The following is a 115,343-nucleotide window of genomic DNA, read 5'->3' on the forward strand; positions in this document are numbered from 1 at the left end:
GGTACTGCGGTCACACGTGGGAGAGTAGGTAGCTGCCAACCTTATTAAGCACAGGGTCATCTTCACAAGAGATGACCCTCTTTGCTGTTTATACCTAATCTAACTCAAATAAGGAATAGGGCAGAGAAAAAAATAACAATAAAAAAGGGTCTTGCAACAATGCAAGACCCTTTTCTTTTGATTTGATTACCAATTATCTTTCAATTAGTTCAGCAGGCTGACGCTGCGTTCGATAAACTCGGCTAAGGCTTGCCCTTTTAACTCGTTCTGGGATAGCAAAGCCAAATCGTACGCATGACGGATTAGTTTGGTCTTGGTGGCTTCATTACTTTCTGCTAATATCTTGCCAATAAGTGGATGATTCGCATTTACCGTTACGTTTTTGCTGTCTGGCATTGCCCCAAACATATTACCCATGCTGTTGGTCGCATACATTTCTTTCATACGACGCATAAATTCTGGCAAAGTAATCGTAACTGGCAAATCATCTGGAGAAAGAGATTCGACGCTAAGTGCAACTCCTTCGCCTCCGATATTTTTATTAAATATCTCTTTTACGGTTTCTTTTTCTGTATCCGAAAGTACACTGGCGATGCTTACATCTTTGTCGATGAGTTTGTCGGCAAGGTCGGCATCCACACGTTTGAAGGCTGTTTTCTCCAAGTGTCTTTCCAAGAATGCAATATAATGGCTATCAATGATGTGATCAAAAAGCAACACATCAAAGCTGCGTTTGGTGGCAGCCTGAATATACGAACTTTGCTTTTGGGCATCGTTGCTGTAGAGCCAAACTAATTGTTCGGTTTTGTCGGTTTGATTGGCTTTGGTGTGCTCTTTGTATTCGTCGAGTGTAAATAACTTGCTTTCTGTGTTTTTTAATAAAGCAAATGGCTTGGCGCGTTCAAAGAATTTATCATCGCTGATAATGCCGTATTTGACAAAAACATTGATACTGTCCCATTTTTCCTCAAAACCTTTGCGGTCGTTATTGAAAATTTCGGCGAGTTTGTCGGCTACTTTTTTGGTGATATGCGCATTGATTTTCTTTACGTTCGAATCCGCTTGCAAGAAACTACGCGAAACGTTGAGGGGAATATCTGGCGAGTCAATTACGCCGTGTAATAACATCAAAAATTCAGGAACTACGTCTTTCACCTCATCTGTGATGAATACTTGGCGCGAATACAGCTGAATTTTGTCGCGATTTACCTCAAAGTTGTTATCTACTTTAGGGAAGTAAAGCACACCCGTTAGGTTGAACGGATAATCTACGTTGAGATGAATCCAGAAAAGTGGGTCTGCAGCCGTTGGGTACAGTTCTTTGTAGAAAGCAATGTAATCTTCATCTTTAAGTTCCGACGGCGATTTTGTCCATAAAGGTTGCGTATTATTGATTTTTTCGCCTTCTAACTCCACTTGTACGGGCAAGAATTTGCAGTATTTAGTCAAAATACCGCTCAAACGCCATTTGTCCAAAAACTCTTCTGAGTCTTCGGCAATGTGTAGGATAATGTCTGTGCCGCGTTCTTGGCGTTCGGCTTCCGTGATTTCGTATTGCGTGCTACCATCGCAAGTCCAGCGTGCGGCTTGGCTGCCTTCGCGGTACGATTTGGTGATGATTTCGACCGTAGAAGCCACCATAAACGCCGAGTAAAATCCCAAACCAAAATGCCCGATGATTTGCTGTTGTCCGTCCGAAGCCTTGTCTTTGTATTTTTCCAAAAACTCACTTGCGCCCGAAAATGCAATTTGATTGATGTATTTTTTGATTTCGTCGGCAGTCATACCGATGCCGTTGTCGGAAATGGTAATTGTTTTTTGCTCTTTATCGAAAGAAACTTTTACTAATAGTTCGCCCATTTCGCCTGTAAACTCACCGATAGCGGCTAATCTTTTGAGCTTTTGGGAAGCATCTACGGCATTGGAAACCAACTCACGCAAAAAAATGTCGTGGTCAGAGTACAAGAATTTCTTAATAATAGGAAAAATGTTTTCGGTGTGAATCGAAATTGTTCCTTTTTCTTCTGCTACCATTTGATATTTTATATAATTGGGTTAAACAAAAAATCGAAATATTTGGAGGCGTAAAGGGCAAAATCTATTCCAAAATGATATGACTGTCAATGTGGCAGTAGTCTGCCAATACGTATTTTTTGAAGAAAATCTGATTTTTTTAAAAAAGTGAGCTATGTTTTGATTTGTGCAACGCAAACGTTTTCAGATTTAGATTTGATGAAAATTAACTAAAAAAAAGCGACTTTTGTTGTTATTATTTTTAATAAAAAAATAAAATATTTATTAAAATAATAAGAAATAGGCTGCCGAAACTGCAAACGCTTGCGTGACGAACTATTGCAAATTTAAAAGCAATACGTTTATTTTAGACCCAAAATAAAATTTTGGAATATACTATATAGCCCTAGATAATTTTTTTTTACTGATTATTTTTTTGAAATAATTTTGTTTAAAATAATAATTGGTTTTGTTAGCAAAATGATAATAAAAAACTTTTTTGACTAATAAAACTGTAAAAATTAAAGATTGCTTATTGGTTATATTTCAGGCTTTTATGATTTTTTTTAAATATTATTTAACTTACAAAAAACTATGTTAAAACATTAAAAAACCAATTTCCAATAACCTAATAACAAACTATTTCACTCAAATTATAATAACCCATTATGAGAAAACTATATCTGATTACACAGGCAGTGTTTCTGACATTGTTTGTAACTCTTAGTGCAATCGCACAGGAAAAAACAATTACAGGTACAGTAACTGCTTTTGAAGACGGCAACCCAATACCAGGGGTAAACGTCGTGGTAAAAGGCACGACAACAGGTACCGCTACGGATTTAAATGGTAAGTATTCAATAAGTGTTGCCGAAGGTGTTACGCTTGTATTTAGCTCTGTTGGCTATACTAACGAAGAAGTAGTAGTGGCTGGCCAAACATCGATTGACGTAAAAATGGTGTTGAATGTATCAAGCCTTTCGGAAGTTGTTGTAGTAGGTTATGGTACACAAGAACGCCGCGACGTAACAGGCGCGATTTCTTCTGTAAAATCCACTGCCCTTAAAAATAATCCCGTAAACAGTTTTGATGCTGCTCTACAAGGCCGCACGGCTGGTGTACAAGTACAGCAATCTACAGGTATCCCTGGTTCGGCTATTCGCGTGCGCGTACGTGGTACGGCCTCTATTGGTGGTAGTGCCGATCCTTTGTATGTAGTAGATGGTGTGCCGCTTAACACAGACCAGACAAGTGACCCTAATGCGCCAACAAGTGCAGTAAATACAAACCCATTGTCTTCTATCAACCCTAATGATATTGAGTCTATTGAGGTGTTGAAAGATGCGGCAGCGGCGGCTATTTATGGTTCAAGAGGTGCTAATGGTGTAGTATTGATTACGACCAAACGCGGTAAAAGCGGCAAAACTGCTTTCGATTTGAGCTACATGACGGGTGTATCTTCAGCTACACATAAACTAAAAATGTTGAGTGGCTCTGAGTGGATGCAACTTTATAATGAAGCGCGTGTAAATGATGGTCTTGCGCCACTTGGCCCTAACCAAGATTTTACGATTAATGGCGTTACGATGACTCCAAATACTATCGCTAATACTAATTGGATTGACGAGGTGTTACAAACAGGTTCTTACCAAGATGTAAACCTTTCGGCAAAGGGTGGTAGCGAAAAAACAAAATTCTTTGCAAATGGTAGCTATAACCGTAATGAAGGTATGCTGAAAGGCAATACGTTTGAGCGTTTGAGCGGTCGTTTGAATGTGGACAATCAAGCGTCTGAACGTGTAAGCATTGAAGGAGGTGTAGGTATCACTTACACCAGAAGCAAAATGCCCAAAACATCATACAATGGTGGTATTGGTGCTGCTCAATCTGGTGCTTTAAATATTTGGCCAGTTTATAATGCTGATGGCTCGTATTTTGGTACGCAATTGGCTAACCCAGCTACTTGGTTTAACCCAATCGCTCAATTGGAAGATAAATATACTACTCATAACTACAGAACTTTGGGTAATATGAAAGCCAGTTATAAAATTCTTCCTGAATTGGTGTTAAGCTCACAAGGTTCGATAGATTTATTAACGCAAATAGAAGATAACTACTATTCTCCAGTAAACCGTTATTATAATAATAGACCATTGGGTGCATCTTCGGAGCGTCGTCTTACCAATGTAAACCTGTATTGGTCTTCGATGTTGAGCTACAACAAAACATTTAATGAGGTGCATAACATCAGTGCGGTTGTGGCTTACGACGTACAAAACTTTAGCAACCGCGTTGCTGGTTATTATCCTCAGGGTTTTGCAGGCTTTGCCAATAGCGCATTTACCACAGGTAGTGCTAACAATCTGGTGGCCGAATGGGCTGCTACTGCTGATAAAGCCAATTCTCCGACGGTTGGATACAGCTATCTAAATAGATATGGTTTTATCTCCTATGTTAGCCGCGTGAATTATAAATACAATGACAGATATTTGCTTGGCTTAAGTTTCCGTTCGGATGGTTCGTCTAATTTTGGTCCTGACCACCGATTTGGTTACTTCCCTGCCGCTTCTGCGGGTTGGATTATGACTGAAGAAGATTTCATCAAAAATATTCCTGCCATTAGCTTCTTGAAATTACGTGCAAGTTATGGTGCTACTGGTAATGCTAACATTGGTAATTCACAATGGTTTGGTTCGTATAGTGCTGGCGTTGGGTATGGAGGAAGTTCTGGTCTTTACCAAACTCGTTTGGCTAATGATGCACTTACTTGGGAGAAAAACCGTCAGTTTGATGCAGGTATTGACTATGGCTTCCTAAATAATAGAATTTCTGGTACAATTGGTTTTTATAACAAAACAAGTACCGCATTGCTATTGAGCTACCCAGTACAAACATCAAGTGGTTTTAGTTCGTCAGTGGTAAACTCTGATGTAGTGGTGAAAAACACAGGTATTGAGTTTGATATTAAGTCTGAAAACTTAGTAGGTGATTTCAAATGGACTACGGAATTAAACATTTCATCTAACCGCAACCGTGTAACAGACGTAGCAGGTATTGCCCCTGACGGGTTTGGTGCGAGCGAAGGTGATACACGCGTAATCAAAAACCAGCCTATTGGTATTTCATATTTGGCCAAATTTGCAGGCGTTGACCCACAAACTGGTTTGGAGATGATTTATAAAGTAGATGCTAACGGTAACCCAACGGATGAAAAAATCGTTGCTACGGCAGATGCTGTACAAGCTAACCGTACAGCTTTGGGTCGCCCATTCCCTAAATTCACAGGTGGTTTTACCAACCGTTTTGCTTACAAAAACTTTGAATTAGAAGTATTGTTCGCCTTCTCGTATGGCAACCAAATCTATGATGATGGTGCTAAAGTTCAAATCGGTGGTAAACTTTATGAATGGAATCAACGTGCAGAATTGCTTGACCGTTGGCAACAACCAGGTGATATTACGGACGTTCCGAAAGTAACCTTGAACCCATTGGGTGGTAATGGCTATTCTGATAATACAAGCCGTTTCTTGTACGATGCTTCTTATATGCGTTTGCGTAATATCAAATTGAGCTATAACGTTCCTGCGGCTGCTTTGAAAAAAGCTAAAGTTACAAGCTGTCAAATATTTGTGGCTGCTCAAAACTGGCTAACTTTCACGAAATACAGAGGTTGGGATCCAGAAGTAGTGCGTTATAACTCAAGCAGCGCAGGTGCTAATATTGCTTTTGGTGCACCATACTTGCCTACACCACAAGCCAAAACACTTACTGTAGGTTTCAATCTTGGTTTTTAATCTAAACACATTTAAAGACGAAGTACAATGAAAAAAATATATATATCAGCAGCCTTGTTTGCTGCGCTTACATTCGGGGTTAGCTGTAACAAAGTATTAGATTTTACGCCCCCAACAGAAATAGATGCCAATATTGCGATTAAAACAGCAAATGACGTACAATCTGTTTTGATGATGTCGTACCAACAAATTACATCGGCTGGCTTTTTGACGGGTGCTGTAATTCGTACAAGCGAACTTTATGGCGACAATGTTAATCCTGCTCGTATTACTGGTGATGACAAAGCCGTGTATGATGGTTCGGGGAGTATTTTCAATAGTGTGGGTCGTGGACTTTGGGCGAATGGTTATACTGGTATTTCAAGAGCCAACAACGTGATTTATTTATTGGATACCAAATCATTCCCTGAAGCTACACAAGCATTCAAAGACCAACTTAGAGGCGAAGCCTTGTTCTTGAGAGCGGTGGCGCACTTCGAATTGGTTCGTTTGTTTGCTAAGCCTTACACCAATGACCCAACCAACGATCCAGGTGTTCCGTTGAGAGTTGTTCCTATCACGACACCTGAGCAGGCAAAAATCCCTGTACCTCGTGCCAAAGTGGCGGTCGTATATGCGCAAGTAATTCAAGATTTGAAAGATGCTATTGAGCTTTTGCCTACTTCAAATGGCAGCAGAGCAAACAAAATGGCAGCTAAAGCATATTTGGCGCGTGTTCTTTTTAACAAAGAAGATTATTCGGGTGCTTATGATTATGCCAACGATGTGATTACTAATAGCGGCGTGGTAAGTGATATGAATATTACTGCCCCATTCCGTATGATTGATAAAGAGGCTGGCGATAACGACAACTACAAAACGCGTGGTGTGTTATTCCAAGTATATTCATCTTCGAATAGCTATGATGTGAGCACTTTGCTTAGAAATGATTTCTGGAATACTTCAGCCAGTGCGGTGAGAATACCTTTTACTAATTCAGGTAGTAACAGTATTTATACTGCATTGCTTAATAATGGTGGTAGTAGATTATCGCAATTAGTAGAAGCTCCAACTGGCGAGCTTCCATATTCAAGCAAATGGCAAGGCCTAATGTTCATGAATGTACCTATTATTCGCCTTACAGAAATGTATTTGACTCGCGCAGAAGCTGGTTTGCGTGCGGGTAAAGTGGATGCAACTACTGCTGCTGCTGATGTAAATTACGTTCGTAGCTTGGCGGGTGTATCTACCTTTACTACCGTAACACTTGAAGATATTCAGGCAGAACGCCGCGTAGAGTTGGTGATGGAAGGTGACCGTTTCCACGAACTTCGTCGTCTTAAGCAAAATGTAAGAAGCAATCCGTTCAATAGCTCGGATCTTTTGCTTAAAATTCCTGATAGTGAAACCAACGCAAATTCGGCTATCGAACAAAACTAATTTAAGTTGAAACACACAGCGGCATTGTAACTTAATGCCGCTGTTCTCCCAAGTTTTTACGATTATCCTAAATTAAAATTATGAGACATTTCAATATAAAAAATAGCTTGTTTGTGGCACTGTTGGCTTCGGCTGCTTTGGTGGGCTGCAAAAAAGATGATTATGCGCCTGTGGGCGAAAGCTATGCCATTACGTCCGAATCTGTGATGGGCTCTTGGAAATTAAGTGCTGTAACAGAAATTGATGAATCGGCTGTTTATTTGGGTTATCCTGCGGCTGTACAATCAGAAGACATAACGTCGGCTTATGCTTTTGATACTTATGAGATTTCGTTTACGACAAATGAAGATAAAGTATCTGGAGGTTATACGGTCTCTAATTCCAGTAATGCTCCCATCTTTATACCAAGCTCTGGTAGCTGGAAGTTTTATGACCCCAACGGTCCACGTCAGATAAAAATGGTTGCTACTGGCAGCCAAGATACTGTTTTAGTGGATTTCCCTTCGGCGTATCTAAAATCGCAAAACAAATTAGCATTGTCTTTCTCTCGCAAAGGCTCAGATGGCAAGGCTTATTTAACTTACAAATACGCCTTCACAAGAAAATAATAGTATCCATCTTTAAAACACCTCAACTATTATGAAATATTATTTTTCAGTCATATTAACGCTTGTGTCGTTTTGGTCTTTCGGACAAGTTATTACTACGGCTCCTTCGTCGTTCACAGGCCAAGACCAAGTTAAAATTTCCATTGATGTTACTGGTACAGCAGTGGACGGCATAGAGCCGCTTTATCTCTGGACTTGGAGCCCTGCTGAACCTCCAGGCGGCAATGGTACTTGGACTAGCTCAAACGAAACGATGAAGCTAACAAAAGAGGCTACCAATATTTGGAGTATTACTATGGTTCCAAGCCAGTATTATGGTGTACCGCCAGCTAAAATATCTCAAATTGCATTTCTTGTAAAAGCAAAAGATGGTAGTGGCAGCCCAGAAAAGAAAACAAAAGACTTGTCTGTTCCTGTAGATGCTGTAACTTACAAAGATACTGTTACTCGCGTATTTCCTACTAAATTTACAGATAATGATGTAGTTGCATTCTATTACAATCGTACTTTGGACAAAAGTAATACGATGAAGGCTTTAGGTGCAGATGATGTGTATATGTACGCTGAAGCCAGAGTAAAAAATGCAGCAGGCACAGAGTCGCAGAAAGTAATCGTATCAAAATCACAAGTAGGAACGGTTGATGCCTTGAAAGCGACGAGTGTTTCTAACGATTTGTTCAGATTACGTATGATTCCTCGTAAGTTTTTTAACATAGCAGACGGGGAGCACATTACGCAAATAAAAGTTCAATTCCGTAGTAAAGATGGTTCTTCTGGTGCTTTGAAAGATACCAATGCAAGTACTAACAACGATTTTGATTTTGTAGTAAGATAATTCTTCGCACTAAACAATATAAACCAAAAAAAGCCCACAGCATTGAAGTTGTGGGCTTTTTTATTTCTACTAAAAAGAGAAAATTAAACGTGTAATGCGCGGTTGTCGGTTGCGGCCAAACACGCTTCTTTGAGGGCTTCCGTAAACGTTGGGTGCGCGTGCGACATACGCGAAACGTCTTCGGCAGAAGCTCTAAACTCCATGGCTACAACGGCTTCCGCTATCATGTCCGCAGCACGTGGCCCGATGATATGAACACCCAAAATTTCGTCTGTGTTTTTGTCGGCCAACACTTTCACCAAGCCGTCTAAGTCCATGCTCGCGCGTGCACGACCCAAAGCCTTGAACGGGAACGAACCTGTTTTGTACGCACGGCCTTCAGCTTTCAACGCTTCTTCCGTTGCACCCACAGAGGCCACTTCTGGCCACGTATAAACTACACCAGGGATAAGGTTGTAGTTGATGTGTGGTTTTTGGCCTGCAATTGTTTCAGCCACCAAAACGCCTTCTTCTTCCGCTTTGTGCGCAAGCATCGCGCCGCGAACTACGTCGCCGATAGCGTAAATATGTGGCACGTTAGTTTGCAAATGACCGTTTACTTTAATGCGGCCTCTTTCTTCCATTTCCACGCCTGCATTTTCCAAAGCCAAACCTTTCGTGTAAGGGCTGCGGCCAATCGACACCAAGCAGTAATCACCCGAAAGTGTCACAGGTTTGCCGTTTTCGTCGTCGGCTGTTACTTGCACCGTATCGCCCAAGTTTTCTACTTTGGTTACTTTATGTTTGAAATAAAACTCGGTGTTGAGTTTTTTCATTACTTTCAAAAGCTCTTTGCCCATCGTGCCGTCCATGGTTGGGATAAGCGAACCTGCAAATTCCACGAACGAAACTTTTGCACCCAAACGCGCATAAACCGAACCCAATTCTACGCCGATTACACCGCCGCCAATCACGATAAGGTGTTTCGGTACTTCTTTGAGTTCGAGGGCTTCCGTAGAAGTAATCACGCGTGTTTTATCCACAGGAATAAATGGCAATACCGTTGGTTTTGAACCAGTGGCGATAATGACATTTTTCGCGCCGATGTCTTCGGTTGTGCCATCTACTTTCGTGATGCGCACCGTATTTTTATCTACAAACGAACCGATGCCGTTGTATTCAGCTACTTTATTTTTTTTCATCAAAAAGCGAATACCACCCGAAGTTTGTTGTACTACGTCGGCCTTACGCTTAATCATTTGCGCCAAATTTACTTTTGGTGCTTCGATTTCGATACCGTGTTCTTTGAAAGAATGCGCGGCATTGTAGAAATGTTCTGATGAATCTAATAGTGCTTTAGAAGGAATACAACCCACATTCAGGCAAGTGCCGCCCAAAGTGTTGTATTTCTCGATAATAGCAGTCTGCAAACCAAGTTGGGCGCAGCGAATAGCGGCCACATAGCCACCTGGGCCAGAGCCAATTATTACTACATCATACGTTGTCATGGAAACAATATGGTTTTAATTGAAATTTATATTGTTGTTTGTTAAAGAATGTACATTAGTTGTCGTTCTCGTCGTGGGCAAATGTAACAATTGCCAGTTAAGAAAAGAATGTAAAAAGTCAGTTCTGTAAATTTATCAACAGCAAATCTTTCTTTTAGGCTTTGTTTAATTAATTTTGAAAGTACACGACCTCTATTATCAGTTGATAATCTTGTTCAGGTGGCTTATTGGTAATGCCATCTAAAATGTTGAATTATCTATTATCTGGGTCAGTACATACGCACGGTTGTGCTTATGTATAAGTACTTGCAACGAACAATTAGGCTATTGTATCGAACAATCTAACACTTGCAACGAACAATTAGACTATTGTATCGAACAATCTAACACTTGCAACGAACAATCAGACTATTGTATCGAACAATCTAACACTTGCAACGAACAATTAGACTATTGTATCGAACAATCTAACACTTGCAACGAACAATCAGACTATTGTATCAAACAATCTAACACTTGCAACGAACAATTAGACTATTGTATCGAACAATCTGACACTTGCAACGAACAATCAGACTATTGTATCAGTAAATACGCACGGTAGTGCGCATATTCTAAGGCTTGTAGCTGTATGTAAACCATAGCGATGTATATTGTTTACAAATAACTTAACAATAAGGCTTCGTAAACTTGTCTTTCTTTCCCAAATACCTATTATTTTTGCTCCCCCAACAACAAAATGAACTTGCTAACCTAACGCATGCTTACAGAAGGTAGAAAATATATAGTTCAGGGCGTGTTCGTCTTGGTGGGCTTGGTGTTTCTGATAAAATTGTTTTTTCTACAAATCATCGACGACACATACAAGCAAGCCGCAGACGAAAACGCACTGCAAAAAATGGTGGATTATCCGTACAGAGGCCTCATTTATGACCGCGACGGAAAGATTATGGTTTATAACGTTCCCGTGTACGACGTGATGGTGACCCCGCGCGAAGTGCGCAAGGATATGGATACGCTTGGTTTTTGTAACTTGCTCAAAATCACGAAAGAGGAATACATAAAATATATGCGTTCGGCCAAGATACATTCGAGCGTAAAGCCTACGCCGTTTATTAAGCAGCTTTCGCACACGGATTTTGCCAGCATCCAAGACCAACTCGTGGATTACCCTGGCTTTTTCATTATGCCGCGCACGGTGCGTTCGTATCCCAATCACTCGATGGCCAGTGCGTTGGGGTATATTGGCGAAATTAGCCGCCGCCGCCTCGAACGCGACACGACGGGTTACTACAAAATCGGGGATTATATCGGTATCAGTGGTTTGGAAGGCGAATACGAATCGTATTTGCGTGGCCGCAAAGGTGTAAAATATATGCTCGTGGACGTGCACGGTATCCAAAAAGGTTCGTTTAAAGATGGTGCTTTCGACACGACAGCCGTGCGAGGCGAAAATCTTTATTCGTCCATTGATTTGGAGCTACAAAAATATTGCGAAAAGGTAATGCAAAATAAAGCGGGCAGTATCGTGGCCATTGAGCCTTCTACGGGTGAAATTTTGGCCTTTGTTTCTGCGCCAACCTACGACCCCGAACTACTGACGGCACGCGAATTTCCAAAGAATTATTCCCGACTCCAGAAAGACAGCATGAAACCCCTGTTCAACAGGCCGCTCATGGCTCCCTATCCTCCAGGTTCGATTTTCAAAACCATTCAGGCACTTATCGGTTTGCAAGAAGGTGTCATTGACTCCACGACCATTTATCCGTGTGTGCAAAACGTGGTGCATTGCCACCCGCACCCTTCGCCTTGCAATTTGCGTCAATCGCTGCAATGGTCTTGCAACCCGTATTATTTGAATGTTTATCGCCGTATTATTAACCAAAACAGAAGCCGTAACACATTCACAGACACGCGTTTGGGTTATGAAAAATGGCGCGAATATGTCGAAAGTTTCGGCTTAGGCCAACAACTTGGCGTAGATTTGCCCAACGAGAAAAAAGGTATTTTGCGCAAAGCCACGTATTTCGACCGCGTGTATGGCGAAAATCGTTGGAAATATTCAAACCTCTATTCGATGAGTATCGGGCAAGGCGAAATCGGGATGAATCCATTGCAAATGGCGAATTTGGCGGCCATTTTGGCCAACAGAGGTTTTTATTATACGCCGCATTTTATCCGAAAAATGGGGGATAATGGCAAAATCGCACCCGAATTTACCCAACGCCACACCACCAAAGTAGAGCCTAAGTATTTTGATGTAATCGCCAACGGCATGATGGACGCGGTGCGCAACGGTACGATTTGGTCAAAGGCACGCATGCAAAGCGTCGTAATTTGCGGCAAAACGGGTACGGCTCAAAACCCGCAAGGGGACGACCACTCCGTATTCATTGGTTTTGCACCAAAAGACAATCCTAAAATTGCAGTAGCTGTTTTTGTGGAAAATGCGGGTTTCGGGGGCTTTGTGGCTGCTCCAATCGGTTCTTTGGTTATCGAAAAATACCTGAAAGACACGATTATACGCAAGAACTTGGACATTCACATGACAGGCCAAGACTTCATTCACCCCAAAAAGCCTAAAGTGGCAACCGTGCAAGACGCTAATAAAACGAAAAGCGAAAAAACGGCTACAAATTCAAATAACATTCCTCTAATTACAAATCCTATCGGCAACAATGGCGGAACTCAGACGAGAAGAACGGATAGCACAGAATATTGATTGGCTCACGGTGCTACTTTTTGCGCTAATGGTTGCCGCTGGCTGGCTCAATATTTTTGCGGCGGTGTATGATGCGCAATCTCAGCAAAGTATTTTTGATTTGGATATAAATTCGGGGAAACAAATTCTTTGGATTGGTACGACCGTCATCATTATCACGATGTTGATGGCCATCGACTACAAGTTTTTCGATTCGTTCGCTTATGTGATTTATGGCGCAATGATGATAATATTGATAGGCGTTTTGTTCGGCGGAAAAGTCGTGGCGGGTTCTAAATCGTGGATTGGCGTGGGAGGCTTCGGGATTCAACCTTCCGAATTTTCCAAAACGGCCTGCGCCTTGGCTTTGGCTAAGTTTTTGAGCAAACCGGGTCTGCGCCTCGACCGCACCAACGACATGTTTACGGCTGCGGCTATTATCGCGTTGCCTGCGTTGTTGATTTTGTTACAAAATGATACGGGTTCTACACTGGTTTTTAGTTCGTTTATTATCGTGCTGTACCGCGAAGGCTTGCCGCCAGTGTATCCAGTGTTAGGGATTACGGTGGTGGCCTTGTTTATCCTAACGCTTTTAGTCCCACAACTTTATCTTATCATTGGTTTGGTGGTTCTTGCCCTGATTATCATTGCGCTGATTCCCAAAAGCATCAAAAATATTGCAGTGATTGTGGGCGGATTGGCTATCGTGGTGGCGGTGGTGATGGGTGTTGATTTCTTCGTAAATGATGTGTTACAGCCGCACCAACAGAACCGCATCAAAGCCTTGATAGACCCCGACGGCGACCCGCTCGGCTATGGTTGGAACGTAACCCAATCCAAAATTGCGATTGGGTCGGGCGGCTTTTTGGGTAAAGGTTTTCTGGAAGGCACGCAAACCAAATTCGATTTTGTACCCGAACAAAGCACCGATTTTATTTTCTGTACCATCGGCGAAGAACACGGCTGGTTTGGGAGTTTTTTGGTAATTGCGGGTTTTATGACCTTGCTCATGCGCATTGTTTTCTTAGCCGAACGCCAAAAATCGCGTTTTGCGCGGGTGTACGGCTATTCTGTCGCCTCGATTTTATTTTTTCACATGATGGTCAATATCGGCATGACTATTGGCCTGTTCCCAGTAATCGGGATTCCATTGCCGTTTTTTAGTTATGGCGGTTCGTCTTTGTGGTCGTTTACTATTTTGTTATTTATTTTATTAAAATTAGATGCGCATCGCAGCCAAATTTTGAACAGATATTAATTTTTATAGCATTTGAAAACAGCCTTTCTTCCCGAATTTTTATCGCGCAAACGTATAACGATTTGGTGGCGTTGGGCTGTTTTCTTTTTTTGTATCTTTTTTATAATCAAAGATTTACGCGCCAAAGATGCCGCCGAATGGCAACTAATCGCCCAAAGCCTTGCACAGCACAAATGGCTGTTGGTGGGGTTGCTGGCCTTTTTGCCGCTCAACTGGACGCTAGAGGCTTTAAAGTGGAAAGTTTTAGTCCGAAAATTGGAGCGCATCACGCTGCCCGAAGCCCTGAAAGGCGTCCTGACGGGCGTGGTATTTAGTTTTATTTCTCCCCAAACTATCGGCGATTACACAGGTCGTTTTTTGCACTTACAAACAGCCTCGCGCCTCAACAGTGCGGGAGCGTTGCTTGTCGGCAATTTCGCGCAATTGTGGGTTACGCTTTGCTGCGGCACGTGGGGCTATTGGTATTTCCTGAAAACTTATACCCAAAATAGTGCACTCATTATCAATGGTTTGTTTTGGATTTTGCTCTTGGCCAACCTACTGATTTTGTTTTTTTACTTTAATGTTTCGTGGCTGTATAAGCTGGTGGCACGCATTGTTTTACTGCAAAAATTTTTGCCATATCTGGAAATTATGAGCCAATATCGCGCACCAGAACTCACGCGGGTATTGGTGTACGCACTGTTACGATATGGAATTTTTACGGGGCAATTTGTGGCGGCATTGGCTATTCTGGAAGTGAATTTGCCGCTGGGCGTGTTGCTCAATGGCATTGTCATTATTTTTTTGGTCAAATCCGTTATCCCGACGCTGAGCGCGTTCGGCGATTTGGGTTTGCGCGAGTTTTCGGCGTTGGTGTTTTTCAAACATTTTACCATTGCTACCGAAAAAGTCATTGCCGCCAGTTTGCTACTGTGGCTTATCAATATTTTGTTGCCTGCGCTGGTGGGGCTTTATTTTATTTTCAAAATAAAAATCAAACCATCAAAAACCCGATAACTTCTTGGTTTTGGGCGTTGCATAGCGGTGGTTTATCTGTACTTTTGCGGTCAAATTCTCATTAATGCTAATTTTTTCTCGGAGTGGACTTATATAAATATTATTCGTCGTGTGGTGGCGTAGTCAGTACCGACACGCGTTCTATTGCCAAAGGCAGCTTATTTTTTGCCCTCAGAGGTGCAAATTTTGATGGAAACCGTTTTGCTTTAGAGGCCATCGAAAAAGGCGCGAGTTACGCCGTCGTGGACGATGCCCAACTCAAAGACCAACCTCGTTGTTTGTATGTGCCAGACGTGTTGGCCGCGTTGCAAGGACTTGCCCGCCAACATAGCCGTTTGCTCAATATTCCGATTATTGCCGTAGGCGGCTCAAACGGGAAAACAACGACCAAAGAGTTGATAGCAAAGGTTTTATCTAAAAAATATCAAACATTTGCCACACGTGGTAACCTCAACAATCACATTGGTGTTCCGTTGAGTTTGCTTTCTATCGGTGTAGAAATAGAAATTGCCGTGATAGAAATGGGAGCAAATGGCCCTAACGAAATTGCTTTGTTGTGTGAAATTGCCGAGCCTTCGCACGGCGTAATTACTAATATTGGCCGCGACCATTTGGAAGGTTTTGGCAGCATCGAAGGCGTAGCCAAAGCCAACAGCGAGCTGTATTATTATTTGCTCAACAACGATGGCGTGGCTTTTGTCAATACGCAAGAAGAATACCTCTCGCGCATGGCTTCGCGTTTTAGCGAGTACGTGAGCTATCCAGCCGAAAAAGATTATTACACTTGCAAACTGCATAACGCCGATATGTTTTTGCAGGTGCAAGCCGCCAACGGCGACATTATCCAAACGCAAATGATTGGAGCTTATAACTTCAATAACATTGCTACTGCGCTTTGTATTGGTAAATATTTTGGTGTGCCAGATGAGGCCGCGCACGCTGCTGTGGCCGAATATGTGCCTTCCAACAATCGTTCGCAACTTTTGCGCACGGCGCACAATACCGTGATTCTGGACGCGTACAACGCCAATCCAAGTTCGATGAAAGTGTCCGTAGAAAATTTTGCGCAAATGCGCGTGAACGGCCAAAAAGTCTTGGTATTGGGCGATATGTTTGAGCTTGGCAACGACAGCGAATCCGAACACCGCGCCTTAGGCCAACTCATCGGCCAACATTCTTTTGACATGGTGTGTCTGTGCGGCGAGGCCATGAAATCTGCGCAAGCCGTTTTGCCGCAAGCCGTTTATTTCCCAACCCGCCAAAGCCTCGAATCTTTTTTTACGGTGTATCCCGTGCAGAATGCGTATGTGTTGCTGAAAGGTTCGCGCGGTATGAGTTTGGAAAAACTTGTGCCATTGCTATAATTATTTGCAAATGAATATGTTAAAAATAAAAGTAATCAATCAGTCAGCGCACGAGTTGCCAGCCTACCAAACGCCCTTGTCGGCGGGGCTTGACCTTCGCGCCCAACTTTCCGAGCCTGTTACCTTAGCTCCGCTGCAACGTACACTTATCCCAACGGGTTTGTTTATCGAATTGCCCGAAGGCTACGAGGCGCAAATCCGTCCGCGTAGTGGTTTGGCTTTCAAGCATGGCGTAACCGTACTCAACAGCCCAGGCACGATAGATGCCGACTATCGCGGCGAAATAAAAGTGCTATTAGTGAATCTTTCGGACACAGAATTTGTAGTGGAAAACGGCGAACGTATTGCCCAAATGATTGTGGCACGCCACGAAACCATTGAGTGGGAAACTGCCGAGTCTCTTTCGGACACGCAACGCGGTGCGGGTGGCTATGGTAGCACAGGCAAAAAATAATATCAATCAATAAATACTTCAAAATCAATAATATGCGTACTTCAGACATTACGATTCACGTATCGCTCGACGAGCAAAATATTCCTGAAAAAATTACGTGGGAAGCCACAGACGCACCCGCCGACGTACCTAATTCTACTAAAGCCTTCGCGCTTTCTGTGTGGGATTCGGAAGCCAACGGCATTATGAGAGTGGATTTGTGGACAAAAGATATGATGGTGGGCGAAATGAAAAAGTTTTTCATTCAGACGCTTGGCGCAATGGGCGAAACTATTCTTTCGGCTACTGGCGACGAAAAAATGTACCACGAAGTAAACAATACTTGTGAGCGTTTGGCGCAAATGCTTATGGAAGAAGAACGTAACGCAGCCAAATAATGGCAGCTAATCATAAAAAAAGCCTCTGCACAACAATTCGGTGCAGAGGCTTTTTTGTGTCATTTATTTTTTACCTAAAAATTGTTCTAAAGGTTTGATAAACAGTTCAAACGCTTCGATGTGCGGCAAATGCCCGACATTAGGCAGCAACACTAATTCCGAGTTTTTAATTTGCTTTTGCGTGGTTTTGCCAAGTTCGCGGTAGTTGCCCATCGTCTTGCGCACTTCCTCCGAAACCAGCGGTTTGCCCAGTGCTGTATTATCGCGGTCGCCGATGATGAGCAGCGTCGGACAGGCGATTTGACCAAACTCATAACAAACAGGTTGCGTAAATATCATATCATACGTCAAAGCCGCATTCCAAGCGATTAGCGGATAATCTTTGTTAAGCGTCCAGCCTGCCAACAATTTTGCCCAACGGTCGTAGTTTTCATTCCATTTTCCATCATAATAATTGCTGGTCTGGTACTTACGGATATTGTCGTAGCTACTTTTTAGTTCATTTTCGTACCACCACGTTACGGGTTTGTACGGAACTTTCAGCTTCCAATCTTCCAAGCCAATCGGATTCACCAACACAAGTTTTTCGGTTGTCTGCGGGAACATCAAAGCAAAGCGAGTGGCCACCATGCCGCCCATCGAATGCCCCAACACCGTTATTTTTTCAATGCCCAACGTGTCCAAGATGGCTTTTGTGTTAAGGGCTAATTGTTGGAAAGTATATTGAAAATGAGCTGGTTTGCTCGACTTTCCAAACCCGATTTGGTCGGGAATAATCACACGATAACCCGCCCCACTCAAGGCCTTAGCCGTCGTTTCCCAATACGCACCGTTAAAGTTTTTTCCGTGCAACAGCAACACACTTTTCCCGTTGGCTTTACTCGGCTTTACGTCCATGTAAGCCATTTGCAAAGACTGATTTTGTGCCGAAATACGCAGAAACTCCACGGGATAAGGGTATTGATAATTAGACAAATTCACGTCCAAATCAACAAGTTGCGCGGATTGGGCGCGGCTGCTCACACTCCACAGCACTAACAGCCCCCAGAGCAAAGTAATTTTTCTCATACATTAAAAAAATTAGTTGAAAGATGTGCTAATAACGATTTTTTAGCCCAAAACATTTCTCTTTCTCCAAAAACTATTGACTTAGGAAACTTTTGTTTTTGCAATAGTGTTGCAAAAATCACCTACATTTGGTGTTGTTATTTCCTTTCAATCAGAAACATTTTTATTTATTTGGCTAATGCGCAAGATTTTATTTGTTGTTGGATTCATTCTTTTGGTAGTAATAAAATCGCAGGCACAAACGCCCAACTGTGAGCAGGTCTTAAGGCTAAAGATTAAAGAGGCTCAATCCCAAACGCTTTTGCCTAATGCGTTTATCTCGCTCAATAACAAGAATATAGCGGTCTCCGACCTCAACGGGAACGCCCAAATCCAACATTTATGTTTGAGCAAACGCTACACTTTAGAAATTAGCTTTGTCGGTTATCTTTCCCAACAAATTACTTTTTTGCCCGATACACTGCACGAGTTGCAAATTGCTATGCAGCCCGACATTCGCAGCCTCAAAGCCGTAGAAGTCAGCACCTCAACGCTTCATCAGAACGCGCCAACCGACCATATTTCTGTACTTGAAAAAGAAACCTTAGACCAACAACGAGGGCTTTCGTTGGGGCAAATGCTCAAGGCCGTTACGGGAGTCAATGCCTTACAAACGGGGCCTTCTATTTTTAAACCTGTGATTCATGGTTTGTATGGAAACAGGGTGGCCATCGAACAAAACGGCGTGCGCCAAGAAGGGCAACAGTGGGGAACGGAACATGCCCCCGAAATTGATGCTTTTGCGGCTTCTCGCATCAGTGTAGTGAAGGGGGCGGGCAGTGTTCGGTATGGTGCAGACGCGCCAGGCGGCGTTATTCTGGTAGAGCCTGCGCCATTGCCCCAACAACCTATTGCAATCACGGGCGAGGCCAACGCCGTTGGCATTACCAACGGTAGAGTAGGAGCAACCGCCTTGCGTTTGGAAGGACGATTGCCACAATATCAGTCGCTTGCGTGGCGCGTGCAGGGTTCAATCAAGCGCGGCGGCAATGTCCAAACACCCAAGTATTATCTCGACAATACAGGACTATCCGAAGCGGCTTTGTCGGCTACGGCAGCTTGGCAAAAACCAAATACAAACTTCGGAACGGAAGTGTTTTACAGTTACTATCATACCAAATTAGGTATTTTTTCGGGTTCGCATATCGGCAATCTCACGGACTTGGAAAATGCTTTGGCGCGTCCAGATTCTACCTTTGATTATTCTTTTTCTTACAAAATAAATAGGCCATACCAGCAAATCGACCATCATTTATTGAAGGCCAAAGCCTTTTGGATTTTTCCCCGCAAAGGAAAATTAATTTGGCAAATAGCAGCCCAAAGCAACAGCCGTTTGGAATACGACTTGCACAAGCCGCGCGGCGTGCCAGCCTCTTACAACAAACCCGAATTATCCTTTTATCTCAACACCCAAAACACTAACTTAACTTTTGATTTTGAACCCATTGGCCGCTGGACATTGGCCACAGGCCTAACAGCTCAACACCAATCCAATTATACAAAAGGTTTGTTCCTAATTCCTGATTATGACGGAATTAATGCGGGAGGTTTTTTTACAGCACTCTGGGAAAAAGACCGACTACAAGCCGAATTGGGCGTAAGAGCTGATGCCCGAAGCCTGCAAGTAACCAACAACAAATATGCTGCGGATTCTTCCCTGTTTTTTGGTGGTTGGGCGGCGGCCACAGGCCTAAATTATCAGCTAAATGATGTGTTCAGGTTTAGTGTACAATCGGCTTCTACGTGGCGCGCGCCGTCCGTAAATGAGTTATATAGTAGAGGCGTGCATCACGGAACGGCTTCTTACGAAGAAGGAAAAGCCGATATGCAACCCGAAAGAGCTTGGAACAGTAGCATCACCACCCAAATCAATCATGATAAATTATTGGCCGAAATCAGCTTTTACGCCAATTATATTCATCAATACATTTACTTGCAACCACAAGCCCCGCAAACTGTTCTGACGGTACGCGGCGCATTTCCTTTTTTCAAATATCAGCAAGCAAATGTTTGGTTTCGGGGAATGGATTTTTCGGCAGAATATCACCTTACCGAACGTTGGCATTTGTCTTCTAAAATTAGTTTAGTAAGAGCCTATAATATGACTGCTGCGGATTATTTGGTATTCACGCCTGCCGACCGCTACCAACACGAAATTTCTTATCATTTACCTTCGCTCAAACTTTTGCACACACAAGAAACCGTCTTGGGCATCAATGTTACTTACGTGGATAAGCAATGGCGCACTCCCGCAACGGGAGATTACGCCGCCGCGCCTGCGGCTTATACGCTGTACGGTTTGCGTGCCAGTACACAATGGGCGGTTGGCAAACAAACATTGGGCGTAAGTCTGTCGGCAGACAATGTCTTGAACAAATTATATCGGGATTATCTCAATCGTTTCAGATATTACGCCTACGACGTAGGGCGTAGCGTGTCCCTGCGCCTCAAATGGACGTTTTAAATGAAATAAGTAAAAGGCCTCTAACGAAATCGTGATTAGAGGCCTTTCTTGTTATTTGTTTTTCTTTTTGTCTTCGGCGGCTTTGTCATAAACCAGCGTGCCTTTTTCATCAAATTCCGTTAGCAAATACGGTTCAAATTGTGCTTCAAAGCCTGTGGCGGGATATTGTGTTTCTTTCTTTAGCTTCTTTTTGTTATCGAAATACTCGCGCCAAATCCCAACTTTGTGGTCATTCTCAAACTTTCCTTGCACAGATACCGCACCGCTCGGGAAAAAGTAAAAATAATCTCCTTCACGTTTTCCGTTTATCATCGGAATCACTTCCTTAAACTGCTTACGGTCAGCATCATAATAACTAATCTCTGATTCTCGCGGCCAACCCTTATAATATTTCTGTTTGTCTATCAGAATATTTTCGGCTGTACCGTTGTATTTCAACCAACGCGCGTGTTTCGTCCCGACATAAAAAACGCCTTCTTCCACCATCACGCCGCCCACTAATTTCTGATAAGGGCCATGCAGCACACGCGCAAATTGTTTTTCTTTCTCAGGAATAGGGCCAATAATCAATTTGCGTTTTTGGCTATTAAACCAATAAATATCTTTGACATAAGGGTTCGGGGCTTGAAACTCTTTAAGCGTATAGAAAAGCTCCAATGTAACCTTGCTATTGCGTTCTGTGCGAGTGTAACCTTTGCGCGTTTTGAGTCCATAATAAACCCTTTTAGGGATTTTCTTGGGCTTGGGTTGTTCGCGCTTATCGGAGGCCACCGTATCACGATAAATAAGTACGTCTTCCTCATCTACATCATCGCCTTGCGGTGGGGCAAGTGGCTTTTTCTCTTCTTTGTTAGGGCTTGGGGGCGTGGTTTGGGCGGCACTACGACTGGCCAACGCAAACACGCACAGCGCACTAATCCATATCAAAATTTTAAATTTCATATTGTTTGATAAAAACGATTTCTGATTTTTTCAATGCGGCAATTTTACGATAAAAACGCCTTATCCTTATGATTTGTTGTTAGAAAATAATTCCCAGCAACACCGCCGCCACAATGAGCCAAAAGGGTTGTATTTTGGTAAATGTCAGCACTGCAAACGCCGTTACCACAATGCCAATATTGACGGGGTCGCCGCCAATCGGTTTGAAAAGCAAGATAACCGCCGCAAACACAAGGCCTGCACCTGTGGCGTTTACGCCCTGCAACGATGCTTTGACTACTCTGTACTTTTTGAGTTGCTCCCAGAACCGAATGATAAAAAATATCAACAACGTGCCAGGCAAAAATATTCCGATTGTGCCCATTAGGCTGCCGAGCAGTTGCGCCCAGAAGCCATCAGGACGCATTGACAGCGCACCGATATAACTACAAAACGAAAAGACAGGGCCGGGCAACACTTGCGAAAGCGCGTACCCCGACAAAAACTCTTCGGACGTGAGATAGTGTTTAAATTCCACAAACTCATTGTACATGGCAGGCACAAGCACTTGTCCGCCGCCAAAAATGAGGCTTCCATTTCTATAAAAGTTTTCGAATAACCGAATCGGCTTAAAAGTTGTGTAATGCCCCAAAAGAATAGCCACCACCAAGATAACGGCATACAGAATAAAGTTAGCCCATTCGATGTGCAAGGGTTCGCGCGGCTGCGGTTCTAATTCATTTTTGTAACGAATGGCCGAAAATATGCCCGACGAAATAAGTAAAATCGGCGTAACCCACGGCGACGGATACGCGTAGGCAATCACTGCCGAAATAATCATAACGGCGGCCATCGTTCGGCTTTGTACTACTTTGAGCATGACCGCATAACCCGAATGCAAAAGCAACGCTACCGCCACAGGCTGCATGTATCGCACAAACGACACGGACAAATCCAGCCCTTCGGCATAGTTGAGCAGAATCGCGGCCAATGTCATTACGATTACGGCAGGCAATAGCCAAATAATCAAGGCCATAAATGCCAAACGAGGCCCTCCGATGCGAAAAGCAATAGCCGTTAGCGTTTGGGTGGAAGTCGGGCCAGGCAAAATCTGACACAAGGCAAAGAGTTCTAACAATTCCGCTTCGGACAAATAACGTCTTTTGGTTACCAAATGTCTGATAAACAACGCAATGTGTACTTGTGGGCCTCCGAAAGTGGTTAGCGATAGGCGCAAAACATCTGTTAGGAAAATATAAAGGCGTATTTCCCTTCTCTGGCGAGGAGGGTGTGAAAGCCTGAATCGGCGACGTATCTGCCTAATAACCCTAATTTGCAAAATACAACAGTCGTAGTAGAAGAAAGGTAAGTACAAGCCCAATACAAGGCGTGCGAATTTACACTTTTTTCGTATTGGTACAGAAACTTCTATGTCTTGTAACGGAATTATTCAAACTACCTCACTTCTGATATTTTAACCTTATTGATTTTCAAAACTTATTAGGTTGGTTTCTATGTATTTAATTTGCCAGCAACGCGATTACTTCAAACTTATCAAACACGTTGGCGTTGTGTGGTGCGTCGGCCAACTCTTCGGTGAGGTCTTGCCCTGCCCAATGTTCATAATGTTTGCCATTGCGCCAGAGTCGCGAGCGGCTCACATCATAGATTTTTCCCTGAAAAGCACACCAAATTTCTGGGCGGTCTTGTCCGTTTCGGAGGGCTAATTGCGCACGCGTGTAGCGCGGAAGTTCTTGGCTCATAAATGCAAATAATAAGGTTGGAGTAATGCTACAAATTCGGGTGTGTATTGGTTGTTACTGTCTCGAATAGTTAGCGTATTAGTTTGAAAATCAGTATTTTGTTTGCGGGAATAAGTGCTAATGTGCCGAATGATTTTGCCGCCTTCTTTATCAAACAGCAAACAATTTTCTTCTAAAAATAAACCGTGTGCCTGCATTTGTTGGGCTTGTATTTGTGCCTGATACGGCGGCAACAGAATGACGGCGCGGCCATTATCGGCCAAAAGTCGCTGACAATGAAAAGCCAATTCCGCGTTGCTGAGTTGTTCGCTGTGCATGGCCAAGTTTTGGGCGTGCGTGCCGCGTTTGAGATGGTTTTCATAAAACGGCGGATTGCAAACAATCAGGTCGTAACGGTGCGGCGGCGCAAAATTTTGCAAAGCACATTCGAGCACTTGCATACGCGCCGCCCACGCGCTGGCCTCAATGTTTTGGGTGGCTTGTGCGGCGGCTTGAGTATCTATTTCGAGTGCGTCGATGTGCGTGGTGTCGGGTGTGCGTTGGGCAAGCATCAAGGCCAAAAGTCCCGTACCCGTTCCAATATCCAAAATCCGTTTTGCCTGTTCGGGCTGAATGTACGCACCCATCGCGCAAGAATCCGTGCAAACCTTCATGGCGGTTTGTCCTTGTTCTATCCTGAAGGCTTTAAATTGAAAATATGAATTGCCCATGTGTGGGGATTTTCTTCTATAAAATAAAAACATTGCCTAAACTCGCTTGCGGCAGAATTTAGGCAATGCTACAGTTTTTTTGTTGAAAAATAAATGCCTTACGCCGAGTTACGCGCCGCGTTGATGATGCCAAACATACAGCGAATCACCAACTTACGGTATTTTTCTTCCTCGTCGTGGTTGCTTTCGTCGTGGCGCAAATGCGTAAGGGCAAACTGCTGAATCGCCACCAACGGCAACACGATTTTTTCCCGCAAATTCACCGAATCGCGCGTGTTGGGGCTGTTGTCCATCGTGCCGCGCAAACCCGAAACCTCTAAGGTTTTGGCAATAGAAAGTTCATATTCTTCGTACATCTTTTTCCAAATCGCCCCAAAGTCGGGGTCTTCGGCCAGATAACTGGTTGCCGAAAAATTACTTTTGGTCAAAGCCATCATGCTATTGCCCAGCAGTGTGCGGAAAAACAACGAACGTTGGTACAAATCCCTGATTTGCTCGCCTTTGGCTTTTTGGTCGAATGCCTGCAAAGCAGTACCCACACCGTAATAACCTGGAATGTTTTGTTTCATCATTGCCCACGAACCCACAAATGGAATGGCGCGTAAATCCTCAAATTTGAGGCTGCTACCGCTACGTTTCACAGGGCGCGAACCGATGTTTGTATCGCCAAAAAAGGCCAACGGCGTGGCGCGTTCCAAGTATGGCACAAATTGCGGGTCAGATTTTAAAGCCAAATAAGCCTTGTAACCTTCTTCGGCCAACTCGTCCAACAGTTTTTTGTCCGCTTCGGTCAGGTGATTTTCTTCTTTATCAAAAACGGTATTTTCAAGCCCCGCCGAAAGCAATTGTTCCAGATTGTATTTGCAAGAAGCCACTTTTCCGAAATTAGAACTAATGGTCTGGCCTTGAATCGTGATTTGAACTTCTTGGTTTTCGATGGTGTCGCCCAGTGAAGCATAAAAATTGTGCGTGTTGCCGCCGCCTCTGGCAGGAGGGCCGCCGCGCCCGTCGAAAAACAGCGCAATAACATCATGCTCGCGCGAGGTAGCCGTTAGGTTTTCTTTTGCCCTAAAAATAGACCAGTTGGCACGCAAATAACCGCCGTCTTTCGTGCCGTCCGAGAAGCCAAGCATAATGTGCTGTTGGTCGTTGCGGTCTTGCAGATGCGCTCTGTATTGCGGAATCGAATACAGCGTGTGCATGATGGCGGGTGCGTTGGCCAAGTCGTCGATGGTTTCAAACAACGGCACAACGTCCACGGGTACAGAATCTTTGCCGATGAGTAAACGCGCCAATACAAACACTTCTATCACGTGCGTAGCACTTTGGCAGTTGCTAATGATGTAGCGGTGCGCGCCGTCTGCGCCATTGCTCACGATAATTTGCCCGATGGCCTCAATGCTTTTGAGTGTTTCTGTGGCAAAATCATCTTTCAAATCTAAGGCCATCAGGTTGGTTTTGAGTTCTAACAAAACCTTGATGCGCTCCAATTCGGGCAGTTCTTGCCATTGTTCCCACGAAATCAATTCGCCTTTGGCGTGAAGCGTGTCGAAAATGGCTTTCCAAACGGCATCGTGCTTGCGACTGTCTTGGCGTATGTCGAGGCTGGCAAATGAAAATCCAAAAAGTTTTACTTTCAGAATAAACATGTCCAGCACTTCCAAAAACAGACTATCGTGTTCGCTTACAAGCAATTGACGCGCTTCCAAAAGTTCGTCTATCAGCGCGTTGGCATCGCGGAAAGTGCGTTTTTTCCCAAAAACAAAATCATAGATTTTTTGCTCAATGCCCACGATAATATCTTCCACACCCCGAAACGTGAGGCGGCGCGAAAGCTGCCTGATGTCGCGATAGTAGCATTTGAGTATGGTTTCTTGCAGCTTGTGCGCCACTTTGAGCGTGGTTTCGCTGGTTACGAATGGGTTGCCGTCGCGGTCGCCACCTGGCCAAAAACCAATGCGAATGAGGCGCGGATTTTTCCATTCTACCAAATTGATATTCAGGCCACCAGCCAAAGTACCAATGATTTCGGGAATAGCTTTATAAAAAACGTGCTCCAAAAACCAACACAAACTTACGGCCTCATCGTAAGGCGAAGGTTTTTCTTGGTTAATAAAACCCGTTTTGCCCAGTTGTTGTAGCAGCAAATTGATTTGAGGAAAATTATTTTCGCGAATGGCGTTTTCCAAATCGTTGAGAATGCGCAACACGTGGCTTGGATAAAATTGGGTCGGGTGCGCCGTGAGCACAAGCCGCAAACTGAAGTTTTCCAGACGTGCTTTGAGCAACTCGGTTTTGTTTTCCAGCTTGCTACGCAACAAAAGAGCAGAGATAGAGCCTTTGCCGCGCAAGTCATTGATTTGCTCAAAAGCGGCATCTTCTATCGAATCGAACAGCGCGATTTGGCGTTCGACATACTGAATAAACTGGAACAGCATCGCGAAACGCTCTTCGTTGCTGGCTTGCGGGGCAAAGTCCACAAAAAAACGTTCCACAATGTCTTTGGCGGAAAGTCCTTGCTCAAAACCTTTTTCGCATTCTTGTTGGAGCAGCGGCAGCAAAGTGCCTGTGCGTGAGATATTTCTGAACGGCAAATTCAGAAACAAACTGTTGCAGATATGGTAACGAATACCTACTTCTTTGTCGTATTTGGAAGTTATCATATTCAATTTTTAGCGTAAAATAATTGACATACAATGTGTTCTTGGTATTTGGCGTCCAGAACGGAGGTGTGATGTTGGTAGTCGTCGGTAATATGCACAAAAATAAAAAGAAACCTTGCCAAAAATCTGACAAGGTTTCTTTTTTTAATCAATTTTAAAGAAAGGTTATCGCAAAATCTCTAACCAGCTTTTCACCGCGATTTTTAGTTTTGGTGAAAGGAAATGGTAGAAGTAAGTACCCGCAGGTAGATCTTTTGCTGCCCAATCGTTTTGGTAATTGCTGCTCGAATAAACTTCGTTACCCCAACGGTTGTAAACTTTAAGTGTACCGCCATAAATCAACGATTCGCCTTTTTTGTTTTTGAATTTCAGTACGTCGTTTTTGCCGTCTTTTGTATCTGGCGTAATTACGTTTACTGGGAACGGATCTTCTGGTAATACGTTGATTATTTTCACCGTTGAGTCATAACAAACCAACTGATTTTTAGTAACAAATGCTTTTAGTTTTACGGCATAAGTTGCTGGTGTTGTCATAAGGTGCGTAAAGTTAAGCGAACCTGTAATCATTGTGTCAATTGGTGTAAGCAATGGGCTTACCGATTGGATATGCCATTCGTAAGTAGCATTGGCAGGAGCTAAATCACCTACAAAAGTAATTTCTACAGGAGCAACCGTATCGCCAGCCACAGGCACAGAGTATGTAAAGTCTGTACTTAAAGAATCTGCTACATCTACTGTAATTGTTTTCTTTACTTCGCAAGGCCCTTTGTTTACGGTAAGTGTATAGACAGTATTTGTTTTTGGTTGGGCAAAAGTACTGTCAGAGGTTGGGCTGAATACATTTGCATCAACTTTGTTGGCAGTCCATGTATAAGTTTCAAAACCGTCAAGGTTGCCTAATTTTGGTTGAAGAGCTACTGTGTCGCCGAAGCAGATTGAAACACGCGCAGGTACAAATGAAACAGTTGGAGGCTCTACCACATTGATATAGATGGAATCGGTAGTAGCACAACCCAATTCGTTTGTTGCTGTTACTTTAAACCAACTGCTTGCTGTTGGTGTAACTCTAATGATAGAGTCGGTTGTAACGCTGCCGTTATAAAGGCTGTTTTTGGTTGCATCGAAACTCCATTGATAAGTAAGCGTTCCGTTGCTTGTTCGGGCGCGAGGGTTAACACATAATGGTGTGGCTTGACAAATAGAATATGCATTACCATACTGTGGATACTGTTCCAAAGAGTCTGTAGTACCACAAGTCATTGGTAGAAAATCTATTGTAGGGAATGTATAAACTTTTACTAATACAGTATCTGTTGCCCAGCATTGACTCGTACTGTCATTAACAAAAATAACATATCGAGTATTAATCGCTGGATTAGCTAATGGAGCTTTACAAGTATCGCAGCTTAGCGTAGGGGAAACAATTGTGTCGCCTACTGCATTAAGTTCGCGCCAACGATACGTTTGTGCATATAATGTATCTGCACTTGTTTGGTTGATAAAGGTTGGTGTACCGAGGCAAACTTTTGCAGAATCAGGCTTAATGTTATAGATAAATCGCTCACGAATTGGCATTACCAGCGAGTCTCCGCGCAAGTTGTGCGGCGGACAAAACTCTTTCATACGAAGCACTAATGTTTCATTATCGTCTTCAATTCCATCCAAAAATACTTGTACACCTACTACTACCTCATTGGCTGTGGGAGCAATTATAATAGAGTCTGGAAGCTGTTGTAGCGTGCCGCCATCAATGGAAACCAGATAATCGCCACCATTTGCTAAGGCATCATTGATAGCTGTACCAGCTACTTGGTAACGAGCTATAATTTCTTGACCTTCAGAACCTGGAGGACGTGTAAAAGTAATTTTTCCTTCGTTACAACCTTCTATACCCATTTTGAAACGAGGATAGAAAGAAGAGGCTGTGGCTACGGCACCGTAGCTTCTCAAACTACCCGCTTCAATGAATACCCCCGAATCGTAGATATTGTCTCCCACGTCGGCAATGGCAAAAGTAAGGGTATATGTTTGGCAAGGAATAACCTTTACCTTGGCTGTAAGTTTTACAGTAAGTCCATCATAACGAAATCTGTTAGAACGTACGGTATCCACAGGAGCATCAATGGCGGTTAGCTCTTCACTATTATTGTTTATGTAATAAGTTGGGTTCACCGCTTGGATTGTGGTTCCAGACGGTTGTACGTAGCCTGCATGTACATTATAGATAGAAACTGTATTGGTAGCAGTACTGGTTTGAGGGATAGTTGCGATATTACGAGTATTAGCAGGTAAGCCTGTTTGTGTTACGATGCCAGGTCCTTTGATGAAAAGACCAAAAACATCATTAAAACTGCCTACAAAGTTATTATACTCTTCCGAACCAAATACGTAGTTAAATGAAACAGTATCAGCCTGTGGTACAAAATCAAATTGTATCGCTACCACATCATTTAGGCCTGCCGAGCCAGAAGGCAAGATTCCAGTGAGTAAAGTATTAGCATTCATACCATTGGCATTGCCATTACCCGTAAGACCATTTGAAGTACTGGAGTTAAAGAGTGCATTAGAGTTTCCAACTATTCCATTTAGTAGTCCACTAGTGAGAGCTGTGCCTTTTGTGATACTATTTCCTGCGCCAGGCTTTCCTATGACACCTTCAGGGGCTTTGAATGTTCCGAAAAAGGTTGAGTTGAAGTTTGTACCAGTTCCGCCGTTTCCGATATTGGTTTTTACGTTGCTGATAACTACACCTGACCCAACCAGCGATTTGACCAAAGAATCTACTAATGGGTTAGAAGCTGCACCTGTTGGAGTGTTGTTTACAGGTTTGTTTTTTATTTGTGGGAGAACTTGTGCTGTGGCACGCTGTGTTGTCCAGACGCAGAACAGCAGCAGCAGCCAAAGAGGTAATGATTTTTTCATAAGATAGATAATAAAAAGGATAGTTGTAAAATATAATAAGGATTTGTACTGAAATATGTAATAATAATTATGGTGTCAAATAAATAGACTTCATTTTATAAAAAATAGAAATTATATAGCATCTTCTTTAATAGAATTTTTGCTTTATTGGGTATGAAGCTAAGTGCTTGAGCCTAAAACACAAATATAAACAAAAAAATGGTTTTTTTGCACCTTTGCGTATTTTTTAGCTACTTTTGTTTAAATCGCGTACGCTTTAGGGCATTATGCCTTCAAATATGAAGGCTGTTTTGCTCGTTTTATTATACAAATTTGGTTGTATGAATTTTTTATATCCTTCGTTTTTGTGGGCTTTGGCGGCTTTGGCCATACCTGTTATTATTCATTTATTTAATTTTCAACGCCCCAAAAAAGTTCTGTTCACTAACGTTCGCTTTTTGAAGAGCGTAAAAGAGGCCACCAACTCCGCCCGACAGCTTCGCCAATGGCTTATTTTGCTCATGCGTTTGCTTTTTGTGGCTTGCGTGGTGCTGGCTTTTGCCCAACCGTTTTTGGCAAGCAAAAACTCAAATGTAGCCACACAAGGCCGCATGGCCGTTTCTGCGTACATTGATAATTCGTATAGTATGCAATCCGAAACGCAACAAGGCCAAGCCCTCGATGCCGCTGCCGCGCGTTGGGAAACATTGCTTTCGGCTTATCCCCAAAATACCCAATTCCATTTGCTGACCAACGATTTTGATGGTAAAAGCCAGTATTTTGTCAATGCCGACAAAATGCATGAACGCATTGCCGAAATAAAATTGTCTAATCATTACCGCGATTTGGCCTCTATCAACAACCGCCAAAACAGTGCTTATGAGGCTTTGCCTTCAGCGGGAACAAAGGAAATTTTTTGGTTTTCAGACTTTCAGCGCAGCACCGCTGGCGACTTGTCCAAGCTCGAATTTGATTCTACCAAACAATATTATATAGTGCCTGTGCAAGCTCCCCAAACCGCTAATGTTTACATAGATTCGGTTTGGTTGGAAACGCCATTTGTACGCGCCAACGAAAATAACCAACTCAAAGTCAGGGTGTTTAATGCGGGAGATAAAGCCATCAGCAATTTGCCGTTGCGCTTGTTTATCGACGAAGTGCAGGTAAGTACATCGGCCATTAACTTAGAGCTGCAAGCCGCCGCCACTACGCAGTTTTCGTTTACCATTAGCAGCGAAGCCGCCCACAAAGCGCGTATTAGCCTCAACGATTTGCCTGTTACTTTCGATAATGAATATTATTTTGTCCTGAAAGGTGCGCCGCGCATGAAAGTAATGCACATTTTCGGCGAGTCCACACCTTATATAAAAGCGGTTTTTGCCAATAACAAACTGTTCGATACGCAGCATTTTAGCCAAAATAACATTCGTTACGATGCTTTCGCGCAAGCTGATTTAGTGATTCTGGACGGGTTGCCGAGCATAGATGCAGGCTTGGCCGACGCGCTGCAAAAATGCCTTCGTCGTGGTCAAAGTATCGCGTTGTTTCCGTCGGCAAAAGCCAATGCAGAAAGTTATAAAAGTTTGTTTACCAATAAATTAGCTTCGGTACTTTTGCAGCAAGCCACCGATACCGCGCGTCAAGCCTTACAAATGCCCGATGCCCGAAATCCGTTTTTTGAAGGCGTGTTTGAGTCGGCGGCAGCCAGTACAGGAATGCCGCAAGTGAAACCTTCGTTGGCGTGGAGTGGTTCGGGTGTGCCTTTACTCAAATACAAAAATGGCAATGCGTTTTTGAGTGTTTGGAAAAATGGCCAAAGCAAATTTTACTTGTGCGCCGCGCCACTGGACAAAACCAATCAGGATTTTGCCCAACACGCGTTTTTCGTGCCTGTTATGTATCGCATGGCGATTCTGAGCCTGCGCAATACCGAACCGCTAGCCTTTTCGTTTCAGCAACCAAGCATAGAATTGGCGGTGGATACGGTGCTGGCCGACCAAGTTTTTACACTCGAAAAAGACAAAACAAAAGTAATTCCGTCGCAACGTGTGGCCGACAAAAAATTGTTGTTGGAACTGCCAAAATCCGAAATGGAATCGGGTTATTATGACTTGAAAATCAATAATAAAACAGTTAAAACCATCGCTTTGAATTACGGAAAATCCGAGTCGCGAATGGCCTATTATTCTTCCGAACAATTACGCGAAATGTTTTCGGCGCATCGCAACGTAAAAGTGTTTGATACGGTTGATAAACAAAATATTACCGACGAGTTTCGCGCCAAAAACATTGGCCAACCGCTTTGGCAATATGCTGTTATGTTGGCTTTAGTTTTCTTGTTGGGCGAAGTGCTGATTATTCGTTTTTGGAAATAAATTGCGTTACTTTTGGCTTCGTTTTGGGCTGAAATTCTGAACAAAAATTATGAAAAAGAATCATTTTTATATTGTAAATATATTGATAATGAGTGTGTTGGTGTTGGCCAGTTGTGGCGGTGGCGAATACGTGCCCAAGCCCAAAGGCTACAACCGCATAGACTTGCCCGCGCACGAATACCAAGCATTTCCGTTGGCGGATTATCCCTACAGTTTTGAATATTCTAAACACGCAAAAGTAGTCGTGGATTCGGGGCGTTTGGCCGAGCCGTATTGGATAGATGTTAGTTATCCACAGTTTGACGCAAATGTGGAAATTACTTATAAACCATTGAATCACAATACTAAAAAGCTCTATGAGCTGATAGAAGATTCGCGCAAATTGGTTTCTAAACACCAAATTAAGGCCTATTCGATTGAAGAATATGTGGAAAAAACTAAAAGCGGGAGTAAGGCTTATTCATTTGTGTTGAGTGGCCAAGTGCCGAGCCAATACCAATTTTATGTAACAGACAGTGTCAATCATTTTTTAAGAGGCGCATTGTATTTTCGCACCGCTACTCAAAATGATTCTTTAGCTCCTGTCATTGAATTTATTTCTGAAGATATGCAACATTTGTTTTCTACGCTGGAATGGCGCAACAAGAAAAAATAACACGCACGAAGGCTTACCAAAAACGGTAAGCCTTTATTTTTTGCTAAAACACTTGTGTCGTCTTTCGAGTTAAGACTTTTGTAGAAAAAATTTCTTAGAACAATAGACACTCAAAATGCCTACTATTTTTTGGTTTCGTCGGGACTTGCGCCTTACCGACAACGCGGGTTTATATTATGCGTTACGCGAAAAACGGCCAGTCATCTCCGTTTTTATCTTTGATACCACCATTCTGGACGCGCTTACCGACCGCGACGACCGCCGCGTAAGTTTTATTTATCAGGCCATTGAGCAACTCAAACACGATTTGGAGCAACTCGGCTCAAGTTTGGACGTGCGTTATGGTAATCCTGTGGAATTGTTACCAAAATTAGTTACACAATATCAAGCCAAAGCGGTATTTGCCAATCACGACTACGAACCTGCTGCCATCAGCCGAGACGGCCAAGTAGCCGACGCGTTGCAAACCCAAAACGTGGCGTTTAGAACCTACAAAGACCAAGTCATTTTTGAAAAAAGCGAGGTACTGACAGCCGCCCAAACGCCTTATTCGGTTTTTACGCCATACAGCCGCGCTTGGAAACACAAACTTTCTGATTTTTACCTAAAACCATATCCCACCGAACGGTATTTTGGGCATTTGCTGCGCTGCGCACCTTTGCCGCTTTTGCGTTTGGAAGAAATGAATTTCAAGCCCAATTTTACGGATTTGCCGCCCGCGCAAGTGTCTGAAGATTTATTGAAAAATTATGCCGAAAAACGAGATTTTCCAGCGCAAGAAGCTACTTCGCGCCTCAGCGTACATTTGCGTTTCGGAACGGTAAGTATTCGGGAAATGGTAGACAAAGCCCTGCAAACCAGCGAAATATGGCTTAATGAATTGATTTGGCGAGAATTTTACATGATGATTCTGTTCCATTATCCGCACGTGGTGGGCAAGGCTTTTCGGCCTGCTTACGACCGCATCGTTTGGCGCAACAACGAGGCCGAATTTGCGCGTTGGCGTGCGGGACAAACGGGCTATCCGATAGTAGATGCGGGAATGCGCCAACTCAACGAAACGGGTTTTATGCACAATCGTGTTCGGATGATTACGGCCAGTTTTTTGGTCAAACATTTGCTCATAGATTGGCGATGGGGCGAGGCATATTTTGCCCAAAAACTCATAGATTTTGAATTGGCTTCCAACAATGGCGGTTGGCAATGGGCGGCCAGTAGCGGCTGCGATGCCGTGCCGTATTTTCGGATTTTTAATCCTGCCCTACAAACCCAAAAGTTTGACCCACAAGGCGTTTACATTCGACGTTGGGTTTCGGAAATTGATAAAATTGGCCAATATCCGCGCCCGATGGTCGTACACGAACAGGCCAGAGCGCGAGTGTTGGCCGCCTACAAAACAGCTCTGAAAGGGGAGGAGTAGAGACGCAATGCTATACGTATCAATTAAGTTGTATATAAAAGATAAAATTATTTTATTTGCTTAAAATTTATTTATAACAAAACTTTTAACGAATGAAAATTTGGCTTGTAAACACTAATAGTAATGCAGATAATGGAAATCCAAATGGATTTAAATTTATGCTTAGACAAAACAGAGTATCAGCATTTTATGACAGAAAAGATACTATTGATAAAATTATGGTAGGGGATTTAGTTCTGTTATATCATAATCAGAATAGAATTATTGCAGCGGGTTTTGCCCTTGGTAATATGCTTCATGACTTTGAAGAGGTAAAATCAATAGAACATTCAGTGGATGTTAATTGGATTTGGAAAGCTGTATTTGATGAGAATTATAACCCTGTTAATTTTATTGATAGAAATGATTTGTCAATAACCACGGTCATGTCCACAGTGAATAATGTAACCAGTCAGGTTAATGGAACGAAACTTCTGGAGCTAATCGGCCAGAGACAACGTTTTTTATAATAGTAGATAAATCAATTCGATAGATACGCACGGCCGTGCGTATCTATCGAATTGATTTTATTGTTCCACAAACACCAAACACACAGGCGAACAGAGTTCTATTTTTTTGTTGGTTGGCTCAAGTAAGCCAGTTTCTTTGTCGCGCTTAAAAATTATAATGTCGTTGGAATATTGGTGCGCTACCAAAATCAAATTTTCGTCGGGCGAAAACGTAAAATTACGAGGCCAATTGCCGCCCGTTTTTTGCTCATTGATTTTGGTAATTTGGCCGTTGGCGGGGTTTACTTTGAACGTGGCGATGCTGTTGCCTGCACCTCTATTTGTGGCGTACAAATAGCGTCCGTCGGCGGAAAGATGAATGTCGGCGGCACTGATTTCACCCGAAAAATCGGCGGCTAACATATTGGTTTCTTGCACCAAAGAGAGTTGTCCATTTTCAAAATGCAGCACCGAAAGACTGCCGTCCAGTTCTTGAAGCAAATAAATCGTTTTGCCGTCGGGCGACATGGCCAAATGGCGCGGTCCGCTTCCTGCTTTCAGGTCGTAGGCTTGCGCAAAAGTAAGCGTTTGTGTTCCGCCGTCGGGGTTGTAGCGATACACATAAATTTTATCCAGTCCCAAATCATTTACCAACAAATATTGGTGGTCTTGGCTGAAATGCACCATGTGAACGTGTGCGCTTTCTTGGCGTTTGGGATTGTGGCCTTTGCCTTTGTGCCGCACGATTTGTTTGGCGGTTTTGAGCTTGCCCGTTTTGGTTTTTTCAAATACGGCGATGCTTCCGCCCGTATAATTGGCTACGATTACGTTTTTCTCGTCGTTGATGATGTGGCAAGGGTCTGCGCCTTCGGCGGCCACTTTGTTCAGGAACTTGATTTGCGTATTGTCCAAACTGAAAGCACTCACGTAACTTTCCGCGCCGTTTTCGTTGGTGGCATAAATGCGTTTTTTGTCGGCAGAAACGGTTAGGTAACTCGGATTCTGTACTTTTTGGGTATGGCTTTTGAGTTTGGCTTCAAAGTTTTGGGTGTCAAAATCAAAAACATAAATGCCTTCGCTGGCGCAAGCGTTGGTATAAGTGCCTACTACCAAATCGTAATGGTGTGGCTGTTGGGCAAAGCTGCCGAAGCTACTCAGCCCGACAAGGGCGGCTAATAATGTACGTTTCATAGGGTTTTTGATAATAAAAAAAATAGTGCATTGTGTTAAAAAAATATCCTACAACGCCGCGGCGCGTAGAGAATTTGCAAAGCACTCAAAAAGTATCCAAATACGCTAATTTAAGGGCTGATAGGCTTTATATCTTTGTACGGTAATATATTAAACTTATATTAAATGTGGGTGCTCATGGGCAACTTTGGCAACGTATTTGCATAATTGTACATACATTTATTTGGGTTAAATGCGTTTTATATAAAATGCTGTAAAACAAATGCTTAATAAGGTGCGCGAAGCCTCGCACAATGACAGAAGTATTTGAGGCTGCTATTTTGTCAGTGTCGTATTGGCGGGCAAATGAATGTGCTAACCACTTGGAAACATCAGGAAAAGCACTTACTTTGCTTTATCCTTCGACCACATCAAAAAAATGAAAACATAAAATCTTTTGTACCAATGAACACGCCTTCTGTAACTTCCGAACATAACAGTAAACAACAACGCGATACACGTTTCGAAAAAGAAATGTTGATATACGCTGCCGCACTGTACAATTTTGCGTTTCGCCTCACGCTCGACGAAGACGACGCGAACGACTTGGTGCAAGACACTTTTTTGAAGGCGTACCGTTTCTATGACTCGTATCAGCCCGACACCAACGCCAAGGCGTGGTTGTATCGTATCCTCAAAAATACGTTTATAAACGAATACCGCCGCAAGAGCAAAGCTCCCGTAAAGGTGGATTATCAGGAAGTCGAATCGTTTTATAACTCCGACGACATCGACGAGCAAATTACCAATGATTTGCGTACCGAATCCGTGCAAGACCTCATCGGTGACGAAGTGGCCAACGCTCTGAATCGCTTGGACGTGGATTTTCGCACCGCGATTATTCTCTGCGACCTCGAAGGTTTTACTTACGAGGAAATGGCCAAGATTTTGGATATTCCAATCGGTACGGTTCGTTCGCGCCTACACAGAGCCCGCAATTTGCTCAAAGAAAACTTGTACGAATATGCCAAAAGCATGGGTTATGTGCGTAGTGGCGAAGGCCCAGCAAGCGCAAGTGCCTAATTAAAATATAAACTGAATTTTTCAATAAAAAAGCATTGTAGTTTTGGCTGCAATGCTTTTTTATTTTTATTAAAAAATTATCTCAAATTTAATTTGCAATAAACCGAATTTTGGTTGTAGTTTTGCGCAAATTAAAACCAAATAAAGATTTGAAAAAAGTAATAATCATATTCTTTGCTATGCTCATGCTCGTGCAGTCGCTGGGTAAAGTATGGATTATGGTGGCTTATCAAATCAACAAGGCGTACATAGAAGCGAATCTTTGCGAGAACAAAGACAAGCCGCTGATGGGTTGTGCGGGCAAATGTTATCTCAAAAAACAGTTGGCCAAAGAGCAAAATGCCGTCAAGCAATTGCAAGAAACGCTTAAAGAATTTTCTGTTTTTGTACATCATCAAATAAATGATAATCAGTGGTTTAGTACTTCGAATTTGTTCTTGGGTACAAAGCCTTCTCTTAATGTTTTCTATTGGGCATTTTATGCCGAATACAGCCTTGAGGCCGTATTTCGTCCGCCCGCATTTCGCTAATCTGTTTGTTGCTTGCTAATTCTGGCGTGGCCTTGTGGCACGTCTGTGCCTTTGTGCGTCTTGGCCAAAATGGCTTTGCGTGCGGTTTGGGTCATGCTAGAATTGCATTTATTTCTTAAAAAACAATTGATTTTCTTGGCTTTTAATTTCGCTATTTTTTTACAAAAAATGGAATGAAATTACTGTGTGTTTTCTGAAAAAATCGGAAAATAAAGGCCTCTTATTTTTCTAAAAAAATAAAAATAAATTCTTAATTTAAAATGAAAAAAATTACCTCATATATTCGTTTAGTGCTTATTGCTTCTACACTTTCTTTTGCTGTTTCTTGTGATAAAGACGAAACAGAACCTACCATTGCCACAGGCGAAAAAGGTAGCTTAGACATTGAATTTGATGCCGTAGTAGAGGGTGCGCAACTTGACTTTAACACAACATACACCAACGCCAACGGCGAAGCGTTGAAAGTCTCGAAATTTCAATATTATGTAAGTAACTTCAAGCTAACCAAAACCGACGGAACGGTTTATACTTACCCGCAAGACTCAAGTTATTTTGTGATTGATTCGCCTAACAATGAGACGATTACACTCAAAAACGTGCCTGCTGCCGACTATAATAAAGTTACATTTACTATTGGCGTAGATAGTGCGCGTTCGGTGGCCGACATTTCCAAGCGCACGGGTGTGTTAGACCCAAGCAATGCTAAGGCAATGTACTGGAGCTGGAATTCAGGTTACATTTTCGTAAAACTGGAAGGCACTTCTACGGCTACGCCGATGGGCTCGTTTGCGCGTCATATCGGTTTGTACGGCGGTTATTCGGGCGACACAAGTTCTGTTCGCAAAATCAATAACATTAAAATAAAAGAACTTTCGATGGGTACCGCTTCGGCCAAAGTGCGTAAAGACATCACGCCAGAAGTACACGTAATTGTAAATCCATTAAAAGTATTTAAGGCAACGGATACGACGGTTTCTATCAAAAATAAACCGATGATTATGGTGGCTAAAGAATCGAAAAACGTAGCGAATAATTACGCTACAGACATGTTCGTGTTCGGGCATGTCCACAACGACTAATTAGCCAATGCGCTCTTTTGATTAAATTTTGTGATTTATAACAGGCTCTCAATTGGTTAGGTCAGCTTTGACCTAACCAATTTTTGAGAAATAAATAAAAACAATGCCATGAAAAAAATATATGGATTGGCTCTACTGGGATTCTTGGGTTTGGTGGCTTGCGACAAAAGCAATGAAAAACCACCGTTAGTTTTTACTGCGCCAAGTCATTTTCCTACTCCCGTTTATAAATTTGAAAATAACCCTATCAATCAGGCGACGTTTGATTTGGGAAAAGCTTTGTTCTACGACGGCATTCTTTCCCGCGATGGCTCGATTAGTTGCGGAAGTTGCCACCAACAAGCAGTAGCTTTTGTGCATGGTGGCCACAATGTAAGTCATGGTATTGATGATAAGTTAGGCGTGCGTAATGCACCACCTGTTTTTAACTTGGCTTGGCAACCCGAATTTTTTTGGGACGGAGGTGTTAGCGATTTAGATTTGTTTTCCATTGCCCCCATTACCAATGTGGTGGAAATGGACGAGAAAATGCCCAACGTCATACAAAAGCTACAAAATAGCACGCGCTACAAGGCTTTGTATAAAGAGGCATTCGGCACAAGTGAAGTAACCACCGCCCGAACCATGAAGGCTTTGTCGCAATTTATGTTAATGATAGTTTCGGCAAATTCGCGCTACGACCAATACAAACAAGGCAACCCGACGGCTCTCAATGCCCAAGAAATCAGAGGCTTAAATCTTGTCAGAGAAAAATGTAATTCGTGCCACAGCGGAGAACTTTTTACCAATTATTCCTATCAAAACAATGGGCTTCGGTTACGTGCGCAACCTGATTCAGGCCGTTATCGCATTACGCTATTAGACAAAGATTTATACCGCTTCAAAGTCCCGACCTTGCGCAATGTGGCAGTTACTGCGCCGTATATGCACGATGGCCGCTTTTATACGCTCGAAGAGGTACTCGAACATTATGCCACTGGCGTACAACCAACTTTAAATTTAGCTCCCGAACTGGTTAAAGCCGACGGAAGTCATGGCATCGCGCTTTCCGCACAAGAACAACAAGACATTATTGCGTTTCTGAAAGCACTGACCGACCAAACGCTGCTCCGAGACACACGTTTTTCGGAATAGGGTTTAATAATTTATCAATTAAAACGCATCGACTATGAACAAAATATATAGTATTCTAACGGTTGTGGTGTTGCTTTTTTCGGCACAAAAAACACAGGCTTGTAGTATATGTGGCTGTGGTTCTGGAGGTTATTATTTGGGCGTAACGCCTCAAATCCAAAAAAATATTATTGGCCTTCGTTACCGTCATTTGTCGTTCAACTCCTACGAAAACATGGGCGATTTCAGGTCGTCGAGTTCCGAGCAGTTCGCCTCTGCCGAAGTCTGGGGACGTTATTATTTCCGCACGCGCTGGCAGGTTACGGCCTTTTTGCCTTTTCAGATGAATAAACGTGTGGACGACGGCGTAACCAAACACCTCAACGGCTTGGGCGACGCGATGGCGATGGTACAATACAATTTGTTTAACTCGTTTTTGCGCGTGGACACGGTGGGCCGTTTGTTTCAACACAATTGGTTTGTGGGTGGTGGCGTGAAAGCTCCTTTCGGCAAATACAACCACACCGATGCGAACAACGAAAAAATAAACCCCAACTTTCAGTTAGGAACAGGCAGTTGGGATTTTTTGCTGACTACCTCTTACACGTTGCGTTACAAACAAGTCGGCTTCACGACGGATATTTCTTACAAAAGCAATACAGAAAACAGCAACATATATCGTTTCGGGGACAAAACCGCCGTCAATGCGTCGTTTTTCGGGCTTATCAATCAAAAAATGTGGACAGTGATGCCGTCGGTCGGTACGTCGTTCGAACACAGTTTTGCCAATTACAGCAAACATTATAAAGTAGATAACACTGGCGGAACGGTTACGTTTGCCAACCTTGCTACCGATGTTTTTTATAAGGATTGGACGGCTGGCGTGTTGTGGCAACTGCCCGTACACAAACATTTAGGCGAAGGCAACATCACACCCAACAACCGCCTGATGTTGCAACTGGCGTATATATTCTAAGCGTTTCATAAATCTTAAAAAAAGCCGCTGCAAATTATCTTTTGCAGCGGCTTTTTTTGCAGTGAATTAAAAATTGAGTTGGGCTTGTAGCCGAAGCAAACGGCCTTGCTGAAGGTTGTTTTGCTTGCTAAAATCCTCATAACGGCGTTTGGAAATCGCGTACATGGCCACCAATTCAAATTGTTTGTAAGGCTGCCATTCCAGCCCAATATCTATATCATTTACCTGATAACTGCGGGCATCCAATTCGTATTTTTTACCACCATCAAAATAAGAATAGCGGGCAAACGGAAACAGTATGTGTTTTCCAAAATCTAAGCGGTACATAGTTTGTACATAACCGCCAGATTGCTTCTTATTCCGAATAGAAAGGGTGTTTTTATCAAAAGTAGGGCCATTGCCAATACTGTATTCTGCCTGAAAACCAAATGGTTGAGCATACATAATGAAGCTGCCAGCAAGACGTTGGTCTCGATAAGAATTATTATTTGTAGTGCTTACTCCCGTACTTACTTGCGGAATAACGTATTTACCGCTATAGGCTTGTACCGATGTTTCAAAGATTTGTTCTTTTATCTTAAATGGCCACGTCAGCCGCGCAACCGCGTAAAGTTTGTCGTTCAATTCGGGCATGTTTCCATTTTGGCCATTATATACACCAAACGCAAAAACGCCATAATCGCCACTGCCTTTTAGGCGAGCATTGGCCAAAAAGGAAAATAGTTTGCGCTGCTTCGTAGATGCCCAATAAAAAAATACGCCTAAATCTCTTTCATTTAGAGCCGCACTGTTCAGCCCGTCGTTGCGGTCGAGTGGTAGCCGATTTTGAGACGATTGCAAATTCTCGAATCCAAACGGAATTTTTGATTGACCAATTCGCACCCTAAACTGATTCGTTTTTTCCAGACCAATATCCATGTAAGCATCGCGGAGCTGCAAAAAATTGACTTTGTCCGAAAAAACGGAAGAGGCAAAGTCGGGCTGTAGCGAAAAGAAAACAGTAGGCGAGATTTGCCCCGAAAATACAATACGCGCCCGTCGGATAAAAAAACCACCATTTCTGCCCCACGATTTGTCGCATTGTTCGCAACCTAATGCATCATTGGTTTCCAATAGTCGATTGTATCGTGTCTGAATGTACCCGCGTACCCCAATAACTTCGTACCATTTTTTTTCGGTTACTGCTTTTTCCGTGCTTTGTCGCGTGGCAAGTAATTCCTCTACTCGTTTCTGAATATAAACATCAAGGTCTTTTTTACTGATACTGTCGTTTGTGTGGGGTTGATTTTGGGCAAAACCAACAAAAGAAAAACACTGTAAGGCCACTAGTGCTAGTCGCCTTTTTGAGTTGAAAAAAGTTTGCATCGAAAATAACTACAATAATGGGTTATAGGGATTGGTATTTTTCTTTTATAAATTTGCCTGTAAGTGTCATTGTTTCAGGGCTTTGGTAATGGCGATGCAAAAATAAAAATTAGCTTAAGATGCACAATTTTTGAGGAGGAATAACCTAAACATTCCTCCGCCAAACGACTATTTTTGCATGCCTCGCATATACTCAGCCACCAGTTGGGTGTTGGGGTCGGGGCTTCCCGACAGGCTGCGCATGATATTTTCGCGTTCGCTTCGGGTTTTGTTTTGGCTCAATTTCTTTTTGCCTTGCAGCTCCGTAACCCTGATTTTCAACCCAATCATGTCGCGCATTAGGCCGCTTTTATATTTTTCGGGCAACTTTTCCCATTGCTGAAAATACTCGGCTTCAAAACAACAAATGGTTGTTTCCAGTAGCTGCCGCACTTGGTCGGGTTCGCGGATGAGTTGGCCTGTTCCGTAGGCATGAACGGCCACATAATCCCACGTTGGCACATTCAATTCTTTTTCGTAAAGCGAAGGCGAAATGTAGGCATGCGGTTGACTGAAAATGACCAATACTTGCTCATTTTCAAGTTGTTGTACTTGTTCGTTGGCGGTGGCCAAATGCGAAATCAACGTTACTTCGCCGTCATTTTCTTGCACCACAAAGGGCAAATGTGTAGCCACAGGCACACTATTTTGTGTTGTAACGAGTGTGGCAAAATGAAAACGCTGCATAAACGCGACAGTTTCGGCGGTGTCGTTGATGCGGTCAGATTTGGGAATGTACATAAGCTGAATAAGGTTTTATTTTCTTTCAAATCAAGCAAAATAGGGGAGAATATGGATACATAATGAATAGGAAGAAAATGTTTAAGGCTTAGGCCATTGATTTTTTCTTTGGATAAAACCGCAAACAACCAACCTGTTTTTAATTTAAAACGAATAACTTTTAATTTCACACGGGTAATTCTTAAGTTAGAACGAATAACTTTTAAGTTAGCACGGGTAGTTTTTAATTTAAAACGAATAACTTTTAAGTTAGCACGGGTAGTTTTTAATTTAAAATGAATAACTTTTAAGTTAGCACGGGTAATTCTTAAGTTAGAACGAATAACTTTTAAGTTTACACGAGTAATTTTTAAGTTAGAACGAGTAACTTTTAATTTAACACGGGTTAATTGGGTAAACAAAGAGGTTGCTTGATAAATAAAAATTCCCAGCCTTCGACTGTAAAGACTGGGAATAGGATATTGGTTATAGTAACTAATTATTTTTTGGCTTTGAATTGGGCTACGCCTTCATCCAAAAAGGCTTTGAAGCGGTTCACATCCAAATCGTAGGCTTTCGGTTCAATAATTTTCTCACCGTCGGGCGAAAGCAACACATAAAACGGTTGCGCGTTGGCATTGAAGCGCGAAAGCTGAAAATCAAAATTTTTCTTGCCGATAGTCTTTTTTACTTCGCCATCGTATTTGGACGTAATCCACTGATTTTCTGGCAATTCTGTTTTGTCGTCCACGTACAAAGCCAACATCACGTAGTTGTTTTGTAAGCGGCTCAACACTTCGGGGTCAGCCCAAACATTTTCTTCCATTTTGCGGCAATTGGCGCAGCCGTGTCCCGTAAAGTCAATGAAAATCGGTTTGTTTTGTTGTTTGGCGCAAGCAATGGCTTGGTCATAGTCAAAATAACCTTGCAGCCCGTGCGGGAAATGCAGAATGTCGGTGTATTTGGGTGTGTCGCATAACTGGCTGGCTGGTTGCGTGCCCGTACTGGCTACTGCTTTGTGTTTGGCTGGTGGCAAATAGCCCGCCAACAATGGCAACGGATTGCCCAAAAGCCCATAAATCAAATACACAGTAAAGGCAAAAGAAGCAATCGACATGAGCAGGCGTGGCACAGAAACATATTGCATCGGCGAGTCGTGCGAAAGCTGAATTTTACCCAATAGATAAAAACCAATCATCGCGAAAAGTACCACCCAAATCGCTAAAAATGCCTCGCGGCTCAACAAATCCCAGTGGTAGGCTTGATCGGCGGTAGTCAAAAATTTGAGAGCCAAAGCCAATTCCAACAAACCTAACACTACTTTTACGGAATTGAGCCAGCCGCCCGATTTTGGTAAATTATTGAGCCAAGAAGGGAAAATCGCAAACAACGTAAACGGAATGGCGAAGGCCATCGAAAAGGCAAACATGCCCGCAATCGGTTTGAGAATCGCGCCGCCAAACGACTGAATCAGGATAGAACCCACAATCGGCCCCGTACAAGAAAACGACACCAACGCCAGCGTTAAGGCCATGAAAAATACGCCGTAATAGCCGCCTTTGTCGGCTTGTGCGTCGGCTTTGTTTACCAAACTGCTGGGCAACGTAATTTCGAAAGCACCCAAAAACGAAATGCCAAACACAATGAAAATGACGAAAAACAATAGGTTCGGAATCCAGTGTGTACTCAAAAAGTTAGCAAATTCGGGGCCGTTGAGGCGTGCCACCAACGTACCGACTACAGTATAAATAAACACAATCGAAAATCCATAAAACAAAGCCTTTTGAATGCCTTGTGCGCGTGTGCCTGCTCGTTTGGTGAAGAAACTCACCGTCATCGGGATAAGTGGAAACACGCAAGGCGTAAGCAACCCGAACAGCCCAAACAAGAAGGCTTCTAACATGAAACGCCACAACGAATAATCCGCATAAGCGTCTGTTTGTGTGGGTGTTGTAGGTGTTTTTGCGCTGGCTTCTGGCGCGGCAGCTGTGCTCACCGAATCTGTTTTTGGTGAGGCTACTTTTGCCGTAACGCTGTCTTTGGCTACCTTGTCCGTGTCTGCGGCGATGTCGTCGGGGACGGTGGTCGCGCTTGGTGCAGGCGTAATTTTTTCGGTTGCAACCGCTTCTTTTTTAGGGGCAACGGCTGGCGTTTTGGCGGTGCTGACTTTGGATTCGGTGGCTTCTACCTCCAAACTGAAAGGCCCGCTCACAGGTACGCATTGGCCGTCTTTGTCGCTACAAACTTGCCCATCGTAACTGCCCGCAATGGTGGCTTTGGTTTTCAGGATTTTGATGCGTTGGCGAAACTCTGCGGATTTGGTGAAATAACGCACTTCGCCACCCCAAATTTCGTCGTGCTTTTTCTTTGCACCAACGGGTTTCACTTTGCCGATAGGCTGAAACGTGCCGTTGTCGGTGTAGGTAAAAGATGCCACGATTGGCCCCAAATTCGGGTCAAAGTCCGAGGAATACAAATACCAATTTTGGTCAATTTTTACCCTAAAAATAAGGTCAATTTCTTGGCCAACGCTTGGGTGTTTTTCTGAAAGTTCAAACGTCCATTTGCTTGGCGTAACTAACTGTGCGTAAGTTGTTTGTAGTAAAAAGAGTAAGCCCAAAAGGGCGATTGCATATTTTTTCATGAAATTTTGAGTATTAAAAATGAAAAGGCAATTGTACTACCCCAACATCTATTTTATACAATCTGTTCCGTATTATCACCCACAAGGTTTAAAGATTTGCGGCTTCCACGCGTAACAGGCCTTTGAGTGTTTGTATTTTTTGTTGTAAATCTTCTTGCGGATTAGGGCTTTCGGCGGTGGCCGTTACGGTGATATGCCCCATTTTGCGTTGCGGTTTGGTGGTGGCTTTTCCGTACAAATGCACATACACACCTTTCATTCCCAACACTTTATCCAAACCTTTGTACGCCACATTCCCACTGTGGCCAGCTTCGCCCAAAATGTTGAGCATGGCCGCCGCTTGCAGCGTGTCGGTTGCGCCCAACGGCAAACCTAAAATAGCGCGTAAATGCTGTTCAAATTGTGAAGTTACGTTGGCCTCAATGGTGTGATGGCCGCTGTTGTGTGGGCGTGGCGCAACTTCATTGACAAGCACTTTTCCGTCTTTGGTTACAAAAAGTTCTACGGCCAAAATCCCGACCATGTCCAGCCGCGTGATGATTTCGGTAGCGATGCGATTGGCTTCGGCGGCAATGGTTTCGGGCAGCTCGGCGGGCGCAATCAAGTAATCCACCAAGTTATACACAGGGTCTAACACCTGCGCTACGGGCGGAAACAATGCGATTTCGCCGCGTGTATTTCGTGCCACGATAACCGATATTTCTTGCTCAAAATCAATGAGTTGTTCCAGCACTGACGGGCTGTCAAAGCCTTTGTGTAGCTCGTCGGCGTGTTGGAGTTTTTGCACGCCTCTACCGTCGTAGCCTGCTTTGCCGAGTTTATGCACGGCTGGCAACAAATGCGTGTGCGCGTGCAAATCCTGTTGCGTGTCGGTGAGTACGAACGGCGCAGTTGGAATGTTATTTTCCTGATAAAATTGTTTCTGTAATCTCTTGTCCTGAATCAGTGCCAGTACTTGCGGCTGCGGATAAACAGCCACGCCTTCGGCTTGCAACTGCGCGAGAGCTTCCACGTTTACGTTTTCAATCTCGACGGTGATGAGATTTTTGTCTTTGCCAAACTGATAAACCGTGTCAAAATCTGTAATCGAACCTTGCACGAATTGGCTACAAAATGGCCGACAAGGTGCGTTGGCGTCGGGGTCGAGTATGTGTACGTCTATGGCGAGTTTGGAGGCTTCGGGCAGCAGCATACGCCCCAATTGGCCGCCGCCGAGCAATCCCAAACGGAACGGGTAAATGATTGATTCTGACATTTTTACAAAAAAAAATATATGAAGTTTTTGATTAAGGCTTTTTCAAAATAATCTCGACCTTCACTTGGGTTGGGTAAATGGTTACGCCCAAATCGTCGGGGCAATTGATAGGCAAATTTTGGATAAAATCTTCCTCCCGAACCGAGTCGGCCATCGTTACGATAATTTGCGAAGGCAACGAATTAACGGCACTGCGTCCGCCAGTTACTTCTACTTTGGCTGGCGAAAGCTGTATTTTTCGGATATTAAAACAAGAATCAATGCGTAGATGCGCCGTGTCCAACACCACAGGAATTGCGCGTGTAATGATGGGCTCAAAAGCCAAACGCAACGTATCGGTAATCACAAAATCGGTTTTTACGTCTTGCACCTGCTCGGCGATGAGCGGCAAAAGCTGCGTGCCAAGCAAATAATGCGCGTTGGGCGTAGCCACACGCACGGCAATAGGCTGTAAATCAGCCACTCTTAAATTTCTTCGGAGCAAATTCCAACCCACACCCGTTGCGTTTATTTCCACGTAACGAGGCAATGAGCTGAGTGGTTTCATTTTAGTAGAGTCATAAGAAATTTGGATTGGTTGGCGTAGGCGCGTCGTAAATTTGCGGTTCATGGCCTGCAAAAACCAAATAGTGGCAGCCACTATTACACAAATGACTGCCACTTTCCATTCGTCTCTTTTTTTGAGAAAAAAGGCTTTAAAAATTCGTCTTGCTATGATAACAGCGTAATTCACAAGCAATTAGACTTTAGTGCGTTTAGAAGATTCTACCGAAATAGCCGATTTCTCAAATTTGAGTTTCACGCCTTTGTCCACTTCTATCGTCACGGAAGTTTCTTCTACGCTGGCCACTTTGCCGTGCAAACCGCCAATCGTTACAACGTCAGCTCCTTTTTGCAAACTTGCCAAAAAGTCTTTTTGTTCTTTCGATTTTTTCTGTTGCGGGCGGAACATGAAAAAATAAAACACGATACCCATCAGACCGAACAGGATAAGCGTTTGTACCAAACTGCCGCCTTGTTGGGCTTGCGCTAAAATAAATTGCAGATTCATATATTGTTGATAAATAATTTTTTGATGAAAAAAACAGAACGGCGTTTATCATCATCGCGCCTGTAAGTTGTTATAAATCAGTTTTATAAACCAAAAGGATTATTCTTTGATTGGGCCTTTTTCCAAAATCGGAAGTACTTCGCCTTTCAAACGCAACATCGTCGTATTCGGGTTGGTGTTGGCCGTAATGGTTACGTGTTTGTCTTGTTGGCCGATGCGGTTGGCACTGTTAAACTCCACGTAAATAGAAGCCGTATCGTTTGGCGCGATAGGCTCAGAAGGCCATTGCGGAACGGTACAGCCACATGAAGCCTGCGCGTTTTGGATTACCAACGGAGCTTTGCCCGTGTTTTTGAAACGAAAACGATGTATGACCACCTCGCCATCTGTTACTTTGCCAAAGTCGTATTCCAACTCATCGAAAGTGAGTGCTGGCGCGTCCACATCAATTGTTCCAGATTCGTTGTTGGCTGTGTTTGGGTTGGTAATCAACTCTTTAGCCGAAACATCATCTTGTTTTTTTTCGCTTTGGCAAGCCGTAAAGCTGCCCGCCGCGACCAAAAGAGCTATTGCCCAATAGCGATAAATAGTTCTTTTCATTGTGTTATTGAGAATTTATGAGGTGATTGAGAGTAAACAATAAAGTCAATTACCGAAATTATTTTTTCACTTTGATTTGGTCTATCAAAGACTCCACGTCATTCAAAAGTTTTTCGGCTTGAATTTTCGTATCCGAAATAACACGCTGACTCTCAGACTTTGCCGCATTTACTGGCAACTCTTCTTGCGTGCGCAAATTTTTGAGAAGCTCTAATAATTTTTCGCGGTATTTGTCGAGTTGGAAACTCAATTTTTGGCGTGTATTCTTTCCTTCGTCTGGGGCATAAAGAACACCCAATGCCGCGCCAGCCGCAACGCCAGCCAAGAACACTAATAAGGTTTTGCTATTTTTATTCATGAGTTTGATAGTTTTGCTGCAAATTTGGCAGAATTAAGCCCGAAAGTTAAAGTTATTTTTTGAAAACGGCCTGAAAAAAGCCAAAAATATAGAGTCGTTTTGTGTTTAAGTAATAATTTTCTTAATGAAAAATATAGACTCAATGCCATTTCCCCAAAATCATCTATAAATTTGCTTCCAACAGAAAGTTTTTTCTACCTTGCAAATTTAGGAAATATCACTCTTAAAATTCTTAACACAAGACATTATGCTGGCCAAAACATTTGGAAGTGCCGTTTTTGGCGTAAATGCCTACACCATTACCATTGAGGTAAACGTGGGGCAAGGAACTAAATTTTTTATGGTGGGGCTGCCCGACAGTGCCGTCAAAGAAAGCGAACAGCGTGTGGAATCGGCCATCAAACACGCGGGTTTTATGATGCCGCGCCAAAAAACAGTCGTGAATTTAGCTCCCGCCGACATACGCAAAGAAGGTTCGGCCTACGATTTGCCCATCGCGCTGGGCGTGCTGGCCGCTTCCGAACAACTGCTTCCCAAACTGCCTCTTGAACAATACATTATCATGGGCGAATTGGCTCTGGATGGCACGTTGCGCCCCATCAAAGGCGCGTTGCCGATTGCCATCGAAGCCCGCAAACAAGGTTTTAAAGGTATTGTGTTGCCTGCGGCCAATGCCGAAGAAGCTGCCATCGTGAACAATTTGGACGTTATCGGCGTGGAAACCATGACCGAAGCCATCGAATTTTTTGAAGGCCGAAATCTTGTTGAGCCGTTAGTTCGCGACACCAGAGACATATTTTTTAGTACCCTCAACGCCTACGAAGCAGATTTTGCGCACGTACAAGGCCAAGAAAATATTAAACGTGCGCTGGAAATTGCCGCCGCAGGTGGCCACAACGTCATTATGATTGGCCCGCCTGGAGCAGGTAAAACCATGTTGGCCAAGCGTTTGCCGTCTATTTTGCCGCCGCTCACGCTGCAAGAAGCCTTAGAAACCACCAAAATTCATTCGGTGGCGGGCAAGTTGGGCAAAATGGCTTCGCTTATCTCGACGCGTCCGTTTCGTGCGCCGCACCATACCATTAGCGATGTGGCTTTGGTGGGCGGTGGAGCAGTGCCCCAACCTGGTGAAATTTCGTTGGCGCACAATGGCGTTTTGTTTCTGGACGAGTTGCCCGAATTTAAACGCACGGTGCTGGAAGTAATGCGCCAACCGCTCGAAGACCGACACGTAACTATTTCGCGTGCAAGGCTTTCAGTGGATTTCCCGACAAATTTTATGCTTATTGCCAGCATGAATCCGTGCCCGTGTGGATATTACAATCACCCCGAAAAAGAATGCGTTTGTTCGCCGCAAACCGTGCAAAGATATTTGAGTAAAGTAAGTGGCCCGTTGCTCGACCGCATAGATTTGCACGTGGAAGTTACGCCCGTGAATTTTGATGCCATGACGGCCAACAAGCGCACAGAAAGCAGCGAGCAAATTCGCGAACGCGTCATTAAAGCCCGTGAAATTCAGATAGAAAGGTTCAAGGATTTTAAAGAAATTCATTGCAACGCCATGATGCCTTCGCAAATGGTGAAAGACGTTTGTGAAATTTCGACGGCAGGAAAAACTTTGCTCAAAACCGCCATGGAACGTTTGGGGCTTTCGGCGCGCGCCTACGACCGCATTTTGAAGGTTTCGCGCACGATTGCCGACCTTGCCGCCAGTCCCGAAATCAAAATAGAACACTTGGCCGAAGCCATTCAATACCGCAGCCTCGACCGCGACAACTGGGCAGGCTAAAGCCAACAAGTTGTTTATCAATAAAAACAATACTGATTGGCAAGATTTGGGAATATTTTGCCAACTTGCCGCCAATCTGATGTATTTGGAGAAAACTATTAGCAATACACCATAATAATACCATATTAGCCAACATAAATTATATTTTATGAACTTAAGATTAAATTCAGAGTTTGGAACACTCAAAGCCGTGCTAATGCACCGCCCAGGTAGGGAAATCGACCGCCTAACGCCTTATAATGTGCATGAGTTTTTGTTTGAGGATATGCCATATCTGGAAATTATGCAACGCGAACACGACGAGTTCCGCAGCCTCATCAAAGGCGCGACAGGCGCGACGGTGTATCGTTTGCATGAATTATTGATTGAGGTTTTGATAGACGATGCGCTTTTGCTCAACGCCTTCAAAATCGCGCTTTCTGATGCAAAACTCCAACACTTAGCCGAAGATATTATCGTTCGTTTTTCTACGGCAGAATGTGCCAATGCGCTATTGGCTGGCGTAAAAGTACGCGAACTAAAACGCCGCATGAATCATCGTTCGTTGGATGAAATGTCTGATAATGAGTTTGTTATCTCTCCGAATCCGAATTTTTATTTCATGCGCGATGCGGCAGCTGTTATCCAAAACGGCGTGATTTCGTGTCAAATGAAACACCCAGCACGCCGCCGCGAAACGTTGGCTTTGCGCATGATTTACGAAAATCACCCACTTTTCAAGGAAAATGCTAAAATCATTTATCCAAACGAACATACGCAGCAAAGACCAGACGGAACTTTTCCGTGTATTGAAGGTGGCGATATTATTGTACTGACGGACAAGGCATTAGCCATCGGCAACTCAGAGCGCACCGACTCGGAAGCGATTATGGAAGTGGCCAAACAAGTGCTAAAAAATGGTAAAGTGGAGCGCGTGTACGAAGTGTTATTGCCTAAAAAGCGCAACTTCATGCACTTGGATACTGTTTTTACTATTATTGATGAAAACTTGGTGGTAACTTACCCAGACGCTTTGCAAAACGTGTTGGAAACGCGCGTACACCGCAAAGAAGGCGTGGACGAAAACGGCAATGTGATTCTTTCGACGGAAGTTTTGAAAGAGTCGTTGCTCTCAACGCTTCGTAACGAAATTGATTATTTGGAAATCATCGAGACAGGCAACGGAAACCCTGAATACGCCTCGCGCGAACAGTGGTTTGATGGTGCAAACGTGTTTGCTATCGGGCCTCGTCGCGTAATTTCTTATAACCGTAACAAATACACGAACAGAGCTTTACGCGAAGCGGGTGTAGAAGTGTTACAAATCCCGTCGTCGGAACTTTCGCGCGGCTTGGGTGGTCCTCGTTGTATGACGATGGCTCTTGACCGCCAAGATTTCCACTGGACTCCGAGTCTTTCGGGACGTTATTAAAAGTCTTTTTTTGAGATTACTCAATACAATCTCTCTGTGCGCCGCTGACACAGTCGAACTGCGCGGCGCACTTTTTTATTTTAAATACAAAACCAACTAATAGGCTTTGCCTTTATGCTGCACTAAGCCCATGACCCGATTAAGCGTAAATATTAACAAAATCGCTACGTTGCGCAACGCGCGTGGTGGTAATAACCCAGACCTAATACAAGTCGCCAAAGATTGTGAACGTTTTGGTGCACAAGGTATTACGGTTCATCCGCGCCCTGATGAGCGTCATATCCGTTACGCGGATGTGTTGGCGTTGGCCGAAGTGGTGCGTACCGAATTTAACATCGAAGGTTATCCCGATGCGCGTTATATGGCCTTGATTAAGCAGGTGCGCCCTGCACAAGCGACACTCGTGCCAGACCCGCCCGACGCGATTACGTCCAACACGGGTTGGGACACGATAGCGCACCAACAGCAATTGGCCGACATCATTGCCGAACTGAAAAGTTATGGCGTGCGCACGTCTATTTTTGTGAATGCGGAAGAAGAAATGATTGAAGCGGCGGTGCGCACAGGCACAGACCGCGTAGAACTTTACACAGAGCCTTACGCACAAGGTTTTTTGCATAATCCTGCCGAAGCCGTTGCGCCGTATGCGAGTTGTGCGGCACTTGGCCACTCGTTAGGCTTGGGCATCAACGCTGGCCACGACCTTGATTTGCATAATTTGGCCTATTTTCAGCGCAATGTTCCGCATCTGGACGAAGTGTCGATTGGGCACGCACTCATTTGCGACGCGCTGTATTTGGGACTGGAAAATACGGTTCGGCTTTACCGCAGACAATTGGAACAAGAATAATTTTGCATAAAAAAAGGCTTCTGCTAACCAACAGAAGCCTTTTTATTGTTTTATCTGATAAAAGCAAAAATTATAATTACGCGCCCAAATGAATAAGCGGTTGTTCCATGTCGTGGTACAAAAGAATTGTCCAGTGTTCGGTAGAACCTGACTTTTGCCATCTTTGGCGCAGCTCTAAAGCGCGTTTGCCGTCGGTGTTGCTTTTGTAGGCTACCTGATGTTTGAGATAATATTGTTGTGGCAAATTGTCCGCGCCATAAAAGGCCACTTGCGTTTGATTTTTTATCCAAAATACCTGATGAAAAAGACTGTGTCCGCCAGTTACTTCAAAGAAAATATCGTCGCCGATTTGACCTTTGTCAGCGTTGAGCCACGCCACTTTTAGCGTCGGGATTTGGGCAATCAGTGCCGTGTTATACGACAAATTATTTGTTTGCTCCAAAGCAAATTCGTATTCACGTTGTTGCAAATACACTTTTGCGTTTGGGAAATGAGGTTTTAGCGTTTTTCCGTCAAACTCGCCGATGCCTTCGATGTGGTCTTTGTGCAAATGCGAAATCAATACTTTGGTAATTTGTTCGGGTGCTACACCCGCTTGGCTCAAACATTCGTGTATGAGCGGCTTGCCATTGACTTGCCCCGCCAAACCCGTATCCAACAAAATGTAGTCTTTATCCGTAATGACCAAAAATGGTTGTACGGCCATTTTCAATTCGCCTGTAGGGTCTGCCACAGTATGTAACAGTCTGAATTCCTTCTGTTTATTTACAGAGTAATTCCCCTCTTTTAGTGGTATTATTTTCATAAGATTCTACGGTTTGTTGGGTTTGACTATTGGTTTCAAGTATTTTGTATAAAATAATTACAGGTAAGGTGTTGAGCAATGCCAAGCCGCAGAGAATATCCAAAAACACATTCGTGTTGAAATGTAGGATAATCAGTCCGCCAAAAAATGGCGTGAGTGCTTGCGCAATAAGTGGTAGTCTGGCCAGCTTGCCAATAACGAGGGCGTAACTTTCTTGGCCGTAAATCCAAAGTGGCAAAGTGCCACGCAAAATCGAACGCATTCCGTTGCCTAACCCGAACATTACAACACCGATTACCGCAACCGAAGGGTTGAGGTGCAGTATCGTAAGGCCAATCAGAATCGCGAAAGCCGCTATAATGGCGGTTCGGATGGGTGTTTTGGGAGCAAGGAACATATCCAAAGCCCGAACACCTACTTGACTTGGACCGAGCATCGCCCCGACGGCAATGGCCTCATTTACAGACAAATGATTGTTGGTCAGGATGTCGATGAGGTAAATGTAAACCCCCGTCATCAGGACAGAACCAATCTTAAAATTTATCAGTAACAAATAATACACATTGGACGAGTGAAGAAAGGCGGCTGTTGTTGGTTGTTGCGTTTCTGAATTAAGTTGCGGTTTTTGAGTGCTTTTATTTTCTGAATGAAATAGCGTAAAATAATGAATCGGCAGAATCAGGACGGCCAGTGCTGCGGCATACATCAGGCAAGCGTCGCGCCATCCGAAGCGCGTCAGCAAAAACGAGAGAGTAGGCCAAACAAGCGTTGTCGTAAACCCCGAAATCAAGGTAATTTGTACAATAAACTGCTTGGCATTTGCGCCATATTTTTTGCCTAAAGAAGCAAAAAGCGCATCGTACAAGCCCATTCCCATCGCTACGCCAATGATTACCCAGCCCAACATAAAAACCCATTGGTTATACGAAAAAGCGAGGGTTGCGATACCTGCGGCCATCACAAGGCCAGCGAACAGCAGAATATAATTTTTGTTCGTGAAATTGATTTTTTGCCCAACAAATGGCGAAATCAGTCCAGAAATCAAAATAGCCACCGACAAAGCCCCATAAATGTATTCGTGCGACCAACCCGTTTCGTGCATCATCGGTTCGCCCAGAATCGAAAGCAGAAAAAATGAGCCTCCCCATAACATTACTTGAGCAAACCCCAGTGTCAAACTTTCTGCCAGTTGTTTAACACTTATATTTTTTAATAAACTAAACACTGTCTTTTTTTTAAACAAATGTCGGCATCTTTGTTAAATTTGTAAAACGCTTTTTTTCGATAAAAACCATCGGTAAAACCGATTGATAAAATATGGAACTCCGACAACTTCGTTATTTTCTCAAAGCCAAAGAGCTGCTCAATTTTACGGAAGCGGCCAACAGTTTGTACATTAGCCAAAGTACATTATCTCAGCAAATCAGGCAGTTAGAAGACGAACTGGGTTTGCCACTTTTCGATAGGGTAGGCAAAAAAGTAGCTCTCACGGAAGCGGGGGAGGTGTTTGCCGAATACGCATTTCATAGCCTCCAAAAAGCGAAAGACGGCTATTTGGCACTCAAAGATTTGAACGAAATGCTCGGCGGAAGCCTGCAAATCGGTGTAACTTATGGTTTGCGCTCTACGTTTACGCCTGCGTTGGTGGCTTTTGTCCGAAAATATCCGCAAGTAAAAGTGAATGTGGTGTTTGCAACATCGGCGGAACTGCTGGAAAAGCTCAATAAATTTGAGTTGGATTTTGTGTTGAGTTTCAGCGAAGATACGGACGCTAAACACCTGAAATATCAGGAGTTGTACTCATCGCAATTGGTGTTGGTTACTTCGCCCAACTCCGAGTTGGCCAAGCGCACGCACATTACACTGGACGAAGTGGCCGCCTTGCCCTTGGCTTTGCCTGAGCAAGGTTACAGCACCACGCATTTTGTGTTAAAGGCTTTTCGGCAAAGCCATTTGCAACCCAATATTTCGGTGGTAATCAATGATATTCCGACGCTGCTCGAACTGGTCAGAAGTGGTGACTGGAATACGATTTTGACGCAAGCCACCATTGCGGACGATAGCACGCTTTCGGGCGTTCGGATAGACGGCGCAGACATGACGCGCCACGCCATGATTGTTTCGCTCAAAGAAATGTACGAGAAACGCGCTTCTGCGGCGTTTTTTAAATTGCTTATGAATAGATAATAGATTGGTTTTTAGTGGTTTGTTGTATTGTGGTCTGTGAAGACACAGACCATGGAAATAGATTGATTTTGAATGGTAGTAATAAAAAAAGGCTTCTGCTAACAACAGGAGCCTTTTTACTTTCCAAATTAATAACTGTTAAACTATATAACCAAATTAGAAAACTATACTTTTTTCGGTGCGCTCAACGCCATTGTCCACAACCAAACGGTATTGACCAGAAGCCAATTCCGAAACGTCGTAAGTACGGCGGAACGAATGCAAACCACTCAAACGCTCAGAAAACACTACGCTACCGTGCGCATCGGCGATAGAAATTTTTACGCCTTTGTCTGCCTTGTTCAGACAAGTGAGTTGCAGGGTATTGAGGCGGTGTTGTGCGTGCGATGTAGCGATGTTGGCCACAAGGCTGGTTGCGGTTGTTTTTGGAGTTTCGTCGGCGGCAGGCTCAGAAACTGGAGCAGTATAAGCCAACGCTTGGGCTTGGGCAGTCGCGGAGCTAACTACGAAAGCCGCAACCCAAAATGCTGATTTTACAAGAGAGTTTTTCATGTGATTTAACGTATTTATGATTTTTGATGATACATTTTAATAAAAACGCATTGCTTTTGATAAAATTGCAAAATGATTGTAAATATATTTTTAATATTTGAATACTTAATCTTTTTATTGATTAATATTTTATTAAAAAATACTTGAATATGTTGCTAATAATAAAATGATAAAGCGTTTTTGTTGTCAATATCTTTTTTTGATTGACAATGCAAATTTAGTGGGTTTAATCGTTTATTTGTTATTAAAAATATAAAAAATAAACCTGAATGTTAGATTATTTTTTCTCACTCGTTTGCGTTGCATAAAATATAAATTACGCAAATTGTATATTGCGTGAAATTTTATTCCGTAAAATTGTATTATTTAAAAATATTTATCGCAACGCAACGATTTGATAAAATAAAAAACTATACATATGGCTTATGTTATGTTGTTTTTATTTTTGAGTATAATGTAAGATATTTGTCAAATTTTAAGAATTTTACCTAACGCCCGTCATTGGATTCCAGCTACTTATCACTGAACTATCAATCTTTCCCATGCAAAACCCCCTATTTGATAGGATTTTTTTATCTCGTTTGTACGATAGATACCAACTGATTATCACCTTTTTAATCGTATTATTAGCCGTACTTCTTGCTGATATAAGCTTACACTATGTAAGTGCCTCTATTTTAGATATTCCACTTTTTGAGCACATGATTGAGCGGGAGCAAGCCACCAGCATTCCGCAAGATTTGTTTGAGGCGGAAGTTTGGCTTGGGGCTTTGAGTCTGATTTTGGGTACGCTTATCATCGTTATTTCCATTGCCTCGCAAAGCACGCCCAAACTCATCGACCTATATATTAGCGACCAAATCAGTTTGTTTTATGTGTGGTTTTTAGTGATTGGTACGCTGCACAGTTACGCCATACAAGTAATGGCCAGTACGATGCCGCATTTGCGCGTCAGTAGTGTGTTTCTGAACACGTACATTATGCTGCCGCTGTCTTTTTTGATGGCTATTCCGTATATTTTGTATATCCTGAAATATACCAAAACCAGCAACGTAATTGCCAAGATTCAGAACGATAATGTAAAGAGAATCAATTATTTATCAAAACAAAAGCATTACGATAATTTTAGCGATAAACATTTGATTGCCAGCTATCAGTACCGAATGTTTGAGTCTTTGAACCAGCTCGACGACTTGCTTGAATACGTGGAATTTAAAGAACCGAAGGGCGATATTATTCACAAAATCGGCCAAACGGTGCGCTATTATGTGATCAAAAAAGCACAGATAAACCCCGCTTTTTTTGCGTTGAGTGAGCGCATTCGCAACGATATTTCTTTCAAAACAATGGTTGGGCAGTTTGAAGAGATTCAGCATACTCGCATTTTTTACGAGCAAAAAGCCTTTCGTTTGCTTGGTAATGCCTACATCAAATTGATAGAAAACGGCGATTTTGATTTGGCTTCGTTGTGCGCCGCCGAGATTTCGGAATGTGGCGCGGAAGCTATTCGCCAAAAAGATGATGCACTGTTAGATGCTATTATTGTCCGATTCAATACGTTGTTGCGGTTTGGCATCAAGCACGGTTTGCGCAACGGCGAACTACGCAATATTTATAACACAGTGTTTCATTACAGTAGCCTCATTAATGAAATGGTGCAGGCTGGTAAAACGGCGCATATTCGCAGAAGCTGTAATTATCTCAAAATTTATGGCTCGGAAATTCACCGCCATGCGCAAAAAGAACCATCTTTTAATTTTTTGGTTGACGTGTTCGCGCTCGCGCTCAAAGACATTCTGATTACGTTGCATTACAAGCAAGCCGAGGAGAAACTACAAAAAGAAGTACTGGACTTTTTCTTGCAACTCGACTCGCCACCCGACCTAAGCGACACGGGCGAAGTGCGCGGTGTAAGTGATGGTGTGCGGGTGTTGCAAGTGGCGTTGGCTTTGTTTTATTTGAGTGTGGAGCATTTGGCTTTTGTGGATTTGATTATCAAAGATTTGCTGGAAGACGAAGCGATTTTGGGGAAAGAAAAACTTTTGGCGGGCATCGTGGCCACAGGCAAACGCCTACAAAAATCGACTCCAACTTTCTGGGAAGACACTGACAGAGGCAACACGAATATTTACTATTCTTCGCACCAAATGTTTATCCCTGTATTTGTGGAACGTTTCCAGAAAAAGTTACAAACTGGCCACTAAAGTTACAAATATGTTATAATACAAAACAGTGCTAATATGCTATAATACAGTGCATTAAAAAAGTTTTTAGTAAAAAAAGGCAAGGATATTTCTTTTAAAAGTATAAAATTTTACCTTTGAAACCGTTTGCGTACCTGCTGTGCAAGTCTGCAAGGCAAAATCATATTGAGCAAAAAAATCTTAAAAACACATGAACTTTCAATTAACAGAAGAACAAGCCGCGGTGCAAGCTGCTGCTCGTGAATTTGCACAAACAGAATTACTTCCTGGCGTAATCGACCGCGACGAAGACCAAATTTTCCCTGCTGAACAAGTGAAGAAAATGGGTGAATTGGGCTTTTTGGGCATGATGACCTCTCCAGCGTATGGCGGTGGCGGCATGGATACGGTTTCTTATGTGTTGGCTATGGAAGAACTTTCTAAAGTTGATGCGTCGGCTTCGGTGGTAATGTCAGTGAACAACTCATTGGTTTGCTGGGGTTTGGAAAAATACGGCACTGAAGAGCAAAAGAAAAAATATTTAACACCATTGGCCAAAGGCGAAATTATTGGTGCGTTCTGTTTGTCTGAGCCAGAAGCAGGTTCGGATGCAACTTCGCAACGCACTACTGCCGAAGACAAAGGCGACCACTACCTTATCAATGGTACTAAAAACTGGATTACGAACGGCGGAACGGCTTCTGTGTATTTGGTAATTGCTCAAACACACGTAGAAAAAGGCCACAAAGGCATTAATGCCATTATCGTAGAAAAAGGTACACCAGGTTTTGTGGTAGGTAAGAAAGAAAACAAACTTGGGATTCGTGGTTCTGATACGCATTCTTTGATGTTTACGGACGTGAAAGTGCCAAAAGAAAACCGCATCGGAGAAGATGGTTTTGGTTTTACTTTTGCCATGAACGTACTAAACGGTGGCCGTATCGGTATTGCGGCGCAAGCCTTGGGTATCGCTTCGGGTGCTTATGAGTTGGCCGTAAAATATTCTAAAGAGCGTAAAGCATTTGGCAAACCAATTTCGCAACATCAAGGTATTCAGTTCAAATTAGCGGACATGGCTACCAAAATTGAGGCGGCTCGTTTGCTTTGCTTGCAAGCAGCTTCTCTAAAAGATGCGCACCAAGATTATGCTAAAGCTGGTGCAATGGCTAAATTATTTGCTTCGCAAGTGGCGATGGAAGTAACGGTAGAGGCCGTACAAGTGCACGGAGGTTACGGATTTGTGAAGGAATATCACGTAGAACGTCTGATGCGTGATGCAAAAATTACACAGATTTACGAAGGAACTTCAGAAATACAAAAGATTGTAATTTCTCGTGAAGTTTTGAAGTAATTTTATGTTGTGTGATATTTTAGTCGTGTAATTCGACTATTTCGCCCCCTTATTTGGTCATTTGGCCGAGTAAGGGGGTTTTTTGATGTTGTTTTTTATTAGCTATGTATTGCACGCACGCTGCTAAAAGTTCAAAAAAATAAGAATTATAGTACATCATTTTTTTTCAAACCACTTGGAAAGTACAAGGCGAGTCATTAGTTTTGTCCAAAATCAGGAAAACATACAATTTGGCTCTGTATCATCCCTGTTTTTTGTTCAATCAGACCTTTATACTCCGCTTTTATTTAATTTACTAAAACTTAACACAGTTGTTTTCGCACTATTATTACTATGGAAGACTACAATAAAATTATCGAATCGTTAGGGGTACGCTTTATTAAAGCACGCAACATCAAGGTGTTGAAACCCTTCAAATTGGAAAACTACTACGACGTAGAAAACACTATTATCCTTATTCACAGAGGCGAAATCGTGATTGACAGTACGCAAGAGCGCGTAGGTTCGGGTGACATTTTGTTTATCCCTGCCAACCGCCAAGTGTCGTTCACGTATGGCGAAAAAGCTCCTTCTATCAATTATGAGGAGTTCATGGAAAACAACGCGGGTTTCTATGAAATGAACAAAGTAGTTACGCCAGATAAAATTGATGGCGATAATTATACTTATGTTACTTTCGAGGCCAAAGTTTTTGATTCTGTAAATTTCTTTTCGTCTTTGGACATTCCTGCTTTCGTAATTCCTGCGCATTCTACTTTGACTTCGCACATTACTGAAATCGTGAAAGAAAACATTAGCAGCGAGCCAGGCCGCGACCGTATTATCAAAAATAATACAGAACGTATTGCTATTGAAGTGTTACGTTTTATTTTACAAAAACGTTTGTTTGTGGAGCAGTTGGCAACCAACAGCACGTACTTCAAAGATCCACGTCTTATCAACATTTTCGCTTACATCAAAGAAAATTTGGGTGGCGATCTTTCAAACAAAGTGTTGGCGAGCGTAGCGCAAGTATCGGAAGATTATGTAGGTCAGTATTTCAAAATGCTTACGAGCATCAACCCACAAGACTACATCGAGTACCAACGTATGGAAGCTGCCGTATCGTTGTTGCGCACTACGAAGAAAAGCATTCGCGACATCGGTCGTGAAGTAGGCTACAAAGATACTGCTTACTTCTGCCGTCGTTTCAAAATGATGTTCGGTATTCCTGCGGGCAAAATGCGCCGTCGTGAATCATTGATGAACTTATAGTAACATTTAAGTTTTAAATAAAAGCCTCTGTGTGTTTGACATACAGAGGCTTTTATGTTTTGAAATCGCTGGGAATGGAAGCCTATTTGCTACATTTACTCGTGTGAAAGTAAAAGTTATTCGTGCGTAATACAAAATTATTCGTTTATACTAAAAAATTAACCGTGTAAAAATAAAAGTTACTCGTGTATAATACAAAATTACTCGTTTATACTAAAAAATTAACCGTGTGAAAGTAAAAGTTATTCGTGCGTAATACAAAATTATTAGGGAAAAGGTAAATACAACAGCCCCTATTCCTCAATCAAATAAAAAATAAACTGCATGGTGTAGGCATAGGTTTAGCGTGGCAATGTGATATGTTAGTGGTATGCCGCGTTATTGCTCTTTCACCTGATTGATTTGGAAAAGCTATGCGCTAGTTGCTGCCGCAGGTACGCTATTTTTAATAAATTTGATAGAAAAACAGCCAAAAATTCATAAACACTTTGAGTTATAGACTTATGGGGGCGGTTTTTCTGAGTGCATAGAATGACATAAGTGCGAGATTTTCCGATGAAAAAGATTTTAATAATAAGCTTCTTGTTGTGGAGTGTAGTGGTGTTGGCTCAACCGCAATTGACTATCGAAGAATTTGGGCAACTTAGTGGCACGCAACAACGTATTGATTTTATGGCCGACTCGAATATGTTGCGGATAGATTGGCCTACTTATCAACTGATATTAAAAGATATTCAGGCCAAAAATGACCCCAAAGCCGAAATTTTTTGGCATTATCAGTGCGTACGACACCTTGATTATTTCCAGAAGTCAGAGATATTCAATCAGGAAATAGAAGTGATGCTTCGATTTGCCCAAGAAAATGATTTGAAAGCCGAGCTTGTCATCGCACAATTTTACAAGACCTTGCGACTTTTTGGGGGTGGAGAACTGACAGAACAACAGGCTTATTCGGAATATCTGAATGGTTTTGAACAAATAAAATTCTTGGGAGTGGAAGCCTTTCGAGACTATAATCTGTTTGTGGTGTTGCATGAAATTGGGCGCAATTTTTATCAGTTGGGCGACAATGAAAAGGCCTTGGAAACGCTGCTGTTGGCCGAAAAAGTAGCCAAAAAAGGTACTCATTTCCAGACGCTTATCCTAAATTTGATAGAGTCTATTTATGCCGACAAAAAAGACTACCCCAATGCCATTATCTATGCCAAAAAAATCTATGCGTTGAATCTTACCAATAAATTTAGCTCAGTACAAGACCCCAAAAACTGGTATCCGATTTTTTGGCAGGGGTTGGCCCTGCTGGATCTTGCGCAATATGAGTTTGCGTTGGGCAATTTTGCGGAAGGCGAAACGTATGCCGATCAAGGTTATAAACGCTATCAAGCCCAAGAAGATGTAAATGACCAAGATAAAGTAATCGCGGCGTTTGATGCGTTGCAAGTTTTGATAAAAATAAAATTGAAGTTGGGGAAGTTGCGTGAGGTAGAGCCATTGCTCAAAAAAGTAGAATTTTTGAAGCAACACATCAATTTTTCGGAGGATATTAATTATTTCAAACCGCTACGATTTTATCAAAATTATACGAGTTATTACGAAGCGAAAAAAGATTATACGAATGCGTACCGTTACATGAAATTGGCTTCGCAAATGGAAGATAGCCTCAAAAGCCGCAACGACAAACGGACACTTTGGCAAACGGAAATGCGCGTGAAAGCCAGCCGCTACCAAGAGCAAATCAGGTCGGTGGAAGAGGATAGCCGCGTACAACAGCAATTGCGTAATGTGGTAATTGCGGGTTTGGTTGTGTTGACTATTTTTGGTTTGGTGTTTTACTTACGCATCAGAAAAGATAACAAGACGATTTCGGAACAAAAAACGATGCTAGAAAAGTCGTTGGTAGAAAAAGAAACGCTATTGAAAGAGATTCATCATCGCGTAAAAAATAACTTGCAAATTATCTCGGGGCTTTTTGACAAGCAAGCCCGCGTAGCCAAAGATGAAACGACCAAACGACTGATGCGTGAAGGCCAAGACCGCGTGTTTTCGATTGCGTTGGTTCATCAAAACTTGTATCAGTCGGAGAATTTGGCCACCATCGAAATGAAGTCGTACTTGAAAACATTGGTCAAAAACATAGAGAAATCGCAAAAAAGCGAATACCAGAACATTCGTGTCGTTTTGGAAATAGATGAAACCGTCGTGGATATTGATACGGCGATTCCTTTGGGGCTGATCTTGAATGAATTGATTACCAATTGCTACAAATACGCCTTCGCAGATCGAATGGAAGGCGAAATGAAAATCCAATTTAGCCAGCAAATCAATGAAATTACGTTTAGTGTGGCCGACGATGGGGTTGGATTGCCTGCGGATTTTGACATACAGAAAACACGTTCGTTGGGCATGAATTTGGTACGCGGTTTGGTGCGCCAGTTGGGCGGCAAACTAACTTTTACGAGTAGCGAATCGGGGACGATATTTACTATTTACTGTTTGAAGTAATAATGTCTTTCATATACGATCTAATTAACTAACAAGCACTTTTTATATTTTTTATGCGTAAAAATATCCGAATACTAATAGTAGAAGATGAGTTTGTAACGTTGGATTTGCTGCGTGATTATCTGGAAGAAAGCGGCTACGAAATTTCGGGCGATGCCATGAGTGCCGCCGAAGCCCTCGAAGTATTGGAGCAAGGGCAAACGGATTTTGCTATGCTGGACATCAATATTAAAGGCGATAAAGATGGGATTTGGCTGGCGGAACAAATTCAAGAAAAATACCATATTCCGTTTGTGTTCCTGACGGCTTTTAGCGACGCGCCGACGGTGAAAGCCGCTTCACGTACGCACCCTTACGGCTATTTGGTAAAGCCTTTCACCAAAGCCGATATTTTTACGACACTGGAAATTGCCTTGAGTAATTACAACAACCAGAAGCAAGACAAGACCCTGAACAACGACGCGCCAGACACCATTTTTGTAAAAGAAAACCAAACTTATACGAAGGTTTGTATCAAAGAAATCCGATACGTACAGGCCTACAAGAATTATTTGGAGTTGCGGTTGGCCGACAATCGCCAAGTTATTCGCTCAACGCTTTCGGATTTTCAGAAGGCATTGCCAATGTCTCATTTTATCCAGACACATCGGTCTTACCTTGTCAATACGAATTTTATAGACAAGGTTGGCTCTGATTTTCTGACCATCGGTTCAGATGAAATTCCGTTGAGTAGAGGGTTTCGAGAAGAGGTCTTAAAGCGACTGAATTTTTACATTTAAGCACACTTTTTGCATTTCGTCCCAGAATTCGAGCGATTCGTCCCACCAATTTTTAATAGTGGCTTCTGCTGCATAGGTTTGTAGTGTCATTAATAAGTAATAAAGTTTTCAAGAACATTTGCTTTAAATCCTGTGTGTATCATGCAGGATTTATTTCTTAAAATCTGAAACGAGGATGAAGCAACTGATTAAACAATGGTGGGTTATTGGTATTAGCTTAGGCCTTTGGCTGTCTTTGCAAACCACAAAAGCTCAGACTACGACTACGATAAACACTTCTCAAACATTAGCAGGCACAACGTGGGACGTTACTGTGCCTGCTTTGTCTAATGCACCCTACAATTTTATTTTTAACGCAACCAGCAAAACAGGCAACGTATTAAAACCCGATAATACCCTGACCGATTTTACGTGGAGCGAGGACGGAAAAGGTAATTGGTTTATTACGATAGAAGAAATGGTAGATGGCGTAAAACGAAGCGAAAACTTTTATGGTAAAATAACAGGCAATAAGGGCGTAGGCTTTTACACTTGTTCGACCAACCGTAAAGCTCAAAAAAACTTGACAATGGTTAAAGCACAATACTAAGTCGGTATTGAGCTGATTAATTCTCAAACATATATTTTTAGTTTTTCCATTACATATTAATGTTTAAATAGAACATGAAACAGAAATTTTTCGCGCTAATCTTCCTTTTAGGATTATTTACAACCACTAAAGCCAACAATTTAGTAATTGGTACGCCAGCCGTATCAGGTAGTAATCTGCAATTTACGATAGCTTGGGACAATAGCTGGAACACCAACATCGGGCCTCAGAACTGGGACGCAGTTTGGGTTTTTGTGAAACGACAATCTTGTACGGATAACTTGTGGGTGCATGCCCCTGTAAGTACGAGTTCGGCGAGCCATGCGGTAACAGGTACAGAGTTGCAAGTCGATGCCGTAACCGACGGAATGGGCGTGTTCGTTAGACGTTCGTCTGTAGCCAACGGCAACATTAGCACTGCGACGGTTACACTTGCTTTGCAAACAGCCGCGAACGTTTCGGACAACTTCCAAGTATTTGGTATCGAAATGGTAAATATTCCGCAAGGCGATTTTTACATCGGCGATAACACCAGCACCAGCTACAACTTTAGAACACTTCAAATTACTTCGGCCGTACAGTCGGCAGGACTTGGGGCTGCTTCTGTATATCAATCAAGTAGCTACGGTTCTACGGCCAATCTTCCTGCGGCTTTTCCGCTTGGTTGGAATAATTTTTATTGCATGAAATACGAAATCAGCCAAGAACAATACGCCTCGTTTCTGAATACACTTACTTTCGTACAACAAAATGCTCGTCAGGCCGTCTCTCCTGCCTCTGCGGTAGGTACAACGGCGTTATACGGAAGTTCTCGCAACCGCATTGAGATTAGTACCAGTGGCGTGTCTGCCAACAATACACCTGCGGTTTTTTCTTGTGATTTGAATAATAACAATGTTTTTAACGAAACGAACGATGGCCAAAACGTTGCTTGTAATTACCTTTCGTGGGCAGATATGATAGCCTATTTGGATTGGGCAGCACTCAGACCCATGACCGAATTTGAGTTCGAAAAAGTGGGCAGAGGCCCTGCATCAGTAGTTACACCCAACGAATATTGCTGGGGTACAACCACTGCCACACAAGTAACAGGTATTACCAATTCCGGAACTTCTTCTGAAGTAGCTTCTAATTCAGGTACTGGCCTGAGTTGCTATGGTAGCGTAACGGGAGGCCCTTTGCGTTGTGGCTATGCCGCCACTTCTGCTACCACTCGCGTGCAAGCAGGTGCTTCTTTTTATGGTGTAATGGAGTTATGTGGAAATGTAGAGGAACAATGTATCGGTGGTTACAACTACAATTACTCTGCATTTACCAATGCCAATGGCGACGGTACACTTGCTAACACTGGAGCCGCCAATACAGCCAACTGGCCTACTTCTGGCGGAGGAACTGGCGGCGGCATTGCTCGTGGCGGAGATTGGTCAAATGCAGCCAACCAAATGCAAGTAAGTATAAGAATATGGATGACAGACAACAGCAACGCGAATAGAGATAGTCGTGTAGGAGGTAGAGGCGTAAGAAGTTTCTAAGAAATTATGAAGAAAATATCACTTATCATATTTTCTCTGTTGTCGGCTAACGTAGTTCACGCGCAATATACTGGCGGCAATAATGATGGGTTGGCTTATGCTATCCTTACGCAATCGGCGTGTGCGGTAGCAGACCCGACTTATGTTTATTTTGGGGGAAGTAATGACGGTTTTGCGAAAAATACGCTTACGCAATCGGCGTGTGCGGTAGCAGACCCGACTTACGTTTATTTTGGGGGAAGTAATGACGGTTTTGCGAAAAATACGCTTACGCAATCGGCGTGTGCCGTGCCAGACCCGACTTACGTTTATTTTGGGGGAAATAATGACGGTTTTGCGAAAAATACGCTTACGCAATCGGCGTGTGCGGTAGCAGACCCGACTTACGTTTATTTTGGTGGAAGCAATGATGGCTTGGCGTATGGCACGCTGACCAATTGTTCTACTTTGCCTATTGAGTTGTTGCGCTGGGAAGCCAATTGCAAAGGCAACAAAATGGAGCTTTTGTGGGAAACGGCCTCCGAACTTAACAACGATTATTTTACTATCGAAAAAAGCAACGATGCGAAAACTTGGGCGGTGTTGGCTACCATACCCGCCGCAGGTAACAGCAGAGATTTGTTACGTTATACGTTTGCAGACCCCAACCCGTCTGAAAACACTACTTACTATCGCCTGAAACAAACAGATTTTGATGGCGCAAGTGTGTATTCGGCTACGGTGGCTGCTAATTGTAAAGATAACCGACAACTTAATTTAGCAACCGTTTACCCCAATCCAAGTACGGGAGTATTCATGCTAAAAGGTTTTGGTGTTCAGGCCAAAGTGTTAGTTTATAACGCGTTAGGTCAGTGTATTTTGCAAAAAGTGATTACTAATGATTTGGCAGAAATTGATTTGAGTCAAGAACGAGCAGGTGTTTATCAGTTGCATATCGCCACGGAAAGCAATGTAACCATCAACAAATTAGTAATCGAAAGGTAAAAGTTGTATTTCTTATAGCCAAAAACCTCTACACGATGTATGTAGAGTTTTTTTTTATTACTAAAGCAATTATCACTTAATATACTTTTACGTGAAAGATGAAATATAGAATCTGGAGCAGTTGGGCGATATCTTTTGTTTTCTATTTGGTTGATTGAGAGCTATTGGGCATACCAAATGAAAGCGAAATATGCGCAAATAATTGTTTGCCGTCTATGCGTCGGATAGATTCGCTTTTTTGGCCGACAGGAAACGTAATAATTGTCCAAGCGTCAGGGTTTGGGTTTTGGTATAATTTGTAGGTTTGGCGCATATTTTTGCCAACGCCGCCACTGAGCAGCAGCCGTGCAGAGAGTTTATATTCCCATTTGGCGGAGGCTATCCATTGATTTTGTTGTAGAGAATAATTTTTGTTGGCGAGCCTGAAACTAGCCGCTTCGCCCGAAAGTTCTAGTCCTACCCTCCAGCGAGTATTGATACGATACAACACTTTGGGTTTGATGGGGAACTGTCCCGTAATACTCCATCGGCTACCCATTGGCCGATAGTCTATTTCGATAAAAGGAACAATTTGGTGACCAAAGAACTGATGCCCATATCCAAGTCCCCAGCCTGTGGCAAAATGTGCGGAATGCTGAAATCGTAATCGAAACCCCGCCCCATACCGAAAATCGTCGGAACATATCGCACGGTTAGTTGGCAAGAAAAAACCAGCTTGCCCAAACACAACCAATGTTGTTCTGGCCGAAAGTGCCATTTGACCGAAAAGTGGCAGGCTTATTCCGTGCAGATTTTCTCCAAAAACAGAAGGCATCTTGTTTAATTTCAGATACTTATAACTAGCTCCAACAATCACGGCGTTTTTGTTCTTATGCCACACAGGAAAGCGGATTTTTATATCTGTTTGGCGCGTGTTGGCGGTGGTATCATTGTATTTTAATGCAGAAAAACTATGTTGAATGCTCGCAAAATCACGTTCTTGGGCACTGATATCAACGTATAATCCGACGAGCGAAAGACTTATGATTATTTTTTTCATGGGCGTTTCTGAAAAATTGAAAAATTGAAAGCGAGCCCAACATTAATTGAGAAGCCAGTAAAAGCACGAACTGAACCCATCTCGGTGGGTAGAGGAGATAGGTAGTATTGGGTATTGCCGATTAGTCGGACTAGCGGACTGACTGCGTAGGCAGCAGTAATAGCACCCCCATAATAATATCCTCGTTGTTTTTTGGTGGTAATATTTTTGGTTTGGTTGCCTCCGCCCCCTAATGTAATATCCGCTTGTCCGCCTCCTGCTACCGCATAAGTACGACCCGCCTCTATATCGGCATAAAGATTGAGCTCTTTTTGGGAGTAAACTACACCTCTTAGACCCAAGCCATAGCGCAACATTGCACCAGCATAGCCAGAGCCACTAATCGCCAACTTTCCTGTTGTACTATCTCGGCCTATTCGATTGATTTCTTTTTTCTTACCAGAATATATAAACCCAAAATGCGCCATTGCTCCAAGCCGAGAAGACATAAAATATCCCGTTTCTAATTGCCATAACATTCTGATTTTAGCGAAATCAACCAGTGTTTCTTCGTCAAATTGACTACGAACTCCTTTGTTGATATGTTGATAACCTATCGTAAAATCTATAAATATTTGCCGCCGACACGGAAAAGAGTCAATTTCTCGGGTATGTAACTTTTCGTTCATCACTGATACCATGCTCGCTGCTTCGTATGCCCTGAGTGGGTTAATATAATTACGTGCTTGCCATGTGTGACGCGCAGAGATATAAGGCCGAATAAACGAATAATCACATTCTGTAATTTTATGGTCTGATTTATAGATACTTATATTTATAAACATATTCGCCACTCGCCCAATCGTATCACAGGCAATATCTTTGTCCGATTGCCATATTAAGCTGATATTATTTCTGTTAAAATTATCACGTTGATAATTGTAGTCGATGAAATTAGACCAAAAACGCGTGAAATTCACATTATTGATAACCGTATCGCTGATATAATAAAAACACGTGTAATCTTTGATCCCTCGCACTTTTTGCAACCTTAGTGAGTCATTCAGATAAACATCATTCAGATTTGTTCCTTGCGCCGCTACTATAATAAAAACAGACATTCCATGAAATGTAAAACTGTTCGATATTCGATTATTTTGCGCCAGAAATGAAATTTCTTTTCCATTATAGACAAATACCCTATTTACTTGCGCATTAGCGGTATTTAAAGAAATAATTATCAAGAAAATAAACAGATATTTAGTGCTCATTTTAGATTATTTTTCCGTCAGACATTTCTATAATTCTATCACTTTTATTGGCAAAATCATTATCGTGCGTTACGGTAATAATTGTTTTTTGAAATTCAGAGGAAAGTTGCTTGAAAATATCAAATACAATGGCTGTATTTTTGGTATCTAAATTCCCCGTTGGCTCATCGCCCATAATAATGGCTGGTTCATTAATTAATGCACGTGCAATGGCAACTCTTTGTTGTTGGCCACCCGAAATTCTTGAAGCGGATTTTAAAGCCTGCTCTTCCAAACCCAATATTTTTAATTTTTCATAGGCATTATATTCTATCTCTTCTCTTGTTTTTTTTTGTAAACGTAATGCTGGAATCATTACATTTTTTAGGCAAGTAAAATCGGGTAATAAGTAATGAAATTGAAAAACAAAACCTAAATACTCGTTACGAAAAGCCGCTAATTTATTTTGACTATTCCCTGTTACTCGTTGTTCATTCAAATATAAAAACCCTTCATAATCAGTATCCATTGTAGAAAGTATATACAAAAGTGTTGATTTTCCACAACCAGACTTGCCAATAATCGAAGCAAACTCTCCTTTATTTACCTGAAAAGAGACATCTTTTAATACTTGAAATTTTTCATTTTCTGTAGTAGAAAAATATTTGTTAATATTTTCTGCTTTTAGTGCAATACTGTTCATAATTATGTATTTTATTACCCTCTAATAATTTGAACTGGATCTATTTTTGAAGCACGAATAGCAGGAATATAACCCGCAAAAAAAGTAGTAAGTAAACCAAAAATAATACCTTGTATGTAGTGTTTTATTAAAAAAGTAACGGGTAAGTATGTAATACTTCCTACTCCAATATATATTTTTGAAACCATAAAAGAAATAGTATATCCGAGTATTGCGCCCGAAAAAGAACCAATAAAACCAATCATAATGGCTTGTTTGATGAATATTTCTATTACATGATTACCCTGAAATCCTGTTGCTTTTAGAATGGCTATTTCTTTTATTTTTTCATAAATAACCATATTTAAAATATTATAAATTCCGAATCCTGCGACCAAAAGAATCGTAACAACAACGGCATTGGCAATAATATCCCGAATCATTTTTCCTGCTAATGATTGCTCGTTATTTTGCTGCCAAGTTTCTACATTATAGCCTGTATTTTGTTCAATTATTGAGGCAATATAAGCCGTTTTTGTATGATTTTTGATATTAATAAAAATGTCGGTGATATAGGTGCGGTCGCGGCGCAGCAGTTGCTGAATCGTAGCGATATTGGTATAACATTTGGCATTATCAACGGCCTTAATGGTTGTTTTGAAAATGCCTACAACTTCTAAGCGTTTGAATACGGAATTGCCAGCCGTTACGCCCAAATAATCACCGACTTTTAGATTTAATTTTTCGGCCAAACCAATGCCAATAATCACGGCATTGGGATTGTTGGCCAAATCTTTGACTCTCCCTATTTGCATGGTAGAGCTAATGTCAAACATTTTGTCTTGCTCTAAGATATTGACACCTTGCAAATTCCCGTTTTCCGCCACATTTCCATGCGTATAAATAACATTGGCGAATACTTGCTTGCTGATGGCGATTACCTGCGGATTGGCTTTGAGATAAGATAGCAATTTGTCGGGATTTGTGATGCGATTATCAGAGTAAGCAAACTGCGGATTACTAATAATATTGATGTGTTTTAGCCCCAAATACTGATTCATCATCTCATTGGTAACCAGTGAATTATCTTTGTGTATTCGCAAATGTGGTGTACTGTTCAACATGATTTTTTCAGACCAGTTGTTAGTTCCCGTAATGAGCGAATTCATAAAAATATACATTCCAATCCCGAAGGTAACTCCCAAAGCCGCCACAATTGTCTGCTTGGGGCGTGCGATTAGATAAGTAAGCGCGATTTCTGTATTAATACTCCAGTTCATTAGTAAATTTTGACTAATCTGTCCATAATATTAACTCCGCTCAATACTTCTACCCATTCGGTCGAGACGATTCCCGTACGGATTTGGAGTGTGTCTTGTTCATTTCCATCCTTTGCAATTACTATTTTGCCGTTTGGTAGTAAGCAGGCTCTGGGAATGAGCAATGTAGAATCTTTCTCCGCAACGATAATGTTGGCTTGTAGCAGCGTGCCATTGATGAGTGTTTTGGGCAAAGAATCAAAGATGGCCTCTACTTTATAGCTTTGCGTTGCTTGGTCAAAAAATGGATATATTTTAGAAATAGTGGCGGGATAAGCATTACCCTTTTCGGTATTTAATTCTAAAAGAACGATTTGTCTTTCTTGTATTTTTTTGATACTGGCTTCGTCCACATTCAATACAACCACAAACTCATCTACATTTCCTAAAATGGCCAATACTTCCCCTTTGCGAACAAACTCACCTTTTTCCTTTAATATACTATAAACCTTATAGTTACCTGTTGATTTTGTATAAAAATAATCAGACTTTGTGTCTGCAATTTGCTTTTGAGTTTGGCTATTTTGTAATGCTTGATTGAGCAATAGTTTTGTATTTTTTATATTGTTTTCAAGTTGTTGTAGGCTGCTAATGGCGTTATCGTAAGCAAGTTGCGCATTGTCCAAATCTAGTTTAGATACAGATTTTGTTACAAAAAGATTTTGAATTTTTTTGAGTTGTATCGAGTCCAACTCTTTTTTTTGTTGGGCAAAAGTTAATTGAGCTTTTAGTTGCAGTAGCGTTGCCGAGTTGCTTTGAGCTTGTGCGCGTGCTACGGTCAAATTATTTTGAGCAGTTTTTTGGTCGAGTGCAGCCAACGAATTGTCTTGCCAAAACAAAAGCTGACCAGTGTTTACTACTTGCCCCTCTTGCACTTCCGCGCCGAGCAAAATACCATCATTGAGTGCTGTTAATTGAAATTGGTTTTTGGCTTCCAAGTAGCCAGAAGCGAAAATCGCTTCTGTAATTGGTGCAAATGTCGGGGAAACAAGCTGTTGTTTTTTCTTGGAACAGGCCGTACTCAAGAGCAAAATAATGGGGAAGAACCAATATATAATTTTCATTTTAGTCAAAATTTTGTTGTTGTATTTTTAAGTTAACTTCCTGTATAAGAAGGTTTTGTAGTGCTTCTATATAGTCGGCCTGATACAGAAGCAAATCATTGTAATATCGAAGACGCTCATCTAGCGCAATGATACCTTCCTGAAGTTTTTGCTGCGCGTGTGTATCATTTTTTTGCGCTAAAGCCATTATTTGCTGGCTACTTCTAAACGCCTGAATCGCACTACGATACGCAGCATAATTACTTTTAAAATAAAGTTTTTGTTGTTTTTGGACGGCCTCATACATTTGCCATTTGCTTTGCTCCAACACTTTATTTTTTTGAATTTCATATCTGCGACTATTGCCCTGAAAAACGGGAATAGACATTTTTATATTCCAGAATTGTTGTGGGATTTTGTTGGTATTACTAAACGCCAACAAATCATTTTCAACTATCTGATTGGTATATTGATAATTGATAGATACTGTTGGATAAAATGCAGCCTTAGCACCTTGTAACTGTGTATGTTGCATCAAATATTGTTGCTCCGAAATTAGTTCTTCAGGCTGTGCTTTTGGGCTATATTGAGAAGTGCTATCAAGGCTGTAATGAAGAAATTGTAGCGGTATAATAATAGAATCTTCCGTATTGAGTAAGACTTTCAAATTATGATAGTTTTCTATTTTTTGATATGATATTAAATTGAAACTATTTTCTATTTTTTGTTGCGTAATCAAAACATTATTAAGTGTAATTTCACTTATAGTTCCTTGTGCATATTGGTTCTGGCTAATTTTGTATAACTCTTGATAGTTATACATATTTTGAATAAATATTTTACTCTTTTCTTCTAACATAATAGCGGTAATATAACCAGAAGAAATTTGAGTATAAATATATTTTTTTTGTTGCTTTATATTCGTATTTCCAATATTTCTAGATATGGAAGCATATTTGATATTGTATAAATTATTAGCGTTAAATATCTCCCATTGTGCTGAAATATTTCCATTATAATTATACCTTTTACCAAATTTTACTTCTGTATAATTTTCAGGATTAGCCGCCGAATTAAATAAAGTAGCAGGAACTAATGTAGGTTGAATAGTAATATTATCTGTCATACTACCACTCAGATAAATGCTAGGAAATAATTTAGAATATGCCTGTTTTTTTGTGTATTCAGCGGCATATTTTTCATTAAAAGCAGTTTTTATTTGTATGTTATTATCATTAGCATATTTCCACAAATCTTCTACTGAAGATATGTTTTTTTGTGCCTTTGATGGTGATATAAGTACAAATATTGTTAATATACCACATATTGTAATATGCAAAGTACTGCGTATCATTAAAAAACTAAACATATATTTAATGTTATGTTATTGCACTTTGTGCCAAGTTTGAGACTTAGAGAAATAGTTGTTATTTGCAGTAATAACCAATATATTATCATTTATTATTTTTGCGTAACAACTTACTTTTTTTTGTTTTTTGATAAGATATAATGTTCCATTATTATATTGGTTACCATCAAATACAAGGCCTGAAATTTGCTTTGCTCTAATTAGTTTTTTATCGGGAGCATCTACAATAAATGCGTCATAAGCAGTTTGATTTTTAGTAAATTCAATTATTCTTCCATCATCATTTTGCCATTTGCCCAGTATCGTATCAGGGTTGGCCGTGGCAATGTGTGCATTGGCCGTAAACCAAAAGTTAACCATCAAAATGGTCATGTAAATTAATGTTTTCATTTTTTCTGAATTTGTTGAGTTAGTAATAATAATATGATACAAAGGTAGTTGTGTAAATATTTTAATTTTTAAAATGCTTACCGAAACGGGCATTATTGATATTCAAACTGGCATTATAGTGCTTTAATGAAATAAAAAAAGCCATAACCTATTGAGATTATGGCTTTTTGAATAAACAAATGAAATGTATATGCACTATAAAGTATTGCCTTCTAACCATTCTAAAAACTCAGAAGATTTGGCCTTACTAATTACAACAGGTTCTGGTGTATTTACGATAAGTTTTATTACTAATTTCCGTGCAAAAAATCGCTCAATACTATTGATGTAATTCTTATTAATAATAAACTGTCTATTAGCCCGATAAAAAGTATCAGGCTCTAAAGATTTTTCTATCTCATCGAGTGTATTTGTTGTGAAAAATTTCTGATTAGTGTGCGTAACGATATGAATAATACTTCTATCCAAACAAAAAAAAGCTATTTCTTTGGTTGCTAATGGTATAATTTTATCTTTTTGATTGATAAGAATTGTTTTTTTATAACTAGGCTTTATTTGATTTAATAAACCATATACTTTGGATTGGTACGTTTTTTTTTCAAAAGAAGATTGCAATTGCTTGAATTTATTGAGTGCTTTTAATAGCATATCCTCGCTCACTGGTTTTAATAAATAACTAATCGCATTTGTATCAAAAGCGTTCATCATATATTCATCAAAAGCCGTACAAAATACGATGGGACTATTGATAATTACTTTATCAAATATTTCGAATGATAGACCATCAGAGAGTTGAATATCCGAAAATATTAAATCGGGTGGCGGGTTATTGCCAAACCAATCTATTGCCGATTCTACCGAGTCAATTATTTTTAATATAATAATTTCGTCATCAATTTCTTGCAACATGTTTGCTACCTCACTTGCTGCATTTATTTCGTCTTCAATAATTAATATGTTTTTCATATTATCGGTAATTTTACAATGAATTTATCTGATTTTTTAATGATTTCAATCTCTTTTTTGAAAAAGAATTGATAACGTTTCATTATATTGTCTAGCCCGATACCAGTGGAAGCATGAAGCGATTTTTTTGGTTGAAAATTATTTTCAATAACAAGGTATTTATTTTCTTCATTGAAAATATAAATGTGTAACTGCCTCTGGCTAGAGGCTATATTATGTTTTATGGAATTTTCTACTAAAAGTTGCAGGCTGAACGGTAATATTTTGGTTTTTAATAAGTCTTTATCTATGGAAATATTAATTTGAATCGCGTCATGAAATCGCGCTTTGATGATATAAAAATAAGAACGAATAAATTCAATTTCTTGCTCGATAGTTGCTACATCTTTTTCTTTATATTTAAGTACATACCGATACACATTGGATAGTTCTAATACATAGTTTTTTACCTCTTTTTCTTTGGTCAGTATGCTTAATGTATTGAGTGTATTAAACAAAAAATGTGGGCTTAATTGCTCTTTTAGTGAAGAAATATTCGCTTCTAATTGAGCTTGCTTTAGTTCGGCTATTTCAAGTACATGACGCTGTTTTTCCTCCAAAATATATAAATAATAGAGAATAAAATAAGTAAATCCGCTAGATAAAAGACCTCTGAATAAGATAATTAGCTCTCTTTGCCACAAACTTATTTCACCTGATTGAATAACCACATTTACAAGGTCTTGCAACGCATAATCGTATAAGAAAAATAATATAATTCCAACACCAACAGCCAGTATTCCTGTCAGAATATTGCTGTGTAGTCGGCGATGTAGCAAATATGTTTGTGCTAGCCAGCACGAAAAAGCCACAAGTAAATTAAACGTAACATGTTTGGCAATAAATTCGATATCAATCGACATCTTTCCTAAACGTATGATGTGTGGAAAGGCTGTGATACAAGAAAGTCCAAATGAGATAAAGAAACCTAAAATGATATGCTGTTTTTTCACAGCACAAAAATAGCTATAAACAAAACCGCCTGCATCTTTTGACGATACAAACGGGCAAAACGAATGCTAAAACAACCAAATTAATACTTGTGTTTGTTTCCATCAAAAGCAAAAAACCTCTACACGATGTATGTAGAGGTTTTTTTATTATCAAATCAATTATCACTTAATATACTTTTACGTGAAAGACAAAATCTTGGATCTTACGAAGTTGGGCGGTGCGGTCTAAATAACGCAATTTGTTATTTTTAGCCAATACAATGCCATTTTTTTCGAGCGAGTCTTTCGGAATGGCTGCCAACATACGACGGATGTTTTCAGTTTTTTGAGCAAATGCCACGCCTTCCGCGTCGGTTTGTTTGCCCGAAATTACCCCGATTACATTTCCTTTTTTGTCGAATAACGGGCCGCCACTGTTACCAGGGTTTACGGGAACTGATACTTGATACGCATTTGTATCGCCTTCATAACCCGAATAAGCACTGATACTTCCTTCGCCGTACACCATTTCTTCGCGCGGATAGGCCAGCGTAAAAATGTCTTCGCCCAGTTCTGCGGACTTGCTGCCCAGCGTATAAGGCAACGTACCAAAGCCTTCAAACGAAGGGCTTATAATTTTCAGCAACGCCAAATCATGTTCTTTGTCGCCGTACACCATTTTGGCTTTAAAGCGTTTTTCTTGTTTGGCTTTTTGCTCAATAATGATGGAGTCGGCGCGGCTTACCAAATGGTAATTCGTTACTACATAACCATCTGCACTAATGGCAAAACCCGTACCGCCGTATTTGAGCAAATTTTGGGTTGGTTTTGTGGCTGGCACATTGTTATTATTTTCCGAAACAATATCGTTGGCCAAAGCCTGTTGGCCTTGTTTGAGCCTGTCCACCTCGCGTTTGAGGTATTGGTAATGGCTCTGATGTTTGGTTTCTACCTTTTCGGTGTGCTGCATCGTGAAAATGGTACTAAATACCGTAATCAGCGCAACGGAAGCAGCTACGGCCATTGTCGGGTAATGTCTGTTTACCCAAGTTTGGAGTGAGTAGATGCGGCGCAGACGTGGTACTTTGCCTTCGGCTTCCATTTCCGTATGAAATGTGTCGAGTTGCATTTTCAGTGCGCTGCGGCTTTTGAGCGTCCGAAAACCTTGCAAAAGTTTTTGGTGTTGAGCTACTCGCGCCGCAAAAAGAGGGTCGGTTTGAAGCTGTGCCTCAAACTGTTGCAAACTTTGCCCCTGCAAATTGCCTGCTAAGTAGTCTTCTATTTGTTCTATATCAACCATGTTACCAATCTGTTTTATATGAAGAAATAGCGGCAAACTATTTCCGTAATTTATAGACAAAACGGCCAAGCATTGGCCAAATTTTATTTCACAACAAAATTTATAAGTCTGTGTACCTTAGTCGTCTGAGGGCATCAGCGACTCGGCTATTTTGCGCAAGCGATTCAGGCACTTATATTTCTGATTCTTGGCATTTTCGGCATTGGTATAACCCATTTTTTGGGCTATCTGCTGCATATTTAGGCCATGAATGTAGAAATCTTCCAAAATCGTGCGACACGGCTCACCCAATTTTACCAGTGCCTTTTCCATTTGCCCGAACATTAGTTCTTGTTCGTCGGCGGTTTTGGTTTCGGCTTCGGGCAATGCGATGTACGGCTCAAAATCCGTGAGGCGGCCTTCAAAGCGATTTTTGTAATACAAACGCTTGAGCCATAGCCTTCTGCACACCGAATACAAATACGTTTTTATCTGGCAATTGAGTTTGAAAGAACTATCGTTGAGGCTTTCGTATAGAATAATAAAGGCTTCCTGATAAATATCTTTCGCTTCCAGCTCTGTTCCGCTATTGCTCACCACGAAGTTGAGTATCATCGGATAATGCAACTTGTAAAGGCGGCTCATTACGGCACTGTCGTTGGTACGCAACCCAAAAAGAGCCTCTTCTTCTGAAAGTGTTTTTCCTTTGCTCATCGGACAGAATCTCGGTCTTAATAAAAAAAGGGGGCAGTAGTAACCCCCTCCATACTCAAAAAACTAATTTTTTTATTGGTAAGGCCAATATTACATCAATTAAAGCCTATTTTGTTTCGCCTTGCGGCGGAATGACTACCATTGTAGCAGAGGCTTTGGCCACCATTTTGCGTTCGCCATTATTGATGCACCAAACTTCTGCCTCGCAGAAGTGCATACGGCGGCCTTGCTTGAGTACCCAGCCAATCGCGTGCGCTTTTTGGCCGATACCGGGGTTAAGATACGAAATTTTTATTTCCCCCGTAACAACATGATAATTGGCTGGCACAAGCGTAGAAGCCGCAAAACCCGCCACGATGTCGGCCATCGTAGCCACCAAACCGCCATGCAAAAAGCCAATATTTTGTTGGTGGTTTTTGTTAATATCCAACCAACCTTCTGTACGCCCTTCTTCGATGGTGGTAAGTTTGAAGCCGAACAAGTGCATAAAATGTTGGCCTCCTAATTTGGCTTCTACCGCCGCCTTAAAGTCAGGGTTAAGTGCTTTTATCATCGCTTGTAAAGATTGTAATTTATTGAAAATAAGATTTTTATAAAAAATCTATTTAACTAAAGTCAAAAATGCTGCCACCACAGGCGCAGCCAATAGCAGGCCGTCGAAGCGGTCAAGGAAGCCGCCATGCCCAGGGATAATGTCACCCGAATCTTTGATGGCAATGCTGCGTTTGAGCATAGATTCCACCAAATCGCCATACGTTCCCACGCACACCATCACGCAGGCAATAACGAGCCATTTCCAAAGCACCAAATCCGTAAAAAACAGCGAAAGCACATAAGCCACCACTAAGGCCAAAGCCATACCGCCCGCGAAGCCTTCCCACGATTTTTTGGGAGAAATGCGCTCGAAAAGGCGTGTTTTACCAAACTTGCTACCCGCAAAATAGGCACCCGAATCGCTCGACCACAGCAGTAACATTGTTCCCATTACCACATGAAAACTATAGCCGTTGCCTTGCGAGAAAGCCGCCACATTCATCATAGAAAACGGCATTGCCACATAAATAATTCCCATGAAAGTATAGGCCACATTGGTAAACGGCTTATTTTCAATGTGATATAGTTTAACTAAAAAAACTAAACCCAACAACACGGGTAGCAATACGAGCCATTGGGCAGGGATTAAATTTTTTTGCTGAAAGAACGTAAAGCCAAAAAGTAGCAAGCCAATCACGCCGCCCAAGTTGGTAAGTGGGGCGTGTCCGTCGCCAATGGAGAGTTTATAAAATTCTTTTTGGGCAAAAAATAATATTGCTCCGAAAAGCAAAAAGTATGTCCATTCGCTAAAACAAATGCCGCCGACCATTAGCGCACCGCCAATGATACCTGCCACGACACGCTGTCCCAGATTGGACATACGGCTTAGAGGAGATTGCATAAAATTCTGATAGATAAAAGGTTAATAGCTTGATTCGTTGTTGCAGGCCAGCAATTGCTCGCGGTACTGCGGCAACAAAGCTAAAAGTTTTTGTTCGGTTTCGTCCAAACTCAGGTGCGATTTGCCACCTGCGGCGTTTTTGTGGCCGCCACCGTCGAAATGTTCGCGGGCAAAAGCATTTACCGAAAAATCGCCCACCGACCTAAACGAAATTTTGACCATTTCGCTGCGGTCTATCATCAGCACACCCATTACGATACCTTCGATGGAAAGCGCGTAATTTACAAGCCCTTCAGTATCACCAGTTTGCGAATCAAAACGTTTGAGTTCGTCTCTGGTAATGGCAAAATACGCCACGCCATATTCTGGTAAAACGCGTAGTTTTTCGGAAAGCGCGTAGCCCAAAAAGCGCAAACGCTGCTCGGTGTGATTATCGTAAATGAGTTTATGAATGCGCGAAGGCACAATACCCAATTCGATGAGTTCGGAAACCACTTCGTGTACTTTTTTGGTGGTGGACGAATGGCGGAACGAACCCGTATCGGTCATAATGCCAGCGTACAGACATTCGGCCATTGGTATGGTAATTAGTGCTTTGTCGCCCAACAACACGATTAAATCGTACACCAATTCGGCGGTTGCGGCGGCTTTGGTATCCCAAAAAACAAAATCGGCAAAATCTTCGGGCGAAAGATGATGGTCTATCAACAGCTTGCGGGCTTTGGAAGCTCTAACCAACTCGCCCATTTCGTTGATGCGCGAAAGTGCCGAAAAATCAAGGCAACAAACCAAATCGGCATCGGCGATAAGTTGGGCAGATTGTGCCTCGTGACCTTCGTAATTGATTACGTCAGACTCGCCACTCATCCAGTTCAGAAAGCGCGGATAATCCGACGGCGTAATTACATTTACCTGATGGCCAAGTTGTTGCAAGTAGCCAGCCCAACCCAAAGACGAACCCAGCGCATCGGCATCGGGCTTGTGGTGCGTGGTAATCACTATCTTTTTTGGGGAGGCCAACAGGCTCTTAAATTCGTCGAGATTTTGCATGAATATTGTTGATTGATAAAATCTTTTTTGTTCGTTTTGAGGCGATTAAGCCAGCAAATTTAATACAAAAATAAACTTGTAGGTCTGAATGCGGTCAGCCTGTGATTTTTATAGTTGCTTTTTGAGAAATAATTTACTGAAAATTAAGTAGTTGTGTCGTTTTTAATAAAATTATTACACTCAAAAAATGCTGTTAGGTTCAATCTTAGCAATGTGCGCACTGCCAAATCCCTGAAATTTTATATAGCTTTGCCCTCCGAATGGTCGTATTTTTATTTAATAATGGCCTGTAAATCAATAAAATGAAAAAGCAAAACGTAATCAAATCATTCCTGACAGTCGGCGTGTTGGCTTGCTTGGCTGCTTGTTCGTCCAAAGAAAATGCCCCCGATGCTGTTACAGGTAAGGCGCAACCCGTTGCTAAGGCAGATACTTCCGCCGCCGAATATGGCATTGACACACTTAGTAGTGTAGTGGAATGGACGGGACATAAAAAAGTTGGTGGGAGTCATTCGGGTACGTTTAGGCTCAAAGTGGGCAAGTTGGCCGTAGAACACGATAACGTAGTAGGCGGAACGTTTACAATAGATATTAACTCGTTGGCCATCAATAATATGGAGGGCGCGGAAGCCGACAAATTGCGCAAACATTTGCTTTCGGCGGATTTCTTCAATAGCACCAAACACCCGTTTGCAACGGTGGATATTGTATCGGTTGCGCCGTTTTCGGCTATTTCGCAATCCATGCACGAGAATGAGGCAATTACCGAAAATCCGACGCATAACATGGTGTTGAATCTCACGCTCAACGATTCGGTAAAAGCGGTGAGTTTTCCAGTGAAATTGACCACTACCAAAAATTCGATGCAGGCCGAAGCGCGTTTTAACATGAATCGTATGCTTTGGGGCTTGCGCTATGGAACTGATAAGTCTTTGGGTGATAAAATGTTACGCGAAGATGTGCTCATTCATTTTGTAGTGAAAGGCCAGCGAAAAAACTAAGATTATTTATTCTTTTAATATTTTTTTATGTCTTTTAAAATCAAAGGAAAAATGTACGTGAAGCAAGACGTACAGCAAGTGAGCGAGAAATTTCGTAAGCGTGAATTTGTGTTGGAAATTACAGAAGGTAATTACTCGGAATATCCTAAATTTCAGTTAATTAACGATAAATGTGCGCTGATAGATAGCGTATCCGTTGGCGAAGAAGTAGAAGTCTCGTTCAGCCTAAAAGGCAAGCCGTTTCAATCGAAAACAGGCGAAACTTTGTATTTCACGAACTTGGACGCGTGGCGCATTGAAAAACCTGCGGCACAAGGTTACGGAAATGCCAACACGCCACCCGATGCACCGTATTTCAACGAAATTCCTGACAATCTTCCAGACGATAATTTGCCGTTCTAAAACGCTTATTTTTTGTGCAGCACCACGAATTTGACATAAAATTTTATACCAGCGACCAACTCAATCGCACGGCTTGGAACGACTGTATTAGCAACTCGTCCCAGCGACTCATATACGCTTTTGATTGGTATCTGGACTGTGTTACCCAAAAAAAATGGGGAGCTTTTGTGTGTGAAATTGCACAAAAATATGTGGCGGTATTGCCTGTAGCTTTGGGTAAAAAATGGGGTATTAGTTATACTTATCAACCATTTTTTACCCAACAGTTGGGCGTTTTTGGCACAAATGAGGCCGCACAAAATTGGCTATTATCTCAAGCCCCCCAATTGTTGCGCCGCAAGTTTTGGCTGGTGCAATATTGCTTTAATCAAAAAAATGAGGTTGTCGGTAAAGAATTTACACGTATTGAAGAATGCGTAACATACCAAATAGACCTGAATGAGTCTTACGAGACTCTGCGAGCTGTGTACAACCAAAACCGCCGCCGCGATTTGCGGAAAGCAGAACGTTTGGAAGTTCGTGAAAGTATTGATATAGAATCTGTTATAGAGATTTTTATAAATGAAAAAGGCAAGCAAATAGAAGACGTAACATGGCGAGAATATGCGATGTTGGCTTCATTGTTTCGGCAGGCGCATGAACGGGGGCAAGCGATTTTGCTAGTTGCCCAAAATCCTAAACAAGAAGTATTGGCAGGTGCAGTATTTTGGATAGATAAGCCTTATGTTACACTCATTTTTTCGGGAGCTTCGGCGATGGCCAAAAATACAGGAGCAATCACCAAGATTATAGATACAGCACTACAACGCTTTGCAAATAAGCCGCATATTTTTGATTTTGAAGGGAGTATGATACCAAGTTTGGCACATTTTTATCAAACATTTGGCGGAAAATCATCTATTTATAGACTTTTTAAATATAAAATCTGGAATTTTTGAAGAACAGCATAGTCTATTTGAAACTGAAAAATGCCCATTTCAAAATAAAAATAGGCGTAAAACGTTTCACAGATGCCATAGCGTTGTATATTTGGCCAGAAACACAGCACTTTGTTTTGTTACATTTTACACACAAACTATATATGAATCTGATTTTTAAGCATATAACTTTTTTTTGTGGCTTATTTTTGCTTGTTGGTGGCTATGCCATAGCGCAGCCAAAAACAGCAACGGGGCAGCCCCAACCTGCCAAACGCATCGTACAAGTGTCTGGTTTGGTGGTAACTGGTGAAAATTCGGTGGGTTTGCCAGGAGTTCACTTTTACATTCCCAAAGCGGGCAGAGGCGTAAGTACGAATGCTTACGGTTATTTTTCTATTCCGACGTTGGCGGGCGATAGTGCCGTAATTAGCTCCGTAGGCTTCAAAAGACAATGGTATGTAGTGCCAAACGACGAACGTCAAAGCGTTTCGGTGGTGATTTATATGCAAGCAGATACGACACAATTGCCTGTGGTAGAGGTATTTCCGTTTGCTACCGAAAAAGATTTTAAAGATGCTTTTCTTTCGCTCAAGTTGCCCGAATCTGACATGGAACACATGCGCCGCAACTTAGACGAAAATACTTTAGCACGTATGCGTTACGAAATGCCAATGAATGGCGCGATGAACCATACTTATTTTATGAACCAACAAGTTAGTAAAATAGAGAATGCACGCTTTTCCCCAACCAACCAACTGCTTAATCCATTTGCTTGGGCAAGATTCATAGAATCGGTGAAGCGGGGCGATCTCAAACGCAAAGAATGGAAAGACGACGAGTAATATTACGTTGCTCATAATAAGTGATGTAAAGGCTAAAAAATGGCTTTTACATCACTTATTTTTGTTTAGATAGATATTTGGAATTTTTATTAACATTGCGACACACAAACTCTAACTAAATATTCCTTTTATTTAAAATCAATCACACAACACATTTTTAACATAAAAGACTATTAATCAAATTCTTAGTCTTTAAAATTACGATGGAAGATAAACACGAAATACACGGAAAAGCCACGCCAATTGGTGTGCTTATAGCCTTAGGTATTATTTATGGAGATATTGGAACATCTCCTCTGTACGTAATGAACGCCATTATTGGCAAAGAAGCGATTAACGAAACCCTCGTTTATGGCGGATTATCTTGTATTTTCTGGACGCTGACACTACAAACGACCCTTAAATACGTTATTCTGACCTTACAGGCCGACAACAACGGCGAAGGAGGGATCTTGTCTTTGTACGCGTTGGTGCGTCGCCATTTCAAATGGATGACGGCTTTTGCCATTATCGGTGGTAGTACGCTATTGGCCGACGGAATTATTACGCCACCCATTTCGGTTTCTTCGGCTATTGAGGGCTTGCGGATTATTTATCCAGAAATAAATACTGTGCCGATTGTATTGGCAATCCTTACGTTTTTGTTTGCCTTCCAAATCTTCGGGACGGGTGTAGTGGGCAGAACGTTTGGGCCGTTTATGTTTATATGGTTTTCGATGTTGGCTATTTTGGGTGGTTATAACATTGTGGATAATCCCAAAATTTTGGCCGCACTCAACCCATATTACGCTTACCAAATGCTGACCAGCTCTAATGGTGGTTTCTGGATTTTGGGTTCGGTATTCTTGTGTACGACGGGGGCAGAGGCTTTGTACTCGGACATGGGGCACTGTGGCCGCGACAACGTGCGTGTGAGTTGGACTTTTGTAAAAACCTGTTTGTTAGTAAATTACTTCGGACAAGGTGCTTATTTGCTCAACCACGTAGGGCAACCTCTCGAAATCAATCCGTTTTATGGCGTAATGCCCGATTGGTTCTTGATTGCAGGTATTGCTATCGCTACGATGGCGGCTATTATTGCCAGTCAAGCCTTGATTTCGGGTTCTTATACGCTGATTAGTGAGGCTGTTCGTTTGAATTTCTGGCCAAAAGTTCGTTTGGTTTATCCGTCTAATGTACGCGGACAACTTTACGTGCCAAGTATCAATATTTTGTTGTGGGTTGGCTGTATTTTGGTGGTTTGGTATTTCAAAGAATCTTCAGCCATGGAAGCGGCTTACGGCTTGGCCATTACGATTACCATGCTCATGACTACTATTTTGCTGGCGGCATATTTGTATATGCGTCGTGTGTCCAAATGGATTATTGCGGTGGTATTTGTGTTATATCTGAGCATTGAGCTTTCCTTCCTGACCGCTAATTTGGTGAAATTCATGCACGGCGGTTATGTGTCTTTGATGATTAGTGTGCTGCTGATTGCTATTATGTGGGTATGGAAAGAGGCCAACGAAATCAAGAGCCGACTTACAGAATACAATAATCTTGACGAATATATTCCGCAAATCCGCGAGCTAAGCGTGGATACCAGTGTTCCCAAATACGCGACGCACTTGGTATATATGACCAGTGCCAATAACCCGCGAGAAGTCGAATCCAAGATTATTTATTCGATATTCCGCCAACGCCCCAAACGAGCTGATATTTATTGGTTTATTCACGTGGACATTACCGACGACCCATATACGATGGATTATAAAGTAGATGTGCTTTCGCCCGACGACGTGGTACGCATCAATTTTACCTTAGGTTTTAGGGTGGAACAACGTATCGGGATGTTCTTCAAAAAAGTAATTGAAGACATGGTGAAAAACAAGGAAGTGGACATTATGAGTCGCTACGAGTCTTTGCGCGGCGGCAACGTAATCGGTGATTTTAGATTTGTGGTACTCAACAAATTTTTATCTTACGAAAACGATTTGCCAGTGTACGAAAAAGCGATTATGGGGGTTTATTTCTTTATCAAACGCTTCACGACCACCGAACGCCAGTGGTTTGGACTTGATGCCAACGCCGTGAAAATCGAAAAAATGCCTTTGGTGATTAACCCAACGAATCGTTGCGAGTTGCGTCGTGTTCGTTAAGGTTTTTTTCTTGTAAAATAAATTTACGTCCCAGTCTTCCGCCGAAGGCTGGGATTTTTGTTGCGCAATGTTTTGGGTTTTTGCTCAATGGATTCTTGTTTCTTTTCGGCTTATTCCCTTCACAATTTGTATATTTGTCAGATAAAACATATTCGACTATTTTTTGCGCGATTTTTGTTAGGCAATTGTAGCCGCGCGATTTGCGTTAGAGAACATAAACAAAGCGTGGCTGAGACAAAAACACAGATTGGAATTATGAGAAAAACAAGCCAATGGATTCGGAATATTTTGTTGGGAATGCTGTGCGCGTTGGTGGTGCAGCCGACCGCGTGGGCTTCGTCTTTGCTTATCCCCATGGACGAGGCGCAAGCCAACCACCTCAAAGCCTATGGCATTACGTACTGGGTTTTGCAGAAAGGAGGAGAAGCCGATTGGTTGCTCAACTATCGTGGCGGAAGTTTTATGTTCAAACATTCGGTATCTTACGAAAATGAATTGGTGGTGCGTGGCGTGAGTTACGAAGTGATTTCTGATGCACAAGCAGGACAAATTTTATCACAAATTGCTGCCCCAGATGCCAACATGGACGTAATGCACTTGGAGAAAGCTCCCAAAGTGGCCGTTTATTCGCCCAAAAGCAAACAGCCTTGGGACGATGCCGTTACGCTGGTAATGACCTACGCAGAAATCCCTTACGACGTGGTATTTGACGATGAACTAATGCAAGAAAAATTGCCTAAATACGATTGGTTGCACCTTCACCATGAGGATTTTACGGGACAATATGGCAAGTTTTACGCGTCTTTTCACAATGCGCCTTGGTACAGAGAGCAAGTCCGCGAATACGAAGCCGTCGCCGCGCGTTATGGTTTCTCTAAAGTTTCGCAACTCAAATTGGCTGTCGTGAAAAAAATCCGTGATTTCTGTGCGGGTGGCGGATTTATGTTTGCGATGTGTTCGGCCACAGATACTTATGATATTGCCTTGGCTGCCGAAGGCGTGGACATTTGTGATGTGATGTTCGATGGCGACGGCCAAGACCCACGCGCCAACAGCAAACTGGATTATTCCAAAACATTTGCTTTCAAAGATTTTAAACTCGTAACCAATCCCTACACGTACGAATATTCGGACATCGACGACAATCCGATTGAGCGCGGTTTGGGCGAAAACAACGACTTTTTTACACTGTTTCAATTTTCGGCCAAATGGGATCCAATCCCGACCATGCTCACCCAAAATCACCTGACCACTATCAAAGGTTTTATGGGACAGACGACAGCGTTTAAAAATCGGATGATAAAATCGGACGTAGTGATAATGGGCGAAACCAAATCCATCAACGAAGTACGCTATATGCACGGCACGTATGGCAAAGGTACTTGGACGTTTTACGGCGGCCACGACCCCGAAGACTACGAACACCGCGTGGGCGAAGAGCCAACCGACCTGAATTTGCACCCCAATTCGGCAGGTTATCGACTTATTCTCAATAACATACTTTTCCCTGCTGCCAAAAAGAAAAAGCAAAAAACCTAAGATTTGTAAATGCACAAAAGCAAGCCCCAGCTCACAAGGCTTGCTTTTGTTTTTAGGAGGAATAATAATCGTAACGGAAAAGATTACGCCTCCAACTCCATTTTTAGGAACTTGGCCGTATAGCTGCGTTTGTTTTTGGCAACTTGTTCGGGCGTGCCTTCGCAGACAATTTCGCCGCCACCTGCGCCACCTTCCAAACCAATGTCGATGATGTGGTCGGCCATTTTGATTACATCCAAATTATGCTCGATAATTAGTACCGTGTTTCCTTTGTCGGTGAGCTTGTTGAGTACGTCAAGCAAATGCTGAATATCGGCAAAATGTAGGCCTGTGGTTGGTTCGTCGAGAATGTACAAGGTTTTGCCCGTATCTTTTTTGGAAAGTTCGGTAGCCAGTTTTACACGTTGCGCCTCGCCGCCGCTCAACGTCGTGGCGTGTTGGCCGATGGTGATATAATTCAGCCCCACATCGTTTAGCGTTTTGATTTTGCGCGTAATGGCGGGCTGGTATTCAAAAAACTCAACGGCTTGCTCAACGGTCATGTCCAGCACATCAGCAATGGATTTGCCTTTGAAACGCACTTCGAGGGTTTCGCGGTTGTAGCGTTTGCCTTTGCAGGTTTCGCACGGAACGTGTACGTCGGGCAAAAACTCCATTTCAATCACGCGCATCCCGTTACCTTCGCAGGTTTCGCAACGTCCGCCCTTCACATTAAACGAAAAACGGCCAGGTTTGTAACCTCTGATTTTGGCTTCAGGCAATTGCGTAAACAGCGACCTGATTTCTGAGAAAACCCCCGTATAAGTAGCTGGATTAGAACGCGGTGTGCGGCCAATTGGCGACTGGTCCACTTCAATTACTTTATCAATATGTTCCAGCCCTTCGATGGCCTCAAATGGCAACGGTTCTTTCTTGGCTCTAAAGAAATGTTTGTTCAGAATCGGGAATAACGTATTGTGAATCAGTGAGGATTTGCCGCTACCACTCACGCCCGTGATGCAAGTCATTTTACCCAAAGGAATGTTAAGCGTTACATTTTTGAGGTTGTTGCCTGTCGCGCCTTTGAGCGTAAGAAATTTGCCGTTTCCGTCGCGGCGTTTGTCGGGAACGGCGATGCGTGCCGTGCCTTTGAGGTATTGCGCCGTAAGACTGTTTTGTTCCAGAAAAGAAGCGGGATTGCCTTGCGCGACTACGTGGCCACCGTGTCGGCCTGCTCCCGGCCCGATGTCGAGGATAAAGTCAGATTCCAACATCATGTCTTTGTCGTGCTCCACCACCAAAACCGTGTTGCCGATGTCGCGCAATTGTTTGAGCGAAGCAATCAATTTTACGTTGTCGCGCTGATGTAGCCCGATGCTTGGCTCATCGAGAATATACAACACACCCACCAATTGCGTCCCGATTTGGGTAGCCAAACGAATGCGTTGCGCTTCACCGCCGCTAAGCGTCTGCATGGGGCGGTTCAGGTGCAAATAATCCAGTCCCACATCGAGCAGGAATTGAATACGCTTCCGAATCTCTTTGAGCACTTCGGCAGCAATGAGGCGTTGGCGGTCGTTGAGGCGGTCTTCCAAGTGCTCAAACCAAGTATATAATTGCTTGATGTCCAAGAAGGTAAGCTCCGCAATATTTTTATTATCTATCTTAAAATGCAAGGATTCTTTTTTGAGGCGCAGGCCATTGCAGTCGGGGCAAGTGGTCGTCTGTACAAATTCATCCACCCATTCTTGCATTTTGTCTGAGCCGCTATCCTGAAAGTTTTTGAGATAATTAATAATACCTTCAAAACGTGTATTCCATTCTGTGCCAGGGTATTTGACCGAAGCCACTTCAATGGATTCTTCCGAACCATGCAAAATTATTTGGAGCACTTCTTGGCTCAATTTGTTGAGCGGCGTGCTTAGGCTTACTTTATGGCCTTTAAGAATGGCCTCCAGTTTCTTGAAAATCCAAACGTCGCGGTACTCGCCCAGTGGCGCGATGCCGCCTTGCGCGATGCTCAAACTCTTGTCGGGCATTACGCTTTCTTCGGTAATTTCCTGAATTACGCCCAAGCCTTTGCAGGTCGGGCAAGCTCCGTAAGGGGAATTGAAAGAAAAAGTATTGGGCGCGGGTTCGTCGTAGGCGATGCCCGACGTGGGACACATGAGCGTTTGGGAAAACATTTGCGTTTGGCCATCAGCTCCCGCAACCATCATCAGGCCTTTGCCGTGTTTGAGGGCGGCATTTACGGACTGCGAAAGTCGATAACGGTCGGTGTCGCGAATCGGTAAGCGGTCTATCACGATTTCGATGTCGTGGGTTTTGTAGCGGTCGAGCTGCATTTTTGGTTCAATCTCAACGATTTCGCCGTCCACGCGCACTTTATTGAAACCCATTTTGCGAATCTGTACAAAGTCTTCGCGGTAATGACCTTTGCGGCCTTTCACTACAGGCGCGAGCACGGAAAGCGGCTTGCCATCGTATTTTTGCAGCAAAATATCTACGATTTGGTCGGCGGATTGCTTCTCCATTTTCTCGCCCGTCACGTAAGAAAAGGCTTCGGCGGTGCGTGCGTAGAGCAAACGCATGAAATCGTATATTTCGGTGGTAGTGCCGACGGTGGAACGCGGATTGCGGGACGTAGTTTTTTGTTCGATGGAAATGACAGGACTCAACCCATTGATTTTGTCCACGTCTGGCCGCTCCATTCCGCCAATGAAAGCCCGCGCATAAGCCGAAAAACTTTCCATGTAGCGGCGTTGGCCTTCGGCATAAATCGTGTCGAAAGTAAGGGAAGATTTGCCGCTACCACTCACGCCCGTAACTACAACTAATTGATTACGAGGAATATTGACACTTATATTTTTGAGATTATGTTCGCGTGCGCCAAACACTTCGATTTGCTCAAAACCTGTGTTGTCGGTGTTGATAACGGAATTTTCTGCTGACATGAAACGTAGATTTTCGTTGTAAAATGAAAGTTGCCCAAAACCAAGACAACCAAAAACAAAGATAAAGGGTTTCGGGCTGTGATTGGAAATGTATTTGGAAAAACAATTGCCCGCACACAACCTTTTTGCTTTCCCCGACGTTTTAGTACCATCATTAGAAACTTTGGCATGAGAAATAAGCCGTTTATATAGGTGTTTTTGCAAAATAAATTATCTTTGGCAACTTTGTGGATATACAATTTAGCCTTTTAGCAAAAACGTAAAGAAAAATTTTATTCTAAAATAATAAAGGAGACGCAGTGGAAAAAATCAGTAATTCAGGCTCGAATATCCGCATACCCGTTTTGTTGGGCGTAACGCTGGCAGGTGGTATTTTGGTGGGAGCTACACTCTTTGGCAGCAAAAACGCAGGCGATGATTTGGGCAAAGACATTAACAAACTCCGTGAGATTGTGACGCTCATAGACCGCGAATACGTGGACACGGTAAATATTGACCAAATCACCGACTACGGCATTAACAAAATGCTCGAAAACCTAGACCCGCACTCGGCCTATATTCCCGCCAAAGAAGTGGAGTTGGCTAAAGCTCCTCTCGAAGGCGAGTTTGACGGTATCGGTATCGAATTTTTTATTCTAAAAGATACAATTATGGTGGTTTCCCCAATTTCTGGCGGGCCATCGGAGGCGGTTGGTTTGCGTGCTGGCGATAAAATCGTGGCCGTAGATGACAAAACCGTAGCAGGAACGCACCTTAGCAATCGCGATGTTTTTACCAAACTGCGTGGCAAAAAAGGAACGAAAGTAAAACTTTCGGTTGCTCGTAAAGGCGAAAAGAAATTGCTTGATTTTGTGGTAACGCGTGATAAAATCCCGACGCATTCGGTGGACATTGGCTACATGATAGACGACAAAACGGGTTATATCAAAGTGTCGCGTTTCTCGGCCAACACTTATAACGAGTTCAAAGAAGCCATGACCAAACTCGTAGCCAAAGGCATGAAACAATTGGTGTTGGATTTGCGCGACAACCCAGGCGGCTACATGGACAGAGCAACGAAAATGGCTGATGAGTTTTTGTCGGGCAATAAAATGATTGTTTACACCAATGGCAAAGGCGAACGTTATGACCAACAAATTCGCGCGTATATGCCTGGTGATTTTGAAAAAGGTTCGGTAATTGTGCTTATCAACGAAGGTAGCGCGTCTGCTTCCGAAATCGTGTCGGGTGCGTTGCAAGACAACGACCGTGCGCTTATCGTTGGCCGCCGTTCGTTTGGTAAAGGTTTGGTACAAATGCCAATTCCGTTGTCGGACGGTTCGGAATTGCGCCTTACTATTTCGCGTTATTATACGCCAAGTGGCCGCAGCATTCAGAAGCCATACAGCAAAAACGAAGACGAATACAACATGGATTTGGCCAAACGTTTTGAAAATGGCGAATTTTTCCATGCCGACAGCATCAAGTTTGCCGACTCGTTGCGCTACAAAACCATTGGCGGACGTACTGTGTACGGTGGCGGCGGCATTATGCCAGACGTGTTTGTGCCATTCGATACGAGCATGAACAGCCGCTATTTGAACGGACTTTACAACAAAAATATCATTCGTGAGTTTTCGTTGGATTACGCCGATGCCAACAAACCAACGCTTTCGGCCATGAAGTTTGAAGACTACGCCGCTAACTTTAAGGTTACGCCGCAAATGCTTGAAAGCCTCAAGGAATTGGCTACCCAAAACGGTTTGGTGTACGACGAAAAGCAATTTACACGCTCTAAGCCATTGATTGAAAATGCCCTAAAAGCATTCATCGCCCGCAACGTATGGAAAGACGAAGGTTTCTATCCTGTCATTGCCAAGCAAGACGATGTGTTGCAAAAAGCCCTAACGCTTTTCGGCAAGGCTTCGGATTTGGAAGAAGGTAAGTTTGAAAAAGAAAAGCCTGTTTCTCCAAAAAGTAAAAACAAACCAGCACCAAGTAAAACAAAAAAATAAGGTGTTGATTTTTTTCTGATATTTGAATGAAAGAAGGGGGCAGCCCGCAAGCTGCTCCTTTTTTTTGGTTATAATGCACCTTGATTTATTGATGACTTAGTAAAAATAATACCAATGCTCCACGACGATACTACTAATTATAATAACGAAGAACTTTTACCCGAACAAGAAGAGGCCACCGAATCAAACGAAATGGCGACTATGCGTGCCAAAGGCATTGGGGGTTGGGCGGCGATGGGGCTTTCTGTGCTTTTACATCCGCTTTTGCAACCAACTTTGCTGTTTGGCATTTTGTTTTACGGCGTGGAAGGACTGTTGCCCGTTGCACCAGATGTAAAAAAACAATTTCTATTGCTCATTACGCTTTTCACGTTTGGCGTGCCGATGCTGGGCATTTACTTGTTGCATTTGATTGGTTACGTGCGTGATTTGCACATGACCGACCGCCGCGACCGCATCATGCCAATGGTGCTGACGACCGCCGTTTATTTGGCTATTTCGTGGATGTTTTTCCAAAAAGGCGCAAGTTACATTGTGGCCATCGTAATGGGGACGATTAGCGTAGCTTTGTTATTGACAACCGTTATTTCTTTGGTTTGGAAAATCAGTGCGCACGCTGTGGGAGCAGGTGGTGTGTTGGGCTGTGTACTGATGATAAGTTATGTTTTTTCGGCAAGTTACTTGCTGTACCCTGTGTTAGGGCTAAGTGTTTTGTTGGGCTTGTTGCTTTCGGCGCGTCTTTACCTCAATGCACATACACCCGCGCAAGTTTGGGCAGGCTTTGTCTTAGGCTTCGTAGTGGCCACTTTTAGCACTTGGTATTTTTTATAAAATTCGTTTGAAGAAAGGTTTTAGCGGCTTCGGGGCGAATTGTATCGGCTATGGCGTTGGGGCGTTGCCGCCCGTTGATTGATTAATCAAATTTGTATAAAATTTAACTAATCAATCAATTACTCTTATGGAAATGCAACAACAAGATTCGGAAACCTATTACAGAGAGGCTGGCAAAAAGGTAAAGAAAATCAAAGCTTTTTATACATCACTTGTCATTTATATTTTGGTCAATTCGGGGCTGGCCGCTATCAACATGATTAAAACGCCCAATCATATTTGGTTTATTTGGCCGCTTTTTGGCTGGGGAATTGGGCTTGTGATGCACGGGCTTTCCGCCTTCGATTTGTTTTTCTGCAAAGATTGGGAAGAACGCAAAACCCGCGAAATAGCTGCCCGAATGCAAGGTTATAAAAAAGTACACATCAAAAAGGATTAAATCATAAATTTTTAGCTGTATAATACCTGCTTCGCCGCGTCGTTTTGAATTAGATTATGTACTTTTGTGTCATTACTTCTAATTCAAAATACGCATGAGCAAAATTTTAGTAACGGGCGGAGCAGGATTTATTGGCTCTCATACGGTCGTTCAACTTTTTGAAGCAGGTTACGAACCTGTCATTGTGGATAATTTCAGCAATTCTAATCCGCAAGCATTGGAAGGCATCGCCAAAATCATTGGCCAATCTTGTACGTTTTATGAAGGCGATTGCAACGACATAGCCTTTATGGACAAAGTATTTGCAACTGAAAAAAATATAGACGGTGTTATACATTTTGCAGCAAGCAAAGCCGTAGGCGAATCAGTCCAAAAGCCATTGCTTTACTACAAAAACAACTTGGGTTCGTTGATTGTGCTTATCGAAACGATGCACAAATACGGCGTTGAAAAGCTCGTATTTTCGTCATCGTGTACGGTATATGGCCAACCCGAAATGCTACCTGTAACCGAAAATTCGCCAATTTTGCCCGCCGAGTCGCCGTATGGCAACACCAAGCAAATAGGCGAAGAGATGATAAAAGATGTAGTCGTTTCCAAAAACACGCCGTTGCGTGCTACGCTTTTGCGTTATTTCAACCCGATTGGCGCACACCCAACTGCCCATATCGGTGAGTTTCCGACAGGAGTTCCCAACAATCTTATTCCATTTATCACCCAAACGGCGGCAGGCTTACGCCCCACTTTGTCGGTTTTTGGCGATGATTACAACACGCCTGATGGTACTTGCGTTCGCGACTATATTCATGTGTTGGATTTAGCCGAGGCGCACATCAAAGCTCTTGAGCTGTTGGATAAACAAACCGAAAAATATTTCTGGAACGTGTTTAACATTGGCGTAGGTCGTGGATTTTCGGTATTGGAAGTAATCAAAACATTTGAGTCGGTAAGTGGCCAACCACTTAACTATAAAATTGCGCCACGCCGTAGCGGAGACGTAGAGCAAGTATTTGCCAACGTGGAAAAAGCTACCAAAGAATTGGGCTGGCAAACAAAACTAACCTTAGCCGACGGGCTGAAAGATGCTTGGCGTTGGCAACAAAAATTATCACAAACAGCAGTTTCTTAATTTTTTAAAATCAAATGAAAAACATTCTCATTACTGGTGGTGCTGGTTTTATTGGTTCGCACGTAGTACGTCTTTTTGTTAATAAATATCCTGATTATCATATCTATAACTTAGATGCACTGACGTATGCGGGCAATTTGGCCAACCTCGACGACATCAAAGACAAGTCAAATTATACGTTCGTAAAAGGCGATATTAATGACGCTGCTTTTCTGACGGATTTGTTTGCGCAACATCGCTTTGACGGTGTCATTCACTTGGCCGCCGAGTCGCACGTGGACAGAAGCATTACCAACCCGTTGGCTTTCGTGATGACCAACGTAATCGGGACGGTGAATTTGCTTAACGCCGCCAAACAACAATGGAAAGACGAGTTGGACAAACATCTTTTCTATCATGTTTCTACCGACGAAGTGTATGGCTCTTTGCACAATCCCGAAGACTTTTTCTTGGAAACAACGCCTTACGACCCGCAATCGCCGTACTCAGCTTCAAAGGCCAGTTCCGACCATTTTGTACGCGCCTACCGCAACACTTACAAAATGCGCACTGTGATTTCTAACTGTTCTAATAACTACGGCCCCAACCAATTTCCTGAAAAGTTGTTGCCGCTCATGATTCATAACATTCAGAAAAACAAGCCGTTGCCAGTGTACGGAAAAGGTGAAAATGTCCGTGATTGGTTGTTTGTGATAGACCATGCCCGCGCGATTGATATGGTGTATCATGAAGGCAAAGACGGCGAAACCTACAATATTGGAGGCTTTAATGAATGGAAAAATATTGACATTGTGCATTTGCTTTGCCGCGTGATGGACAAGAAATTAGGCCGCGCAGAAGGTGAATCTGCTAAGTTGATTACGTTTGTGAAAGACCGCGCTGGCCACGATTTGCGCTACGCCATCGACGCGACCAAAATCATGAACGAATTGGGCTGGAAACCATCGTTGCAGTTTGAAGAAGGCATGGAAAAAACAGTGGATTGGTATTTGAGTAATAACGATTGGCTCGAAAATATCACTTCGGGTGTTTACCAAAGCTATTACGAAAAACAATACGCCGAAAGATAGTTTATTGACAAACCAAAAGAAGTCCGCACGGTGTCAGAACTGCGCGGACTTCTTTGTATTTTAGACTGATAATCCGTATTTATTTAAACCATATTTTAATGAAAAAACAAGTCTCTGCCATTGGCTTACTGCTTTTGTCGGGCGTGGCTTTTGCCCAAAACGCAAGCGTTATTAGCAAACAAATCATTGATTATCAGGATAAAAAAGGTGTTCCTTACGCCACCGTGAATGTAAAACATACCCAAAATGCCACGTACAGCAACGAGCAAGGTATTTTTAGTATCAGTTGCCTGCCAACAGACACGCTGCATTTTTCGTCGGTGGGTTATGAGCCAACGGACATCGTAGCCAGCCAAGTGCTTAACCAACAAAATATTTTGCTCCGACAGGCCACTATTACGCTGCAAGAAGTGGTAATTACTAACCAGAAACCGCAAAAAACAAAATCCGAATGGCTTGGCTACGCGAAACGAAAAGGGAATAGCGGCTACATTGGTTTTCAGGAAGCGGCGGTATGGATTGCCAATCCTTACAAACGGCCTTTGCCTATTACTTCGGTGCGTTGCATCATAGAAAAAAAACGTAATGGCTGGATAGCACCAAATAACCCAACAGAAAAAGGGAAAATGGTAAAATTAACCAACGAAAAACTTTTGGTGCGGCTGCGGTTTTATACCAAAGACGTAAACGGGTTTCCGATAGACGAAGATATTTTGAAACAAAACGAAGTGGCAGAAGTGCCAACAGACCAAGCTTTTATTGATTTTGATTTGCGCGATTTGAGTTTGGATTTGTCAAAATATGGTGCTTTTGTAGCTTTAGAGTATTTGGGAATTGTTCGGCAAAATACCAATGAATTTGTGCCTTATGATAAATTAACTATGCTTGAAAAGCAACAGTTTCACCTGAAATTGGTGAAAGATAAAAAAATAAAAGATGACAGTTTTGCACGCGACTTTTGGGGAAAATGGGGCAAAGCCATTATACCTGGTAACTTTTGTTTTAGTATAGAATTAGAAATTCCAGAGGAGTAAAAAAAGCAAGACCCCGCCTCGTACATCACGAGGCGGGGTGCTGCTTTTTATTTATTCTAAAAGAAAAATTAGTCGTTGCGGCGTGCGCCTAACAAAACTGCGATGTAATACAACAGCGTAGCCAACGAACCCAAAGCCGAAACCACGTAAGTCATGGCAGCCCACCAAAGCGCGTCTTTGGCCATAGCGTGTTCTTGTGGCGTTACGATTTTGCGGCGGTCTATCCATGCCAAAGCGCGTGCGCTGGCATCAAATTCTACGGGCAAAGTAATGAAGCTAAACAAGGTCGTAAGCGAAAACAAGGCAATGCCAAGTTCGAGCGGAACAACGGAATAACGTAGGGCAAAAAAGCCTATTAGAATCAACCAAGGCATAAAGCGCGAAGAAACCGACAACACAGGCACCATTGCCGAGCGGAATTGCAAAAAGCTGTACGCGGTGGCGTGTTGTACGGCGTGGCCACATTCGTGCGCGGCAACGGCAGCGGCAGCGGCGTTACGACCGTAATACACATCGCGACTCAAATTAACGGTACGGTTGGCGGGGTTGTAGTGGTCGGTTAGTTCGCCTTCTACCGAATGCACCGTAACATTATAAATCCCGTGGTCGTTGAGCATGAGTTGTGCGATTTCCGCACCGCTCAAATTACTGCGCAAACCCGTTTGGGAATATTCCGCAAATTTGTTTTTGAGTCTTGCACTTACCGCCCAACTAATCAAACCGAAAATGGCGGCAATTATATAACCGAACATCATAGTACTTAATATTTTGTTTTGTGTTTATAAAATCTGTTTTTGTTTTGAATGAAAGTCTTTGAAATAGAACTGTTTACCCGATTTATTCAAAGATGCCACGCCTACAGCGTTGAAATGATACCGAACCGAAACTTTTCTACAAATATTTCAATCCTTACGGATTTTTGCGTGATTTAGATCAAGCCTTAGGCTTGGTATCTTTGTAGCGCGAGCCACATCATCTATTCACCGCAGCAGAACGCCGTAGGCGTGAAATCTTTGTGATAATCAGGTTCAATTGATACACTAAATGTCTAAACTTATCTCCGATGCTTTGGCTAATTATTTTAACCAATCAATCGCTTACTTAATATATTAATAAGCTGCTTTGATTTTGTTGATAATATTGGTAGTTGAATAATTTTCGACCAAAGGCACGGTAAGCACCTGCCCGCCACGAGCCAATACAAAATCTGCACCAACGATATTTTGAATCGTATAATCGTTGCCTTTTGTCAGAATGTCAGGTTCGATGGCCTCAATCAGTCGTAATGGCGTATCTTCCCCGAACAGCACCACCAAATCCACGAAAGCCAACGAAGCCATTACACGCGCACGCGCGTACTCGCTGACTACAGGCCGCAACGAACCTTTCAGGCGGCTCACGGAAGCATCCGTGTTTAGCCCCAACACGAGTTTGTCCCCTAAGTTACGGGCTTTTTCCAAATAGTCCACGTGGCCTAAATGCAAAATATCAAAACAACCGTTCGTAAACACGATTTTCTGTTGTTGGTTTTTCCAGTCTTGCACTTGCGCAATGGCTTGGTCAAGTGACTGGATCTTGTTGGCACAATTCATATTTACGTTAATTTAAAACCAGATGGTTTAGATGATTAAAATTTAAACTTCTTCGCGCATTATCTGCTCAATGTACTGTCTGATAAGGTCGGACTCATAGCCTTTGGAAGCCGCAAAGAAATACAATTTTCCGCGTTTTTGCATTGGACTAAGCTCGGTTTTGAGGCTTTGGTATTTCTTCAACAAAAGTGCGTACAAAGTTTGTTCGTATTGGTCTTGGTCTATTTCGTCCATGCCCATACTGGCCTCTGTGTCAGTGAGTCCGCTTTGGCGAAGGCCTTGCCGAATCTTGAGTTTTCCCCATTTTTTGAACCGAAATTTGCCGTTAGAATAAGATTGCGCGTAGCGTTCCACACTCAAAAATTTTTCGGAAATAAGCCATTGAATCACCTCTTCCGTCTCGTCGGGTGTGGCTGCAAGTTGCTGCAATTTTTCGGTTACTTGCTTGGGTGTGCGTTCTTGGTAGGCGCAAAAAGCGGCAGCCTGTTGGCAAAATTGTACAAATCGCTTTTCTTCTTCTTGCATAAAATAAACGAGTGTTTTTGTTATTATTATTCAAAAAATCTTACAAAGGATTGAATGTCAATATGAATTTTCATGTAATTTAGCCGTTTATTTAACTTGCACTAATATTAAATTCGTGAATACGATATATAAACATTCTAAGCAAATTCTTTGGTGGGTATGCCTTTGTTCTTTTTGTTGGGGGCTGAGCAGCCAAGTAATGGCGCAAAATAAAACAAGTTTATCGACATGGACACTACACAATATTCATAACCAAGAAATAGGGAAATGGTCTTGCGATACGATTTTTCCGATTACCAACAGCGTATTTGCTTATCAAATACAGCACCATTGGGGGCTGATGTGGTTACCTGCCAAAAAAGTAATTGAGCCTACGTTTGAGGGCATCGGGACGCAGTCGGTGAATAACAATGTTATTTTTAAAGCAAATGGCAAATATGGTTTGTTGAGTCTGAAAGGATATTCGGCACTGCCACCTGCTTTTGACTCTATTTACATGACACTCAACCACATTTATACCAAAAATGAATTGGGCTGGCAAGTGTATTCGGGGCATAATTACAAACCTTTGTCGGCGGTTTTTGAGGCCATGCAGCCCGCCTCGCAAGGCTTGAGAGCCGTGAAACCCGATGGAGGTTGCTGGACGTACACCGACAGCGCAGGCCGCTATGTGTTGCCTGTGAGTTTTGACACGTTGGAGGCTTTTGTGAATAACAATGCCATTGCCAAGCGTGAAGGACTTTGGGGCGTGCTGGAAATTTCGGGCAATTGGCTTCAAAATCCTGTGTATAAAAATCTGACGCGCCTGACGGACTCTACTTTTTTAGCCCAAACCGACAGCAATTTTGCGATGATAGACCTTTACGGCAATGCCATGCATGCCACCAAAGACACCTTGCGCCTTCGCGAAGATGGTTTTGTGTTGCAGAAACGCGCCGTAAAAGTTGGACTTTGGGATAGAAATGGTTGTAAAATTGTTCCAGTAGAGCTTGATTATGAACAGATTAGCGACTTTAACCCCAAAGATAGTACGTTTATTCTTTCGCAAGATGTGTGTAGAGGTATGGCGCACGCGCGTTTGGGTGTAACGTTGCCCCCAAGTCCCAAATTTTCGCGCATTGAGCCGATGGCCGAAGGGTTGGCACGCGCCAAAATTGGCAAATATTACGGTTTTATTGACCTCAACGGGTTTGTGCGTATCGCGAATCGCTACGATTCGGTCGGCATTTTTTCCGAAGGTTTGACGGCTGTTATGCTCAAAAAACGCTGGGGTTATATCAACCGCAACGAAAACATTATTATACAGCCACTTTACCAAAAGGCTCTTCCGTTTGGGCGTGGTGTGGCCATTATCAAGAAAAAAAATGAATTTGGGATAGTGAACGCCAACGGTCAAGAAGTACACGCGGCCGCGTTGGATAGTCTGTATCAGCTCGAATCAGGCTATTTTGTGAGTGTAAAAAACAAACATAAAGGTATATTGCAACCCACAGGCCAAGTGATTACTTACCCGAATTTTGATAACATAGAGCATTTGTATAATGGCTTGTTTTTAGTAGAACGAAATAACAAATTTGGAGTGTACAAAACCGATGGCGAACCGTTTATTCCGCTCACATACAGACGAATAAGCTACGAACATCGTTTCAAACTCTATTGCATAAAGCACTGATGGGGCGTGTTTATTTGCACAGGCTTTGTATATTTGTTGCCCAAATCAAAACTCATAAGCCAATGCGTAATTTAATTTTTGCGGGAATCTGTCTGTTAGGAAGTTTGGCGGCCTGTACGTCTAAGCAAGGTAATCCAGATCAAATCCGACAAGTTCCGACCGAAAACACATACAGCGAAAACACCAAAATCAATTCTATTACCAAAGCCATAGAGGAAAACCCCGACAACGCCAATAATTATTTTATTCGGGCCAAGTTGTACAGGGAAATGAAGAAAAATACACAGGCCATCGCCGACATCGAAACGGCTACGTCTCTGGACAGTACCAATGGTTTGTTTTTCTTGGAAAAAGCAAAAATTTATCGTGTGGCTGGCGATGTATCGAAAGGTATGCAAGCGGCTCACCGTGCCGAAGCACTCAAGGTAGAATTACCTGAGCTATATATAACGATTGGCGAAATGCTCATCGTGGTCAAAGACTACCAAAATGCCATGGATTATCTGAACAAAGGCCTTCGTGTTGCGCCATTTTTTGCAGAAGCATATTTTTATAAAGGATTGATTTTCTGGGAGAAAGGGGATACGGCACTTGCGCTTTCCAACCTTCAGACTTCTATCGAGCAAGATCCAGAATATGTGGACGCTTACAACAAGTTAGCAGCTATTTATTTGGTAAAAAACAACTTGAAGTTAGCTTACCAATACTTGCAATCGGGTATGCGTTTCAACCCTGATGATGCTTACATCAACTACAATATGGGTTGTTATTATGAGGCCAGCAAGCAGCAAGATAGTGCGATTACATTCTTCAAAAAAGCTATTTTCTTTGATCCAAGTTTGTATTCGGCGCACTACAATTTGGCTACATTGGCTTACCAACAGCGCAATTACACGGAAGCTGCCACACATTACGAAAACGTAAATCGTTATAACGACAATATGCCTGAATCACATTTTTATTTGGGCATTTGTTACGAAACGCAAGGTAAAAATGCGGAAGCTGTTACTCAATACGAAAAGGTACTACAACTCAATAATGGCTATACAGAACCGACCGTCAAAATGCTGGGAAGTCTGCGCAAACGTATGGAAGTGCAACGCCGACTAGAGGCCAAGCGCGATTCGGCAGAAGCAGCCAATTCCATTGTAAAAGTTCCGTAAGTATTGTTTTGTTCTTAAAATATAGTCCTCATTGCTTGCTGTAAAGTATAGACAATGAGGACTTTTTTATACGTTGTGAAAGCCTTAGCCCTTTGCGGTTAGGGTTTTGTTTTTTAGGGCAAAAGCATGATTTTTTGAAATAAAAACATTTGGTAGCTTTGGTAAAACTAAAACACTACGCACATGACATCATTCGAACAAACAGAAAAGCCATTGACAGATGCAGATTTACAACAACTTCGGAATACTCGTAATTCGGCTGTTTTAATCGGAGGATTGGTAATCGCGATTTTTGTGGCAATAAGTGCGGCCATTATAGTCTCCAGCGATGGCGGATTGGCGTGGTTTTCGGCGATTATGCCAGTATTGGGGATGGCTATTATCGGATATATGCTCTATAAATACAATCAAGACGTAGGCTATGGAAAAAAAGTTTGTATAAAAGGCACGATTACAGGCAAAAAACAACACACCACGCGCAACAACAGCAAATCTTCGAGTTCGAGCAGCAGCACGGCATACTATCTAATCATTGGCGAAAACCGAAGAGTAAGTGTCAATGCGGACGTTTACCAAAAATACCATTTGGGCGAGGGCATCGAACTGGAAATGACCAAACACAGCGAAACGATTCTGGCACAAAAACATTTGGAAGGCAGCATTAGAATAGAGGAACAAACGAAGAATCAGGAATTTAGACAAAAACAGGCGTATATTTCGCCAAGCTCGCTTTCTGACCTTACGCCCGACGACTGCCGCGCAATTCGCAAAGCCCGAACCCGTAGTATTTGGGGGTTTGTGGGTTGGCTCTTCATACTGGCATTCATTAGTATTTTTGTGGTAATTTTCGGTATGATATTCTTGGCTTTCGTAGTTTTCGAACATCTACCCAAACAATATTTGCCTTATGTGGGGCAGTTCTTGACGTATGGTGTGCCGGCAATTGTATTGGTGGCTTTGGGAAATTGGCTTATTTCGCGGCTGCTGCCATTTAATCGCGATTTAGCCGAAGGCCAAAAAGAAATTCAGACCATGTATATTACTGATAAATTTGCCAGCAACGTACAAGTAACTTCGTCGGGCTGGCGCGTTACTTCCAGCAGCGGCCAGTATTATTATGCCGTCATCAATGGTCGAAATTATGATATAGATTACGCCCTTTATGAAAAAATAGACAATAGCCATCCCGTTCAGGTGCATTTGGCTCCACATAGTAAAGTTTTATTAAGAATTGATTTTTAATTTGGTTCAAAATTTCCTTTTCGCGATACATACAACATGATCGACTACCAAGAGAAAGAGGTCCCTTTTAGCCCAGCGGAATTACAAAAACTCAAGTCTGAACGCATTCTGGCGGTTGTTGTGGCGGCAATTATTTGGCTTGTATTTATGGCGGTAAGTATTTTTTTACTGATTAACAACGACAGCGGTTGGGCTTGGCTGTCTGTGTTACTGCCTGCCATTATTGGATTTACGTTTGTGTATATGCTCAATTCATTGAATAAAGACATTGCATATGGTAAAAAAATACAAGTGTCGGGCGTGCTTGCCGACAAAACACAACGTACAACCACTTCCACCAGCGGAACAGGCAAATATGCTGCTGCCAAAAGCCGTACCGATTATTTTTTGGTGATTGGCCCGCGAAAAATACAAGTAGAGCTGCGGGTGTATGCCCAATATCATGTGGGTGAAAAACTCGAAATAGAACTAACCAAATACGATAATGCGATTCTTGCACACCGACTTGCTTCCACAGCCACAAGAGCCGATTTTTATAGAAAAATTAGACGATAGCATGACACGTGCCGCACTTTCGCCCGACGAATGCGACCAAGTCCGTAAAGCTCGCCGCCGCCGCATTTGGGGATTTGTGGGTTGGTTTTTTCTATTTCTTTTTGTTGGTTTTTTTTTATGGGGAATGGTAGCAGCCTTGGTAGGAATGGCCGTTATGAAATTTATTCCAGAAGAATATTTAATAACCATAAGTCAGTTTGCCATCGTGATAGTGCTGGGTTTGGTACTATGGGCTACGGTCAACAGATTATTGGCGCGGCTGCGGCCTTTTAACCGCGATTTAGCCGAAGGCCAAAAAGAAATAAAACGTATGCGTATCTCCGATAAGTTTGCTAGTAACGTGCAAGTTACCTCTTCGGGTTGGCGCGTTACTTCTCGCCGTGGGCAATATTACTATGTGGTAATCAATGATCGAAACTACGGTATTGACTACGAAATTTACCAAAAAATAAGTAAGACCCAGCCAGTAGCCATACATTTTGCCCCGCGCAGTAAGGTAGTTTTGAAGATAGAATTTTGATAGAAATAGCTCAACGTTTTGCATCAAAAAAGCCTATAAGTGAAGTACAACTTATAGGCTTTTTTGATTGAAAATATATAGAGCAGATTAGAAGCCGCCAGCGTCTTCTTCTTCCTTCTTCTTCTCTTCTGCTTTTTTCTTTTCCTCCTCCAAGCGTTTGCGTTCTGCCTCTTTTTTGGCTTCTTCAGCGGCTTTTTTCTCGTCCTCTTTGCGTTTCTTTTCTTCTTCCTTCTGCTTCTTTTCGACCTCTTTTTCAGCCTCTTTAGCAGCTTTTTCCGCTTCTTTTTCCGCTTTCTTCTTGGCTTTTTCGTCCTCTTCGGCAGAAGGCTCTTCAGCAGAATCACCTTCTTTTTTCTCGGTTTCTTCTACCTTTTTCTCCTCGTCTTTTTTCTCTGGCTCTGCTGGCTTGGCGGCAGGTGTTGGCTTGGCTGGCTCATCAGAACCGAAACCGTCATCTTCTTCCGCTGGTTTAGGTGCTACTTTTTGGGTAGAATCTGCTGCCGCAGGTGTATCAGTTACTGCTTTTTGAGTCGAATCCGTAGAAGTATTTGTACTGTCTTTGGCTGGCTCGTCGTCTGTTGAGCTACCAAATGGGTTGTCTTCTTCAGCTTGCTTCTTGGCTTCTTTCGCGCGTTCTTTTTCGAGCATTTCGAGCGTAATTTCTTTACCAAAATAATCTTTGTTAAAGTTTTTGATAAACATCACACGCTCAATTGGATCAGAAGGGGCAAAGGCATATTGGTTGGCTTTAGCGGCGGCGGCTTTGGACTTGCTGGCAACAGCATTGTTGTAGTCGTCATCGGAAGATGCCGTCATTAGTCGTTTGCTGGCATTATCGTACATGAAATAATACCACGTATCAGGCGAAGCCTCCAGATACAAAGTAAATAAAGTAGCCGATGCGCCTTTCTTAATTTCCAAATAGCCGTCGATTTTGGCATTGACGTTTTCGCGTATCACATTGGACACCCCGATTTTTCCTACGCTATACCAAGAACTATGCTCTTTCGACCATTTCAGGTTTACATTAGAAAGTACTAAGCCTTTGGCTAGCTTAGAAATCATGCTTGCAATTGGTGTAACTTGTGCTTGAGCCGCTTTGCTGTAATCTTGTGCGGCACGGTCGCCCGCAGCATCTGCAATTTTATAGAGCAATGCGGTTTGGTCGTCGTTGGCCTCTGGTGCAGAAAGGTCGGAGGCCCGTGCGGCTAAAGCCTTGCCCATTTGTTTCCAAGCCGCAGACGGCATATCAAACTCCGTTTGGATTAGCATATTCATGTCGTAATGATTACTATCCAAATGTACTTGTCCCGTACCCGTTGCTGTTACCCTAAAATCGCGGTCTTCTATCGGTGGTGTCATTAGGTCGTAGCGGCCTTCAAAATGTGCTAAATCCAAAGAGTCATTGTAAGTAAACACGTTACCTTCGTAACTTTTACCCGCAATTTTATCAGGAGTACCAACTTTAAATTCGCGTGTTTCTTCCTGAAACTTCAATAAACCATCTACGGCAAATACTTGCTTGTCGGTTGTGGATTTGCGCGGTGCGGCAAACGAGGTGTAAGCCTGCATTTCACCATCCTGAATGAACAAACCTGTTTTGAGGTCTGCACCAGACTCATCTTTTGCTCCTGATAGGTTCAAGGCAAAATCGCGACTTTCTTTATTGGCATACTTAAACCAAACGATATTGGAGTTATTTTTAATGTCCAAACGTACCTCCCCGTCAAAATCTAGGTTCGGTTTCCGTGCATCCATGTGTACTTTCCCTTTGTACAAAATACCTGGCGTGAGTTTGAGCGGTTTTTCTGCAAATACATCACCCCCCGAAGATGAATAATATACTGATTGCTTTTTGGTGCTAGCCTCTTCGTCTTTCAAGATTTTAAACTCATCAAAGTTGATGGCTAGTGTATCATTATCCGAGTTTACGTATTGATACAAAGCGTTTGCGGAATAATCGTTTCGTTTGAAAATGTGCACATTGGCTTTTACCAAGCGGTGGTATTTGTTGAGTGTATCTACAACCATAATGGCGTTATTCAATACCTCCATTGTCGCATTCTCAGATACTACAACTTTGCCGCTATCAGGCTCTATACGTGCATCGGCTATGTTGATAAACGGAACGCCTTTGATGTTGAGCTGGAATTTTTCAATATTATAAACCGCAGCCGTAGCATTAAAGTTGATGGAGTCTTGCTCTGGGTTGGTAGAATAGAAATAAGAGTTACTAATATCAACATTTTCAGGCTTTTCCATTTCTACAACTTTTCTATCCAAATACCAAACCGCTCTCGGAATAGAGGTTTTGTAGCGGGTATAAGGAAACTCGTTACTGGCATAACCTTCTTTTTCGGGGTTAAACTCCGCAAATTTTTCTTTGAGGTTAAAGTTGAATTTTACGTCACGGCACAATACGGCTGGCTTGAGGGCATTGGATGACTGAATCTCGAAAATGGCTTCACGTCCCGAAAAATCAGTAATTCCAAATGTATAATTGGGTGATACGATTTGCGAACCACGCGTTTTGATTTTACCCGAACCATTTACGCCCGTAGTGGCCACAACCAAAGCTCCGTCCAACGTGGCGGTTTTTTCATAGAGTTTGAACAAACCAAAATCAGTTTTGTTGTAAAGCTTCTTATAGTCGGCAGCATACTTATCTTTTGCGTCTATATTACTGATTACCAAGCTATCTGTGGCAGGTGTCCATTTCATGTGGAAGGCCGTTATGGCTGCATCAGGGTAATTTCCGTTTGCAATCGTTCCTTCTTTCATCACGAAAGTTGTACCATTGGTAACTACAGAATCTTGATAAAAAATAAAGTCGTCGGATTTAATCAGAGATGTCAAATACTGAATTTCGCCTTTGCCCCTAATGCCTTTGTGGTCGAGTGTAACCACACCAAAAAATTTACCCGCACCGTTGTATAACTGATAACCTTCATCAGGAACTTTGTGGATAAAACCCAATGATTTGTCAGGGCGAATTACCAAACGTTCTTTGAACGGCGGGAAGATTCGGTCTGGGATAAAAGTCCCGTCAAAGGATACGGAGTTAGGGTCGTTACTGGCCACCGAGTCCACATTAAATGGCGGTAGTTTGAAGCGTACTTTTTGGTCGTAGGCCTTATTCAATACTTCTTTGGTATCAAAATACACGAAAGAGTTAGACATTACGTCAAAAATCGGGTATTTGGGTACTTTGCGCAAACCAGCTTTGTTGTTGGCTTCATTGATATACAGTGTTCCTTTGGTGGCCTTGATATTTTCGGCTTTTTCGCCTTCGGCCTCTTCTGCAATCCCTCTGTTTTCGAGTTTACCCGTCGATTTACTTTTCTTTTTACCAAAAGCCTTTTCTTTGGAGTCTAGCTGCAAAATTACGGAGTCAATTTTCTGCAAATCCACCGTAAAGTTGGTGTAGTCAAATTTGAAACTGGTGCCGTGTGCCAAAAAGCTACCCGCGTTCACTTTGCCGTCAAACATCATGTCGCGGTTTTTCAGGATTCTTACTTGACGATCAGTCGGGATGATATATACCCCCAGCGAGTCACTCAAATAGAATTTATCCACACCTGAAACCAATAGTTCTTTGGTTTTCAAATCCAGTGTACCGTTGGCTTTGCGTGGCGCAATAGACGGCACAGACATATAGTCATAATCTTTCTTTTGTTTGTGCGAGGTGTAATAGTGTTTGGCTTTGTCCAGTACCGTAATCGCCCCAGACTCTGTGTTGTAACGGATAAAACCATTAGCCGCAATGGCAGCCAAACCACCTTTGAGCGATTGTAAATTTTGTCCGTATTTATTGGCCAAATCACCTGCATTAAACGTTTCTTTTTTAGAAGAATTGGCATAACCAATCACCATGAGTAGCGGATTATAACTGAAACCGCCTTGTAGGTTATCGAAATAATTATCTTTAAAGAAATCCAAAGACTCAAAATAAGCGGCGTTGCGGTTGTTGGCGCGGAACATATAAAAGCCCACTTTCGCGCTATCCAAATCCCATTTTACGCCTTCGCAACTAATTTCAATTTTGTGGTACGTGTCCATGAACGGCGTAAACTTGTACTGGCCGCCGTCTTTGTGTATTTCTAAATGGCGTGTTTTGCGGTTGTAGAACATACGCGCCGCTGGGTGCGTAATCGAATCTGATTCTACATTGATGCGCAAACCCGCACTACGCGCCGAAATCACCGAATCGCCAATGTTAAACAGCGGCGATTTGGCAACAAATACTACCTCTCCTTGGTCTTTGATTTTGAGGGTAGAAAGCGAACCCGATGCACTGGCACTGCTGATATTGGCACCAGCCAACGAAAATCCGCCCCGAAACATCACGTCATCGCCCAAATTACGAATTTCCATGCCCGATTTGTAGGACTTGAAACGCGGAAATTGTGCTTGTGAGGGCAGTTTGTAACGGCGGCTTTTAAATTCAAAAATCCCCTCTAAGGTTTCGTCTAATTTAGATTTGTAATGAAGTGTTACGTCTTTGGCAGCAAATTCTGGTATCCTGACCATGAAAATATACTTTTTCAGGTCGCAATACACGTCCGAAGGATCAAGGCCAGCCATGCGCCAATCAAAACGACCGCCTTCGCCCACAAACAACGAATAAGTAACCATAAAGCTACCCGAAGTTTGCTCGATGGTGCTGCTGTCGTAAGCCGTTTTAAAGGTCAAATCTGTTTTATCAAAGCTAATAATTGCTCCTTGTAACGTTACTTTTGGTTCTGTTGGGCGTACAATCATAGTCGGGTCTATGCCCGAAGCCGAATCTTTTTTGGCAATATCCGAATTGAGCGCATTATAAGCGGCATCTTCTTCTAAGTCCTTGAACTTGCTTGGTTGCGGTGCCGTGTAAGCCGCAATACTGGCTGTGTCGGTGGTTTCCATGTAATAGAAACCAATGTCGTTGGTATTGGAGGCTTTGAGCGTGTAATTGTTGCCTGTGTAAAGCGCGTCTTTTTCAAACAAGGTGCGACACGTTTCCAAAAAAACTTGGAGTTGTACGGGACGCTGCTTTTCGGCTACTTTTCGGGCTACGTCCAAAAAATTAGTCATTTTAGTTTCGTCCAAATGCTTGATGTTCGCCGCCGCGTCGAGTGTGGCCACCAACGTCTCGAAATTGGGGCGAGGTTTCATGCGCTTTTGTCCCATTTGTTGCGCTAAGGCAATGATGGTTTTCTTTTGATTTTCGGAAAAAGAACCGCCATTCCACGCCGCTAAAAACGAATCGGAACGTTTGATCGTAGCGGGTGTTTTAAGAGAGTTCATCATCCCTTGAATGTTTTTGGCAAACTCATCAGGATTGTCCGAAAATTTAAACTGCGCTTGCACCTGTATCGCCAAGCCAAGCCACAACACCAACGAAAGTAGTACACGAAATTTCATACACCTGTAATCCAAATAAAATGACTAAGAAAACCTGTTCGTATTTTTTAGGATAAAATCCTTATTTTCAATTTTTTAGGCAAACCAAACCGCCGACCATTGGTCTCTGATTTTACGGCTTTGTTCGGTGAGTCCCACGCTGGCCGCCACTGCCGCAATGTCTGCGATGTCGTGTTCATAAAAACCACTTAGCAATAACACGCCGCCTTTGGTCAAATGTTGCACATACGCAGGAATTTGGTCTAACAAAATATTGCGGTTGATATTGGCCAACACAATATCAAATTTGGCATCAGCCGCTACGCCGTTTATTTCGCCTTGCCAAACCGTAACTTTCTGGCAGCTATTGAGTTGTAAATTTTCGCGTGTATTTTCCACTGGCCATTCGTCTATGTCGAAAGCTTCTACAAAATCAGCTCCTAATTTTTCGGCCATAATCGCCAAAATGCCCGTACCCGTACCCGCATCCAAAACGCGTTTGCCTGCGTGCGGAATAGCCAACTGATGTTCTACCATCAGGGCAGTAGTAGCGTGGTGCCCAGTTCCAAACGACATTTTAGGGTTAATAATAATTTCGTGCTTAAATTCTGGGCGTGGTTCGTGAAAAGTAGCACGGATAAAACATTCATTTCCAACGGTTACTGGTTCAAAATTGCGTTCCCATTCTTCGTTCCAATTTTGTTGGGCAATGCTTTGGGTCGTATAAGAAATGGGTGTTTGTTGGGCATAAGTCGCCAACAAATCGGCTACGGCTTGTGCGTCGTAATTTTTTTCTTCGGCATAAGCCTGTACACCGTTGTCGGTTTCGGTGAAAGTATCAAAACCCACTTGGCCTAGTTCGGCGATAAGCACGTCGGCAAAGTCTGGGGCAACTTCAATGTTAAGTTCGATGTAATTCATCGTTTCTGATTTAATAAAAAATTGATATTGAGTTATTTACAGCCTGCAAAAGATTCTGTTTCGGTATAAAAAACCGAAAAATCGGCCATCGCGCGATTGGGTTCAATATATACCGTAAAATCGGCTTGTACCTTCGTGTCTGTGAAGTGCCAAAGGCCAGCATCATCGGCAAACAGTTTGTTGGCGGTCTTAAAAACGGTCAGGTCGGCCATGCCTTCGGAGCTTTCCACAAAAATGCGATAGTCGGCCATAAGCCTATTTTTTTCTATAAAAACACTTCCATACACTTTGCAAGGATTGGGGTTGTTTTGCGCCATGCAAGCTACTGAGCTAAGCAAAAACAAACTAAAAGCCAAAAAATACTTCATAACAAGCTGATTTTTTGCGTTAAAAATACTAAAAAACATTAGGCAAAGATAACAGATGCTTTGGTTATTACAACCCCATTTGGGCAAACAAAAGCGCAGCAAAAAGCCCATATACGCGAATACATGGGCTTAAAGAATGTGTTTTTATAGATAATTATTTGGCCATATCCATAATTTGTACGGCATCTGCTCCCAAATGCTCAATTAGAATTTTGCGATATTCAGGCGTTTGCATAAACTGTACCAAAAACTCGTTGAAAACGGGCTGCCAATCCGACTGAGGAGGCATTACCAATCCGAAAGATTCGCCTGGGCGATCGGCCACCGAGTGGCGTTTTACAGGTTTTTTATCTTCTACGGCATCAAAATAAATGACTAAATCTTGGTAGCAAAAGGCTTTAGGGTCTTTGAGTACCTGCGCTAAGGCTTCTTTGCTGGACGTCGTGTAACTAATGGGCATTTCTGGGTAAAATTGCTTTTTAAGCGAATTCATAAATTTTTCGTGCGTCGTGCCTTTGGCCACATACGCTTTCATGCCCTTAAATTTGGTGGACATTTCGTTGAGGCGCGTAAGCGGAGGCGCAGACTTTTGTGTAACCAACAATGCCACGTTGGTCATAAAAGGAACGCTAAAAGAAACTTCTTTTTTTCTTTCCTCTGTAATAGTAATATTTCCTAAGCCAAAAACAGCTCCAGACGAACCTTTCATATTATTGTAAAATTCCTTGAAATTAGTTTGTCCATCTCTGTATTTTAATGTTACATTTACTTTGCGCCTATCTTTCAAAAAAGTTACAAAATTTTGCATAATATCAGCGCAAACACCCTCGTATTTTCCCCCAACTTTTTCGATTAGATTAGGCGTATCATAATAAGTAACATACAGATTACCAGAGCCTTTTTGTTTTACCTCAGTCCACGATTGGCCTTTGATTGTCTGTGCGTTAGCTATTGTTTGTAGCCAATTTGATAGCAATAATAATAAGATTATTTTTTTGTACATTGTAATGAAGGTTACGGATAAAGGTTAATAAAAGTTTCTTTTTTATGAAGGATTTGATTTTACTTAAATCAAACGACAAATGTACTAAAGTTATTGATTACGTGTGCGTAAAATTATAGTAATTATCCATTAAAAATCATTTAAAAAAAGAAATAAAATAGTTTTGTTATGTGATTTTTTTTGATATTATTTACATAATAATATAATATTTTATAGGTGCGTCAGAAATGTTTATTTACTTGACAAAACCAGCAATTCGCCTTAGATTTGCAATCGTATTTATGTAAAAAATATTGTATATGAATCCGTATTTTTTAGTATAAAGACAAGCCAAAATATATCTCATCATTTCCCCCAACAAAAAAAATGACCGTACAACCCAACAAAGTGGTTTCTGTGGCATACCAATTGGAAATCAATAATTTAGATGGCGAGCGCGAAATCGTAGAAACTGTAAGTGCCGATGCCCCAATGGTATTGCTATATGGCATGAGCGGTTTGCCCGAAAAATTTGAAGAAGAACTTGCTGGCCTAAGCGTAGGCGATAATTTTTCTTTTAACCTCAGCCCAGAAGAAGGCTATGGCGATATTGACGAAGAAGCAGTCGTTACTATTCCTATCGAAACATTTTTGATTGATGGCAAACTCGACGAAGAAATGCTTCAGTTGGGCAACTATATTCCCATGACCGACAATTACGGCAACCAATTGCGCGGCTGCGTGGTTGGCCTAAGTGAAGAGTCTGTACAAATGGACTTCAATCATCCATTAGCGGGCAAAACAATGTACTTCGTTGGTAGCATCATAGCAATTCGCGACGCGCAACCAGAAGAACTTGCACATGGTCACGTACACGGTGACGGCGGACATCATCACTAAGATTTTTGCTTTATTGCCAAAATTTCAAGCCTCATACTCCCCAAGAGTGTGAGGTTTTTTATGCAAATTAATTGGCCTAAAACAGCGCGGGGTCGGCTCTGAAAGAGCCGACCCCGCCACAAGAATTTATACAAAGTTCAAAAGTTCTAAAATTCGGTTCAAATCGTCTGCCGACGTAAACGGAATCTTGATTTCGCCTTTGTTGTTGTCTGCCGATTTTACTTGCACTTTCGTACCGAAATGCGTAGCCAAACGCGACTGAATATTTTGTATTTCTACGCTGGCTTGCGTTTTGGGCGTTTGTTTTTTTTCGTCGCTTGGTAGCCCGAAAGTAGCCAAATCGCGCACAATTTCTTCTACTCTGCGCACCGATAGTTCATCAGCAATAATGCTTTTGAAGATAGATAATTGCGTATCAATATTTTCCACATTCACGATAGCACGGGCATGCCCCATGCTAATATAATTATCGCGGATGGCGGCCTGAATTTCTGGTGGCAATTTGAGCAAACGTAAATAGTTGTTCACGGTACTGCGTTTTTTGCCTACGCGGTCGCCCAACTCTTCTTGCTTCAGGCTACATTCCGTAATAAGTCGTTGGTAGCTCAAGGCAATTTCTATGGCGTTGAGGTTTTCGCGTTGAATATTCTCAATCAAGGCCATTTCGAGCATTTGCTGGTCGTTGGCCGTGCGTACATACGCAGGAATTGAGGCCAAGCCTGCCAGTTTGGAAGCCTGCAAACGGCGTTCCCCCGAAATAAGCTGGAATTTATTAGCACTCAACTGGCGCACCGTAATCGGCTGAATGATCCCCTGTGTGCGGATAGATTCGGCCAACTCTTCAAGCGCATCTTGGTCAAAATGTGTGCGAGGTTGATAAGGGTTTGTCTCAATAGTATCTACACTAATTTCGTTCATAAGCCCCACGCTCGCCTGTTCGTTTTTATCCTGCGCCTGCGAACTGTCGGCGGGGTTTTCGAGCAAAGCACCTAAGCCACGCCCCAAACCACTTCGTTTTTTTATCGTCATCTTACTATCGCTCATCTCCCTTCAATTGTATTTTCGAGACATCAATGCCATTTTTTACTAAAATCTCGCGTGCCAAATTCAAATAGCTAATCGAACCTTTACTTTCGGCATCGTGCACGATGGCTGGTACGCCAAAGCTCGGCGACTCGCTCAAACGAATGTTACGCGGAATAATCGTGTCGAATACCATCGACATAAAGTGCATTTTTACTTCCTCCACCACTTGGTTGGAAAGGCGCAAACGCAAATCGTACATCGTCAGCAAAATGCCTTCGATTTCCAGCTCAGGGTTGAGTCTGGACTGAATTATCTTGATGGTATTCAATAATTTACCCAAACCCTCTAAGGCAAAATATTCGCATTGTACGGGTACAATCAGCGAGTCAGAAGCCGTCAGGGCATTGATGGTAATAAGTCCCAGCGAAGGCGAACAATCTATCAGGATAAAATCGTAATTATCGCGGATAGGTTTGAGTGCCTGCTTCATTTTATCCTCACGATTTTCTAAATTTATCATCTCCACTTCCGCACCCACAAGGTCGATGTGCGAAGGTAGCAAATCCAAATAAGTAATATCCGATTTGAGGATAAGGCTTTGTGCATCAATGCCATCTACCATACATTCGTAAATGCTGTTTTCGATGGTTTTGGGATTAAACCCTAATCCCGAAGTGGAGTTCGCCTGAGGGTCTGCATCAACGAGGAGGGTCTTAAATTCCAAAGCTGCCAAGCTGGCTGCCAAGTTAATAGCTGTTGTTGTTTTGCCTACGCCACCTTTTTGGTTGGCTATTGCGATAATCTTACCCATTGTGATAAATATTCGGGGTTAGGGTTTGCGTTTTTGTCAAGTAATCAAAATATTTATTTGATTGTCAAGGTTTTGCCTATCGGAATAAAGAATAGCTCCTTTTTGGCATGTGCCGCACGAAGTTTGGCTTCTTGGTGATCTATCTGAATGTACGGGAACGTGTCGTAGTGCATCGCAATTACGCGGTTTGTTCCTGCCCAGCCTGCTGCAATCATGGCATCGCCTACGCCCATCGTAAAGTTGTCGCCGATTGGCAAGAATGCAAAATCTATTTTGAAAAGCTCTCCGAGCAACTTCATGTCCGAGAACAAAGCCGTATCGCCACTATAATAAAACGTATGGTCTGCCGTATTTACGATAAAACCCGCCGCTTCGCCTGCATACGTGCCATCTGGC

The 115,343-nt window shown here is 42.4% G+C and carries 97 protein-coding genes (1 of these 97 running past the window's edge); 51 read left to right on the forward strand and 46 right to left on the reverse strand.

What is annotated here, in order from left to right:
- Nucleotides 1-204 precede the first annotated feature (204 nt).
- Nucleotides 205-2,034 (reverse strand): molecular chaperone HtpG, encoded by a 1,830-nt coding sequence (gene htpG, locus BM090_RS06445; protein WP_091509524.1) that lies wholly within the window; start codon nt 2,032-2,034, stop codon nt 205-207.
- Between the two features lie 647 nt (nt 2,035-2,681).
- Between htpG and BM090_RS06450 the strand changes: the two genes are divergently transcribed.
- The 4 genes from BM090_RS06450 (at nt 2,682) to BM090_RS06465 (ending at nt 8,669) form a co-directional block, all read left to right on the forward strand.
- Nucleotides 2,682-5,807, forward strand: a complete 3,126-nt coding sequence (locus BM090_RS06450) for a SusC/RagA family TonB-linked outer membrane protein (RefSeq protein WP_091509527.1) — start codon at nt 2,682-2,684, stop codon at nt 5,805-5,807.
- A 27-nt stretch (nt 5,808-5,834) separates the two neighbouring features.
- A complete protein-coding gene (locus BM090_RS06455; RefSeq protein WP_091509531.1) occupies nt 5,835-7,226 on the forward strand; it encodes a RagB/SusD family nutrient uptake outer membrane protein in 1,392 nt (463 codons plus the stop codon).
- A gap of 80 nt (nt 7,227-7,306) precedes the next feature.
- Nucleotides 7,307-7,834 (forward strand): DUF5004 domain-containing protein, encoded by a 528-nt coding sequence (locus BM090_RS06460; RefSeq protein WP_091509535.1) that lies wholly within the window; start codon nt 7,307-7,309, stop codon nt 7,832-7,834.
- 31 nt (nt 7,835-7,865) lie between these two features.
- Nucleotides 7,866-8,669, forward strand: coding sequence for a DUF4961 domain-containing protein (locus BM090_RS06465; RefSeq protein WP_143083894.1), 804 nt, complete (start codon nt 7,866-7,868; stop codon nt 8,667-8,669).
- Nucleotides 8,670-8,752: 83 nt separating this feature from the next.
- Here BM090_RS06465 and lpdA read toward each other — a convergent pair whose 3' ends face one another.
- A complete protein-coding gene (gene lpdA, locus BM090_RS06470) occupies nt 8,753-10,156 on the reverse strand; it encodes a dihydrolipoyl dehydrogenase (RefSeq protein WP_091509540.1) in 1,404 nt (467 codons plus the stop codon).
- Nucleotides 10,157-10,442: 286 nt separating this feature from the next.
- On the opposite strand from lpdA, the gene BM090_RS18130 reads away from it, so the two are divergent.
- The 7 genes from BM090_RS18130 (at nt 10,443) to gldC (ending at nt 17,309) form a co-directional block, all read left to right on the forward strand.
- On the forward strand, nt 10,443-10,760 hold the full coding sequence (locus BM090_RS18130; RefSeq protein WP_143083895.1) for a hypothetical protein: 318 nt from the start codon (nt 10,443-10,445) through the stop codon (nt 10,758-10,760).
- Between the two features lie 156 nt (nt 10,761-10,916).
- Nucleotides 10,917-12,878 (forward strand): penicillin-binding protein 2, encoded by a 1,962-nt coding sequence (gene mrdA / locus BM090_RS06475; protein ID WP_091509543.1) that lies wholly within the window; start codon nt 10,917-10,919, stop codon nt 12,876-12,878.
- Nucleotides 12,835-14,115 (forward strand): rod shape-determining protein RodA, encoded by a 1,281-nt coding sequence (gene rodA, locus BM090_RS06480; protein ID WP_091509545.1) that lies wholly within the window; start codon nt 12,835-12,837, stop codon nt 14,113-14,115. The genes mrdA and rodA overlap by 44 nt, the downstream gene beginning before the upstream one ends.
- A gap of 12 nt (nt 14,116-14,127) precedes the next feature.
- Nucleotides 14,128-15,114, forward strand: a complete 987-nt coding sequence (locus tag BM090_RS06485; RefSeq protein ID WP_091509549.1) for a lysylphosphatidylglycerol synthase domain-containing protein — start codon at nt 14,128-14,130, stop codon at nt 15,112-15,114.
- 83 nt (nt 15,115-15,197) lie between these two features.
- Nucleotides 15,198-16,478 carry a UDP-N-acetylmuramoyl-tripeptide--D-alanyl-D-alanine ligase gene (locus BM090_RS06490; RefSeq protein ID WP_091509553.1) on the forward strand — a complete coding sequence of 427 codons (1,281 nt, stop codon included), beginning with the start codon at nt 15,198-15,200 and terminating at the stop codon, nt 16,476-16,478.
- Nucleotides 16,479-16,494: 16 nt separating this feature from the next.
- Nucleotides 16,495-16,932 carry a dUTP diphosphatase gene (gene dut, locus BM090_RS06495; RefSeq protein WP_091509562.1) on the forward strand — a complete coding sequence of 146 codons (438 nt, stop codon included), beginning with the start codon at nt 16,495-16,497 and terminating at the stop codon, nt 16,930-16,932.
- A gap of 32 nt (nt 16,933-16,964) precedes the next feature.
- On the forward strand, nt 16,965-17,309 hold the full coding sequence (gldC, locus tag BM090_RS06500; RefSeq protein ID WP_091509565.1) for a gliding motility protein GldC: 345 nt from the start codon (nt 16,965-16,967) through the stop codon (nt 17,307-17,309).
- Nucleotides 17,310-17,372: 63 nt separating this feature from the next.
- Here the strand turns inward: gldC and BM090_RS06505 are convergent, their stop codons facing one another.
- Nucleotides 17,373-18,377 (reverse strand): alpha/beta fold hydrolase, encoded by a 1,005-nt coding sequence (locus BM090_RS06505; protein WP_091509569.1) that lies wholly within the window; start codon nt 18,375-18,377, stop codon nt 17,373-17,375.
- 214 nt (nt 18,378-18,591) lie between these two features.
- Between BM090_RS06505 and BM090_RS06510 the strand changes: the two genes are divergently transcribed.
- Entirely contained in the window at nt 18,592-20,880 is a 2,289-nt protein-coding gene (locus tag BM090_RS06510) for a TonB-dependent receptor (RefSeq protein WP_221405348.1), read from the forward strand.
- Nucleotides 20,881-20,931: 51 nt separating this feature from the next.
- Here BM090_RS06510 and BM090_RS06515 read toward each other — a convergent pair whose 3' ends face one another.
- The 6 genes from BM090_RS06515 to BM090_RS06540 form a co-directional block, all read right to left on the reverse strand.
- On the reverse strand, nt 20,932-21,822 hold the full coding sequence (locus BM090_RS06515; RefSeq protein ID WP_091509574.1) for a toxin-antitoxin system YwqK family antitoxin: 891 nt from the start codon (nt 21,820-21,822) through the stop codon (nt 20,932-20,934).
- 79 nt (nt 21,823-21,901) lie between these two features.
- Entirely contained in the window at nt 21,902-23,038 is a 1,137-nt protein-coding gene (gene chrA / locus BM090_RS06520; RefSeq protein ID WP_245756691.1) for a chromate efflux transporter, read from the reverse strand.
- A 283-nt stretch (nt 23,039-23,321) separates the two neighbouring features.
- Nucleotides 23,322-23,564, reverse strand: a complete 243-nt coding sequence (locus tag BM090_RS06525) for a cytochrome b5 domain-containing protein (RefSeq protein ID WP_091509577.1) — start codon at nt 23,562-23,564, stop codon at nt 23,322-23,324.
- Nucleotides 23,561-24,274: a tRNA1(Val) (adenine(37)-N6)-methyltransferase gene (locus BM090_RS06530; protein ID WP_177199851.1), complete on the reverse strand. Its 714-nt coding sequence runs from the start codon at nt 24,272-24,274 to the stop codon at nt 23,561-23,563. The genes BM090_RS06525 and BM090_RS06530 overlap by 4 nt, the downstream gene beginning before the upstream one ends.
- Before the next feature lie 98 nt (nt 24,275-24,372).
- On the reverse strand, nt 24,373-26,937 hold the full coding sequence (locus tag BM090_RS06535; protein WP_177199852.1) for a phosphoenolpyruvate carboxylase: 2,565 nt from the start codon (nt 26,935-26,937) through the stop codon (nt 24,373-24,375).
- Nucleotides 26,938-27,102: 165 nt separating this feature from the next.
- A complete protein-coding gene (locus BM090_RS06540; RefSeq protein ID WP_091509585.1) occupies nt 27,103-29,859 on the reverse strand; it encodes a choice-of-anchor L domain-containing protein in 2,757 nt (918 codons plus the stop codon).
- Between the two features lie 320 nt (nt 29,860-30,179).
- Between BM090_RS06540 and BM090_RS06545 the strand changes: the two genes are divergently transcribed.
- The 4 genes from BM090_RS06545 (at nt 30,180) to BM090_RS06560 (ending at nt 34,797) form a co-directional block, all read left to right on the forward strand.
- On the forward strand, nt 30,180-32,213 hold the full coding sequence (locus BM090_RS06545) for a BatA domain-containing protein (protein ID WP_177199853.1): 2,034 nt from the start codon (nt 30,180-30,182) through the stop codon (nt 32,211-32,213).
- 49 nt (nt 32,214-32,262) lie between these two features.
- Nucleotides 32,263-32,868, forward strand: coding sequence for a gliding motility lipoprotein GldD (gene gldD, locus BM090_RS06550; protein ID WP_091509592.1), 606 nt, complete (start codon nt 32,263-32,265; stop codon nt 32,866-32,868).
- Nucleotides 32,869-32,983: 115 nt separating this feature from the next.
- Nucleotides 32,984-34,288, forward strand: coding sequence for a cryptochrome/photolyase family protein (locus BM090_RS06555; RefSeq protein ID WP_091509597.1), 1,305 nt, complete (start codon nt 32,984-32,986; stop codon nt 34,286-34,288).
- A 92-nt stretch (nt 34,289-34,380) separates the two neighbouring features.
- Nucleotides 34,381-34,797, forward strand: coding sequence for a hypothetical protein (locus BM090_RS06560; protein ID WP_091509600.1), 417 nt, complete (start codon nt 34,381-34,383; stop codon nt 34,795-34,797).
- A 57-nt stretch (nt 34,798-34,854) separates the two neighbouring features.
- Here the strand turns inward: BM090_RS06560 and BM090_RS06565 are convergent, their stop codons facing one another.
- Nucleotides 34,855-35,967 (reverse strand): lactonase family protein, encoded by a 1,113-nt coding sequence (locus tag BM090_RS06565; protein WP_091509604.1) that lies wholly within the window; start codon nt 35,965-35,967, stop codon nt 34,855-34,857.
- 513 nt (nt 35,968-36,480) lie between these two features.
- Between BM090_RS06565 and BM090_RS06570 the strand changes: the two genes are divergently transcribed.
- The 5 genes from BM090_RS06570 to BM090_RS06590 all read left to right on the forward strand — a co-directional run bounded on the left by BM090_RS06570 (nt 36,481) and on the right by BM090_RS06590 (nt 40,727).
- A complete protein-coding gene (locus BM090_RS06570) occupies nt 36,481-37,029 on the forward strand; it encodes a sigma-70 family RNA polymerase sigma factor (protein WP_394333473.1) in 549 nt (182 codons plus the stop codon).
- Nucleotides 37,030-37,178: 149 nt separating this feature from the next.
- Complete coding sequence (locus BM090_RS06575; protein ID WP_143083896.1) at nt 37,179-37,559, forward strand: hypothetical protein; 381 nt, start codon at nt 37,179-37,181, stop codon at nt 37,557-37,559.
- Between the two features lie 260 nt (nt 37,560-37,819).
- On the forward strand, nt 37,820-38,638 hold the full coding sequence (locus BM090_RS06580) for an MbnP family protein (RefSeq protein ID WP_091509615.1): 819 nt from the start codon (nt 37,820-37,822) through the stop codon (nt 38,636-38,638).
- 108 nt (nt 38,639-38,746) lie between these two features.
- On the forward strand, nt 38,747-39,772 hold the full coding sequence (locus tag BM090_RS06585; RefSeq protein ID WP_091509618.1) for a cytochrome-c peroxidase: 1,026 nt from the start codon (nt 38,747-38,749) through the stop codon (nt 39,770-39,772).
- Between the two features lie 34 nt (nt 39,773-39,806).
- Nucleotides 39,807-40,727, forward strand: a complete 921-nt coding sequence (locus tag BM090_RS06590; protein ID WP_091509621.1) for a hypothetical protein — start codon at nt 39,807-39,809, stop codon at nt 40,725-40,727.
- Nucleotides 40,728-40,793: 66 nt separating this feature from the next.
- Here the strand turns inward: BM090_RS06590 and BM090_RS06595 are convergent, their stop codons facing one another.
- From BM090_RS06595 to BM090_RS06630, 8 genes are all read right to left on the reverse strand, one after another.
- The gene (locus tag BM090_RS06595) at nt 40,794-42,053 is read right to left on the reverse strand and encodes a porin (protein WP_177199854.1); all 1,260 of its coding nucleotides are present in this window, start codon (nt 42,051-42,053) and stop codon (nt 40,794-40,796) included.
- 207 nt (nt 42,054-42,260) lie between these two features.
- Nucleotides 42,261-42,872 (reverse strand): FMN-binding negative transcriptional regulator, encoded by a 612-nt coding sequence (locus BM090_RS06600; RefSeq protein ID WP_091509627.1) that lies wholly within the window; start codon nt 42,870-42,872, stop codon nt 42,261-42,263.
- A 478-nt stretch (nt 42,873-43,350) separates the two neighbouring features.
- Complete coding sequence (locus BM090_RS06605; protein WP_091509630.1) at nt 43,351-45,495, reverse strand: protein-disulfide reductase DsbD family protein; 2,145 nt, start codon at nt 45,493-45,495, stop codon at nt 43,351-43,353.
- An 88-nt stretch (nt 45,496-45,583) separates the two neighbouring features.
- Nucleotides 45,584-46,750: a 5-(carboxyamino)imidazole ribonucleotide synthase gene (locus tag BM090_RS06610; protein ID WP_091509633.1), complete on the reverse strand. Its 1,167-nt coding sequence runs from the start codon at nt 46,748-46,750 to the stop codon at nt 45,584-45,586.
- 31 nt (nt 46,751-46,781) lie between these two features.
- Nucleotides 46,782-47,411 (reverse strand): CdaR family protein, encoded by a 630-nt coding sequence (locus BM090_RS06615; RefSeq protein WP_143083897.1) that lies wholly within the window; start codon nt 47,409-47,411, stop codon nt 46,782-46,784.
- 78 nt (nt 47,412-47,489) lie between these two features.
- A complete protein-coding gene (yajC, locus tag BM090_RS06620) occupies nt 47,490-47,801 on the reverse strand; it encodes a preprotein translocase subunit YajC (protein ID WP_091509638.1) in 312 nt (103 codons plus the stop codon).
- A gap of 99 nt (nt 47,802-47,900) precedes the next feature.
- Entirely contained in the window at nt 47,901-48,401 is a 501-nt protein-coding gene (locus tag BM090_RS06625; protein ID WP_091509641.1) for a DUF1573 domain-containing protein, read from the reverse strand.
- Between the two features lie 58 nt (nt 48,402-48,459).
- Nucleotides 48,460-48,759 (reverse strand): YtxH domain-containing protein, encoded by a 300-nt coding sequence (locus BM090_RS06630; RefSeq protein ID WP_091509645.1) that lies wholly within the window; start codon nt 48,757-48,759, stop codon nt 48,460-48,462.
- A gap of 247 nt (nt 48,760-49,006) precedes the next feature.
- On the opposite strand from BM090_RS06630, the gene BM090_RS06635 reads away from it, so the two are divergent.
- From BM090_RS06635 to BM090_RS06645, 3 genes are all read left to right on the forward strand, one after another.
- Nucleotides 49,007-50,548 (forward strand): YifB family Mg chelatase-like AAA ATPase, encoded by a 1,542-nt coding sequence (locus BM090_RS06635; RefSeq protein ID WP_091509648.1) that lies wholly within the window; start codon nt 49,007-49,009, stop codon nt 50,546-50,548.
- Nucleotides 50,549-50,696: 148 nt separating this feature from the next.
- The gene (locus BM090_RS06640) at nt 50,697-51,959 is read left to right on the forward strand and encodes an arginine deiminase (RefSeq protein WP_091509652.1); all 1,263 of its coding nucleotides are present in this window, start codon (nt 50,697-50,699) and stop codon (nt 51,957-51,959) included.
- 130 nt (nt 51,960-52,089) lie between these two features.
- Nucleotides 52,090-52,809: a pyridoxine 5'-phosphate synthase gene (locus BM090_RS06645; RefSeq protein ID WP_091509655.1), complete on the forward strand. Its 720-nt coding sequence runs from the start codon at nt 52,090-52,092 to the stop codon at nt 52,807-52,809.
- Between the two features lie 76 nt (nt 52,810-52,885).
- Here the strand turns inward: BM090_RS06645 and BM090_RS06650 are convergent, their stop codons facing one another.
- Both BM090_RS06650 and BM090_RS06655 read right to left on the reverse strand, forming a co-directional pair.
- Nucleotides 52,886-53,614: an MBL fold metallo-hydrolase gene (locus BM090_RS06650; RefSeq protein ID WP_091509659.1), complete on the reverse strand. Its 729-nt coding sequence runs from the start codon at nt 53,612-53,614 to the stop codon at nt 52,886-52,888.
- Nucleotides 53,571-54,791 (reverse strand): MFS transporter, encoded by a 1,221-nt coding sequence (locus BM090_RS06655; protein WP_143083898.1) that lies wholly within the window; start codon nt 54,789-54,791, stop codon nt 53,571-53,573. The genes BM090_RS06650 and BM090_RS06655 overlap by 44 nt, the downstream gene beginning before the upstream one ends.
- A gap of 140 nt (nt 54,792-54,931) precedes the next feature.
- Here BM090_RS06655 and BM090_RS06660 point away from each other — a divergent pair, with 140 nt between their 5' ends.
- A complete protein-coding gene (locus tag BM090_RS06660; RefSeq protein ID WP_091509666.1) occupies nt 54,932-55,801 on the forward strand; it encodes a LysR substrate-binding domain-containing protein in 870 nt (289 codons plus the stop codon).
- Between the two features lie 156 nt (nt 55,802-55,957).
- Here the strand turns inward: BM090_RS06660 and BM090_RS06665 are convergent, their stop codons facing one another.
- Nucleotides 55,958-56,353, reverse strand: a complete 396-nt coding sequence (locus tag BM090_RS06665; protein ID WP_091509670.1) for a T9SS type A sorting domain-containing protein — start codon at nt 56,351-56,353, stop codon at nt 55,958-55,960.
- 542 nt (nt 56,354-56,895) lie between these two features.
- Between BM090_RS06665 and BM090_RS06670 the strand changes: the two genes are divergently transcribed.
- The 8 genes from BM090_RS06670 to BM090_RS06705 all read left to right on the forward strand — a co-directional run bounded on the left by BM090_RS06670 (nt 56,896) and on the right by BM090_RS06705 (nt 67,527).
- Nucleotides 56,896-58,557 carry a hypothetical protein gene (locus BM090_RS06670; RefSeq protein ID WP_143083899.1) on the forward strand — a complete coding sequence of 554 codons (1,662 nt, stop codon included), beginning with the start codon at nt 56,896-56,898 and terminating at the stop codon, nt 58,555-58,557.
- Nucleotides 58,558-58,747: 190 nt separating this feature from the next.
- Complete coding sequence (locus BM090_RS06675) at nt 58,748-59,887, forward strand: acyl-CoA dehydrogenase (RefSeq protein WP_091509675.1); 1,140 nt, start codon at nt 58,748-58,750, stop codon at nt 59,885-59,887.
- A gap of 333 nt (nt 59,888-60,220) precedes the next feature.
- The gene (locus BM090_RS06680; protein ID WP_091509678.1) at nt 60,221-61,141 is read left to right on the forward strand and encodes a helix-turn-helix domain-containing protein; all 921 of its coding nucleotides are present in this window, start codon (nt 60,221-60,223) and stop codon (nt 61,139-61,141) included.
- Nucleotides 61,142-61,696: 555 nt separating this feature from the next.
- Nucleotides 61,697-63,643: a tetratricopeptide repeat-containing sensor histidine kinase gene (locus BM090_RS06685; protein WP_091509681.1), complete on the forward strand. Its 1,947-nt coding sequence runs from the start codon at nt 61,697-61,699 to the stop codon at nt 63,641-63,643.
- Nucleotides 63,644-63,696: 53 nt separating this feature from the next.
- The gene (locus BM090_RS06690; protein WP_091509684.1) at nt 63,697-64,422 is read left to right on the forward strand and encodes a LytR/AlgR family response regulator transcription factor; all 726 of its coding nucleotides are present in this window, start codon (nt 63,697-63,699) and stop codon (nt 64,420-64,422) included.
- 175 nt (nt 64,423-64,597) lie between these two features.
- Nucleotides 64,598-65,011, forward strand: a complete 414-nt coding sequence (locus BM090_RS06695; RefSeq protein ID WP_091509687.1) for a hypothetical protein — start codon at nt 64,598-64,600, stop codon at nt 65,009-65,011.
- 74 nt (nt 65,012-65,085) lie between these two features.
- Nucleotides 65,086-66,543 (forward strand): SUMF1/EgtB/PvdO family nonheme iron enzyme, encoded by a 1,458-nt coding sequence (locus BM090_RS06700; protein WP_091509688.1) that lies wholly within the window; start codon nt 65,086-65,088, stop codon nt 66,541-66,543.
- A 6-nt stretch (nt 66,544-66,549) separates the two neighbouring features.
- The gene (locus BM090_RS06705) at nt 66,550-67,527 is read left to right on the forward strand and encodes a T9SS type A sorting domain-containing protein (protein ID WP_091509690.1); all 978 of its coding nucleotides are present in this window, start codon (nt 66,550-66,552) and stop codon (nt 67,525-67,527) included.
- 142 nt (nt 67,528-67,669) lie between these two features.
- Here the strand turns inward: BM090_RS06705 and BM090_RS06710 are convergent, their stop codons facing one another.
- The 14 genes from BM090_RS06710 to BM090_RS06775 form a co-directional block, all read right to left on the reverse strand.
- Nucleotides 67,670-68,566, reverse strand: a complete 897-nt coding sequence (locus tag BM090_RS06710) for a DUF6268 family outer membrane beta-barrel protein (RefSeq protein ID WP_091509692.1) — start codon at nt 68,564-68,566, stop codon at nt 67,670-67,672.
- Entirely contained in the window at nt 68,563-69,816 is a 1,254-nt protein-coding gene (locus BM090_RS06715; protein ID WP_091509694.1) for a hypothetical protein, read from the reverse strand. The genes BM090_RS06710 and BM090_RS06715 overlap by 4 nt, the downstream gene beginning before the upstream one ends.
- Nucleotide 69,817: 1 nt before the next feature.
- A complete protein-coding gene (locus BM090_RS06720) occupies nt 69,818-70,498 on the reverse strand; it encodes an ABC transporter ATP-binding protein (protein ID WP_091509697.1) in 681 nt (226 codons plus the stop codon).
- A gap of 14 nt (nt 70,499-70,512) precedes the next feature.
- Nucleotides 70,513-71,757, reverse strand: a complete 1,245-nt coding sequence (locus BM090_RS06725; protein WP_091509700.1) for an ABC transporter permease — start codon at nt 71,755-71,757, stop codon at nt 70,513-70,515.
- Entirely contained in the window at nt 71,757-72,860 is a 1,104-nt protein-coding gene (locus tag BM090_RS06730; protein WP_091509703.1) for an efflux RND transporter periplasmic adaptor subunit, read from the reverse strand. The genes BM090_RS06725 and BM090_RS06730 overlap by 1 nt, the downstream gene beginning before the upstream one ends.
- Nucleotide 72,861: 1 nt before the next feature.
- Entirely contained in the window at nt 72,862-74,208 is a 1,347-nt protein-coding gene (locus BM090_RS06735; RefSeq protein ID WP_091509707.1) for a TolC family protein, read from the reverse strand.
- A gap of 15 nt (nt 74,209-74,223) precedes the next feature.
- Entirely contained in the window at nt 74,224-74,598 is a 375-nt protein-coding gene (locus tag BM090_RS06740; RefSeq protein WP_177199856.1) for a DUF2147 domain-containing protein, read from the reverse strand.
- 195 nt (nt 74,599-74,793) lie between these two features.
- Nucleotides 74,794-75,564: a LytR/AlgR family response regulator transcription factor gene (locus tag BM090_RS06745; protein WP_091509714.1), complete on the reverse strand. Its 771-nt coding sequence runs from the start codon at nt 75,562-75,564 to the stop codon at nt 74,794-74,796.
- Nucleotides 75,561-76,556, reverse strand: coding sequence for a sensor histidine kinase (locus tag BM090_RS06750; RefSeq protein WP_091509718.1), 996 nt, complete (start codon nt 76,554-76,556; stop codon nt 75,561-75,563). Before BM090_RS06750 ends, BM090_RS06745 begins: the two co-directional genes overlap by 4 nt.
- Nucleotides 76,557-76,722: 166 nt before the next feature.
- Nucleotides 76,723-77,835: a S1 family peptidase gene (locus tag BM090_RS06755; protein WP_091509721.1), complete on the reverse strand. Its 1,113-nt coding sequence runs from the start codon at nt 77,833-77,835 to the stop codon at nt 76,723-76,725.
- Nucleotides 77,836-77,952: 117 nt separating this feature from the next.
- Entirely contained in the window at nt 77,953-78,528 is a 576-nt protein-coding gene (locus tag BM090_RS06760; protein ID WP_091509724.1) for an RNA polymerase sigma factor, read from the reverse strand.
- A 106-nt stretch (nt 78,529-78,634) separates the two neighbouring features.
- Nucleotides 78,635-79,081, reverse strand: a complete 447-nt coding sequence (locus BM090_RS06765) for a PaaI family thioesterase (protein ID WP_091509727.1) — start codon at nt 79,079-79,081, stop codon at nt 78,635-78,637.
- 48 nt (nt 79,082-79,129) lie between these two features.
- Nucleotides 79,130-79,963, reverse strand: a complete 834-nt coding sequence (locus BM090_RS06770; RefSeq protein ID WP_091509730.1) for a phosphatidate cytidylyltransferase — start codon at nt 79,961-79,963, stop codon at nt 79,130-79,132.
- A 21-nt stretch (nt 79,964-79,984) separates the two neighbouring features.
- On the reverse strand, nt 79,985-81,013 hold the full coding sequence (locus BM090_RS06775; protein WP_091509734.1) for a DHH family phosphoesterase: 1,029 nt from the start codon (nt 81,011-81,013) through the stop codon (nt 79,985-79,987).
- 302 nt (nt 81,014-81,315) lie between these two features.
- Between BM090_RS06775 and BM090_RS06780 the strand changes: the two genes are divergently transcribed.
- The 6 genes from BM090_RS06780 to BM090_RS06805 all read left to right on the forward strand — a co-directional run bounded on the left by BM090_RS06780 (nt 81,316) and on the right by BM090_RS06805 (nt 87,858).
- Nucleotides 81,316-82,014: a YceI family protein gene (locus tag BM090_RS06780; protein ID WP_091509737.1), complete on the forward strand. Its 699-nt coding sequence runs from the start codon at nt 81,316-81,318 to the stop codon at nt 82,012-82,014.
- A gap of 27 nt (nt 82,015-82,041) precedes the next feature.
- Nucleotides 82,042-82,416: a DUF3127 domain-containing protein gene (locus BM090_RS06785; RefSeq protein WP_091509740.1), complete on the forward strand. Its 375-nt coding sequence runs from the start codon at nt 82,042-82,044 to the stop codon at nt 82,414-82,416.
- A gap of 14 nt (nt 82,417-82,430) precedes the next feature.
- On the forward strand, nt 82,431-83,354 hold the full coding sequence (locus BM090_RS06790; RefSeq protein ID WP_091509744.1) for a hypothetical protein: 924 nt from the start codon (nt 82,431-82,433) through the stop codon (nt 83,352-83,354).
- 143 nt (nt 83,355-83,497) lie between these two features.
- A complete protein-coding gene (locus BM090_RS06795; RefSeq protein WP_143083900.1) occupies nt 83,498-84,178 on the forward strand; it encodes a carboxypeptidase-like regulatory domain-containing protein in 681 nt (226 codons plus the stop codon).
- A gap of 203 nt (nt 84,179-84,381) precedes the next feature.
- A complete protein-coding gene (locus BM090_RS06800; protein ID WP_091509750.1) occupies nt 84,382-86,319 on the forward strand; it encodes a KUP/HAK/KT family potassium transporter in 1,938 nt (645 codons plus the stop codon).
- 255 nt (nt 86,320-86,574) lie between these two features.
- Nucleotides 86,575-87,858, forward strand: a complete 1,284-nt coding sequence (locus BM090_RS06805; RefSeq protein WP_394333471.1) for an asparagine synthetase B — start codon at nt 86,575-86,577, stop codon at nt 87,856-87,858.
- Nucleotides 87,859-87,941: 83 nt separating this feature from the next.
- On the opposite strand, the gene uvrA is transcribed toward BM090_RS06805, so the two are convergent.
- Nucleotides 87,942-90,791, reverse strand: coding sequence for an excinuclease ABC subunit UvrA (gene uvrA / locus BM090_RS06810; protein WP_091510293.1), 2,850 nt, complete (start codon nt 90,789-90,791; stop codon nt 87,942-87,944).
- A 299-nt stretch (nt 90,792-91,090) separates the two neighbouring features.
- On the opposite strand from uvrA, the gene BM090_RS06815 reads away from it, so the two are divergent.
- The 6 genes from BM090_RS06815 (at nt 91,091) to BM090_RS06840 (ending at nt 97,288) form a co-directional block, all read left to right on the forward strand.
- Complete coding sequence (locus BM090_RS06815; RefSeq protein WP_177199857.1) at nt 91,091-92,785, forward strand: S41 family peptidase; 1,695 nt, start codon at nt 91,091-91,093, stop codon at nt 92,783-92,785.
- Nucleotides 92,786-92,899: 114 nt separating this feature from the next.
- The gene (locus BM090_RS06820; protein WP_091509753.1) at nt 92,900-93,616 is read left to right on the forward strand and encodes a hypothetical protein; all 717 of its coding nucleotides are present in this window, start codon (nt 92,900-92,902) and stop codon (nt 93,614-93,616) included.
- 127 nt (nt 93,617-93,743) lie between these two features.
- Nucleotides 93,744-94,055 carry a 2TM domain-containing protein gene (locus tag BM090_RS06825; RefSeq protein WP_221405349.1) on the forward strand — a complete coding sequence of 104 codons (312 nt, stop codon included), beginning with the start codon at nt 93,744-93,746 and terminating at the stop codon, nt 94,053-94,055.
- A gap of 94 nt (nt 94,056-94,149) precedes the next feature.
- Nucleotides 94,150-95,184 (forward strand): UDP-glucose 4-epimerase GalE, encoded by a 1,035-nt coding sequence (gene galE / locus BM090_RS06830; RefSeq protein ID WP_091509756.1) that lies wholly within the window; start codon nt 94,150-94,152, stop codon nt 95,182-95,184.
- Nucleotides 95,185-95,198: 14 nt separating this feature from the next.
- Nucleotides 95,199-96,254 carry a dTDP-glucose 4,6-dehydratase gene (gene rfbB / locus BM090_RS06835; RefSeq protein WP_091509759.1) on the forward strand — a complete coding sequence of 352 codons (1,056 nt, stop codon included), beginning with the start codon at nt 95,199-95,201 and terminating at the stop codon, nt 96,252-96,254.
- A 98-nt stretch (nt 96,255-96,352) separates the two neighbouring features.
- A complete protein-coding gene (locus BM090_RS06840; RefSeq protein ID WP_091509763.1) occupies nt 96,353-97,288 on the forward strand; it encodes a carboxypeptidase-like regulatory domain-containing protein in 936 nt (311 codons plus the stop codon).
- Nucleotides 97,289-97,356: 68 nt separating this feature from the next.
- Here BM090_RS06840 and BM090_RS06845 read toward each other — a convergent pair whose 3' ends face one another.
- The 3 genes from BM090_RS06845 to BM090_RS06855 all read right to left on the reverse strand — a co-directional run bounded on the left by BM090_RS06845 (nt 97,357) and on the right by BM090_RS06855 (nt 99,405).
- A complete protein-coding gene (locus BM090_RS06845) occupies nt 97,357-98,043 on the reverse strand; it encodes a zinc metallopeptidase (protein WP_177199858.1) in 687 nt (228 codons plus the stop codon).
- 354 nt (nt 98,044-98,397) lie between these two features.
- Nucleotides 98,398-98,880: a D-glycero-beta-D-manno-heptose 1-phosphate adenylyltransferase gene (gene rfaE2 / locus BM090_RS06850; RefSeq protein ID WP_091509766.1), complete on the reverse strand. Its 483-nt coding sequence runs from the start codon at nt 98,878-98,880 to the stop codon at nt 98,398-98,400.
- Between the two features lie 42 nt (nt 98,881-98,922).
- The gene (locus BM090_RS06855) at nt 98,923-99,405 is read right to left on the reverse strand and encodes a regulatory protein RecX (protein WP_091509770.1); all 483 of its coding nucleotides are present in this window, start codon (nt 99,403-99,405) and stop codon (nt 98,923-98,925) included.
- A gap of 199 nt (nt 99,406-99,604) precedes the next feature.
- Here BM090_RS06855 and BM090_RS06860 point away from each other — a divergent pair, with 199 nt between their 5' ends.
- From BM090_RS06860 to BM090_RS06880, 5 genes are all read left to right on the forward strand, one after another.
- Nucleotides 99,605-101,077, forward strand: a complete 1,473-nt coding sequence (locus BM090_RS06860; RefSeq protein WP_091509774.1) for a WG repeat-containing protein — start codon at nt 99,605-99,607, stop codon at nt 101,075-101,077.
- A 62-nt stretch (nt 101,078-101,139) separates the two neighbouring features.
- The gene (locus tag BM090_RS06865) at nt 101,140-102,240 is read left to right on the forward strand and encodes a tetratricopeptide repeat protein (protein ID WP_177199859.1); all 1,101 of its coding nucleotides are present in this window, start codon (nt 101,140-101,142) and stop codon (nt 102,238-102,240) included.
- A gap of 183 nt (nt 102,241-102,423) precedes the next feature.
- Nucleotides 102,424-103,482 (forward strand): hypothetical protein, encoded by a 1,059-nt coding sequence (locus tag BM090_RS06870; RefSeq protein ID WP_091509780.1) that lies wholly within the window; start codon nt 102,424-102,426, stop codon nt 103,480-103,482.
- A gap of 36 nt (nt 103,483-103,518) precedes the next feature.
- On the forward strand, nt 103,519-104,037 hold the full coding sequence (locus BM090_RS06875; protein WP_091509782.1) for a hypothetical protein: 519 nt from the start codon (nt 103,519-103,521) through the stop codon (nt 104,035-104,037).
- Nucleotides 103,967-104,557: a hypothetical protein gene (locus BM090_RS06880; RefSeq protein WP_143083902.1), complete on the forward strand. Its 591-nt coding sequence runs from the start codon at nt 103,967-103,969 to the stop codon at nt 104,555-104,557. The genes BM090_RS06875 and BM090_RS06880 overlap by 71 nt, the downstream gene beginning before the upstream one ends.
- Nucleotides 104,558-104,644: 87 nt before the next feature.
- Here BM090_RS06880 and BM090_RS06885 read toward each other — a convergent pair whose 3' ends face one another.
- From BM090_RS06885 to BM090_RS06900, 4 genes are all read right to left on the reverse strand, one after another.
- Complete coding sequence (locus tag BM090_RS06885; RefSeq protein WP_091509789.1) at nt 104,645-109,960, reverse strand: hypothetical protein; 5,316 nt, start codon at nt 109,958-109,960, stop codon at nt 104,645-104,647.
- A 75-nt stretch (nt 109,961-110,035) separates the two neighbouring features.
- A complete protein-coding gene (prmA, locus tag BM090_RS06890) occupies nt 110,036-110,860 on the reverse strand; it encodes a 50S ribosomal protein L11 methyltransferase (RefSeq protein ID WP_091509792.1) in 825 nt (274 codons plus the stop codon).
- 32 nt (nt 110,861-110,892) lie between these two features.
- Nucleotides 110,893-111,228: a 7(1) septoil knot domain-containing protein gene (locus BM090_RS06895; protein WP_143083903.1), complete on the reverse strand. Its 336-nt coding sequence runs from the start codon at nt 111,226-111,228 to the stop codon at nt 110,893-110,895.
- 154 nt (nt 111,229-111,382) lie between these two features.
- Nucleotides 111,383-112,231 carry a substrate-binding periplasmic protein gene (locus BM090_RS06900; RefSeq protein WP_091509799.1) on the reverse strand — a complete coding sequence of 283 codons (849 nt, stop codon included), beginning with the start codon at nt 112,229-112,231 and terminating at the stop codon, nt 111,383-111,385.
- Nucleotides 112,232-112,597: 366 nt separating this feature from the next.
- On the opposite strand from BM090_RS06900, the gene BM090_RS06905 reads away from it, so the two are divergent.
- Nucleotides 112,598-113,110: an FKBP-type peptidyl-prolyl cis-trans isomerase gene (locus BM090_RS06905; protein WP_091509803.1), complete on the forward strand. Its 513-nt coding sequence runs from the start codon at nt 112,598-112,600 to the stop codon at nt 113,108-113,110.
- 126 nt (nt 113,111-113,236) lie between these two features.
- On the opposite strand, the gene BM090_RS06910 is transcribed toward BM090_RS06905, so the two are convergent.
- The 3 genes in view from BM090_RS06910 to BM090_RS06920 are tightly spaced (at most 53 nt apart) and all read right to left on the reverse strand, a layout consistent with a single transcriptional unit that may run on beyond the window.
- Complete coding sequence (locus BM090_RS06910) at nt 113,237-114,154, reverse strand: ParB/RepB/Spo0J family partition protein (protein WP_091509807.1); 918 nt, start codon at nt 114,152-114,154, stop codon at nt 113,237-113,239.
- Nucleotides 114,144-114,947, reverse strand: a complete 804-nt coding sequence (locus tag BM090_RS06915; protein ID WP_091509810.1) for a ParA family protein — start codon at nt 114,945-114,947, stop codon at nt 114,144-114,146. Before BM090_RS06915 ends, BM090_RS06910 begins: the two co-directional genes overlap by 11 nt.
- Nucleotides 114,948-115,000: 53 nt before the next feature.
- Nucleotides 115,001-115,343, reverse strand: partial view of a metal-dependent hydrolase gene (locus BM090_RS06920; protein ID WP_091509814.1) — the 3' portion only. The gene runs 341 nt beyond the window's last position; only the last 343 of its 684 coding nucleotides appear in the window; the start codon falls outside the window, past its right edge; it ends in the stop codon at nt 115,001-115,003.

This window comes from Flexibacter flexilis DSM 6793, assembly GCF_900112255.1.
Classification (GTDB): domain Bacteria; phylum Bacteroidota; class Bacteroidia; order Cytophagales; family Flexibacteraceae; genus Flexibacter; species Flexibacter flexilis.

What these genes read in the sequence shown, in the direction of transcription:
- htpG (WP_091509524.1), bottom strand. Translation starts at nt 2,034, where the DNA reads ATGGTAGCAGAAGAAAAAGGAACAATTTCGATTCACACCGAAAACATT.
- BM090_RS06450 (WP_091509527.1), top strand. Translation starts at nt 2,682, where the DNA reads ATGAGAAAACTATATCTGATTACACAGGCAGTGTTTCTGACATTGTTT.
- BM090_RS06455 (WP_091509531.1), top strand. Translation starts at nt 5,835, where the DNA reads ATGAAAAAAATATATATATCAGCAGCCTTGTTTGCTGCGCTTACATTC.
- BM090_RS06460 (WP_091509535.1), top strand. Translation starts at nt 7,307, where the DNA reads ATGAGACATTTCAATATAAAAAATAGCTTGTTTGTGGCACTGTTGGCT.
- BM090_RS06465 (WP_143083894.1), top strand. Translation starts at nt 7,866, where the DNA reads ATGAAATATTATTTTTCAGTCATATTAACGCTTGTGTCGTTTTGGTCT.
- lpdA (WP_091509540.1), bottom strand. Translation starts at nt 10,156, where the DNA reads ATGACAACGTATGATGTAGTAATAATTGGCTCTGGCCCAGGTGGCTAT.
- mrdA (WP_091509543.1), top strand. Translation starts at nt 10,917, where the DNA reads ATGCTTACAGAAGGTAGAAAATATATAGTTCAGGGCGTGTTCGTCTTG.
- rodA (WP_091509545.1), top strand. Translation starts at nt 12,835, where the DNA reads ATGGCGGAACTCAGACGAGAAGAACGGATAGCACAGAATATTGATTGG.
- dut (WP_091509562.1), top strand. Translation starts at nt 16,495, where the DNA reads ATGTTAAAAATAAAAGTAATCAATCAGTCAGCGCACGAGTTGCCAGCC.
- gldC (WP_091509565.1), top strand. Translation starts at nt 16,965, where the DNA reads ATGCGTACTTCAGACATTACGATTCACGTATCGCTCGACGAGCAAAAT.
- BM090_RS06505 (WP_091509569.1), bottom strand. Translation starts at nt 18,377, where the DNA reads ATGAGAAAAATTACTTTGCTCTGGGGGCTGTTAGTGCTGTGGAGTGTG.
- BM090_RS06515 (WP_091509574.1), bottom strand. Translation starts at nt 21,822, where the DNA reads ATGAAATTTAAAATTTTGATATGGATTAGTGCGCTGTGCGTGTTTGCG.
- BM090_RS06525 (WP_091509577.1), bottom strand. Translation starts at nt 23,564, where the DNA reads ATGAGCCAAGAACTTCCGCGCTACACGCGTGCGCAATTAGCCCTCCGA.
- BM090_RS06530 (WP_177199851.1), bottom strand. Translation starts at nt 24,274, where the DNA reads ATGGGCAATTCATATTTTCAATTTAAAGCCTTCAGGATAGAACAAGGA.
- BM090_RS06535 (WP_177199852.1), bottom strand. Translation starts at nt 26,937, where the DNA reads ATGATAACTTCCAAATACGACAAAGAAGTAGGTATTCGTTACCATATC.
- BM090_RS06540 (WP_091509585.1), bottom strand. Translation starts at nt 29,859, where the DNA reads ATGAAAAAATCATTACCTCTTTGGCTGCTGCTGCTGTTCTGCGTCTGG.
- BM090_RS06545 (WP_177199853.1), top strand. Translation starts at nt 30,180, where the DNA reads ATGAATTTTTTATATCCTTCGTTTTTGTGGGCTTTGGCGGCTTTGGCC.
- gldD (WP_091509592.1), top strand. Translation starts at nt 32,263, where the DNA reads ATGAAAAAGAATCATTTTTATATTGTAAATATATTGATAATGAGTGTG.
- BM090_RS06555 (WP_091509597.1), top strand. Translation starts at nt 32,984, where the DNA reads ATGCCTACTATTTTTTGGTTTCGTCGGGACTTGCGCCTTACCGACAAC.
- BM090_RS06560 (WP_091509600.1), top strand. Translation starts at nt 34,381, where the DNA reads ATGAAAATTTGGCTTGTAAACACTAATAGTAATGCAGATAATGGAAAT.
- BM090_RS06565 (WP_091509604.1), bottom strand. Translation starts at nt 35,967, where the DNA reads ATGAAACGTACATTATTAGCCGCCCTTGTCGGGCTGAGTAGCTTCGGC.
- BM090_RS06570 (WP_394333473.1), top strand. Translation starts at nt 36,481, where the DNA reads ATGTTGATATACGCTGCCGCACTGTACAATTTTGCGTTTCGCCTCACG.
- BM090_RS06580 (WP_091509615.1), top strand. Translation starts at nt 37,820, where the DNA reads ATGAAAAAAATTACCTCATATATTCGTTTAGTGCTTATTGCTTCTACA.
- BM090_RS06585 (WP_091509618.1), top strand. Translation starts at nt 38,747, where the DNA reads ATGAAAAAAATATATGGATTGGCTCTACTGGGATTCTTGGGTTTGGTG.
- BM090_RS06590 (WP_091509621.1), top strand. Translation starts at nt 39,807, where the DNA reads ATGAACAAAATATATAGTATTCTAACGGTTGTGGTGTTGCTTTTTTCG.
- BM090_RS06600 (WP_091509627.1), bottom strand. Translation starts at nt 42,872, where the DNA reads ATGTACATTCCCAAATCTGACCGCATCAACGACACCGCCGAAACTGTC.
- BM090_RS06605 (WP_091509630.1), bottom strand. Translation starts at nt 45,495, where the DNA reads ATGAAAAAATATGCAATCGCCCTTTTGGGCTTACTCTTTTTACTACAA.
- BM090_RS06610 (WP_091509633.1), bottom strand. Translation starts at nt 46,750, where the DNA reads ATGTCAGAATCAATCATTTACCCGTTCCGTTTGGGATTGCTCGGCGGC.
- yajC (WP_091509638.1), bottom strand. Translation starts at nt 47,801, where the DNA reads ATGAATCTGCAATTTATTTTAGCGCAAGCCCAACAAGGCGGCAGTTTG.
- BM090_RS06625 (WP_091509641.1), bottom strand. Translation starts at nt 48,401, where the DNA reads ATGAAAAGAACTATTTATCGCTATTGGGCAATAGCTCTTTTGGTCGCG.
- BM090_RS06630 (WP_091509645.1), bottom strand. Translation starts at nt 48,759, where the DNA reads ATGAATAAAAATAGCAAAACCTTATTAGTGTTCTTGGCTGGCGTTGCG.
- BM090_RS06635 (WP_091509648.1), top strand. Translation starts at nt 49,007, where the DNA reads ATGCTGGCCAAAACATTTGGAAGTGCCGTTTTTGGCGTAAATGCCTAC.
- BM090_RS06640 (WP_091509652.1), top strand. Translation starts at nt 50,697, where the DNA reads ATGAACTTAAGATTAAATTCAGAGTTTGGAACACTCAAAGCCGTGCTA.
- BM090_RS06645 (WP_091509655.1), top strand. Translation starts at nt 52,090, where the DNA reads ATGACCCGATTAAGCGTAAATATTAACAAAATCGCTACGTTGCGCAAC.
- BM090_RS06650 (WP_091509659.1), bottom strand. Translation starts at nt 53,614, where the DNA reads ATGAAAATAATACCACTAAAAGAGGGGAATTACTCTGTAAATAAACAG.
- BM090_RS06660 (WP_091509666.1), top strand. Translation starts at nt 54,932, where the DNA reads ATGGAACTCCGACAACTTCGTTATTTTCTCAAAGCCAAAGAGCTGCTC.
- BM090_RS06665 (WP_091509670.1), bottom strand. Translation starts at nt 56,353, where the DNA reads ATGAAAAACTCTCTTGTAAAATCAGCATTTTGGGTTGCGGCTTTCGTA.
- BM090_RS06670 (WP_143083899.1), top strand. Translation starts at nt 56,896, where the DNA reads ATGCAAAACCCCCTATTTGATAGGATTTTTTTATCTCGTTTGTACGAT.
- BM090_RS06675 (WP_091509675.1), top strand. Translation starts at nt 58,748, where the DNA reads ATGAACTTTCAATTAACAGAAGAACAAGCCGCGGTGCAAGCTGCTGCT.
- BM090_RS06680 (WP_091509678.1), top strand. Translation starts at nt 60,221, where the DNA reads ATGGAAGACTACAATAAAATTATCGAATCGTTAGGGGTACGCTTTATT.
- BM090_RS06685 (WP_091509681.1), top strand. Translation starts at nt 61,697, where the DNA reads ATGAAAAAGATTTTAATAATAAGCTTCTTGTTGTGGAGTGTAGTGGTG.
- BM090_RS06690 (WP_091509684.1), top strand. Translation starts at nt 63,697, where the DNA reads ATGCGTAAAAATATCCGAATACTAATAGTAGAAGATGAGTTTGTAACG.
- BM090_RS06695 (WP_091509687.1), top strand. Translation starts at nt 64,598, where the DNA reads ATGAAGCAACTGATTAAACAATGGTGGGTTATTGGTATTAGCTTAGGC.
- BM090_RS06700 (WP_091509688.1), top strand. Translation starts at nt 65,086, where the DNA reads ATGAAACAGAAATTTTTCGCGCTAATCTTCCTTTTAGGATTATTTACA.
- BM090_RS06705 (WP_091509690.1), top strand. Translation starts at nt 66,550, where the DNA reads ATGAAGAAAATATCACTTATCATATTTTCTCTGTTGTCGGCTAACGTA.
- BM090_RS06710 (WP_091509692.1), bottom strand. Translation starts at nt 68,566, where the DNA reads ATGAAAAAAATAATCATAAGTCTTTCGCTCGTCGGATTATACGTTGAT.
- BM090_RS06715 (WP_091509694.1), bottom strand. Translation starts at nt 69,816, where the DNA reads ATGAGCACTAAATATCTGTTTATTTTCTTGATAATTATTTCTTTAAAT.
- BM090_RS06720 (WP_091509697.1), bottom strand. Translation starts at nt 70,498, where the DNA reads ATGAACAGTATTGCACTAAAAGCAGAAAATATTAACAAATATTTTTCT.
- BM090_RS06725 (WP_091509700.1), bottom strand. Translation starts at nt 71,757, where the DNA reads ATGAACTGGAGTATTAATACAGAAATCGCGCTTACTTATCTAATCGCA.
- BM090_RS06730 (WP_091509703.1), bottom strand. Translation starts at nt 72,860, where the DNA reads ATGAAAATTATATATTGGTTCTTCCCCATTATTTTGCTCTTGAGTACG.
- BM090_RS06735 (WP_091509707.1), bottom strand. Translation starts at nt 74,208, where the DNA reads ATGTTTAGTTTTTTAATGATACGCAGTACTTTGCATATTACAATATGT.
- BM090_RS06740 (WP_177199856.1), bottom strand. Translation starts at nt 74,598, where the DNA reads ATGAAAACATTAATTTACATGACCATTTTGATGGTTAACTTTTGGTTT.
- BM090_RS06745 (WP_091509714.1), bottom strand. Translation starts at nt 75,564, where the DNA reads ATGAAAAACATATTAATTATTGAAGACGAAATAAATGCAGCAAGTGAG.
- BM090_RS06755 (WP_091509721.1), bottom strand. Translation starts at nt 77,835, where the DNA reads ATGGTTGATATAGAACAAATAGAAGACTACTTAGCAGGCAATTTGCAG.
- BM090_RS06760 (WP_091509724.1), bottom strand. Translation starts at nt 78,528, where the DNA reads ATGAGCAAAGGAAAAACACTTTCAGAAGAAGAGGCTCTTTTTGGGTTG.
- BM090_RS06765 (WP_091509727.1), bottom strand. Translation starts at nt 79,081, where the DNA reads ATGATAAAAGCACTTAACCCTGACTTTAAGGCGGCGGTAGAAGCCAAA.
- BM090_RS06770 (WP_091509730.1), bottom strand. Translation starts at nt 79,963, where the DNA reads ATGCAATCTCCTCTAAGCCGTATGTCCAATCTGGGACAGCGTGTCGTG.
- BM090_RS06775 (WP_091509734.1), bottom strand. Translation starts at nt 81,013, where the DNA reads ATGCAAAATCTCGACGAATTTAAGAGCCTGTTGGCCTCCCCAAAAAAG.
- BM090_RS06780 (WP_091509737.1), top strand. Translation starts at nt 81,316, where the DNA reads ATGAAAAAGCAAAACGTAATCAAATCATTCCTGACAGTCGGCGTGTTG.
- BM090_RS06785 (WP_091509740.1), top strand. Translation starts at nt 82,042, where the DNA reads ATGTCTTTTAAAATCAAAGGAAAAATGTACGTGAAGCAAGACGTACAG.
- BM090_RS06795 (WP_143083900.1), top strand. Translation starts at nt 83,498, where the DNA reads ATGAATCTGATTTTTAAGCATATAACTTTTTTTTGTGGCTTATTTTTG.
- BM090_RS06800 (WP_091509750.1), top strand. Translation starts at nt 84,382, where the DNA reads ATGGAAGATAAACACGAAATACACGGAAAAGCCACGCCAATTGGTGTG.
- BM090_RS06805 (WP_394333471.1), top strand. Translation starts at nt 86,575, where the DNA reads ATGAGAAAAACAAGCCAATGGATTCGGAATATTTTGTTGGGAATGCTG.
- uvrA (WP_091510293.1), bottom strand. Translation starts at nt 90,791, where the DNA reads ATGTCAGCAGAAAATTCCGTTATCAACACCGACAACACAGGTTTTGAG.
- BM090_RS06820 (WP_091509753.1), top strand. Translation starts at nt 92,900, where the DNA reads ATGCTCCACGACGATACTACTAATTATAATAACGAAGAACTTTTACCC.
- BM090_RS06825 (WP_221405349.1), top strand. Translation starts at nt 93,744, where the DNA reads ATGGAAATGCAACAACAAGATTCGGAAACCTATTACAGAGAGGCTGGC.
- galE (WP_091509756.1), top strand. Translation starts at nt 94,150, where the DNA reads ATGAGCAAAATTTTAGTAACGGGCGGAGCAGGATTTATTGGCTCTCAT.
- rfbB (WP_091509759.1), top strand. Translation starts at nt 95,199, where the DNA reads ATGAAAAACATTCTCATTACTGGTGGTGCTGGTTTTATTGGTTCGCAC.
- BM090_RS06840 (WP_091509763.1), top strand. Translation starts at nt 96,353, where the DNA reads ATGAAAAAACAAGTCTCTGCCATTGGCTTACTGCTTTTGTCGGGCGTG.
- BM090_RS06845 (WP_177199858.1), bottom strand. Translation starts at nt 98,043, where the DNA reads ATGATGTTCGGTTATATAATTGCCGCCATTTTCGGTTTGATTAGTTGG.
- rfaE2 (WP_091509766.1), bottom strand. Translation starts at nt 98,880, where the DNA reads ATGAATTGTGCCAACAAGATCCAGTCACTTGACCAAGCCATTGCGCAA.
- BM090_RS06855 (WP_091509770.1), bottom strand. Translation starts at nt 99,405, where the DNA reads ATGCAAGAAGAAGAAAAGCGATTTGTACAATTTTGCCAACAGGCTGCC.
- BM090_RS06860 (WP_091509774.1), top strand. Translation starts at nt 99,605, where the DNA reads ATGGCGCAAAATAAAACAAGTTTATCGACATGGACACTACACAATATT.
- BM090_RS06865 (WP_177199859.1), top strand. Translation starts at nt 101,140, where the DNA reads ATGCGTAATTTAATTTTTGCGGGAATCTGTCTGTTAGGAAGTTTGGCG.
- BM090_RS06870 (WP_091509780.1), top strand. Translation starts at nt 102,424, where the DNA reads ATGACATCATTCGAACAAACAGAAAAGCCATTGACAGATGCAGATTTA.
- BM090_RS06875 (WP_091509782.1), top strand. Translation starts at nt 103,519, where the DNA reads ATGATCGACTACCAAGAGAAAGAGGTCCCTTTTAGCCCAGCGGAATTA.
- BM090_RS06880 (WP_143083902.1), top strand. Translation starts at nt 103,967, where the DNA reads ATGCGATTCTTGCACACCGACTTGCTTCCACAGCCACAAGAGCCGATT.
- BM090_RS06885 (WP_091509789.1), bottom strand. Translation starts at nt 109,960, where the DNA reads ATGAAATTTCGTGTACTACTTTCGTTGGTGTTGTGGCTTGGCTTGGCG.
- prmA (WP_091509792.1), bottom strand. Translation starts at nt 110,860, where the DNA reads ATGAATTACATCGAACTTAACATTGAAGTTGCCCCAGACTTTGCCGAC.
- BM090_RS06895 (WP_143083903.1), bottom strand. Translation starts at nt 111,228, where the DNA reads ATGAAGTATTTTTTGGCTTTTAGTTTGTTTTTGCTTAGCTCAGTAGCT.
- BM090_RS06900 (WP_091509799.1), bottom strand. Translation starts at nt 112,231, where the DNA reads ATGTACAAAAAAATAATCTTATTATTATTGCTATCAAATTGGCTACAA.
- BM090_RS06905 (WP_091509803.1), top strand. Translation starts at nt 112,598, where the DNA reads ATGACCGTACAACCCAACAAAGTGGTTTCTGTGGCATACCAATTGGAA.
- BM090_RS06910 (WP_091509807.1), bottom strand. Translation starts at nt 114,154, where the DNA reads ATGAGCGATAGTAAGATGACGATAAAAAAACGAAGTGGTTTGGGGCGT.
- BM090_RS06915 (WP_091509810.1), bottom strand. Translation starts at nt 114,947, where the DNA reads ATGGGTAAGATTATCGCAATAGCCAACCAAAAAGGTGGCGTAGGCAAA.